General features: G+C 41.5%; 115 protein-coding genes, 4 tRNA genes, 3 rRNA genes, 3 pseudogenes and 1 riboswitch (1 of these 126 cut by a window edge). Of the genes and pseudogenes, 47 read left to right on the top strand and 78 right to left on the bottom strand.

Features of this window, described 5'->3' with window-relative positions:
- The 7 genes from NSU05_RS03345 to gutB form a co-directional block, all read right to left on the bottom strand.
- On the bottom strand, window positions 1-335 hold the 5' portion of the coding sequence (locus NSU05_RS03345) for an SPFH domain-containing protein (protein ID WP_038428509.1). The gene continues 637 nt to the left of window position 1, outside the view; 335 of the gene's 972 nt are visible here — the first part of the coding sequence; its start codon is at window positions 333-335; its stop codon lies off the left edge, out of view.
- A 30-nt stretch (window positions 336-365) separates the two neighbouring features.
- Complete coding sequence (locus tag NSU05_RS03340; RefSeq protein ID WP_038428508.1) at window positions 366-1,130, bottom strand: YgcG family protein; 765 nt, start codon at window positions 1,128-1,130, stop codon at window positions 366-368.
- Window positions 1,130-2,155, bottom strand: coding sequence for a TFIIB-type zinc ribbon-containing protein (locus NSU05_RS03335; protein ID WP_038428507.1), 1,026 nt, complete (start codon window positions 2,153-2,155; stop codon window positions 1,130-1,132). Before NSU05_RS03335 ends, NSU05_RS03340 begins: the two co-directional genes overlap by 1 nt.
- Window positions 2,156-2,220: 65 nt before the next feature.
- Entirely contained in the window at window positions 2,221-2,904 is a 684-nt protein-coding gene (locus NSU05_RS03330; protein ID WP_038428505.1) for a PspA/IM30 family protein, read from the bottom strand.
- A 195-nt stretch (window positions 2,905-3,099) separates the two neighbouring features.
- Complete coding sequence (locus tag NSU05_RS03325; RefSeq protein WP_038428504.1) at window positions 3,100-4,062, bottom strand: carbohydrate kinase; 963 nt, start codon at window positions 4,060-4,062, stop codon at window positions 3,100-3,102.
- A 94-nt stretch (window positions 4,063-4,156) separates the two neighbouring features.
- Window positions 4,157-5,548 carry an MFS transporter gene (locus tag NSU05_RS03320; protein ID WP_038428502.1) on the bottom strand — a complete coding sequence of 464 codons (1,392 nt, stop codon included), beginning with the start codon at window positions 5,546-5,548 and terminating at the stop codon, window positions 4,157-4,159.
- 73 nt (window positions 5,549-5,621) lie between these two features.
- Complete coding sequence (gutB, locus tag NSU05_RS03315; protein WP_038430000.1) at window positions 5,622-6,683, bottom strand: sorbitol dehydrogenase; 1,062 nt, start codon at window positions 6,681-6,683, stop codon at window positions 5,622-5,624.
- A 201-nt stretch (window positions 6,684-6,884) separates the two neighbouring features.
- Between gutB and gutR the strand changes: the two genes are divergently transcribed.
- Complete coding sequence (gene gutR, locus NSU05_RS03310) at window positions 6,885-9,374, top strand: glucitol operon transcriptional regulator GutR (protein WP_038428501.1); 2,490 nt, start codon at window positions 6,885-6,887, stop codon at window positions 9,372-9,374.
- Window positions 9,375-9,473: 99 nt separating this feature from the next.
- Here the strand turns inward: gutR and NSU05_RS03305 are convergent, their stop codons facing one another.
- The 3 genes from NSU05_RS03305 to groES all read right to left on the bottom strand — a co-directional run bounded on the left by NSU05_RS03305 (window position 9,474) and on the right by groES (window position 13,122).
- Complete coding sequence (locus NSU05_RS03305; protein ID WP_038428500.1) at window positions 9,474-10,469, bottom strand: YqiA/YcfP family alpha/beta fold hydrolase; 996 nt, start codon at window positions 10,467-10,469, stop codon at window positions 9,474-9,476.
- A gap of 690 nt (window positions 10,470-11,159) precedes the next feature.
- On the bottom strand, window positions 11,160-12,791 hold the full coding sequence (groL, locus tag NSU05_RS03300; protein WP_021481338.1) for a chaperonin GroEL: 1,632 nt from the start codon (window positions 12,789-12,791) through the stop codon (window positions 11,160-11,162).
- A 46-nt stretch (window positions 12,792-12,837) separates the two neighbouring features.
- Complete coding sequence (groES, locus tag NSU05_RS03295; protein WP_003155970.1) at window positions 12,838-13,122, bottom strand: co-chaperone GroES; 285 nt, start codon at window positions 13,120-13,122, stop codon at window positions 12,838-12,840.
- Window positions 13,123-13,360: 238 nt separating this feature from the next.
- Between groES and NSU05_RS03290 the strand changes: the two genes are divergently transcribed.
- Together NSU05_RS03290 and NSU05_RS03285 are read left to right on the top strand one after the other, a co-directional pair.
- The gene (locus NSU05_RS03290) at window positions 13,361-14,095 is read left to right on the top strand and encodes a type II CAAX endopeptidase family protein (RefSeq protein ID WP_003234069.1); all 735 of its coding nucleotides are present in this window, start codon (window positions 13,361-13,363) and stop codon (window positions 14,093-14,095) included.
- The gene (locus NSU05_RS03285; RefSeq protein ID WP_003225680.1) at window positions 14,092-14,283 is read left to right on the top strand and encodes a YdiK family protein; all 192 of its coding nucleotides are present in this window, start codon (window positions 14,092-14,094) and stop codon (window positions 14,281-14,283) included. Before NSU05_RS03290 ends, NSU05_RS03285 begins: the two co-directional genes overlap by 4 nt.
- 231 nt (window positions 14,284-14,514) lie before the next feature.
- Here the strand turns inward: NSU05_RS03285 and tatC are convergent, their stop codons facing one another.
- The 4 genes from tatC to moaC are packed head-to-tail and all read right to left on the bottom strand — an operon-like array spanning window position 14,515 to window position 16,637.
- Window positions 14,515-15,279 (bottom strand): twin-arginine translocase subunit TatC, encoded by a 765-nt coding sequence (tatC, locus tag NSU05_RS03280; RefSeq protein WP_072174264.1) that lies wholly within the window; start codon window positions 15,277-15,279, stop codon window positions 14,515-14,517.
- A gap of 6 nt (window positions 15,280-15,285) precedes the next feature.
- A complete protein-coding gene (tatAY, locus tag NSU05_RS03275; protein ID WP_003234072.1) occupies window positions 15,286-15,459 on the bottom strand; it encodes a sec-independent protein translocase protein TatAY in 174 nt (57 codons plus the stop codon).
- 21 nt (window positions 15,460-15,480) lie between these two features.
- Complete coding sequence (locus NSU05_RS03270) at window positions 15,481-16,128, bottom strand: redox-sensing transcriptional repressor Rex (RefSeq protein WP_003234073.1); 648 nt, start codon at window positions 16,126-16,128, stop codon at window positions 15,481-15,483.
- A complete protein-coding gene (moaC, locus tag NSU05_RS03265; protein ID WP_003243499.1) occupies window positions 16,125-16,637 on the bottom strand; it encodes a cyclic pyranopterin monophosphate synthase MoaC in 513 nt (170 codons plus the stop codon). Before moaC ends, NSU05_RS03270 begins: the two co-directional genes overlap by 4 nt.
- 125 nt (window positions 16,638-16,762) lie before the next feature.
- Here moaC and abc-f point away from each other — a divergent pair, with 125 nt between their 5' ends.
- Window positions 16,763-18,691: an ABC-F type ribosomal protection protein gene (gene abc-f, locus NSU05_RS03260; RefSeq protein ID WP_015482882.1), complete on the top strand. Its 1,929-nt coding sequence runs from the start codon at window positions 16,763-16,765 to the stop codon at window positions 18,689-18,691.
- 230 nt (window positions 18,692-18,921) lie between these two features.
- Here the strand turns inward: abc-f and tsaD are convergent, their stop codons facing one another.
- The 12 genes from tsaD to NSU05_RS03200 all read right to left on the bottom strand — a co-directional run bounded on the left by tsaD (window position 18,922) and on the right by NSU05_RS03200 (window position 28,109).
- Window positions 18,922-19,962, bottom strand: coding sequence for a tRNA (adenosine(37)-N6)-threonylcarbamoyltransferase complex transferase subunit TsaD (tsaD, locus tag NSU05_RS03255; protein ID WP_038428442.1), 1,041 nt, complete (start codon window positions 19,960-19,962; stop codon window positions 18,922-18,924).
- Window positions 19,955-20,410 (bottom strand): ribosomal protein S18-alanine N-acetyltransferase, encoded by a 456-nt coding sequence (rimI, locus tag NSU05_RS03250; RefSeq protein WP_003243019.1) that lies wholly within the window; start codon window positions 20,408-20,410, stop codon window positions 19,955-19,957. Before rimI ends, tsaD begins: the two co-directional genes overlap by 8 nt.
- A gap of 9 nt (window positions 20,411-20,419) precedes the next feature.
- Entirely contained in the window at window positions 20,420-21,109 is a 690-nt protein-coding gene (gene tsaB / locus NSU05_RS03245) for a tRNA (adenosine(37)-N6)-threonylcarbamoyltransferase complex dimerization subunit type 1 TsaB (protein WP_003234078.1), read from the bottom strand.
- Entirely contained in the window at window positions 21,090-21,566 is a 477-nt protein-coding gene (gene tsaE, locus NSU05_RS03240; protein WP_015382920.1) for a tRNA (adenosine(37)-N6)-threonylcarbamoyltransferase complex ATPase subunit type 1 TsaE, read from the bottom strand. The genes tsaB and tsaE overlap by 20 nt, the downstream gene beginning before the upstream one ends.
- Before the next feature lie 14 nt (window positions 21,567-21,580).
- On the bottom strand, window positions 21,581-22,558 hold the full coding sequence (thiL, locus tag NSU05_RS03235) for a thiamine-phosphate kinase (protein ID WP_038428441.1): 978 nt from the start codon (window positions 22,556-22,558) through the stop codon (window positions 21,581-21,583).
- Window positions 22,559-22,738: 180 nt separating this feature from the next.
- Window positions 22,739-22,815 (bottom strand) — tRNA-Asp (locus NSU05_RS03230).
- Between the two features lie 60 nt (window positions 22,816-22,875).
- A tRNA-Met gene (locus NSU05_RS03225) sits at window positions 22,876-22,952 on the bottom strand.
- Window positions 22,953-22,966: 14 nt separating this feature from the next.
- Window positions 22,967-23,082, bottom strand: a 5S ribosomal RNA gene (rrf, locus tag NSU05_RS03220).
- A 55-nt stretch (window positions 23,083-23,137) separates the two neighbouring features.
- Window positions 23,138-26,065 (bottom strand): 23S ribosomal RNA (locus NSU05_RS03215).
- Between the two features lie 170 nt (window positions 26,066-26,235).
- Window positions 26,236-27,785: ribosomal RNA gene (locus NSU05_RS03210) — 16S ribosomal RNA — on the bottom strand.
- The 16S, 23S and 5S rRNA genes sit together here with 4 tRNA genes alongside, the layout of an rRNA operon.
- 160 nt (window positions 27,786-27,945) lie before the next feature.
- A tRNA-Gly gene (locus tag NSU05_RS03205) sits at window positions 27,946-28,019 on the bottom strand.
- 13 nt (window positions 28,020-28,032) lie between these two features.
- Window positions 28,033-28,109 (bottom strand) — tRNA-Arg (locus NSU05_RS03200).
- A 326-nt stretch (window positions 28,110-28,435) separates the two neighbouring features.
- Here NSU05_RS03200 and NSU05_RS03195 point away from each other — a divergent pair.
- Window positions 28,436-29,290 (top strand): manganese catalase family protein, encoded by an 855-nt coding sequence (locus NSU05_RS03195; protein WP_038428440.1) that lies wholly within the window; start codon window positions 28,436-28,438, stop codon window positions 29,288-29,290.
- Between the two features lie 58 nt (window positions 29,291-29,348).
- Here NSU05_RS03195 and gmuG read toward each other — a convergent pair whose 3' ends face one another.
- The 8 genes from gmuG to NSU05_RS03155 form a co-directional block, all read right to left on the bottom strand.
- Window positions 29,349-30,437, bottom strand: coding sequence for a mannan endo-1,4-beta-mannosidase (gene gmuG, locus NSU05_RS03190; RefSeq protein ID WP_038428439.1), 1,089 nt, complete (start codon window positions 30,435-30,437; stop codon window positions 29,349-29,351).
- An 18-nt stretch (window positions 30,438-30,455) separates the two neighbouring features.
- Window positions 30,456-31,403: a mannose-6-phosphate isomerase, class I gene (gene manA, locus NSU05_RS03185; RefSeq protein ID WP_038428438.1), complete on the bottom strand. Its 948-nt coding sequence runs from the start codon at window positions 31,401-31,403 to the stop codon at window positions 30,456-30,458.
- Complete coding sequence (gene gmuE, locus NSU05_RS03180; RefSeq protein WP_029317333.1) at window positions 31,400-32,299, bottom strand: fructokinase GmuE; 900 nt, start codon at window positions 32,297-32,299, stop codon at window positions 31,400-31,402. Before gmuE ends, manA begins: the two co-directional genes overlap by 4 nt.
- A gap of 28 nt (window positions 32,300-32,327) precedes the next feature.
- Window positions 32,328-33,041: a transcriptional regulator GmuR gene (gene gmuR, locus NSU05_RS03175; protein WP_015715336.1), complete on the bottom strand. Its 714-nt coding sequence runs from the start codon at window positions 33,039-33,041 to the stop codon at window positions 32,328-32,330.
- Between the two features lie 148 nt (window positions 33,042-33,189).
- Window positions 33,190-34,587, bottom strand: coding sequence for a 6-phospho-beta-glucosidase GmuD (gene gmuD / locus NSU05_RS03170; RefSeq protein WP_038428436.1), 1,398 nt, complete (start codon window positions 34,585-34,587; stop codon window positions 33,190-33,192).
- A 17-nt stretch (window positions 34,588-34,604) separates the two neighbouring features.
- The gene (gene celB / locus NSU05_RS03165) at window positions 34,605-35,933 is read right to left on the bottom strand and encodes a PTS cellobiose transporter subunit IIC (protein WP_038428435.1); all 1,329 of its coding nucleotides are present in this window, start codon (window positions 35,931-35,933) and stop codon (window positions 34,605-34,607) included.
- Between the two features lie 18 nt (window positions 35,934-35,951).
- On the bottom strand, window positions 35,952-36,284 hold the full coding sequence (locus tag NSU05_RS03160) for a PTS lactose/cellobiose transporter subunit IIA (protein WP_003234101.1): 333 nt from the start codon (window positions 36,282-36,284) through the stop codon (window positions 35,952-35,954).
- On the bottom strand, window positions 36,284-36,595 hold the full coding sequence (locus NSU05_RS03155) for a PTS sugar transporter subunit IIB (protein WP_014475989.1): 312 nt from the start codon (window positions 36,593-36,595) through the stop codon (window positions 36,284-36,286). Before NSU05_RS03155 ends, NSU05_RS03160 begins: the two co-directional genes overlap by 1 nt.
- Before the next feature lie 176 nt (window positions 36,596-36,771).
- A riboswitch (purine riboswitch) is annotated at window positions 36,772-36,871 on the top strand.
- 55 nt (window positions 36,872-36,926) lie between these two features.
- Between NSU05_RS03155 and pbuE the strand changes: the two genes are divergently transcribed.
- Window positions 36,927-38,093 (top strand): purine transporter PbuE, encoded by a 1,167-nt coding sequence (pbuE, locus tag NSU05_RS03150; protein ID WP_038428434.1) that lies wholly within the window; start codon window positions 36,927-36,929, stop codon window positions 38,091-38,093.
- Between the two features lie 15 nt (window positions 38,094-38,108).
- Here the strand turns inward: pbuE and NSU05_RS03145 are convergent, their stop codons facing one another.
- Together NSU05_RS03145 and NSU05_RS03140 are read right to left on the bottom strand one after the other, a co-directional pair.
- Window positions 38,109-38,726: a YdhK family protein gene (locus NSU05_RS03145; RefSeq protein ID WP_082200996.1), complete on the bottom strand. Its 618-nt coding sequence runs from the start codon at window positions 38,724-38,726 to the stop codon at window positions 38,109-38,111.
- 141 nt (window positions 38,727-38,867) lie between these two features.
- On the bottom strand, window positions 38,868-39,845 hold the full coding sequence (locus tag NSU05_RS03140) for an HD domain-containing protein (protein ID WP_038428432.1): 978 nt from the start codon (window positions 39,843-39,845) through the stop codon (window positions 38,868-38,870).
- An 82-nt stretch (window positions 39,846-39,927) separates the two neighbouring features.
- On the opposite strand from NSU05_RS03140, the gene NSU05_RS03135 reads away from it, so the two are divergent.
- Both NSU05_RS03135 and NSU05_RS03130 read left to right on the top strand, forming a co-directional pair.
- Window positions 39,928-40,410: a GNAT family N-acetyltransferase gene (locus tag NSU05_RS03135; protein ID WP_082200922.1), complete on the top strand. Its 483-nt coding sequence runs from the start codon at window positions 39,928-39,930 to the stop codon at window positions 40,408-40,410.
- A gap of 17 nt (window positions 40,411-40,427) precedes the next feature.
- Entirely contained in the window at window positions 40,428-40,925 is a 498-nt protein-coding gene (locus NSU05_RS03130) for a YdhH/YoaO family protein (RefSeq protein ID WP_038428430.1), read from the top strand.
- A gap of 75 nt (window positions 40,926-41,000) precedes the next feature.
- Here NSU05_RS03130 and fra read toward each other — a convergent pair whose 3' ends face one another.
- Window positions 41,001-41,372, bottom strand: coding sequence for an iron chaperone frataxin (gene fra / locus NSU05_RS03125; protein WP_038427459.1), 372 nt, complete (start codon window positions 41,370-41,372; stop codon window positions 41,001-41,003).
- Between the two features lie 361 nt (window positions 41,373-41,733).
- Here fra and phoB point away from each other — a divergent pair, with 361 nt between their 5' ends.
- Together phoB and NSU05_RS03115 are read left to right on the top strand one after the other, a co-directional pair.
- A complete protein-coding gene (gene phoB / locus NSU05_RS03120) occupies window positions 41,734-43,122 on the top strand; it encodes an alkaline phosphatase PhoB (RefSeq protein WP_082200921.1) in 1,389 nt (462 codons plus the stop codon).
- Between the two features lie 65 nt (window positions 43,123-43,187).
- Window positions 43,188-43,898 carry a membrane lipoprotein lipid attachment site-containing protein gene (locus tag NSU05_RS03115; protein WP_021481631.1) on the top strand — a complete coding sequence of 237 codons (711 nt, stop codon included), beginning with the start codon at window positions 43,188-43,190 and terminating at the stop codon, window positions 43,896-43,898.
- Between the two features lie 38 nt (window positions 43,899-43,936).
- On the opposite strand, the gene NSU05_RS03110 is transcribed toward NSU05_RS03115, so the two are convergent.
- From NSU05_RS03110 to NSU05_RS03100, 3 genes are all read right to left on the bottom strand, one after another.
- Window positions 43,937-45,124, bottom strand: coding sequence for a glycosyltransferase (locus NSU05_RS03110; RefSeq protein ID WP_015715326.1), 1,188 nt, complete (start codon window positions 45,122-45,124; stop codon window positions 43,937-43,939).
- A gap of 160 nt (window positions 45,125-45,284) precedes the next feature.
- A complete protein-coding gene (locus tag NSU05_RS03105; RefSeq protein WP_038428428.1) occupies window positions 45,285-46,547 on the bottom strand; it encodes a glycoside hydrolase family 18 protein in 1,263 nt (420 codons plus the stop codon).
- 126 nt (window positions 46,548-46,673) lie between these two features.
- Window positions 46,674-47,348 carry a GntR family transcriptional regulator gene (locus tag NSU05_RS03100; RefSeq protein WP_003234129.1) on the bottom strand — a complete coding sequence of 225 codons (675 nt, stop codon included), beginning with the start codon at window positions 47,346-47,348 and terminating at the stop codon, window positions 46,674-46,676.
- 248 nt (window positions 47,349-47,596) lie between these two features.
- Here NSU05_RS03100 and NSU05_RS03095 point away from each other — a divergent pair, with 248 nt between their 5' ends.
- Window positions 47,597-48,334: a sulfite exporter TauE/SafE family protein gene (locus NSU05_RS03095; protein ID WP_003234130.1), complete on the top strand. Its 738-nt coding sequence runs from the start codon at window positions 47,597-47,599 to the stop codon at window positions 48,332-48,334.
- A 35-nt stretch (window positions 48,335-48,369) separates the two neighbouring features.
- Here the strand turns inward: NSU05_RS03095 and NSU05_RS03090 are convergent, their stop codons facing one another.
- Window positions 48,370-49,578 (bottom strand): Bcr/CflA family efflux MFS transporter, encoded by a 1,209-nt coding sequence (locus NSU05_RS03090; RefSeq protein ID WP_003234132.1) that lies wholly within the window; start codon window positions 49,576-49,578, stop codon window positions 48,370-48,372.
- Between the two features lie 311 nt (window positions 49,579-49,889).
- Here NSU05_RS03090 and NSU05_RS03085 point away from each other — a divergent pair, with 311 nt between their 5' ends.
- On the top strand, window positions 49,890-50,384 hold the full coding sequence (locus NSU05_RS03085; protein WP_082200920.1) for a MarR family transcriptional regulator: 495 nt from the start codon (window positions 49,890-49,892) through the stop codon (window positions 50,382-50,384).
- A gap of 15 nt (window positions 50,385-50,399) precedes the next feature.
- Complete coding sequence (locus NSU05_RS03080; protein ID WP_015252704.1) at window positions 50,400-51,029, top strand: nitroreductase family protein; 630 nt, start codon at window positions 50,400-50,402, stop codon at window positions 51,027-51,029.
- 145 nt (window positions 51,030-51,174) lie between these two features.
- Here NSU05_RS03080 and NSU05_RS03075 read toward each other — a convergent pair whose 3' ends face one another.
- Together NSU05_RS03075 and NSU05_RS03070 are read right to left on the bottom strand one after the other, a co-directional pair.
- Window positions 51,175-53,832 (bottom strand): MMPL family transporter, encoded by a 2,658-nt coding sequence (locus NSU05_RS03075; protein WP_038428424.1) that lies wholly within the window; start codon window positions 53,830-53,832, stop codon window positions 51,175-51,177.
- Window positions 53,829-54,287 (bottom strand): MarR family transcriptional regulator, encoded by a 459-nt coding sequence (locus tag NSU05_RS03070; RefSeq protein WP_038428423.1) that lies wholly within the window; start codon window positions 54,285-54,287, stop codon window positions 53,829-53,831. The genes NSU05_RS03075 and NSU05_RS03070 overlap by 4 nt, the downstream gene beginning before the upstream one ends.
- Window positions 54,288-54,455: 168 nt before the next feature.
- Here NSU05_RS03070 and dinB point away from each other — a divergent pair, with 168 nt between their 5' ends.
- The 3 genes from dinB to vmlR all read left to right on the top strand — a co-directional run bounded on the left by dinB (window position 54,456) and on the right by vmlR (window position 58,488).
- Window positions 54,456-54,974: a damage-inducible protein DinB gene (gene dinB, locus NSU05_RS03065; protein ID WP_038428421.1), complete on the top strand. Its 519-nt coding sequence runs from the start codon at window positions 54,456-54,458 to the stop codon at window positions 54,972-54,974.
- A gap of 171 nt (window positions 54,975-55,145) precedes the next feature.
- A complete protein-coding gene (locus NSU05_RS03060; RefSeq protein WP_014475969.1) occupies window positions 55,146-56,522 on the top strand; it encodes an amino acid permease in 1,377 nt (458 codons plus the stop codon).
- Between the two features lie 319 nt (window positions 56,523-56,841).
- Window positions 56,842-58,488 carry an ABC-F type ribosomal protection protein VmlR gene (gene vmlR, locus NSU05_RS03055; RefSeq protein WP_038428420.1) on the top strand — a complete coding sequence of 549 codons (1,647 nt, stop codon included), beginning with the start codon at window positions 56,842-56,844 and terminating at the stop codon, window positions 58,486-58,488.
- Between the two features lie 161 nt (window positions 58,489-58,649).
- On the opposite strand, the gene NSU05_RS03050 is transcribed toward vmlR, so the two are convergent.
- The 3 genes from NSU05_RS03050 to NSU05_RS03040 form a co-directional block, all read right to left on the bottom strand.
- Window positions 58,650-59,123 (bottom strand): GNAT family N-acetyltransferase, encoded by a 474-nt coding sequence (locus NSU05_RS03050; RefSeq protein ID WP_014478995.1) that lies wholly within the window; start codon window positions 59,121-59,123, stop codon window positions 58,650-58,652.
- Between the two features lie 162 nt (window positions 59,124-59,285).
- Window positions 59,286-59,630: a DoxX family protein gene (locus NSU05_RS03045; protein ID WP_046380799.1), complete on the bottom strand. Its 345-nt coding sequence runs from the start codon at window positions 59,628-59,630 to the stop codon at window positions 59,286-59,288.
- Entirely contained in the window at window positions 59,627-60,226 is a 600-nt protein-coding gene (locus NSU05_RS03040) for a TetR/AcrR family transcriptional regulator (protein ID WP_046380798.1), read from the bottom strand. Before NSU05_RS03040 ends, NSU05_RS03045 begins: the two co-directional genes overlap by 4 nt.
- Before the next feature lie 354 nt (window positions 60,227-60,580).
- Here NSU05_RS03040 and NSU05_RS03035 point away from each other — a divergent pair, with 354 nt between their 5' ends.
- From NSU05_RS03035 to cotP, 3 genes are read left to right on the top strand one after another with little or no spacing between them, the layout of a single operon-like run.
- Window positions 60,581-60,853 (top strand): spore germination protein, encoded by a 273-nt coding sequence (locus tag NSU05_RS03035; RefSeq protein WP_003243854.1) that lies wholly within the window; start codon window positions 60,581-60,583, stop codon window positions 60,851-60,853.
- 13 nt (window positions 60,854-60,866) lie between these two features.
- Window positions 60,867-61,109 (top strand): spore germination protein, encoded by a 243-nt coding sequence (locus NSU05_RS03030; protein ID WP_003234151.1) that lies wholly within the window; start codon window positions 60,867-60,869, stop codon window positions 61,107-61,109.
- 12 nt (window positions 61,110-61,121) lie between these two features.
- Window positions 61,122-61,553: a spore coat protein CotP gene (gene cotP, locus NSU05_RS03025; RefSeq protein WP_015715315.1), complete on the top strand. Its 432-nt coding sequence runs from the start codon at window positions 61,122-61,124 to the stop codon at window positions 61,551-61,553.
- A 14-nt stretch (window positions 61,554-61,567) separates the two neighbouring features.
- Here cotP and NSU05_RS03020 read toward each other — a convergent pair whose 3' ends face one another.
- Window positions 61,568-62,275, bottom strand: coding sequence for a DUF421 domain-containing protein (locus NSU05_RS03020; RefSeq protein ID WP_003234156.1), 708 nt, complete (start codon window positions 62,273-62,275; stop codon window positions 61,568-61,570).
- 208 nt (window positions 62,276-62,483) lie between these two features.
- On the opposite strand from NSU05_RS03020, the gene NSU05_RS03015 reads away from it, so the two are divergent.
- The 4 genes from NSU05_RS03015 to NSU05_RS03000 all read left to right on the top strand — a co-directional run bounded on the left by NSU05_RS03015 (window position 62,484) and on the right by NSU05_RS03000 (window position 64,187).
- Window positions 62,484-63,065, top strand: coding sequence for a DUF421 domain-containing protein (locus tag NSU05_RS03015; RefSeq protein ID WP_003234158.1), 582 nt, complete (start codon window positions 62,484-62,486; stop codon window positions 63,063-63,065).
- 123 nt (window positions 63,066-63,188) lie between these two features.
- A complete protein-coding gene (locus NSU05_RS03010; protein ID WP_003244212.1) occupies window positions 63,189-63,419 on the top strand; it encodes a spore germination protein in 231 nt (76 codons plus the stop codon).
- Between the two features lie 33 nt (window positions 63,420-63,452).
- A complete protein-coding gene (locus NSU05_RS03005) occupies window positions 63,453-63,746 on the top strand; it encodes a hypothetical protein (RefSeq protein WP_009969672.1) in 294 nt (97 codons plus the stop codon).
- Window positions 63,747-63,950: 204 nt separating this feature from the next.
- Window positions 63,951-64,187 (top strand): spore germination protein, encoded by a 237-nt coding sequence (locus tag NSU05_RS03000; RefSeq protein ID WP_339204439.1) that lies wholly within the window; start codon window positions 63,951-63,953, stop codon window positions 64,185-64,187.
- Window positions 64,188-64,226: 39 nt separating this feature from the next.
- Here NSU05_RS03000 and NSU05_RS02995 read toward each other — a convergent pair whose 3' ends face one another.
- From NSU05_RS02995 to NSU05_RS02980, 4 genes are all read right to left on the bottom strand, one after another.
- Window positions 64,227-64,565: a thioredoxin family protein gene (locus tag NSU05_RS02995; RefSeq protein ID WP_038428419.1), complete on the bottom strand. Its 339-nt coding sequence runs from the start codon at window positions 64,563-64,565 to the stop codon at window positions 64,227-64,229.
- 184 nt (window positions 64,566-64,749) lie between these two features.
- Window positions 64,750-65,139, bottom strand: coding sequence for a DoxX family protein (locus NSU05_RS02990; protein ID WP_003234169.1), 390 nt, complete (start codon window positions 65,137-65,139; stop codon window positions 64,750-64,752).
- Between the two features lie 101 nt (window positions 65,140-65,240).
- On the bottom strand, window positions 65,241-66,179 hold the full coding sequence (locus tag NSU05_RS02985; protein WP_038428418.1) for a ring-cleaving dioxygenase: 939 nt from the start codon (window positions 66,177-66,179) through the stop codon (window positions 65,241-65,243).
- A gap of 15 nt (window positions 66,180-66,194) precedes the next feature.
- A complete protein-coding gene (locus NSU05_RS02980) occupies window positions 66,195-66,815 on the bottom strand; it encodes a nitroreductase family protein (RefSeq protein WP_003244392.1) in 621 nt (206 codons plus the stop codon).
- A 474-nt stretch (window positions 66,816-67,289) separates the two neighbouring features.
- Between NSU05_RS02980 and mneP the strand changes: the two genes are divergently transcribed.
- The 4 genes from mneP to NSU05_RS02960 all read left to right on the top strand — a co-directional run bounded on the left by mneP (window position 67,290) and on the right by NSU05_RS02960 (window position 70,993).
- A complete protein-coding gene (gene mneP, locus NSU05_RS02975; RefSeq protein WP_038428417.1) occupies window positions 67,290-68,183 on the top strand; it encodes a manganese transporter MneP in 894 nt (297 codons plus the stop codon).
- Between the two features lie 113 nt (window positions 68,184-68,296).
- Window positions 68,297-69,109, top strand: coding sequence for a MerR family transcriptional regulator (locus tag NSU05_RS02970; RefSeq protein WP_038428416.1), 813 nt, complete (start codon window positions 68,297-68,299; stop codon window positions 69,107-69,109).
- A gap of 89 nt (window positions 69,110-69,198) precedes the next feature.
- On the top strand, window positions 69,199-69,888 hold the full coding sequence (locus tag NSU05_RS02965; RefSeq protein WP_019712443.1) for a DUF554 domain-containing protein: 690 nt from the start codon (window positions 69,199-69,201) through the stop codon (window positions 69,886-69,888).
- A gap of 202 nt (window positions 69,889-70,090) precedes the next feature.
- Entirely contained in the window at window positions 70,091-70,993 is a 903-nt protein-coding gene (locus NSU05_RS02960; RefSeq protein WP_038428415.1) for a carboxylesterase, read from the top strand.
- A 413-nt stretch (window positions 70,994-71,406) separates the two neighbouring features.
- Here NSU05_RS02960 and NSU05_RS02955 read toward each other — a convergent pair whose 3' ends face one another.
- From NSU05_RS02955 to ydfH, 3 genes are all read right to left on the bottom strand, one after another.
- Complete coding sequence (locus NSU05_RS02955) at window positions 71,407-73,581, bottom strand: MMPL family transporter (RefSeq protein ID WP_038428414.1); 2,175 nt, start codon at window positions 73,579-73,581, stop codon at window positions 71,407-71,409.
- Window positions 73,582-73,696: 115 nt separating this feature from the next.
- The gene (gene ydfI, locus NSU05_RS02950) at window positions 73,697-74,338 is read right to left on the bottom strand and encodes a two-component system response regulator YdfI (protein WP_038428413.1); all 642 of its coding nucleotides are present in this window, start codon (window positions 74,336-74,338) and stop codon (window positions 73,697-73,699) included.
- Window positions 74,331-75,554, bottom strand: coding sequence for a two-component system sensor histidine kinase YdfH (gene ydfH / locus NSU05_RS02945; RefSeq protein ID WP_038428412.1), 1,224 nt, complete (start codon window positions 75,552-75,554; stop codon window positions 74,331-74,333). The genes ydfI and ydfH overlap by 8 nt, the downstream gene beginning before the upstream one ends.
- A gap of 267 nt (window positions 75,555-75,821) precedes the next feature.
- On the opposite strand from ydfH, the gene NSU05_RS02940 reads away from it, so the two are divergent.
- From NSU05_RS02940 to NSU05_RS02930, 3 genes are all read left to right on the top strand, one after another.
- Complete coding sequence (locus NSU05_RS02940; RefSeq protein WP_003243880.1) at window positions 75,822-75,965, top strand: hypothetical protein; 144 nt, start codon at window positions 75,822-75,824, stop codon at window positions 75,963-75,965.
- The gene (locus NSU05_RS02935; protein ID WP_010886421.1) at window positions 75,962-76,141 is read left to right on the top strand and encodes a hypothetical protein; all 180 of its coding nucleotides are present in this window, start codon (window positions 75,962-75,964) and stop codon (window positions 76,139-76,141) included. Before NSU05_RS02940 ends, NSU05_RS02935 begins: the two co-directional genes overlap by 4 nt.
- A gap of 85 nt (window positions 76,142-76,226) precedes the next feature.
- Window positions 76,227-76,670, top strand: coding sequence for a carboxymuconolactone decarboxylase family protein (locus NSU05_RS02930; RefSeq protein ID WP_038428410.1), 444 nt, complete (start codon window positions 76,227-76,229; stop codon window positions 76,668-76,670).
- A 79-nt stretch (window positions 76,671-76,749) separates the two neighbouring features.
- Here the strand turns inward: NSU05_RS02930 and NSU05_RS02925 are convergent, their stop codons facing one another.
- Window positions 76,750-77,430, bottom strand: a complete 681-nt coding sequence (locus NSU05_RS02925) for a winged helix-turn-helix domain-containing protein (protein WP_038428409.1) — start codon at window positions 77,428-77,430, stop codon at window positions 76,750-76,752.
- Between the two features lie 89 nt (window positions 77,431-77,519).
- Here NSU05_RS02925 and NSU05_RS02920 point away from each other — a divergent pair, with 89 nt between their 5' ends.
- Window positions 77,520-78,143, top strand: a complete 624-nt coding sequence (locus tag NSU05_RS02920; protein WP_003243530.1) for a flavin reductase family protein — start codon at window positions 77,520-77,522, stop codon at window positions 78,141-78,143.
- A gap of 117 nt (window positions 78,144-78,260) precedes the next feature.
- Here the strand turns inward: NSU05_RS02920 and NSU05_RS02915 are convergent, their stop codons facing one another.
- Window positions 78,261-79,709, bottom strand: a complete 1,449-nt coding sequence (locus NSU05_RS02915; protein ID WP_038428408.1) for a PLP-dependent aminotransferase family protein — start codon at window positions 79,707-79,709, stop codon at window positions 78,261-78,263.
- Between the two features lie 132 nt (window positions 79,710-79,841).
- Here NSU05_RS02915 and NSU05_RS02910 point away from each other — a divergent pair, with 132 nt between their 5' ends.
- Window positions 79,842-80,762 carry an EamA family transporter gene (locus tag NSU05_RS02910; RefSeq protein ID WP_038428407.1) on the top strand — a complete coding sequence of 307 codons (921 nt, stop codon included), beginning with the start codon at window positions 79,842-79,844 and terminating at the stop codon, window positions 80,760-80,762.
- A 56-nt stretch (window positions 80,763-80,818) separates the two neighbouring features.
- Here the strand turns inward: NSU05_RS02910 and NSU05_RS02905 are convergent, their stop codons facing one another.
- From NSU05_RS02905 to NSU05_RS02885, 5 genes and pseudogenes are all read right to left on the bottom strand, one after another.
- Window positions 80,819-81,604 (bottom strand): GNAT family N-acetyltransferase, encoded by a 786-nt coding sequence (locus NSU05_RS02905; RefSeq protein WP_082098090.1) that lies wholly within the window; start codon window positions 81,602-81,604, stop codon window positions 80,819-80,821.
- Between the two features lie 188 nt (window positions 81,605-81,792).
- Window positions 81,793-82,038: pseudogene (locus NSU05_RS02900) on the bottom strand (hypothetical protein).
- Between the two features lie 58 nt (window positions 82,039-82,096).
- Window positions 82,097-83,404 (bottom strand): arsenical efflux pump membrane protein ArsB, encoded by a 1,308-nt coding sequence (locus NSU05_RS02895; RefSeq protein WP_015252728.1) that lies wholly within the window; start codon window positions 83,402-83,404, stop codon window positions 82,097-82,099.
- Between the two features lie 12 nt (window positions 83,405-83,416).
- Window positions 83,417-83,752, bottom strand: coding sequence for a metal-responsive transcriptional regulator AseR (aseR, locus tag NSU05_RS02890; protein WP_015252729.1), 336 nt, complete (start codon window positions 83,750-83,752; stop codon window positions 83,417-83,419).
- A gap of 630 nt (window positions 83,753-84,382) precedes the next feature.
- Entirely contained in the window at window positions 84,383-84,979 is a 597-nt protein-coding gene (locus NSU05_RS02885) for a TetR/AcrR family transcriptional regulator (protein WP_339204433.1), read from the bottom strand.
- A 205-nt stretch (window positions 84,980-85,184) separates the two neighbouring features.
- Between NSU05_RS02885 and NSU05_RS02880 the strand changes: the two genes are divergently transcribed.
- Window positions 85,185-86,372 carry an MFS transporter gene (locus NSU05_RS02880; RefSeq protein ID WP_038428403.1) on the top strand — a complete coding sequence of 396 codons (1,188 nt, stop codon included), beginning with the start codon at window positions 85,185-85,187 and terminating at the stop codon, window positions 86,370-86,372.
- A gap of 143 nt (window positions 86,373-86,515) precedes the next feature.
- On the opposite strand, the pseudogene NSU05_RS02875 reads toward NSU05_RS02880, so the two are convergent.
- Window positions 86,516-87,108, bottom strand: a pseudogene (locus NSU05_RS02875) (NAD(P)H-dependent oxidoreductase).
- Window positions 87,109-87,218: 110 nt separating this feature from the next.
- On the opposite strand from NSU05_RS02875, the gene NSU05_RS02870 reads away from it, so the two are divergent.
- Window positions 87,219-87,605: a winged helix-turn-helix transcriptional regulator gene (locus NSU05_RS02870; protein WP_003242640.1), complete on the top strand. Its 387-nt coding sequence runs from the start codon at window positions 87,219-87,221 to the stop codon at window positions 87,603-87,605.
- A 149-nt stretch (window positions 87,606-87,754) separates the two neighbouring features.
- Here the strand turns inward: NSU05_RS02870 and NSU05_RS02865 are convergent, their stop codons facing one another.
- A complete protein-coding gene (locus tag NSU05_RS02865) occupies window positions 87,755-88,627 on the bottom strand; it encodes a YitT family protein (RefSeq protein ID WP_029725818.1) in 873 nt (290 codons plus the stop codon).
- A 254-nt stretch (window positions 88,628-88,881) separates the two neighbouring features.
- Between NSU05_RS02865 and NSU05_RS02860 the strand changes: the two genes are divergently transcribed.
- Window positions 88,882-89,211, top strand: coding sequence for a winged helix-turn-helix transcriptional regulator (locus NSU05_RS02860; protein ID WP_038428402.1), 330 nt, complete (start codon window positions 88,882-88,884; stop codon window positions 89,209-89,211).
- An 81-nt stretch (window positions 89,212-89,292) separates the two neighbouring features.
- Complete coding sequence (locus NSU05_RS02855) at window positions 89,293-89,865, top strand: alpha/beta hydrolase (protein ID WP_038428401.1); 573 nt, start codon at window positions 89,293-89,295, stop codon at window positions 89,863-89,865.
- Between the two features lie 52 nt (window positions 89,866-89,917).
- Here the strand turns inward: NSU05_RS02855 and NSU05_RS02850 are convergent, their stop codons facing one another.
- The gene (locus tag NSU05_RS02850; RefSeq protein ID WP_003234221.1) at window positions 89,918-90,343 is read right to left on the bottom strand and encodes a MaoC family dehydratase; all 426 of its coding nucleotides are present in this window, start codon (window positions 90,341-90,343) and stop codon (window positions 89,918-89,920) included.
- 193 nt (window positions 90,344-90,536) lie between these two features.
- Window positions 90,537-91,928, bottom strand: coding sequence for a PLP-dependent aminotransferase family protein (locus tag NSU05_RS02845; RefSeq protein ID WP_038428400.1), 1,392 nt, complete (start codon window positions 91,926-91,928; stop codon window positions 90,537-90,539).
- A 154-nt stretch (window positions 91,929-92,082) separates the two neighbouring features.
- Here NSU05_RS02845 and NSU05_RS02840 point away from each other — a divergent pair, with 154 nt between their 5' ends.
- A complete protein-coding gene (locus NSU05_RS02840) occupies window positions 92,083-92,946 on the top strand; it encodes a DMT family transporter (RefSeq protein ID WP_038428399.1) in 864 nt (287 codons plus the stop codon).
- A 143-nt stretch (window positions 92,947-93,089) separates the two neighbouring features.
- On the opposite strand, the gene NSU05_RS02835 is transcribed toward NSU05_RS02840, so the two are convergent.
- Window positions 93,090-93,635 (bottom strand): TetR/AcrR family transcriptional regulator, encoded by a 546-nt coding sequence (locus NSU05_RS02835; protein ID WP_015252737.1) that lies wholly within the window; start codon window positions 93,633-93,635, stop codon window positions 93,090-93,092.
- Between the two features lie 316 nt (window positions 93,636-93,951).
- Between NSU05_RS02835 and NSU05_RS02830 the strand changes: the two genes are divergently transcribed.
- Complete coding sequence (locus tag NSU05_RS02830) at window positions 93,952-94,227, top strand: HPr family phosphocarrier protein (protein WP_014478952.1); 276 nt, start codon at window positions 93,952-93,954, stop codon at window positions 94,225-94,227.
- A gap of 277 nt (window positions 94,228-94,504) precedes the next feature.
- Here the strand turns inward: NSU05_RS02830 and NSU05_RS02825 are convergent, their stop codons facing one another.
- The 4 genes from NSU05_RS02825 to NSU05_RS02810 form a co-directional block, all read right to left on the bottom strand.
- Complete coding sequence (locus tag NSU05_RS02825) at window positions 94,505-95,137, bottom strand: VTT domain-containing protein (protein WP_250540524.1); 633 nt, start codon at window positions 95,135-95,137, stop codon at window positions 94,505-94,507.
- A 133-nt stretch (window positions 95,138-95,270) separates the two neighbouring features.
- A complete protein-coding gene (locus tag NSU05_RS02820) occupies window positions 95,271-96,347 on the bottom strand; it encodes a HAMP domain-containing sensor histidine kinase (RefSeq protein ID WP_038428398.1) in 1,077 nt (358 codons plus the stop codon).
- A complete protein-coding gene (locus NSU05_RS02815; RefSeq protein WP_038428397.1) occupies window positions 96,344-97,030 on the bottom strand; it encodes a response regulator transcription factor in 687 nt (228 codons plus the stop codon). The genes NSU05_RS02820 and NSU05_RS02815 overlap by 4 nt, the downstream gene beginning before the upstream one ends.
- On the bottom strand, window positions 97,005-97,610 hold the full coding sequence (locus tag NSU05_RS02810) for an rRNA adenine N-6-methyltransferase family protein (protein ID WP_038428396.1): 606 nt from the start codon (window positions 97,608-97,610) through the stop codon (window positions 97,005-97,007). The genes NSU05_RS02815 and NSU05_RS02810 overlap by 26 nt, the downstream gene beginning before the upstream one ends.
- A 224-nt stretch (window positions 97,611-97,834) precedes the next feature.
- Here NSU05_RS02810 and NSU05_RS02805 point away from each other — a divergent pair, with 224 nt between their 5' ends.
- The gene (locus NSU05_RS02805) at window positions 97,835-98,494 is read left to right on the top strand and encodes a hypothetical protein (RefSeq protein ID WP_038428395.1); all 660 of its coding nucleotides are present in this window, start codon (window positions 97,835-97,837) and stop codon (window positions 98,492-98,494) included.
- Between the two features lie 339 nt (window positions 98,495-98,833).
- Here NSU05_RS02805 and NSU05_RS02800 read toward each other — a convergent pair whose 3' ends face one another.
- The 4 genes from NSU05_RS02800 to NSU05_RS02785 form a co-directional block, all read right to left on the bottom strand.
- On the bottom strand, window positions 98,834-99,427 hold the full coding sequence (locus NSU05_RS02800) for a YdeI family protein (protein WP_019712427.1): 594 nt from the start codon (window positions 99,425-99,427) through the stop codon (window positions 98,834-98,836).
- A gap of 236 nt (window positions 99,428-99,663) precedes the next feature.
- The gene (locus NSU05_RS02795; protein WP_032722936.1) at window positions 99,664-100,038 is read right to left on the bottom strand and encodes a hypothetical protein; all 375 of its coding nucleotides are present in this window, start codon (window positions 100,036-100,038) and stop codon (window positions 99,664-99,666) included.
- Window positions 100,039-100,268: 230 nt separating this feature from the next.
- On the bottom strand, window positions 100,269-101,561 hold the full coding sequence (locus tag NSU05_RS02790) for an MFS transporter (protein WP_026009831.1): 1,293 nt from the start codon (window positions 101,559-101,561) through the stop codon (window positions 100,269-100,271).
- A 110-nt stretch (window positions 101,562-101,671) separates the two neighbouring features.
- On the bottom strand, window positions 101,672-103,060 hold the full coding sequence (locus NSU05_RS02785) for a PLP-dependent aminotransferase family protein (RefSeq protein WP_019712425.1): 1,389 nt from the start codon (window positions 103,058-103,060) through the stop codon (window positions 101,672-101,674).
- A 225-nt stretch (window positions 103,061-103,285) separates the two neighbouring features.
- On the opposite strand from NSU05_RS02785, the pseudogene NSU05_RS02780 reads away from it, so the two are divergent.
- A pseudogene (locus NSU05_RS02780) lies at window positions 103,286-104,160 on the top strand (AraC family transcriptional regulator).
- Window positions 104,161-104,312: 152 nt separating this feature from the next.
- Here the strand turns inward: NSU05_RS02780 and NSU05_RS02775 are convergent.
- Complete coding sequence (locus NSU05_RS02775) at window positions 104,313-105,272, bottom strand: DMT family transporter (protein ID WP_038428394.1); 960 nt, start codon at window positions 105,270-105,272, stop codon at window positions 104,313-104,315.
- A 112-nt stretch (window positions 105,273-105,384) separates the two neighbouring features.
- On the opposite strand from NSU05_RS02775, the gene NSU05_RS02770 reads away from it, so the two are divergent.
- The 3 genes from NSU05_RS02770 (at window position 105,385) to NSU05_RS02760 (ending at window position 108,481) form a co-directional block, all read left to right on the top strand.
- The gene (locus tag NSU05_RS02770; protein WP_038428393.1) at window positions 105,385-106,260 is read left to right on the top strand and encodes an AraC family transcriptional regulator; all 876 of its coding nucleotides are present in this window, start codon (window positions 105,385-105,387) and stop codon (window positions 106,258-106,260) included.
- Between the two features lie 230 nt (window positions 106,261-106,490).
- The gene (locus tag NSU05_RS02765) at window positions 106,491-107,375 is read left to right on the top strand and encodes a DMT family transporter (protein ID WP_038428392.1); all 885 of its coding nucleotides are present in this window, start codon (window positions 106,491-106,493) and stop codon (window positions 107,373-107,375) included.
- Window positions 107,376-108,019: 644 nt separating this feature from the next.
- Window positions 108,020-108,481 (top strand): CarD family transcriptional regulator, encoded by a 462-nt coding sequence (locus tag NSU05_RS02760; protein WP_024572643.1) that lies wholly within the window; start codon window positions 108,020-108,022, stop codon window positions 108,479-108,481.
- A 681-nt stretch (window positions 108,482-109,162) separates the two neighbouring features.
- Here the strand turns inward: NSU05_RS02760 and cspC are convergent.
- Window positions 109,163-109,363, bottom strand: a complete 201-nt coding sequence (cspC, locus tag NSU05_RS02755; RefSeq protein ID WP_003234247.1) for a cold shock protein CspC — start codon at window positions 109,361-109,363, stop codon at window positions 109,163-109,165.
- A 707-nt stretch (window positions 109,364-110,070) separates the two neighbouring features.
- Between cspC and NSU05_RS02750 the strand changes: the two genes are divergently transcribed.
- Window positions 110,071-111,099 carry a fatty acid desaturase gene (locus NSU05_RS02750; RefSeq protein ID WP_038428390.1) on the top strand — a complete coding sequence of 343 codons (1,029 nt, stop codon included), beginning with the start codon at window positions 110,071-110,073 and terminating at the stop codon, window positions 111,097-111,099.
- A gap of 431 nt (window positions 111,100-111,530) precedes the next feature.
- On the opposite strand, the gene NSU05_RS02745 is transcribed toward NSU05_RS02750, so the two are convergent.
- Together NSU05_RS02745 and NSU05_RS02740 are read right to left on the bottom strand one after the other, a co-directional pair.
- Window positions 111,531-111,884, bottom strand: a complete 354-nt coding sequence (locus NSU05_RS02745) for a hypothetical protein (protein WP_033883540.1) — start codon at window positions 111,882-111,884, stop codon at window positions 111,531-111,533.
- Window positions 111,881-112,114 (bottom strand): helix-turn-helix transcriptional regulator, encoded by a 234-nt coding sequence (locus NSU05_RS02740; protein WP_003240464.1) that lies wholly within the window; start codon window positions 112,112-112,114, stop codon window positions 111,881-111,883. Before NSU05_RS02740 ends, NSU05_RS02745 begins: the two co-directional genes overlap by 4 nt.
- Window positions 112,115-112,594: 480 nt before the next feature.
- Between NSU05_RS02740 and NSU05_RS02735 the strand changes: the two genes are divergently transcribed.
- From NSU05_RS02735 to NSU05_RS02725, 3 genes are read left to right on the top strand one after another with little or no spacing between them, the layout of a single operon-like run.
- A complete protein-coding gene (locus tag NSU05_RS02735; RefSeq protein ID WP_038428389.1) occupies window positions 112,595-114,316 on the top strand; it encodes a T7SS effector LXG polymorphic toxin in 1,722 nt (573 codons plus the stop codon).
- Between the two features lie 10 nt (window positions 114,317-114,326).
- Window positions 114,327-114,845: a hypothetical protein gene (locus NSU05_RS02730; protein WP_014478933.1), complete on the top strand. Its 519-nt coding sequence runs from the start codon at window positions 114,327-114,329 to the stop codon at window positions 114,843-114,845.
- 8 nt (window positions 114,846-114,853) lie between these two features.
- Window positions 114,854-115,141: an SMI1/KNR4 family protein gene (locus tag NSU05_RS02725; protein ID WP_082200919.1), complete on the top strand. Its 288-nt coding sequence runs from the start codon at window positions 114,854-114,856 to the stop codon at window positions 115,139-115,141.
- Window positions 115,142-115,343 lie beyond the last annotated feature (202 nt).

The raw sequence follows: 115,343 nt of genomic DNA, 5'->3' as shown, positions 1-115,343 counted from the left end.
GGAATATTTATCGCCTGTTTTGTTCCCCATCTTACGGTAAATTCCTTCGTATTGACAAACAGTACCTCAGCTCGCATGCCGCTGTTAAAGCCAAACTTAAAGCCCTTTAACGTTGAAAGGAATGGAATAATTTCTGATTCAATATCATAATCGCCATCATCTTGAAAGACTCCTTCAACCCGCCCATTGTTCAAAAAGACAGCATCCTGTCCGGGACGAATGATTAAACGGCTCCCTTTTTTGATTTCACGATTGTTCCATTTATAAAAAATCATATCATCTCTAAATTCTTCCCACTCTACTACATTCGCTAATTGATTTCTGAAAAACGACATTACGCCTCTCCCTTTCTCTATTTCTTACATTTAAAAACTGCCCCGGCTCCCACTGTATAACGTGCCGCCTTTCGTAACACCGCCATCGCTGCCGCTGTCTTTATCTGATGGTTTTCTTTCTCTTGTTACAGTCGTTCTAATATAAGTGTCGTATTGATCAATCACATCAGACGTACGCTGATCCATATATGTATTTCCATTAACCGTTACTTTGCCGCCTGCATGATAAAGCATGATTGAAACCGCAATTCCCCCGACTGCGATGGCAGCAATCAGCTGAAACCACCATGTAAAGAATATGTTGTCGGGGTTTACTCCCGGTTTTATGCCCATATCTTTATAGGAAAGCTGAATATATGTCTCAAAAGCTTCAAAATAATTTTCATTGGATAAATCAGATGAAATCGTATTTCTGATGCTATTGAGCCTGCTGTTGTCCAAATACTGTTCGGCTTTTTTGAAGCCTGCGATAAACACTTCTCTGTTTGTCATATCAATGGTCAGAATGGCTGTACTGCCTTTTCCGTAACGATCATAAAAATCGCCGGTATAGTCTGCAATATCTTCACCGTTTGTGCTTTTGGTCGTAATAATGATGAAATCAGTGTCCCTCTTTGCACCCAGCTCTGCCGAGAGAGATTCAAGTTTTCCGATCTCCGCTTTTGACAATAGATGAGCGCGATCGTACACATGCTGCTGTGATTCAGAAGCTCTTGCCGCTTCGATCCCCAGTAAAGGCATCATGATGAAAACAGCCAGCACAACAAAGATCGCTTTTCCAAAAAATCCACGCATCAAAATCCGCCTCCCATCATCAATGAGACGAGCTTCAACGCAAGAAATGTCCCGCCTGCTATTCCGCTAAACCATGCCGCCACTTTTCCTCGACTGATCGGCGGCTTTCCAACAACCTTTCCTGTTTGCCCGTTCATCGCAAAGATATGCTCCGCTCTTTCATAATCGTAACTGACCATCCAAACGGGAAGCAAAACGTAAAAGCTGTTCACGTTTTTCGTGTGAATATGTTTGTCCCTCACATTGACTGATGTATATCCGGAAAAAGTAGAATGGATGTATGAATCTATATAACTGCTGATTTTCTCTTTTGCCCTCGGAAAAAGCTCCTCATCGGTATAATTGTACTTTTCCGCAATATAACCGGCCAAATATGCCGTTTGAAAGTCCTTCAGCTCTTCGTATGAATAAGGCTCCAATTTGTCCATTAATTCGTCTTTCATTTTTTCAGAGGCATCGACAGGGATTTTCAAATAATCGAGATTGATATCACGAAACGCTTCAAAGTGCTCTGTTTCCGTGCAAATATAATCCCCTTCTTCATATTGATGGACTCTGGTACAGTTTGCTCTCACCTGTACTTCACTATTTAAATCAAACATCCAAAACGGAATATACATGCCGGTGATGCTTTTAATGCGATCGGCAGACATGAAACCTCTTGGTGTCAGAAGGCCTTTTTTGCACCACTTTCGAAATGCCTGCTCCGCTTCTTGCTTGCTGATTGTAAATGGAATGACCTTCGCCGGCGCCAAATGTCCTGATAAACGATCGGCAAGTATTGCAGCACCTCCGCAGAAGCTGCACGTCGTTGCTGTCGTTTCAGCTTCCGTGATCAAAACGGCACCGCAGTTTTCACATTGATATTCTTTTGCTTCATCATCAGAAAACCGTGCCGCAATGTTTTCTTTCGGAAGGCTTTCAATATTGTCCTGTCTTCCGCAGCTGCTGCAGGATAACGAGCCGGTTTCACTGTCAAATGCCATATCACTGCCGCAGTTCGGACACTTATAAGATATTATCATTACCGTTCCCTCTCACATCTTATGATAAAATGACGCCGCAGCCGAAAGCTGCGGCCTCCTATGTATTACTTATCGAGCATCATTTTCGCTTTTAACGCCGCAAGTTCATCATCAACCTGGCTTGAACCGCCAGTGTCATACTTTGCAGTCAGATCAGCCATATCATCCTGCGGAGCGCTGTTCAGTTCAGCCATTGCATTGGCCTGATCAAGTGCCTTATTTACTTTGTCCTCCATTCGGCCGAATGCAGACATTGATTGGCTTGTACTTGAAACAGAAGCGCCCAGTTTGTTCATTCTTTCTTGCGTTTTCGCTACTGCCCACTTCGCCTTGATCATATTTTTACGTGCTTCCAGCTCTCCAATGTCAGATACCAATTTGTCATGCATCTTTCTCATCTGTGCGGCATTGGTTGCAGCAATTTGATTCGCCGCCTGCAGCTCAGAAAGCTTTGACTCCAAAGATGTTTTTCTTTCAAGGAACTTTCTCGCATCGCCCTCATTCCCGGCTTGCAGCGCCTTCATTGCATAGCTTTCCATCTTTTCCATATCCGCCTGGCATTCGTGATATTCTCTTTTTGCTCTCTGCTCCTCGGCCATAACAGCTGCTGTTTCTGCCTTAACCTTAGCCAAATCGCTATTCATATTTCTTAAATATTGATCTACCATTTTCTCCGGATTTTCAGCCTTGTCCAATAAAGCATTGATATTCGCAGACATAATATCTTTAAATCTTCCAATTATACTCATTATATCGATCCTCCTAAAGCTAATTCGGTAACCCTTGTTACATATACTATCTATTATCGTTAAAAGTTTCACTTTTTTAATAAAAAATGACATTTCAAACAGAAAATATACAACTTTTTACCTGAACAAAAATGTAAGCAATAAAAAAAGATGCCCCCAAAAGTCCAAAGACTTTCAAGAAACATCTTCAATGATTTACAAAGAAACTTCGATCTCATCCAAGCTCGGCAGTGCATCAATCGCTCCAATTTTAGTGCACACAAGAGCTCCGACCTTATTGGCAAACGCCACAATCTCACGCAGTTTCACAAAATCAGCATCTACAGATTGAATCTGATCCGTATTTGCCAATTGATATAAAGCCGCACCGGCAAAAGCATCTCCCGCCCCTGTTGAGTCAATTGATGTCACCGGAATGCTTGGAATGATTTCATGGTCTTTTCCATTGGAAAGAAGCGTTCCGCTTTTCCCAAGTGTCACAGCGACAATGTTGGCTCCGATCTCATGAAGGATCGCAACACCCTTTTCATGATCCTTCACACCGCTTATAATCTCAAGCTCCTCGTCACTGACTTTCACAAAATCACTTACAGCGATCGCTTTTTTCGCAACACTTACAAACTCTGAGACTCTTCCCCTCCATAAATCTTCACGGTAGTTAGGGTCAAACGAAATAAACTGTCCATTGTCTTTCGCACTCGACATCAGCCGTAAATAGGCTGAGCAAAACGGATCTGATAGCAGTGCCGTTGCAGAGCCGAAATGAAGGATTTTCGCTTCGTTTAGTTTTTCATGGTCAATATCCTCCAGCGTAAACAAAGCGTCCGCGCCTCTATTAAAAACAAAGTCACGCTCTCCATTTTGTTTTAATGAAACAAAAGCAAGCGTTGTAGGCGCTTTCTCATCCATCACCAGCATAGAGGTATCGACGTGTACAGCGTCCAATGTTTGCTTCAGAAAATACCCAAACGGATCCTTTCCTACTTTTCCGCTGAAAGCGGCGTCTCCTCCCAGCTTGGCAATTGCTGCCGACACATTCGCCGGTGCCCCGCCGGCACTTTTCAGGAATTGGCGCCCTTCCATTAAATCAACGTCAACATCGGTACAAAAGAAATCGATCAACAATTCCCCAATACAAACTACAGAATGACTACGCATATTATCACACTCATTTATAAAGTCTAGATTACAGTCTCAGTATATTACTTTCTGCCATAAATACAACATTGAATATTAAAAATTTTACATATATTTATCTCGCAGACCTTTGCTCCAGCTCAGAGATGATGTGTTTATATCTTTTTTCCGTTAAAGGATAGAAGGAGATAAGAATAATAGAAAGCAAAATGAAAAATCCCGGAATCAAAGCATTCATATTTTTAATCGCATTCAACGACGCAACTGTCTGGTCTGTATTCGCCACATACCCGGCGATTCCTAAGTAAATGGCCGAAAATGACCCGGCTAACGCAACACCCAGCTTATTAATAAAGCTCATGCTCGAAATCACAACACCATCCGCGCGAACTCCGGTTTTCCATTCCGCATAATCGACGCAATCCGCAACCATTCCCCAAGCAAGCGTATTTAAAGGCGTTGTGAAAAATCCCGAAACGAAAAGCCAAATGAAAATGAGTGTAATGGAAGAATACGGCGTAAAATGCAGGCCGGCATAAGAAATAAGCGATAGAGCTGCCGTGATGATCATGACTTGTTTTCTGCCCCACTTCTCAGAAAAGAAAGGAATAAACAAATTGCTGATCAGCGCTGCTCCGAAAAATAAAACGGTCCCCATAAATACGAACTCTTTATGGTTGACGTTATACGTAAAATAATACACCATCGTGCTGAGTTTAATATTAAACCCGATCGCAAAAGCCAAAAAGGATGAAATTAACATAAGCAAGGGTTTGTTTCGGAATAAAACTGATAATGTCTTTTTGATCCCTTGTTTTTTTCTCTTTTTAGGCTGAATTCGCTCCCGTACAGTAAAGAAACTAAATAGATTCAAAACGATGCTGACCGCCGCGTAGATGAGCGCCGTCATCTGAAATCCAAACGCCTGATCCTCTCCTCCGATAGCAGTTGCAAGCGGTGTCGCACAGGAAATGGATAAAAGAATGCCGATATACACCAAAATCATCCGGGTTGTGGTCAGAACCGTTCGCTCCTCCACAGAATTCGTCATCCGCCCCGTTAAGCTGTTCACCGGGATCGTTTGCATACTAAAGGACATCCCAAGCAGAATATAGGTGACGTACGCATATACCATATTTCCGGTCTCACCGAAATGAGGCGTCGTGAAACATAAGAATGTGAATAGCGCAAAAGGAAATGCCACCCACAGCAAATATGGCCTTGCTTTTCCCCACCTTGTATTCGTTTTATCTAAAATCAATCCCATGATCGGGTCAAAAATAGCATCCAGCACACGCACAACAAGAAACAAAGTTGCGATCACCGCAGGCTGAATGCCGCCGACGTCTGTATAATAAAATAATAAGTATGCGTTTACAAACTGAAAGATAATATTATACGACATATCACCGAATCCATAACCGATTCGTTCAAACCAGGACAGTCCGGTACTGGATTTTGACTGATGCTTCACTTTCATTGCCGTTACTTTTTCTGTTTCAATCATCATTTCCCACCCCAAGAATCCGTTTTCATTTCCAGTAAACAAGAGGGAGAATACGAAGATCCTCCCTGTTCACTCAGCGATTTGGATACACCATCACTTTTAAACATTCATTCTTAAATTGAAGCGCCCGCTCCATCGCATCTTGCGTCTGCTCCAGCGAATATTGGTCCGTTACTAGATGCTTCGTGTCCACAATGCCTGAAGCAAGAAATTCGATTCCCTTTGGATACGTATTGGCATAACGGAAGATCCCGTAAATATCAATCTCATTATCCGCAATAAACGGCACGTTGAGCGGAATCTCGTTCTGTGAAGGCAAACCGACAATCGCCAATTTTCCGCCCCGGCGCACAGAAGCCAGTGCGGATTGCAATGCCGCTGGATTCCCTGCTGTTTCCCAAGCAACATCAACGCCTCTATCATTCGTGATCGTTTTAATCTCTTCAAGTGCATCCTGTTCACGTATATTAATAATATGAGTCGCTCCCATTTTTCTCGCAGCTTCTAACCGCAGCGGCTCTAAGTCGGTGACAATGATTGTACCTGCCCCAAATGCTTTAGCTGCGGCAACAGCCATTAACCCAACAGGGCCCATCCCCATAATCGCAATCGTTGATCCGGGCTGAAGCTTCGTTCTGGCCGCCGCATGGATGCCGACAGAAAACGGCTCGATCAAAGCAGCATCTTCATAAGAAAGTGAGTCTGGGATTAAAAAAACAAAGTCCTGACGCATTTTAATATATTGGACAAACGCACCGTCTACCGGCGGTGTAGCCAAAAACTGTACATCCGGGCAAAGATTATAGCGCCCTTCTTTGCACGCTTCACAGCGTCCGCACGTAACACCCGGCTCTACAGCGACGCGGTCTCCCACCTTGAATTGATCGACAGATGATCCGACAGCGGCAATTTCACCCGCACATTCATGCCCAAGGATAAATGGTTTTTCCACAACATAGTTACCTATTCGGCCATTTGTATAGTAATGCAGATCAGATCCGCAAATTCCGACAGCCATCACCTTAATCAACACTTCATCATGATTGATGTCAGGCACAGGCAATGTTTCAATTTTGATCTCTCTTGTGTTGTGCATAACAGCCGCTTTCATGTTTTGAGGTACTGTGTGAGTCATTTGGCAAATTCCTTTCTTCAGAAAATAAAATGTAAGTGCATACATTTTTGTTTTCTCTGTTACTGCCCCCATTTTATCTGCTTTTCAAGACGTTCAACAGCCTTTTCTGCTGTATAAAAGGACAGCGGCACTGTACTTTTATTTTTTCATATACAAAAAACGCTGGATTGATAAAATAGTACTAATAGGAGGTGCAGGCTTATGGCTGAACTTGAAAACCGAAAACAATTTGCACAACTGCTGGCACCTGGCGTCAAAACGCTAAAACTTCATCCTGATTATAAAGTCAGAAGGAAAAAGAATGAAAAAACAGGACAGTCTTACATAGATAAAATCGCACTCCAGCTGGGAGTCTCCCCAAACACGATCAAAAGCTGGATCGGACAGATGGGGGCAAACTACATTCCCGGAAGAATCGACGACGGAAAACTGTTCGGAATGATCTGGATCATTCTCGAAAAGACCGACGTCGATATCGAGTGGTTGACCAACCTGCTGGAAACCACCACCATCCCAGTCATCAAACCCGCATTGCCTGTATGGGCAGCGTCTTGTTTGAAAAAGGCAAAAACACTGCGAAAAGACGGGTCATTCGGGGCTCCGAGTGAAGATGAAATTGAAAATGTAGTAAAACGGCTGTTTCATGACAGACCCGGCCATGAAACGAATGCGCTTACAGAACAGCCTATCACGCATAATTTACCCTCACGCTGGTCCGGACGCTTTATCGGACGCAGCTTTGATATGGAAGCGATACGGCAATGGATGCTTTCTCCTTCACCAGTCTGTTTAATCACCGGCTGGGCTGGTATGGGTAAAACCACAGTCGCTCTTGAAGCCGCCTATTCCTGTGTCGGCGATACTTCAGATTGGCCCGCATTCAACAGCATCATCTGGGTCAGCGCTGATTGGAAAGGAATGAGCTTTAGCGATTTTTTAAATACGATCGCCTATCAGCTCGGACGCACAGAACAAATCGATAAATCAATCAATGAAAAACGGTTTGTCGTCCGCAATGCGTTAGCCAATTACACTAGAGAAAAACCGATCCTGCTGATCGTTGACAGCATTGATACTGCAGAACGTGACATTCACGAATTTATCACAAGCCTTCCGCAAGGTGTGAAAGTCCTCCTCACAGCGCGGGAAAACGTAAAGCAAACCTATCGGGAAAGCTTCGGAGAAATGACAGCTATTCAGCTAAGCGGCCTTGACCAAACAGATGCCTTGGATTTTTTTCAGCAAGAAGTGCACCGATGCTTACAAACATGCAACATTCAAAATAAACGGGAAAAGCTGGAGCAGCTGTTACATCTATCATCTGACCTGAAAAACGAATTCATTTCAGCGACTGCCGGAAACCCGAAAGCCATGGCACTCAGCATTGCCTATATGTCAGACGATGACATCCCCGCGCAGCAGTTGATTCATGAGCTTGGAAAAGCAGGCTACTCACTGCTGGAATTGTTTGAATTCCTCTTTGGCCGCACCTGGGACAGATGCAATGAAGATACACGAAAGCTCTGGCAGACGCTTTGCTTTTTCAGCAAGCCGCCTGATGAAAAAAGCCTGGCGGCAGCAGCCGGATTAGACGCCCGCCGTTTTCATTACGCTATGGAACAAATGCGGTCATATGCGCTGATTCAGCCGGAACGAAGCGAAGGAAGGACACAATACTTAGCGCACCAAACCGTTGTCGCTTACGGAGAACAGCACTTGTCCGAACAGCACGAATATGAAAAAGAAGCCCGCAATCGCTGGGCGCACTATTATGTTGATTATGCCGAAACCCAATTAAAGCGGGAACAGCCCAACTCTATCTATTGGAGCTACCTGCTGGGACGGAACTTAGATCAAATGAAAAAAGAATGGCCAAACATCTTAAAGGTCATCCAATGGGCAAGTGAAACTGAACAAAAAGAAATCCTAATCGAACTCATCACCCGCATTAGCCATTTTCTAAGCAGAATCAACCTGCCCCTGCGAATCGAATACGGACGCAAAGCGGCCGACGCCGCCCATCACTTAGGCCAACACACACGAGAAGCGTACTTCCGAATCGACACAGCAGGCTGGGCTCTGATGGAAGTCAATGATTTAGACAGGGCCTTACAGCAAATAGAAGCCGGGCTGAGGATTCTGGAACAATCAGACGCTCACGATGCCTATGATCTAAAGGTTTGGGGACATGCACTCAAAGCAAGGCTGTTTTTAAAAGCCGGGCAACAGGAAAAAGCAGAGACCATTTTAAGCGAAATTGAAGATCAACCGATTTCCCCTACCATTCAACACAGAGTTCTATTGGTTCGCGGTGACTTAAGCTTTGCGAGAGGTCATCATGAAGAAGCAATTCAATTATACGAAGCGGCAAATGAAATCAGCTCCACGTACGGCGGCGAAAAAACGATAGAAGCCTATTTCAATCTGGGTGTCGCTTACGTGAAATGTGGTCAATTTGAGAAAGCGGAAGAAGCCTTTGAGCAAATGCTCTATGACAAACATAACGCCAATCAAGTTGAACTGATCTACTATCACTTCGGAATGGCGCAGCTGTTGTACCGTAAAGGAGAGAAAACGAAAGCGATGGAATCTAATCAGAAGGCGATTCGTTTGATTGATTCGTGGGAGCCTGCGATTGGGATTCGGGGTGAGGTGGAAGAACTGGCAATGGTGATTAAAGAAAACGACTAGTACGCATAGTAGTTCTGACAGCAATCTCACCCAGTTTCTTTATTATAAATAGAAAAGGCCAACTGAAGTTGCAGTTGGCCTTTTGTTTCTTATTAAGGTCTACAAATGTACTGAACCAGGTTTTCCCGTATTTATCCTTTCTCTTATAAAGGAAATCGTATCATTTGCCAGCTTTTTGCGACAAAGAACAATGCCGGAATGACCGCAATTATAGACATATCTTTTCGGTTTCTCCCAACTTTCCCATAAATAATCTGCATCTTTTAAGTCAATATACTGATCATGTTTAGCAGAAATCAGCAGAATGTTATCTTTATTAACTTTCGGCAAGGCTTGACTAGGATCTGTGATATTCCAATATTTTGTTAAATCTTCATAGGTCACACCATTTTGTTCTAATTCTTCTCTTATGAATTTACCTGGGATCGTGTTCCATATTGAATAAGAAAGGCGATTGGCATAAAAGATTGATACCACTACATCAATTTGAGATTCTAGGGTAGCAATTAGATTAGTGATCCATCCCCCTAAACTTACCCCCACTATGATAACAGGGCCTTTTTTATTTGCTTTTATCCAGTGAATTAATGCCCGTAAATCTACAATGGCCTGTCTTGTCGACTCAATTGTACGATCAATATTCGCACTAATCATCAACTCGCCACTATACAGTGAATTTTCCGGTTCTCTTTCAAAATGGTATGGAAGAGAATAATAATACATGTTCCAGCCTAAATCGTTCATTATACGCTTATGAAATATTCTTTTGATCCTATTGTACGATTCCATGCGCCAGCCGTGTACAAAGATAACATTGGGTTGATCTATATCATTTTTATGTAAAAAAACCTCCCCTTTTAAAGTATCATTAACAGGATTCCCAGTTTGAATTAAGGATTCATAACGAAATGTTCCAACCCTATACTTTTTTTTAGATTCATTCAAATCAATTGAAACATCAGCTATATTCGCACTGTAAAATTCCTCTCTATCATCGATATCGGCTGCAATAGCAGCAGAAAAATGTTTATCTTTGCTTCTTTTTCTGTGTAAATCATATAAAGCCAAGCGATCTATCATTTCTGAAAAATGCACTATTAAGTCCTCCTTGGTAATCATAAAAAACTAATATTAGATTTAATAATTGGAATGTCGGTCTCCATAGAGTCGGGATGAATATTATCAAGATGTTGGTGGAAGAACCTAACTACACCGACAGTGAATTTTTGAGAATCAGATTATTCTGCCGTTCTATATCTTTAACATACATCGTCTTAGTAGCTAAAAAGCAGCACAAATAGACATTTTAATAGGATTTCTCTTTGGCAATGTACTCCTTAGGGAAACTTCTAAGAGTGTTGGTGACACTATTTATTTAGAAAACTGGGGCTTTTTTGTCTGTATGAGAGGATACCATCTCCTGTCTGCAATAGGGAGAGAAGTAACAGAGGTTTGGACGAAAAATTTTTAAACCCTTTTTATAATCATAACAGAAATGCAGTTTACTGAAGTTACAGTAAGCCGTTTATCAAAGAAGACGTAAACAGGAATCTGAGCCGGTAGAATTTTGTATTTTGGTCAATTGAATAGTTCATATCGGGATTATCAAAACTATTGAAAATCGATATAGAACAGTGCTGAAAAAATCAAACTACGAAAGACAGAAAAAAAGAAGCTTCTCACAAGTTCAGTGAACTCATGAGAAGCCTCGAAAAGTTATAAAGGGCATCAAAAATGACGTCCGTTGCCGACAACCCCTTGTAAATCAAGGGTTTTTTGTCGGTATTACATCATACCACCCATACCGCCCATGCCGCCCATATCAGGCATTCCGCCGCCAGCGTTTTCTTCTGGCTTGTCAGCGACAACGGCTTCAGTTGTTAAGAACATTGCAGCTACAGACGCAGCGTTTTGAAGAGCTGAGCGTGTAACTTTCGTTGGGTCAACGATACCTTTTTCGATCATGTTTACCCATTCGCCAGTTGCAGCGTTGAAGCCTACGCCGATTTCTTCGTTTTTGAGGCGTTCAACGATGACAGATCCTTCAAGACCAGCATTGTGTGCGATTTGACGGATTGGCTCTTCAAGCGCGCGAAGCACGATGTTGATACCTGTTTGAGCATCGCCTTCAGCTTCAACTGCAGCGACTTTATTATATACGTTTACAAGCGCTGTACCACCACCGGATACGATGCCTTCTTCAACAGCTGCGCGAGTTGAGTTCAGGGCGTCTTCGATGCGAAGTTTACGCTCTTTCAGCTCAGTTTCAGTCGCAGCGCCGACTTTGATGACAGCTACGCCGCCAGCAAGTTTAGCAAGACGCTCTTGTAATTTTTCTCTGTCGAATTCAGAAGTTGTTTCTTCCACTTGAGCGCGGATTTGAGTCACGCGGGCAGAAATTTTGTCTGTTTCGCCAGCGCCTTCAACGATTGTTGTGTTTTCTTTAGTAACGACAACTTTAGAAGCGCGTCCCAATTGAGCGATTTGAGTAGATTTCAGGTCAAGGCCAAGATCTTCTGTGATGACTTCTCCGCCAGTAAGGACAGCGATGTCTTCAAGCATTGCTTTACGGCGGTCACCGAAGCCAGGAGCTTTAACAGCCACTGCGTTGAATGTGCCGCGAAGTTTGTTCACAACAAGTGTTGCAAGTGCTTCGCCTTCAACATCCTCAGCGATCAGAAGCAATGGTTTGCCTTGCTGAACAACCTGCTCAAGCACAGGAAGGATTTCTTGAATGTTTGTGATTTTTTTATCTGTGATTAAGATGTAAGGATTGTCAAGAACCGCTTCCATCTTATCAGAGTCAGTTACCATGTAAGGAGACGCATATCCGCGGTCGAATTGCATACCTTCAACAACTTCAAGCTCAGTTGTGAAGCCTTTAGACTCTTCGATTGTGATAACGCCGTCGTTTCCTACTCGCTCCATTGCTTCAGCGATAAGGCTTCCGACTTCCTCATCAGCAGCAGAGATCGCAGCAACCTGAGCGATAGACTCTTTGCCTTCGATTGGCTTAGAAATTTCTTTTAAGTTTTCGATCGCAACCGATACAGCTTGTTCCATCCCTTTACGCACGCCTACAGGGTTAGCGCCTGCTGTTACGTTTTTAAGGCCTTCACGGATCATTGCTTGCGCAAGAACTGTTGCAGTTGTTGTACCGTCACCGGCAACGTCGTTTGTTTTGCTGGCTACTTCAGCAACAAGCTTAGCACCCATGTTTTCAAACGCGTCTTCTAGCTCGATTTCTTTAGCGATTGTTACACCGTCATTTGTGATTAACGGAGAACCGAATTTTTTCTCTAGAACCACGTTGCGTCCTTTTGGTCCTAAAGTTACTTTAACAGCATCAGCAAGTGCATCGACACCGCGAAGCATTGCGCGGCGAGCTTCTTCACTAAACTTAATTTCTTTTGCCATGTTTACAAGACCTCCTCAAATGTTTTAAGTATTGTTTATTTAAGAATTAGCCAATAACAGCTAAAATGTCGCTTTCACGTAAGATTAAGTATTCAGTACCTTCGTATTTCACTTCAGTACCTGCGTATTTTGAGAAGATAATGCGGTCGCCCTCTTTTACTTCTAAAGCAACGCGCTCTCCGCTTTCTAACACGCGACCTGAACCAGCTGCCACGATTTTGCCTTCTTGCGGTTTTTCTTTTGCAGAATCCGGCAACACAATTCCGCTGGCAGTTTTTTCTTCAGATTCTACGAGTTCAATGACAACGCGATCACCTAATGGCTTTAACAATGTAATAACCTCCTCAATAGTATGAATATGTAATTTTAGCACTCAGCACTAAAGAGTGCTAACACAATTCTTATAATAAAGAATCTCCCTTCCAATTTCAAGTGATAAGATAAAAAATTTTTCACGCTTACATGATTCTTTTCAGCTCCCGTATCCGTTAGCTTTTTCACCCCAGTTCCGATTATGTTACAATAGCTGTAGATGAACGAAACCCACTTAACAAAGGAGTACATACCATTTGAGAAAACAGTATTGGTTTATTATTTTGACATATATCATCATGCAGTTTTCCGCATTAATCGCGATTCCCTTGTTATTTAAATTCGGTTATGCCGGAGGACAGCCTACAGATGAAAATATGCTGCATGCACAAGGATTATGGTCCGTTATCAGCTTTATCGCCTGTCTCGTTGTTGTTCTGCTCATTCTGAGAACCGTTCCGAAAGAAACGCTGCGAAACGGACAGAAGGACTCAATCGGACTTTCTATCCTTTGGGCGATAGCCGGTTTTTTCATTGCCCTTTTCTCTCAAGGAATAGCAGGCTCTATTGAATATTATGTTTTTGGCATCGGAAGAGAATCAGAAAATACACAAGCGATTCTGGATGTCATTCAGGCAGTCCCGCTCATGATTATCGTTTCTTCCATCGTCGGGCCTATATTAGAAGAAATCATCTTCAGAAAAATCATTTTCGGCGCACTGTACGAAAAAACGAATTTCTTTTTCGCAGGACTGATCAGCTCGGTTATTTTCGGTATTGTTCACGCTGATTTGAAGCATCTTCTTTTATATACAGCAATGGGCTTCACCTTTGCCTTTTTATATGCGAGAACAAAACGGATATGGGTGCCGATTTTCGCCCATTTAATGATGAATACATTCGTCGTCATCATGCAGCTTGAGCCTGTTCGGAATTACCTTGAACAGCAGAGCACACAAATGCAATTGATTATTGGAGGATTATTTTTATGAGAAACCCGGTAGTTTGGGGAATGATCTACTTTGCCGTAGGGTGCATCTTTACTTATCTTGCCGCAAGCTCGCCAGGCAGCATGTGGTCATTTTACTCCATCCTGCTGATGGTGTTCGCCGCTTACAACATCAGCATTTCCTTTAAGATGTTCGCCTTTTCATTTAAAATCAAAAAGAACCAGAAATAAAGAAAATCCATTTCTGAATGAGAAATGGATTTAAATTAAATCCTAAAACGGCTTTCGTTTTAGGATTTTGTCATTTTCAGCGTGATTGAAAACCCTTGAAGTCTAGGAAAGGCGAGCATTGGAGCGGAGCGAATGTTTTCATTCGTGAGCACCAACGCACAGGCTTGACAACGAATGCGGGGGTTTGTCAACACGCTGAATCCATTTCTCGCATGAGAAATGGATTTTTTATTATTGCCCAGAAGACACGTCCCGATCGGCTGCACTGCTTTTCTGTGCTTTCCGATAAGCGGCCTTCGATATAAGGATACTGATTTCATATAAAATCAAAAGCGGGACTGTGACCATCATATGGGACAGAAGCTCAGGCGGTGTAATCAGGGCTGCGATCACCAGCAGCGTAAAATACGCATACTTTCTGATTTTCGCCAAGAACATCGGTGTCACAATTCCGAGCCTGGTCAAAAACATGAGGATGACCGGCATTTGGAACAGCAGTCCAAACGGAATCGTCAGCTGCAGAAGAAAATGAAAATATTCATTAATTCCGATCACCTGATTGACATTCAAGTCCTGAGAAATTCGCTTCATAAAATCAACAACAAAAGGAAATAAAATATAATATGAAAAAGATAAGCCCGCTAAAAACAGCAAAATAGAGATCGGAATGTAGCTGAGCGTTACTTTGCGCTCTTTCTCATAGAGGCCCGGGCTCACAAAAGCCCAAAGCTGATAAAGAATAACCGGCGAGGTCAAGACTATGCCGATGATAAATGCAAATTGCATAAACACATAAAGCGGGTCTGTCAGGTTAAACGCGTTAAGCGTAAGCTGCTTCGCTTCATCTGTTTCTTGCAGGTACACAATAATCGGCTTTGCTAAAAAAAATCCAGCAATAAAGAAAACGACAAACGCCAGCGCTACAATCAGCAACCGTTTTCGAAGCTCAGCAATATGCTCCAGCAGCGACATTTGATTCACTTTCATTCGTGTCATCCTAACTTACTGATCTTCTTTCTTTTTTTCCTCTTCATCACTCGTTAATCCTTTAGTAGCGTTTTTGAATTCACGAAGTGTGTCTCCCGCTGCTTTCCCCAATTCAGGCAGCTTTTTGGGACCGAAGATAATCAGAGCAACGATTGCGATAACAGCAAGGCTTCCAGGACCGATCGGCATATTTGGGCTCCTCCTTTCCCTCTATTCGATTTCCTCTAAAACTGAATAATGCTTCAAAAAATAAACCAGTGACTGAAGCTCAACTGCTAAATCTATATGATGAATTCGAATGTGTTCCGGCACATTCAAACGGGCCGGCGTAAAATTAAGGATTCCCTTGATTCCTAATGCGACCAATCTGTCTGTAATGGATTGAGCGGCAACTGCTGGCACTGTAAGAATGGCAACTGATTCATCTTTTACGTGTTGTTCAAGGTCATCAAGGTTATAGACGGGCACGCCGCCTACCTCAGTTCCTATTTTACTCTCATTTATATCAAAAGCCATAGAAATTTTTGTGTTATTATTTTTTGTGAAATTATAGTGAAGAAATGCCGTTCCCAAGTTCCCGACACCAATCAAGATGACGTCTGTCATCTCATCCTGATCAAGCGTTTTTCGGAAAAAAGACAGCAAATAATCCACATTATATCCGTATCCTTTTTTGCCAAGAGCTCCAAAATAGGAAAAATCCCTCCGAATCGTGGCAGAATCAACCTTTACGGCATCACTGAGTTCAGCGGATGATACACGCTGTTTTCCTGACGCATGCAGATTCTTTAAAAAGCGATAGTAAAGCGGCAGCCGTTTCGCCGTCGCCTGCGGAATTTTTGATTGATCCTTATTCATTTTTGGTCCTCCAAATTATACTCGGATAGTTCTCTTTTAAAGTCACCGTTTTTCCCGCCTGTCTTCTCCAGCAAGAAAGTAGGGCCGATGACCATCCCCTTATCAAGGGCCTTGCACATATCGTAAACGGTAAGAGCGCACACCGATGCAGAAGTGAGCGCTTCCATTTCCACACCTGTACTCCCTTTCGTTTTGACCTGTGCTTTTATATGAAGTATAACTTCTGCTTCTTTTATTTTCCAGTCAAACGATATATCTACCCCGCTCAGTGAAAGCGGGTGGCACATCGGAATGATATTCGACGTTTGCTTTGCGGCCATAATGCCTGCCACCTGCGCGACAGCCAGTACATCTCCTTTGCCGATATCGTGACTTTGTATTTTCTCGTACACCTCATTCTTCATGTGTACGCTTGAAACAGCCGCCGCAGTACGGACAGTCGAAGATTTTTCGCTGATATCCACCATCTGGGCTCTGCCCTGTTCATTAAAATGAGAAAATCCATTCATATTAAAACGCTCCTTAAACAGATCATACACTATTTTCTTCTCTATGTCTTATATGGCCAATGTATTGTTTGCTGACTTCTGGTTCATAAGCTACACTTAACTTATTATAGCAGAGGTGAAATAATATGATGATCTTACAAATTAATCAGCTGTCCAAATCGTTTGGTGCTGATACTATTTTAAACAATATAAAGCTGGAAGTCAGAAATCGTGATCGCATCGCCATTGTAGGAAGAAATGGCGCCGGAAAATCCACGCTCCTTAAAATTATCGCAGGCCAGCTTTCGTATGAAAAGGGCGAAATTATTAAACCGAAAGATATTACAATGGGATATCTCGCCCAGCATACTGGCTTGGATTCTAAGCTTACCATAAAAGAAGAGCTGCTGACTGTTTTTGACCACTTAAAAGCAATGGAAAAGGAAATGCGGGCTATGGAAGAAAAAATGGCGGCAGCTGACCCGGGTGAATTAGAAAGCATCATGAAAACCTACGACCGCCTTCAGCAGGAATTCAAAGATAAAGGCGGCTATCAATATGAAGCGGATGTAAGATCTGTGCTGCATGGTCTCGGCTTCAGCCATTTTGACGATTCTACACAGGTTCAAAGCCTCAGCGGAGGCCAGAAAACAAGACTGGCTTTAGGTAAGCTTCTGTTAACACAGCCTGATTTGCTCATTCTCGATGAGCCGACAAACCATCTGGATATTGATACGCTTACCTGGCTTGAGCATTATTTGCAAGGCTATTCAGGCGCCATTCTCATCGTTTCGCATGACCGCTACTTTTTGGACAAAGTAGTAAACCAGGTATACGAGGTATCAAGAGCAGAAAGCAAAAAGTATCACGGCAACTACAGCGCTTATCTCGACCAAAAAGCCGCGCAGTATGAAAAAGATCTGAAAATGTATGAAAAGCAGCAGGACGAAATTGCAAAGCTGCAGGACTTCGTAGACCGAAATCTGGCGAGAGCCTCTACCACCAAAAGGGCGCAAAGCCGCAGAAAGCAACTGGAGCGAATGGAAGTCATGTCAAAACCGCTTGGCGATGAAAAATCCGCAAACTTTCATTTTGATATTACAAAACAGAGCGGAAATGAAGTCCTCCGTGTTCAGGATCTCACAATCAGCTATGAAAACCAGCCGCCGCTTTTAACAGAAGTGTCATTCATGCTGACAAGAGGAGAAAGCGCCGCGCTTGTCGGCCCTAACGGAATTGGTAAATCAACATTGCTGAAAACATTGATAGACACCCTAAAACCAGATCAAGGAACGATCTCATACGGCTCAAATGTCAGTGTCGGCTATTATGATCAGGAACAGGCTGAGCTGACTTCCTCTAAACGTGTCCTTGATGAGCTGTGGGACGAGTACCCCGGGCTCCCAGAAAAAGAAATCAGAACGTGTCTCGGAAATTTCTTATTCTCCGGAGATGATGTGCTGAAACCAGTTCATTCACTGAGCGGAGGCGAAAAAGCAAGATTGGCTCTAGCTAAGCTGATGCTTCAAAAAGCCAACTTTCTCATCCTTGATGAACCGACTAACCATCTGGATTTAGACAGCAAAGAAGTTCTCGAAAACGCGCTGATTGATTATCCAGGCACACTGTTATTTGTCTCACATGACAGATATTTTATTAACAGAATCGCCACAAGAGTATTGGAGCTTTCTTCAAGCCATATAGAGGAGTATCTGGGAGATTACGATTATTATACAGAGAAAAAAACAGAGCAGCTTGAATTGGAGAAAATAAATCAACAAGAGGAAACTGAAAAAACGCCAGCTACAGTGAAGTCTGACTCCAAACGTTCCTACGAGGAAGAAAAAGAATGGAAAAAGAAAGAGCGCCAACGACTCCGTCGGATTGAAGAAATTGAAACCACTGTTCAAACCATTGAAGAAAACATCAGCCGCAATGATGAATTGCTATGTGACCCTGAAGTCTATCAGGATCATGAAAAAGTACAAGCTATCCATGCAGACAATGAGAAGCTCAATCAGGAGCTGGAATCTCTTTTGTCCGAATGGGAAGAACTATCCACAGAAGAAGATTAAAAAAGTCAAGCACCTCTTTTTAGAGGTGCTTTTTATCCACAGAACATACCCTAATAAGCAAAACAAAGTAAGCGCTTTATACACAATATCCACAAAATATTCTGAATTTATCCACTTTATTAACAGCGACTTCAGCCCTTTATCCATCTATATCTCTATAATTACTCACAGACATGTGGATAAATTGTGAATTATCTGTTAATAACAAACATATAAAAAGTCTCACGCTATTATCTCGTGAGACTTTTATAAGAAGTCAATTCAAGGCCGGGCTGGCCATTCATATCATATGCACCGCGAATTCCTTTTTCAAAAGCAATTGTACCAGCAGCAGCAATCATCGCAGCATTATCCGTGCATAAAGCTAATGGAGGAATGACAAGCGTAATCCCTTCATGCTGGGCAAATTCCTTTTCTAATGCAGCTCTGAGGCCTCTGTTTGCAGCTACTCCTCCGGCTAAAAGGACCTGTTTGACATCATATTCCTTTGCCGCGCGCGCCGTTTTGGTTACCAAGACATCGATCACACTATTTTGGAAGCTGGCAGACAAATCTTCCGGAGCAATCTCTTGCCCTTTTTGGGATGCATTATGAAGCGTATTGATCACTGCAGACTTCAACCCGCTAAAGCTGAAGTTGTAAGAGCCTTCTTCAAGCCATGCGCGAGGAAGCGGAATATTGTCTTTCCCTTTTTCAGCTAGCTTGTCAATTTGCGGTCCACCCGGATATGGCAATCCCATCGTCCGCGCCACTTTGTCGTAAGCTTCTCCTGCCGCATCATCAAGGGTTTCCCCAATGACTTCAAATGATCCATGTTCCTTCATATAAACCAGTTCTGTATGGCCTCCTGAAACGACCAATGCCAGTGCCGGGAACACGATGTCTTCTACAAGACGGTTCGCGTATATATGACCGGCTATATGATGAACGCCTACTAACGGAATGTTATGTGCAAAGCTCAATGCTTTAGCGGCATTCACTCCAATAAGAAGCGCCCCCACCAGTCCCGGACCTTCTGTTACTGCAATCGCATCAATATCACTATACGTCATGCCAGCTTTGCGAAACGCCTCTTCTATAACCAAAGTGATTTGTTCAACATGATGTCTTGAAGCAATTTCCGGAACAACGCCTCCGAAGCGCTTATGGCTTTCAATTTGAGAGGCTACTACGTTTGAAATGATCTCTTTCCCGTTTTTCACAATAGCTGCAGCAGTCTCATCACAGCTTGTTTCAATTCCTAATACGTACATGTCTTTTTGCTCACTCATTTATCGTCACCCACATAATTAACGCATCTTCCCCGTTATCAGTATAATAGTTCTTTCTTATTCCGCCGGGCTGCATCCCGAATTTCTTATATAAGCCTTGAGCAGGATGATTCGAAACCCTCACTTCAAGCGAAAGCCGCCTTGCGTCTTTTTCTTTGCACAGTTCAACAGCTGAGCGAAAAAGCGTTTCTCCTAAAGACTGGCCGCGATACTCTGGTTTTATCGCTATATTTGTAATTTGGGCATCGTCCATCACAATCCAAATCCCGCAATACCCAGCAAGATGGCCGTCCTTTTCAATCACGAGATAATGAGCATACGGATTTTCCAGCAGCTCATGATAAAACGAATCCTTCGTCCAAGGAGACGTAAAGGAGGATGCTTCGATTTCGTATACGTGATCTATATCTTCAAGCCGCATATTTCTGACCGCTGCTTTTGTTTTCATCCTATCACCCTACTTTTGACTTTCAATCCATTTCGCTTCAGCTTCTGCCAGCCGCAAGTAATCCGGGACAAGCCCATGAACATCAGCTGCTTCCTTTTCCTTCCCGAGAAAAGCCAATTCTGAAGGACGCGGGTTATGCTGGGCGGCAGTTCCAATGAACCCTTTTGTTCCAAGCACATCCTCGATCATCTGCTTGTGAAGAGAAGTATCATGGCCTAAAAACAAAACAGGGCGGTCCTTTTCTTTTAGCATCTCCAGCCAATCTGCCAGCATCACATTTTGATCTGGAACAACTTGCTCTAAAAGCCCATTTTTATATTGATACAGACCTGTGTACACCTGTCCCCGTCTAGCATCAAAGATTGGGCTGATCAGACCGTCAAAATGCCGGCCATTTGCCGCAAGCGTCTCAAGACTTGATACAGCACTTATTGGAATGTCTAAAGACCAGGCAAGTGTTTTGGCCAACGTCACACCTATTCTTACTCCTGTGTATGAACCAGGGCCTTTTGCAACGACAATTTTAGAAAGGTCCTGCGGTGCCATATCACAATCATTCAGCAATGAATGAACAGCAGGCATCGCTCTTACAGAGTGGTTCTTTTTCAAATATGTAATGTACTCTGCTATAACAGTGTCTTCTCGAAGCAGCGCAATGCCCAATGTATAATTTGATGTATCAATTGCTAATATTGTCATGTCTACTTAACTCCTCACAAAGCATTTCATACCGATTCCCGACAGCAGTAAAGGTAATTTCCCGCTCATCATCACCAGCTCTTTTGATGACAATTTGCAGTCGCTCCTGCGGCAGCTGTTCTTCAATTAAATGAGCCCATTCAACGAGACAGACACCTTGTCCGTGAAAATATTCATCAAGTCCCAAATCTTCACTTTCATCTTCCATTCTATACACATCCATGTGATAAAGAGGAAGTACGCCATCGTTATATTCTTTTATAATTGTAAAAGTCGGACTGTTTACAACACGTGTAATTCCCAGCCCTTCTGCAAAACCTTTCGTAAAAGTCGTTTTTCCTGCACCTAAATCGCCCTCTAATGTCAGGACGTCTCCCGGTTTAGCAAACGCTGCCGCAAGCTTGGCAATTGCTTTTGTTTCTTCTGGATTTACAGTTCTCCATTTTAATTGCTTCACACGAGTCACCCGTCTTATTTAAAATGATTATATCCCTTTTTCTCTAAGATCATTGATGTTTGATCTGTTTTTAGGATCACTTTAGATTTTGTTTTTTCCCTGACATGGCCAATCTTTGTAATGGGAAGTTGACGTGCTGCGCACTGCTGCTTCAACACTTCCCACTCCTCTTTTGAAACCGTCCCTGTCAGCTCAAAATCCTCACCGCCAAACAAAGCCCATTCTTTCCAGTTAGGATGAAGCTTAGGTAAATCAGAATGAATTGGAAGCATGCTTTCATCAATTTCAATTGAAACACAGCTGGCTTCTGCAATCTCGTTCAGTTCACTAGCCAATCCGTCACTAACATCATTTAAAGCTGCCCGTTTAAAACACGAGCATAATCTGCCGACGCTTACTCTTGGCTCAGGCCGTTTATGCCTATGGATAAAGTAATCCGTTTCCACAGATGAGTTTTGAGGATTAGTCTCTTCCAGCAATAAAGAAAGCCCTGCTGCAGAAGAACCGATTTCACCGGTTACAAACACAATATCATCCGGTTTTGCCAAGCTGCGCAAACAGGCCTGTCCCTTTTCAATTTCACCGATCACAGTGACTGTAACGACTAATTTGTCAGCGGTAGAAACTGTATCGCCGCCAATCAGATCCATCTGATATAGTTTCGCCAGTTCATTCATTCCTTCATACATCGCCTTGATTTCGGATGCCGTCCATTTTGAAGGTACCGCAAGTGATACCAAATAAAATTTCGGAATGCCTCCCATCGCGGCAATATCACTTATATTAACGGCTAACGCCTTATACCCGATATCTTCAGGTGAGGAATAGTGTAATTTGAAGTGCACGTCTTCTACCATAGTATCAACACAAACAATTTCCTGAACGCCGTGTTTCGCAGTGTAGAGCGCTGCATCATCACCTATTCCTACATCAACGGAAGAATGGTGAATGGTCCGCGGAGTAATGCTATGTATCAAATCAAATTCATCCATGAACCAAAATCTCCTTTCAACCCTGCTTATGCCTATATGTGCTCTTCCTAGTTTATCGAATTTTGCTGGAATATCCAAGATGTTCCCGATATAAAGAAAGCTTGGCTATGACACCAAGCAGAAGATACAGTAAAAGAAAACACAAAAAAAACGAAAACATGATCGTTTCGTTTACATTAATGGCGGTCCGGACGGGACTCGAACCCGCGACCTCCTGCGTGACAGGCAGGCATTCTAACCAACTGAACTACCGGACCATATTTGTATAAGATTATTTTAGTTGTACCCTTAGGGCACTCCTTATTTAATCATATATTTGGTTGCGGGGGCAGGATTTGAACCTGCGACCTTCGGGTTATGAGCCCGACGAGCTACCGAACTGCTCCACCCCGCGATGATAAAAGTAATGCTTGGCGGCGTCCTACTCTCACAGGGGGAAACCCCCGACTACCATCGGCGCTGAAGAGCTTAACTTCCGTGTTCGGTATGGGAACGGGTGTGACCTCTTCGCTATCGCCACCAAACAAATTGAGAGTGTTCTCTCAAAACTAGATAACAGGTGCGACATCATTCAAAAATATGGTTAAGTCCTCGATCGATTAGTATCTGTCAGCTCCATGTGTCGCCACACTTCCACCTCAGACCTATCAACCTGATCATCTTTCAGGGATCTTACTTCCTTGCGGAATGGGAAATCTCATCTTGAGGGGGGCTTCATGCTTAGATGCTTTCAGCACTTATCCCGTCCGCACATAGCTACCCAGCGATGCCCTTGGCAGAACAACTGGTACACCAGCGGTGCGTCCATCCCGGTCCTCTCGTACTAAGGACAGCTCCTCTCAAATTTCCTGCGCCCGCGACGGATAGGGACCGAACTGTCTCACGACGTTCTGAACCCAGCTCGCGTACCGCTTTAATGGGCGAACAGCCCAACCCTTGGGACCGACTACAGCCCCAGGATGCGATGAGCCGACATCGAGGTGCCAAACCTCCCCGTCGATGTGGACTCTTGGGGGAGATAAGCCTGTTATCCCCGGGGTAGCTTTTATCCGTTGAGCGATGGCCCTTCCATGCGGAACCACCGGATCACTAAGCCCGACTTTCGTCCCTGCTCGACTTGTAGGTCTCGCAGTCAAGCTCCCTTGTGCCTTTACACTCTGCGAATGATTTCCAACCATTCTGAGGGAACCTTTGGGCGCCTCCGTTACCTTTTAGGAGGCGACCGCCCCAGTCAAACTGCCCACCTGACACTGTCTCCCCGCCCGATAAGGGCGGCGGGTTAGAAGGTCAATACAGCCAGGGTAGTATCCCACCGATGCCTCCACCGAAGCTGGCGCTCCGGTTTCCAAGGCTCCTACCTATCCTGTACAAGCTGTACCAACATTCAATATCAGGCTGCAGTAAAGCTCCACGGGGTCTTTCCGTCCTGTCGCGGGTAACCTGCATCTTCACAGGTACTATAATTTCACCGAGTCTCTCGTTGAGACAGTGCCCAGATCGTTGCGCCTTTCGTGCGGGTCGGAACTTACCCGACAAGGAATTTCGCTACCTTAGGACCGTTATAGTTACGGCCGCCGTTTACTGGGGCTTCAATTCGCACCTTCGCTTACGCTAAGCGCTCCTCTTAACCTTCCAGCACCGGGCAGGCGTCAGCCCCTATACTTCGCCTTACGGCTTCGCAGAGACCTGTGTTTTTGCTAAACAGTCGCCTGGGCCTATTCACTGCGGCTCTCTCGGGCTTGCACCCTAACAGAGCACCCCTTCTCCCGAAGTTACGGGGTCATTTTGCCGAGTTCCTTAACGAGAGTTCTCTCGATCACCTTAGGATTCTCTCCTCGCCTACCTGTGTCGGTTTGCGGTACGGGCACCTCTCACCTCGCTAGAGGCTTTTCTTGGCAGTGTGGAATCAGGAACTTCGCTACTATATTTCGCTCGCCATCACAGCTCAGCCTTATGGGAAACGGATTTGCCTATTTCCCAGCCTAACTGCTTGGACGCGGATATCCAATACCGCGCTTACCCTATCCTCCTGCGTCCCCCCATTGCTCAAATGGTGAGGAGGTGGTACAGGAATATCAACCTGTTGTCCATCGCCTACGCCTTTCGGCCTCGGCTTAGGTCCCGACTAACCCTGAGCGGACGAGCCTTCCTCAGGAAACCTTAGGCATTCGGTGGAGGGGATTCTCACCCCTCTTTCGCTACTCATACCGGCATTCTCACTTCTAAGCGCTCCACCAGTCCTTCCGGTCTGGCTTCACAGCCCTTAGAACGCTCTCCTACCACTGTTCGAAGAACAGTCCGCAGCTTCGGTGATACGTTTAGCCCCGGTACATTTTCGGCGCAGAGTCACTCGACCAGTGAGCTATTACGCACTCTTTAAATGGTGGCTGCTTCTAAGCCAACATCCTGGTTGTCTAAGCAACTCCACATCCTTTTCCACTTAACGTATACTTTGGGACCTTAGCTGGCGGTCTGGGCTGTTTCCCTTTCGACTACGGATCTTATCACTCGCAGTCTGACTCCCAAGGATAAGTCATTGGCATTCGGAGTTTGACTGAATTCGGTAACCCGGTAGGGGCCCCTAGTCCAATCAGTGCTCTACCTCCAAGACTCTTACCTTGAGGCTAGCCCTAAAGCTATTTCGGAGAGAACCAGCTATCTCCAGGTTCGATTGGCATTTCACCCCTACCCACACCTCATCCCCGCACTTTTCAACGTGCGTGGGTTCGGGCCTCCATTCAGTGTTACCTGAACTTCACCCTGGACATGGGTAGATCACCTGGTTTCGGGTCTACGACCACGTACTCATGCGCCCTATTCAGACTCGCTTTCGCTGCGGCTCCGCATCTTCTGCTTAACCTTGCACGGGATCGTAACTCGCCGGTTCATTCTACAAAAGGCACGCCATCACCCGTTAACGGGCTCTGACTACTTGTAGGCACACGGTTTCAGGATCTCTTTCACTCCCCTTCCGGGGTGCTTTTCACCTTTCCCTCACGGTACTGGTTCACTATCGGTCACTAGGGAGTATTTAGCCTTGGGAGATGGTCCTCCCGGATTCCGACGGAATTTCACGTGTTCCGCCGTACTCAGGATCCACTCAGGAGAGAACGAAGTTTTGACTACAGGGCTGTTACCTCCTATGGCGGGCCTTTCCAGACCTCTTCATCTACCTCGTTCTTTTGTAACTCCGTACAGAGTGTCCTACAACCCCAAGAGGCAAGCCTCTTGGTTTGGGCTAATCCCGTTTCGCTCGCCGCTACTCAGGGAATCGCATTTGCTTTCTCTTCCTCCGGGTACTTAGATGTTTCAGTTCCCCGGGTCTGCCTTCTCATATCCTATGAATTCAGATATGGATACCACTCCATTACGAGTGGTGGGTTTCCCCATTCGGAAATCTCCGGATCAAAGCTTGCTTACAGCTCCCCGAAGCATATCGGTGTTCGTCCCGTCCTTCATCGGCTCCTAGTGCCAAGGCATCCACCGTGCGCCCTTTCTAACTTAACCGTTAAAAAGAATCACTATGTGATATCTTGTGTTACTAATTGAATGTGATGTCTACTGTTATCTAGTTTTCAAAGAACACGTTTCGAAGGAATGATCCTTCAAAACTAAACAAGACAGGGAACGTTCTGTTTATAAGACCCAAGGTCTTATATTCCGTATAATATCCTTAGAAAGGAGGTGATCCAGCCGCACCTTCCGATACGGCTACCTTGTTACGACTTCACCCCAATCATCTGTCCCACCTTCGGCGGCTGGCTCCTAAAAGGTTACCTCACCGACTTCGGGTGTTACAAACTCTCGTGGTGTGACGGGCGGTGTGTACAAGGCCCGGGAACGTATTCACCGCGGCATGCTGATCCGCGATTACTAGCGATTCCAGCTTCACGCAGTCGAGTTGCAGACTGCGATCCGAACTGAGAACAGATTTGTGGGATTGGCTTAACCTCGCGGTTTCGCTGCCCTTTGTTCTGTCCATTGTAGCACGTGTGTAGCCCAGGTCATAAGGGGCATGATGATTTGACGTCATCCCCACCTTCCTCCGGTTTGTCACCGGCAGTCACCTTAGAGTGCCCAACTGAATGCTGGCAACTAAGATCAAGGGTTGCGCTCGTTGCGGGACTTAACCCAACATCTCACGACACGAGCTGACGACAACCATGCACCACCTGTCACTCTGCCCCCGAAGGGGACGTCCTATCTCTAGGATTGTCAGAGGATGTCAAGACCTGGTAAGGTTCTTCGCGTTGCTTCGAATTAAACCACATGCTCCACCGCTTGTGCGGGCCCCCGTCAATTCCTTTGAGTTTCAGTCTTGCGACCGTACTCCCCAGGCGGAGTGCTTAATGCGTTAGCTGCAGCACTAAGGGGCGGAAACCCCCTAACACTTAGCACTCATCGTTTACGGCGTGGACTACCAGGGTATCTAATCCTGTTCGCTCCCCACGCTTTCGCTCCTCAGCGTCAGTTACAGACCAGAGAGTCGCCTTCGCCACTGGTGTTCCTCCACATCTCTACGCATTTCACCGCTACACGTGGAATTCCACTCTCCTCTTCTGCACTCAAGTTCCCCAGTTTCCAATGACCCTCCCCGGTTGAGCCGGGGGCTTTCACATCAGACTTAAGAAACCGCCTGCGAGCCCTTTACGCCCAATAATTCCGGACAACGCTTGCCACCTACGTATTACCGCGGCTGCTGGCACGTAGTTAGCCGTGGCTTTCTGGTTAGGTACCGTCAAGGTACCGCCCTATTCGAACGGTACTTGTTCTTCCCTAACAACAGAGCTTTACGATCCGAAAACCTTCATCACTCACGCGGCGTTGCTCCGTCAGACTTTCGTCCATTGCGGAAGATTCCCTACTGCTGCCTCCCGTAGGAGTCTGGGCCGTGTCTCAGTCCCAGTGTGGCCGATCACCCTCTCAGGTCGGCTACGCATCGTTGCCTTGGTGAGCCGTTACCTCACCAACTAGCTAATGCGCCGCGGGTCCATCTGTAAGTGGTAGCCGAAGCCACCTTTTATGTTTGAACCATGCGGTTCAAACAACCATCCGGTATTAGCCCCGGTTTCCCGGAGTTATCCCAGTCTTACAGGCAGGTTACCCACGTGTTACTCACCCGTCCGCCGCTAACATCAGGGAGCAAGCTCCCATCTGTCCGCTCGACTTGCATGTATTAGGCACGCCGCCAGCGTTCGTCCTGAGCCAGGATCAAACTCTCCGATAAATGGATCACAGGTTAAGTTCACCGCATCCTGCGGCGACACCTGTGTGACCTGCGTCGTGCAGGCCCTAGTTTGACTGACTACGCACATCGCTGTGCGATTTATAAAAATGAATTAACAGGTACGTTTTGTCTTGTTTAGTTTTCAAAGATCATTCAATAATGGAGCGGGTGATGAGAATCGAACTCACGACATCAGCTTGGAAGGCTGAGGTTTTACCACTAAACTACACCCGCGTGGTATCTTAAATGGCGCGCCCGAGAGGAGTCGAACCCCTAACCTTTTGATCCGTAGTCAAACGCTCTATCCAATTGAGCTACGGGCGCTTATCAAGCGACTTAACTATCATACTATCATTTGATGGTGAAGTCAAGAAGTTTTTTAAAATGTTTTTTCGAATCTTTTTCAATTCGACTTTTCTTATTATACACATTTTTAAAATCTTGTAAACACCTTAGAAAAACTTTTTTTGTTTTTCGTTTTGTTTCACGCTGTTCATCAGCGACGTTTAATAATATACCATGCCTGTTTTATTTGGTCAACACTTTTTCTGTATTTTTTTATTCTCTTCTTTCACCCCTTCTCATGTATATATTTTATCTCATCTTACAAATAATATAAGAAAATCTCTTAAGAAGAAATGAGGCGTGTTATGTATTACTACAAAGAGGAACTGATTAATATCATTAAACCGGACAAACCAGACCCGGCAGCTGCTAAGGTCCTGCAGGAGATATTAGGCGGTCATTACGGAGAAATGCGTACAATGATGCAGTTTTTTTTCCAAAGCTCTAATTTCAGAGGAAAGCAGAAACAGTACCGCGATCTGCTTCGCGGCATTTTTTTAGAGGAGATTGCCCACGTTGAACTGGTTCAAAACACAATCAATGCTTTATTAGATGAATCAGGTGGTGAAGGTGTCGGCAGTCAAGGTGCAGATCAAGCACCACTTAATGAAGCCGTTAAACATGCTAATCCTCATCATTATATTATTGGTGCGCAAAGTTCCCTTCCCGTTGATGCAGGGGGCAATCCGTGGAACGGGTCGTGGGTGTATAACCACGGAAACTTAATTACTGACCTGCTGGATAACCTGCTTCTTGAGTCGACAGGTGTGCTGCAAAAAACAAGAATTTATGAAATGAGCTCTAATCAGACGTTCCGCGAAACACTTGCTTTTCTGATTGTACGCGACAATGCTCACCAGAATGCATTCGCGAAAGCGCTCGAGACATTGGGCGTTGAATGGGCGAAGCTGCTCCCTGTGCCGAATTATGACATTAATAAATATCCTGAGTGCAGAAAGTATGTCGAATTAGGCTACCATAATGCACAGTTTAACTTTAGGTTGGATGAAACGAGAATCAGTGAAATCTATCAAGGGAAATCTCCAAGCCGAAATGGCGGAGAGTTACAAGTAATAAATCCTCCGGCAGGCTTTCCCGTACCAGTGCTTCCTGAAATACCAAATGAACACAGTCCTGGGTTAGGCGATATGAATGCTTAATCCAGTGGGAAGGTGCTCAAGAAACTTCTTGAGCACCTTCTTATTGTACATTACTGATTCATTCAACGATTGGCGTTAAAGAATCACCATTCCATATTTCTCCCTTGTTGAGTGTCCAGCTGTCATGATATAAAGCTGAAGCACCCTTGTTTACTGCTGGGCTCCATTCATCATTCCATGCCAGAAAGTAAATGGTTTTAGGATATTTTTGTTTTATAGCATTGATAAATAGGCTGTAATCAAAGCTGCCGTTTGCTGGTTGCGGGCCGACTTCTGTAAAAGCAAATGGTTTATTAAGCGCTGTTAGCTGATCGTATCCATTGATCGAGTAGGCATCTTGAAAATACGCATCTAATCCGACAATATCCACGTAAGACGCTCCCGGGTAAAAATCAGTTTTAAAATCTCGGTTGGCGTCGGGTGAGTAAACCCAAATCAAATGATCAAGTCCTCTTGTGTCGGTCATATAATGATAGATTTTCTTGTAGAGCTGTTTATATAGAGAGATTCTTTCATTATCCTTTTGGTTATATGATGTAAGTCCCCACCAAAACCATTCGCCGTTCATTTCATGCAGTGGCCTGAACAGAACAGGCACACCTTGGTTCTCCAGCTCTTGAAGTCCGTCAGCAATTTTGCTGAGCATGGCATTTAGCCGCTTTCCTTCTGCTGTTGAAGAATCTAGTATTTTTTTATACTGATCGTTTGTAATCGGTGTTTTAAAATGCCCTGACTGAAAAGCAGGGTTCGCCAGGTGCAAACTGATTTGCGGAATTCCGCCATTTTTCCAATACGAAATTAAATCACCGTTGCAGCTTACATCTATTGAATCTTCAATTTTAGCTGTTTCAAGCCACCCTCTGGCATAATCGCAGCCGTAAATAGCAGGCGATTGCCCGGTGGCGCTTCGGATTCTATCAGCCTCAGCCATAGAAAATGTGTCATGACTGTAACCTCCGAACGCTCCGGAAAGGACTCTGTTTTCCGTTCGGTTCGGCAGGTGTGCAAGCCAGTTCATCACTGCTTTTGTTGTCTGCTGGGCATTAGGATTCACAGGCGCCACAGTATGCGCTTCAATTGGTTTTGCTAAAACAGCAGACGCAAGTAAAAATATAATGAGCAAAGAGATCGTATGTTTCTTAAACAAATGCAACTCCCCCATTCATTAAGGATGAGATATCATGAATTCACATGTTCCTTCTATTGAAAACTCGCCAAAATGCGCAGGCAAGACAAAGTGTGAGCCTGCATTGCATTCATACTGAATACCATTATTTATGATTCGTCCTGATCCGCTCAGAACACTCCCCAGCAAATAGGTTTGATATGAAGGCAAAGCAGCTCGGCCGCTAATCTTCCATTTGTACACTGAGAAATAATCTGATTGCACATAAACAATGATCTCAGCGTTACCAACTTCTTTTACTTCCGGTGTATGCACTTTATCGATATGCGGTATCGTTATGACTTCCATGGCTTTTTCTATATGAAGAGTTCTTTTTTGGCCCTGGTCATTACAGCGGTCATAATCGTATACGCGATACGTTGTATCAGAATTTTGCTGGATTTCAAGGACAAGGGTTCCCTCACATAAAGCATGGAGTGTACCGCTTGGCACATAAAAGAAATCTCCGGGCTTGATTTTGATTCGCCTCAGCAGCCCGTTCCAATCACCGCTTTCTATTCGTTGTTTGAACTCTTCCTTTGTGCTTGCATGATGTCCCAAAATCAGTTCGGCGTCATCTTTGCAATCAATGATATACCAACACTCCGTTTTACCAAGGTCGCCATTTTCGTGCAGTTTTGCATAATCATCATCAGGATGGACTTGCACGGAGAGATCCATATTGGCGTCCAGCAGCTTTACCAGCAGCGGAAACACCTTACCATCCGGAAACCCGAATATCTCTGGATGATCTTGCCATACTTGATCTAGTGTTTTTCCTGCCAGCGGGCCATTTTTTACAGCCGACGGGCCATGGGCATGTGCAGAAACGGCCCAGCACTCACCTGTTTTTTGTGAGGGTATTGCGTAGCCAAAAGCGTCACGAAGCTTCGTCCCTCCCCATAGTCTTTCTTTAAAGACAGGCTCTAAAAATAAAGGATGCGTCATGATCGCACCTCCCCGGATGCTGCCTCTGCTTGTAAGGCCTGATGCGCTAAAACTAGCGTGCCGATGATTCCGGCATTACTGCCTAAACGTGGAGGTACAATATAATCACTTATATCATCTGATAATTCAGAAAAATCTAAGTAGCTGTTCATGATTTTTGGTACATATTGATAGATATAAGAAAACACTTGTTTCTGTTGCATGACGCCGCCGCCAAGAATGATTTTTTTAGGTGCAAGGATCAAAATATACTGAGCCAGTGCTTGGGCAATATAGTACCCTTCCAGTTCCCAGACTTGTGCTATATCTGATAAATCCGCGGCTTTTTTTCCCCAGCGGGCTTCGATAGCGGGGCCTGAAGCTAAGCCTTCAAAGCAATCTCCATGATAAGGGCACTTCCCTTGGTATACGTCATCCGGGTGCCTCCGGATATAAATATGGCCCATCTCTGGGTGTGACAGCCCCTGAAGGAGCCTCCCCTCTACAATAGCCCCCGCTCCGATGCCAGTGCCAATCGTTATATACAGGCAGCTGTCAAGACCCTTCGCTTCACCGAAAAGGAATTCACCCAGCGCCGCAGCGTTGACATCTGTACTAAAACCGACTGGGATCTTCATTTCGTTCTTAACGGTTTGCAAAAAGGGATAGTGTCTCCAGCCCGCTTTCGGCGTGGCCGTAATGGTACCGTATGTTTGACTGGTTTTATCGTTATCAACGGGACCAAAGGAGCCGATGCCGATTGCCTGTAATGAAAATTGGCGAAAATATTGAATCACTTTCTCTATCGTTTCATCCGGCATCTTTGTGGAGAATTCTATCCTGTCAATGATCGTTCCATCTTCTCTACCGACAGCACAAACAAACTTTGTGCCGCCTGCTTCAATACCGCCAAGCATGCAGATGGCCTCCTTGTTGTCTCCGCAATCAGCGCCGTATGTTTACAGAAGTCACAACAAACTTGTCATGCCGATGACGTGAAAAGGAATATTCAAATGGAATCCCGGTATCTAAGAAGCCCACATGTTCTACTTCCAGAATTGGATCATCCTGTTTACAGCCCAGATGCTGCTGGTCAATATGATCAGATTTGCAGGCTCTGATTTTCCGATGCGTTCCGGCGATTTTGAGCTGCAGCACATTTGTAATATGATTGTAGATCGAATCATGAAGGACATCGTCATTAATGCCCGGTATTAAATGAGTCGGCATATATGTTTTTTCTAATACATAGGGTTCACCTTCTACAATTCGCAGCCGAACGACATAATAAACCGGTGTTTTCTGATCAATAGACAAATGGGCGGCCACTTCCTCAGTGGGAAATTGCACTTCAAACTGAATGACCTTGCTTTGGATTTTTTTATCTTTCAGCAAGTTGGTCAATCCGAGAATCTCATTGCTGACTACATGTACATGGTCATCCTGTATTGCAGATTGAATAATAAACGTGCCATGGCCTCGTTTTCTGAACAGCAGACCCTCAGCAACTAAATTATCCAAGGCTCTCTTCATCGTCATGCGGCTTGAGTTAAATTCTTTTGCAAGAGATACTTCATCAGGAATGGGCTGATCGATCGGATATACGTTATTTTTAATTCTATTTCTCATTTCATTTGCAATGATTTCGTATTTATTCATTGGTATCCTCCGGCAGCTGTTAGAGTCTGATATCACATAAGCTTTTACGGATATCATAAGTTCTTTTCCCTATTTCATCAATGTTGCGGATTTTCGTCATCTCTATTCGTTATGATGATTGCCGGAAGATCTTGACCTTTAGGAAAATCTAGAAACCGTGTTGCTCAGCAACCTTTTTGAACCAATTTCCGCTCTTTTTGACGGTTCTTTCTCCGTCTTTCTCAAGATTGACTGATACAAATCCGTATCGGTTTTTATAGGCATTTGTCCAAGACCAGTTGTCCATGAACGTCCATAAGTGATAGCCTTTTACGTTCGAGCCTTCCTGTATGGCGCGGTGAATCCATTTGAGGTGCTCTTTTATAAATTCAATCCGGTAATCATCATGAATGATGCCTTGTTCATCTCTGAAGCGCTCTTCACCTTCAACCCCCATGCCGTTTTCAGAGATAAAACACTCGATGTTTCCGTAGTTTTCTTTTAAATTGATCAAAATATCATAAACGCCTTTTTCATAGATCTCCCAGCCGCGATGCGGATTCATTTTGCGGCCCGGCATGACGTAGGGATCAAAATACCTGTCAGGCAAAAAAGGAGCGTCGGGATTCGGAAGATGTTCTTTCGCTTTCACACGTCTCGGCTGGTAATAATTCACTCCCAACAGGTCAACCGTGTTCTTTTTGATGATGTCAAGATCTTCAGGAATGTAATCAGGCATAAAGCCTTCATGCTTCAAAATGTCAACCAGCTCTTTGGGAAATTCGCCTTTGACAGATGGATCTAAAAAAGATCTGTTAAAAAACGCGTCTGCGATTTCCCCGGCTTTCACATCCGCCGGATGGCTGCTTCTCGGGTATGAAGGGGTCAAATTTAAGATGATACCGATTTTTCCGTCCTGCTTCATCTCCCTGTAAGCCTGAATGGCACGGGCACTTGACAGCATCGTATGAAATCCAACCTGGACGGCCTCTTTAAAATCGACCTTGTTTGGATAATGAAAATCATATAGGTATCCGCCTTCTACAGGAACGATTGGTTCATTATGCGTGAACCATTTTTTCACTCTGCCGCCAAACAAACGGAAGCAAGTTCTTGCATAGTTTTCATACGCGTCAACCGTCTCTCTGTTGACCCAGCCGCCGATTTTTTGAAGCGCCATCGGCATATCGAAATGAAACAAATTGACAAAAGGTTCAATTCCGTTAGCGATCAACTCATCAATGACATTGTTATAGAAATTTGCGGCTTTATCGTTGATCTCGCCCGTTCCGTTTGGTATTAAACGCGACCAGGAAATCGACATCCGGAACGAGTTGTGGCCAAGTTCCTTCATCAGCCTGATATCTTCTTTATAGTTGTCGTAAAATTGGGATGTGTCTGCGGGTCCGACATGATCAAAAAAACGATGCGGTTCTTTTTCAAACCAATAATCCCATATATTCTGGCCTTTTCCGTCTCTGTCGGCGGCACCCTCCGTTTGTGTTGCTGAAGCCGATGATCCCCACCAAAAATCCTTTGGAAAACGATATTGTTCTGTTTGTGCCAAGTCTCTCTCCCCTTATGTCACATTTTTATGCTGTTATCATTTTGCTGAGCAGCTGTTTCCTGCACAGCCTGTTCTTTTTCTTTTGCCAGACTTAATTTATCCATTGCTTTTAGGAATGGAAACCAGATCACGAAGACAATCAGCAGATTGATAAGTTGCATCACGCCCCCCATGATTGAGTTCGTCGCCATGATGCCATTAATGAATAATGGAACCGTCCACGGCACCGTCACACCAGTCGGAGGCGGAACGAGCCCGGCTGACATAGCCAGATAGGTGACGAGCGTAACAACCATCGGTGCCAGCACCCAAGGCACAATAATGATCGGATTCATGACAATCGGAAGCCCGAAGATAATCGGTTCGTTTACGTTAAAAATACCGGGAGCGAGGCCAAGTTTTGATACTTGCTTCATCTGCCTGCTTTTCATGAATATGAGAATGGTAAACACAATCGCAAGCGTCATCCCGGTTCCGCCCATCCCTACTGTATAAATCTCCATAAACGGTTTTGAAATAATATGAGGGATTTCTTTTCCCGCCGTGTAAGCAGAAAGGTTTTCTACCTGCAGTGTATTCCAAATCGGGTCCATCACGGAGTTGATAATGATCTGTCCATGCAGTCCGAAAAACCAAAGAATTTGAATGAAAAACACGGCAATCAGCGTTGGGATGATACCGCTTCCAAGTCCGACAAGCGGAGCCTGAATCGCGTGATAAATGACGTCGTGCATATTTGTTTTAAAAAACAGAGTCACCATTACGTTAATCAGCAAAAATACGGTCAATGTGATAAAAGCCGGAATAAGTGCGGCAAATGATTTTGCTACAGCAGGCGGAACGCCGGCTGGCATTTTGATTGTCAGGTTTTTTTGAACGATTCTTCTGTAAATTTCGCCAGAAAGAAATGCCGTAATCATCCCAAGAAACATCCCTTTTGCACCGAGACGATCGACCGGGATAACCCCTGTAATGGCATCACCTGTTTCCGGCTGAACGATAAATGGCGTTAAGAGCAAAAAGGAAACCAAAGCGATCGCTCCGCCAAATACAGCTTCGACCTGATAGCTTTTCGACAGGTAATAGCCTATCCCGAACACAACAAAGACAGACATAATGCCCATTGTCGCCGTGGAGGCAATGCCGAAATGAGACTGAAACGACGTAAGCATTGAGGCGTTCATGATTTTGTTTAGAAACGGCAAATTCGTTAACACGACAAAAATGGACCCGAATATCGTCAGCGGGAAAGCCAGCATAAATGCATCACGCAGCACTTGCAAATAGCGGTTATTGTTTAACCTCCCTGCAATTGGAACAAGGAATTGGCTGATTTTCTCGAACACCCTATCCACCCCGATTATTTATAGATTCTTGGTTTTAAAGAGATCAAGCATCTCTTTCACTAATTCTTTCATGGATAATGTTGACATCAGATGATCCTCTGCATGCATAAGCAGCAATGAAAAAGCTGTTGCTTCTCCGCCGGATTCCTTCTGTATCATTTGAAAGTGAATGTCATGGGCCGCGGATAAATCATGCTCAGCCTTGGCAATGAGGGCATCAGCCTCGTCCTTGTTCCCTTCTTTGTAGGCGCGCAGTGATTGTATGATGCAGCTTCGGGCATTTCCGCTGTGCAGGATTAGCTGAAAACTGATTTGCTCGTCTGTTAAATTCGTGATTTTCATCTGTTCCATTATTGATTCACCATTAAGGACAATGCCTGCTCATACGCTTTTTTCCCATCTGCCATTCCGTAGGCCATCATGTCAATGACTTCAACCCGAATGTTGTATTGATCCGCTTCTTTTTGGAGTTCGCTTTTCAGAAAGCTCATTTGCGGACCAATCAAAACGGCATCCGCTTTTCTCATGTCTTCTTTTGCTTTATCCTGGCCAACAGCCCAAATCTCTGCTTCCTCACCAATAGACTGTGCGTATTCCTTCATTTTTGTCACCAATAAACTGGTAGACATTCCTGAACTGCACGCGAGTAATATTTTTTTCAACTGCTATCCCCCCTTGTGATTAAAACGCTTACACCGATTATTATAGTCATTTATTTTTAAATGTCTATACTTTTATAAAATAAATATAATCATATACTTGTCCGGTTCATCATTTTGTAAATTTTTCTATGGAAGATTCATTCATAATGTGGTACACTCATCAACGGAAACGAATCAATTAAATAGCTATTATCACTTGTATAACCTCAATAATATGGTTTGAGGGTGTCTACCAGGAACCGTAAAATCCTGATTACAAAATTTGTTTATGACATTTTTTGTAATCAGGATTTTTTTTATTTATCAAAACATTTAAGTAAAGGAGTTTGTTATGAATTTCAAAGTTTTCCTGCTTGCAGCTTCTACGATTGCAGTCGGATTGGTTGAGTTAATTGTGGGGGGAATTCTTCCTCAGATCGCAAATGATTTAGACATTTCCATTGTTTCAGCCGGACAGCTGATCAGTGTGTTTGCGCTGGGATATGCAGTATCTGGGCCGCTGCTTTTGGCATTGACTGCGAGGATTGAGCGGAAGCGCTTATATCTAATTGCTTTATTTGTTTTCTTCCTTAGCAATCTTGTCGCCTATTTCAGCCCTAATTTCGCAACACTGATGGTATCTAGGGTATTGGCAGCAATGAGTACAGGGCTGATTGTTGTGCTTTCTTTAACAATTGCCCCGAAAATTGTAGCGCCTGAATACAGAGCCCGCGCAATCGGAATTATTTTTATGGGATTCAGCTCTGCTATCGCATTAGGCGTGCCGCTCGGAATCTTAATCAGCGATTCCTTCGGGTGGCGGATTTTGTTCCTTGGCATCGGCCTGTTGGCACTGATCTCCATGCTGATTATTTCAATCTTCTTTGAAAGAATACCGGCGGAGAAAATGATTCCTTTCCGGGAACAACTCAAGACGATCGGTAATCTGAAAATCGCGAGTTCACACCTCGTCACGATGTTTACATTAGCTGGCCACTACACGCTTTACGCTTACTTTGCGCCGTTTTTAGAAGAGACTCTTCACCTGAGCTCTTTCTGGGTCAGCATTTGTTATTTCCTTTTTGGGATATCTGCTGTATGCGGAGGCCCTTTCGGAGGAGCGCTATCTGACCGGCTTGGTTCCTTTAAGAGCATTTTGCTGGTGACCGGTTCCTTTGCCATCATTATGTTCTTACTGCCGCTGTCTACATCGTCTATGATTTTCTTTTTGCCTGTCATGGTGATTTGGGGTCTTCTGAGCTGGAGCCTCGCCCCGGCTCAGCAAAGCTATTTAATTGAAATTGCACCTGATTCGTCTGACATTCAGCAAAGCTTTAACACATCGGCCCTCCAAGTCGGAATTGCCCTTGGCTCAGCCATTGGCGGTGTTGTTTTGGATCAGACGGGTACTGTAGTGTCAACAGCATGGTGCGGCGGATCGATTGTGATCATCGCTGTCCTGTTTGCTTTCATTTCTTTAACAAGACCTGTTCAAACAGCAAAAAAATCCTCCTTGTAAAAGGAGGATTTTTTATTATTTAGCTGAAAGCTCATCTTCGGTGACCCATTTGTGGTTTTTCACTTTTTCGCCGCTTGTTGTCGATGTATAGTCAACCATGTATACAGTTGTTTTTTCCGCGGAATCGATCTCGGCTGTTGCTCCTTTCATGCCTTTCATATGAGAAGCCTCTAAAATCACCTGATCTCCGGGTTGTAACGTTTTATCTCCGGCATCTTTGATTTCTTCTTGGATCACCCATTTGTGATGATCCACACGCTGTCCCCCATTAGTCGGAGTATAAGAAACAACATACGCAGTTGTATCATAGGCACCTGTTACCGTAGCTTCAGCACCTTTCATGCCTTTCATATGGGAAGTATTGATGATTACCTGGCTGCCTACTTTGTATTTCGGATTTTTAGATTCCTGTAATCCCTCTGGAACGTCAGCTGATCCGGAATGGTCCATCTCTTCATGTGTTGAGGAGTCTGAATGATTGTCATGTGTGCTTTCTTTCGTACTGTTGTTATTGCCGCATGCTGATAAAACAAAAACAAGAGATAACATCAGAATTCCCAGTGCATTTTTAGAGATTTTCATGTTCATTCTCCTTTGCTTCATTTTTTTCCTGTAACTTTTGCCCGCAGACAATGAAAACATGCCCTCTCGATAATACTATACCCCCGAACGGTATGTAAATACGCTGATATTCTCATAATGCGTTCCCGCAGTTTGTCCTATTCCCCTTTGTTTGCAAAGCCAAACATAAAAAAAGCCGCTGTCAGGCGGCAATTACTGATTTAAGATTTTTATATACACACCTTTTTTTGCTTTTTGATAAGCGGCCTCACCCATTTTCCTCACCTTTTCAGAAACATCTGAGGATTTGATCCATTTGTCATCAAAAAAAATGGATGGATCGATTAGGCGCATTTTCTTCTTTTGATGGAAATCGTACTGGATGTCATCCTCTATTACTTGTATGCCGGGATGAATGGATGTAAGCAAGCTCAGGACTTCTTCATTTTTTGATGCACGCAGGATGTTCAGTACCTCTTGGTCCGTTTTCAGCAGATCCTCTGCAGATATGACATCATGCCGCAGCGCTGCCTTCAATGCTCGCGCTAAATATTCATATCCATATACATTCACAGGATTCAAAAAGAAATCAATTACTTCCTTGTAGTACACACTGACAAACCATTCGGCGGCTTCAATACTATCAGGAAACATCCTTCCGTTCCTCACAATAAGATGATCCAAAAAGGTTTGCGCTTCGTGCAGGTTAATGTGTCCATATCGGTACATATCACGCAGCGTATAGTCTGTCCGATCAGCACACAGCTCCGGTGCGGGCTGTTCGAGCAATGTCCACCTTGAATCGTCAGATAAAAGTTCTTCAGTATGATAGCCGTGTTTTTGTAAAATGTCCGGGATTTCAGAGTGAACAATGACTTGTTGAAAGATGTTTTCATGATAGTCTTCTGCTTGATTTTCAAAGACAACGTCGACCACATGAGAAAAAGCTGTGTGTGATACGTCGTGGAGCAGACCTGCAATCTGTTCTTCTATCGTTCCTCCGAGCTTTTTGATGAGGAGCATTACGCCGATGGAGTGCTCATACCTGGTCACATTCCATCTTCGATTGACTAAAAAGCTTGCTCCGCCTTGATAGATCCCTTTTAATCTTTGCACAGGAGCGCTTTTGATAAGCTCTTCCAGCACTCCGTCTATATGGTGGTGCCCGTAAATGACATCGCTGATTTCCATGCCGTCACCTCAACATCTATTTTTTTTGTTATATATTGTTTATATTGATAGTACATATGCAATCTTTCAATAGAGGAGTGTTATGATGATGATCATCCCAAACAATGAGATAGCGAAACAGATGTTGACCGATTTTTTTGCCAAGCATTGGGGTACACCCGAGATGGCGATTTCCAGCGGCATTTTTCGGTGTGATGAATTAGATGGATTTGCCGCAGTAAATGAAAGCGGCGAAATCATTGGCTGTATTACATACTTGATAGATGGGAAAGATTGTGAAATTATTTCATTAGATAGTATGATTGAAAATAAAGGAATCGGCACAGCTTTACTCCAGCAGGTTGAAGAGACGGCTAAATATGCACATTGTCAACGAATAAAGCTTATTACAACGAATGATAATGTACATGCGATGGCGTTTTATCAAAAGAGAGGCTATCAATTCGCCGAAGTGTTTCCGAACGCAGTTGAAAAAGCGCGCCGACTCAAGCCGGAGATTCCCGAGGTGGCTGAAAACGGCATTTTGATTCGGGATGAAATTCTATTTTCGAAGGTAATTGATTAAACGAATAGGAGTCTTTTATGTCCAGTCATTATAAATACCCTCTCATTTTCACGGCATTCCTATTAATCGCTCTCTGCTTGATCTTTTTTTCCTATCACCTGATTCATCATGTTCGTTTGGAGTATCCGAATTGGCAGGGAGAAAGCAAAGACCAGAATTGGGAAGCTGTTTTCAAAAAAAATGAAGATGCACCGAATGAATACAGCGGCGAACTTTATTGGATCGGTGAACCACATGAAACAGACAACACTTATTTGGAATCACTGATTGTAAAAAAGGATGATGAAATTCTGCTGAGTTCTGACACGGAAATCCCGATGCATGATTATGCTGGAGGCACTTATCGTGATGGAAGCGCAAAGGAAAAGTCCGTTTCTTTTTTAGAGCGGTTAGATGAACATGAGCTTGAAGGCCATGATATTACGATTGAAGTGAAATGGAAACAAGGTAATCATTATTCTGCGAGCCAGCTTACGCTCAATGAAATGACCTTGTTTGAAGAAAAGCAGCAATAGATGATCAAAACGAAAAATAGACAAATGAAAAGGCGTAACATATTTTATACAGCTCATATGTTATGCCTTTTTCCTTCATTTTCGCCAAAAAGTGGAGCATTCCGCCTTGTCCAGAATATTAAACTCAATCATTTTCTCAAGTAGCGTGTAATCAACTGGACCATTCCAAGGGATACGTATCAGCTGCTCGGTGTAATCATATCCAGCCTTCACAATATCATCCTCTACGTGCGCTATCGTTACTTTTTCAGGAGCGACAGCTAAATGCTTTTTAGAAACACTAAAGCCAATAATAAATGTACCGTGATCCGTAAACATCGGTTGGTTCCATTTTATTTCTGTATGTAAATTTGGATATTTATTTTTTATCCAAGTTAACACCTCTTCCGTTCTTTCTCGGTGGAACGGGTCATCAATTCCCGCTAAATACTCAGAAAAAACGTCCATGTTGTTCCCTCCTAAAATAAAATGATGCCACTCCATATGAACTGCTCAGACATGTACTTACACAATACCTCTTTCCAACGTAATACTTTAAATTGTTCAAGATGTAAGCGGGTTGCTTCTATGCGACTATAGCAGATTTCAGTCCGCCTATCCACGGCCAGTATCTATTCCTCCAATTTATTTCTTTAGTACTATCGCTCTTTCCTTCTAAAACTTCTCATAAAAGAATAACCATTATTTAAGGGTGCCAGTTCATTATTCTTGTAAATCCAATCTTTAAAATCGATTAATACTAGCTTAACAGTTTAAAAATATAATTGGGTTGTCATTGAGATTTATCTATTTTTAGGAGGTTATCCAGTTGAAAAAATTCCCGAAGAAATTACTGCCTATCGCGGTTTTATCATCAATTGCGTTCAGCAGCTTAGCCAGCGGCAGTGTGCCTGAAGCCAGCGCCCAGGAAAAGAAAAAGGGAAACCAAGACGAAATTAAGAATGTTATTGTTCTGATTGGTGATGGTATGGGTGTGTCTTATACGTCTGCTTATCGATACTTAAAGGATAATAAAAAGACAAAAGTTGTGGAGCCTACGGCTTTTGATCAGTATCTTGTCGGCCAGCAAACAACTTACCCCGATGATCCTGAACAAAATGTAACGGATTCTGCAGCGGCGGCAACGGCTATGTCTGCGGGAATTAAAACATACAATAATGCCATAGCGGTGGATAACGACGGATCAGAAGCCAAAACGGTGCTTGAAGCTGCGAAAGAAAAAGGAAAAGCAACAGGACTTGTGGCCACTTCAGAAATTACACACGCCACTCCGGCCTCTTTCGGTTCACACGACCACAGCCGAAAAAATATGAACTCAATTGCGGATGATTATTTTGATGAGATGGTCAACGGCAAGCACAAAATTGATGTCCTTTTAGGCGGAGGAAAGAGCAATTTTGACCGTAAGGACCGTAATTTGATCAAGGAATTCAAAAAAGCGGGATACAGCTATGTGGATAACCGCAAGGACATGCTGAAAAACAAAGACAGCCAAGTTCTCGGCCTATTCGCTGACGGCGGCCTGCCTAAAAAGATTGACCGGACGAAGGATATTCCATCACTTAAAGATATGACAAACACAGCCATTAAAAAATTAAACAAGAATAAAGACGGCTTCTTCCTCATGGTGGAAGGCAGCCAGATTGACTGGGCGGGCCATGACAATGATATCGTCGGCGCCATGAGCGAGATGGAAGACTTCGAACAAGCTTATAAGGCGGCTATTGATTTCGCTAAAAAAGACAAGCACACATTGGTTGTCGCAACGGCTGACCACTCAACCGGCGGATATTCCATCGGTGCGGACGGCATCTACAATTGGTTCAGTGAACCCATTAAAGCCGCAAAGCGCACACCTGACTTTATGGCAGAAAAGATCGCTGACGGCGCGGATGTTGAAAAAACGTTGAAAACATATATCGATCAAAAAAAATTGGCTTTAACAAAATCCGAAATTCAATCTGTTGAAGAAGCGGCAAAATCGAAGGAAGTACTGGATATCGATAACGCAATCGAGAACATCTTTAACAAACGCTCTCACACTGGATGGACCACAGGCGGACATACCGGTGAAGATGTGCCCGTCTATGCATACGGTCCGTCTAGTGAGACATTTGCCGGCCAAATCGACAATACAGAAATCGCCAAAAATGTCTTCAAGGCTTTACAATACAACATTAAGATTAACGATAAGTAAAAGAATACAAGGTGTCCCGTTGCTTGTATGAAGTAACGGGATCTCTTTTTAATGGAGGAATCATCATGAGAAGAATTCTTTCAATTTTCGTTTTTGCTATCATGCTTGCGGGCTGCTCATCAAACGCCAGTACTGAAAAACAGCATGCAGGCGGGGAGAAAACAGTAAAAGCTGAGCCGCAAAGCACTTCATCCCAGAAGGACAGCACAGATGATTATCAGCCTAATTCCCAGGTAACTGATGACCGGTCATTGCTTAAGGTCGGCCAAACGTTTTCAGATGATAAGGGAAAAGCTGTCTTAAAAGATATCAAACAAGTGAACAAAACCTATAAGATTGGCGACGTGGAGTTAACAGTAAAAGAAATGAAGCTGATCCACTTGCGCCCGGACTACAGCATGATTGATTACTTTCATGAGTTAACACACGATGAAGAGTTTGATTTCGTTAAGGTTTTCGTTGATATCAAGAACACCTCTTCAAAAAAAGTAAATGTTGCGCCGATTGCATTGATGAAAACAAATACGGGCGAAACCTTTGATTGGAACAAAGATATTTATCTTGAAGAGTTAAACGGTGAATTGGAAGGCGGGGCCGAAAAGTCTGGAAATCTCGGCTTTATTGTGAACGCATCAAGCGGCCATGCTCATGATAAGGCCGCGGATGCGGAGAAGAAAACAAAAGAGATTAAGTGGATCGAAATCACGACAAGTGACGTCTTTGACCATAACCATAAGAAAATCAGTGATGCTCAAAAAATCAAAATCAAGTTTTAAATGAAGAACTCCCGTACAAGGTACGGGAGTTCTTTTTCTTATTTGTTTTTTTGGCGAATCAACTCATCAATCCGCTCCATCACTTCTTCCATGTCCATACATTCTTTGAAGCTTTGATTGATTTTTTTAATGCCTGCCGTATACTGATCGTTGCGCAAAACCTCATCTACGGCCTGTTTTAATATTTGGGCATTGACTTCATCTTTAGAGATGACATAGCCTGCATGGAGTTCAGAGAGACGCTGCGCCACCATCGGCTGATCCTTGTCATGAGGCATGACAACCAGTGGCACGCTGAAATGAATGCCTTCGTTTACGCTGTTCATTCCGCCGTGTGTAATGAAAACATCCGATTGCTCCAGCACTTCCAGCTGAGGGACATACGGAGCAATGATAAAGTTTTCCGGCGCCTGCTTTAATTTGGTCAGGTCCGCTTTTTCTCCGGCAGCGATGACGACTTTTCCGTTAAAGCCTGAAAATGCATCAATACAAAGGTTGAAGAAATCCTCTGTATGATCCAGTACAGTCCCCATTGAAATATAAATGACACTCTCATCTTTTAGCTGTTCAATCGGGAAATCTGTTTTTTCCGCTCTCTTTGGAAAGCTTGGCCCGATAAACAGACATTCATCCCCGAAACGATCACTTTCTGGCTGAAAATAACGGCTTGTATACACTACGTTCAATTCCCCTTTATTGTTCATGAATTGAACCAGGTTTTTCGGGGCAACACCGTACGTTTCTTTCATTTTTGCCAAAAGATCTTCACACTCTTGATCCAATTCAAGCGGCGCTCCAGACTCCGGATGCAGCGGCAGGATTTTCAGGTGCTCCTCGCCAAACAAGAAAGACGCCGATGAAGAGACTCCTGGAATATCTAAGTAATCCCTTACCAATTCCCCCGCGCCGAATTTATCATAATAAACAAAATCAAATTGAATGCTCTTAGATAAGTCTTTGACAATCTGTAAAATGTCCAATGACGTTTTGATATGGATTTTCACGAAATCAAGAATGCCATTGGGCGAACCGACATGAATAGGTGTTGTTCGCAGCAGATCCCGGTGAAGATGGACCGTTGCTCCCGCTGCTTCTAATCGTTTTTTATATTTTTCAGTGGATATATAATGGACATCATATCCCTTATCGGAAAACGCTTTTGTAATGCCTAAGGTAGGATTCACATGGCCTTCCGCAGGAAAATTCAAAATCAATACTGTCTTCATGTAGACAACTCCCTCTCAAATCGTATTCTGACTCTTTGTTTGATCAGACTACTACTAATCGTAAAATGGGAACACAACCTATGCAAGGTACAAATGAATGAACTATTCTGCTGCTCTGGACTTAATCAAAAAAAAGACACCCCAGTTGTGGTGTTTTTTTTTACACTTTTCTGATCGTAAAAAATTTCCGCAGAAGCCATGGGCCCGGTGTAAAGCCCAGCGTTAACTGCCAAGCGCCAATAGCCTGCAATCTGTATTCGCGGACGATCTGCATCTTCCGGCTCATGCTTCTGACATCCTCAAACCATACCTCATGCGTCCGCCCCTGCTGATCACTGTACCGGAAAAACGGTGATTGATATTCGGCTGAATATTGTATCGGAGCTTGGTACCTCATCGCTCTTTCGATTGCGTTTTGATTTGAAATCGCTGAAGCAACTGTGCCCGGCTGGTACGGGATGATCCAGTCGTACCCGTAGAGCGGGACTCCGATAATGATTTTTCTGCTCGGCACCTGCGCAATCGTAAACTCAATGGTTCTCCTTATTTCAGTAATCGGCGCTACTGGACCCGGCTCACTTCCGGCATGATGCCAATCATAAGCCATGATAAACATATAATTGACAACCGCTCCTATCCCCCCGTAATCGTAGCCTCTCAGCCAGGGAATATTATCGCTTGTTTTTGCCGGAACAGCTATCGTCAGCACATACCCTCCCGCCTGAAGGCGATCTCTCAGCTGGCGTAAAAACCCAGTGAAAAGATCGCGATCCGCGGCGCTCACCTGCTCAAAATCGATTGTGACACCGCCATATCCCCTTGTGGAAACTAAGTCATAAATGTTGTTGACCAGATTGGTTCTCGCTGTCGGATTGTTTAGCACTTGGTGAACAATCTCCGTACTGAAGCCTCCTGATGTAAGGTTCGTTATTGTTGCCAGCGGCGTGACCCGTCTTTGCCAAGTTGTCTCAATAGCAGCCGCATCATTCAATTGGTTTGCAATGTCGCCGTTCGATGCAATATGGTATTCGAAAATCGAAATCGAAGACGAGTATGGCGCATAATCATTGATTAATTCCCGATCGAGGTCTGGGTTACGAAGCACATAAAAACTTAACGTTCCCGCAATGTAATTTGAGATCGAAGGAATCGTTATTTTTGCTCCCGCTTGTAAAGCATTTGGGCTGATGCCCGGGTTTGCGGCCCGCAGCCGCTCTAAGGGAACAAATGCTTTTGCCGCAATGGCGGTCAGCGTGTCTCCCGGCTGAACCGTATATACATAAAGAGGGATAAGCAGAGCCTGCCCCGGCACGATATTCGTTTCATCTAAACCATTCACACCCCGTATTTGATCAACAGAAGCACCGTATCTTCTGCCTATCGAAAACAAAGAATCACCAGGCCCGACGATATGGATAAACATGTTTAACCCCCATTATTCGTTAGTCAAACCATCATAAAATCTTATTAACGGGGCCTCTTAGATATGTGGTGAATACATAAAAAAATACCAAGGGTTCTGCTCCCCCTTGGTACCGGATCATAGAAATCAATTCTCTTTACCTTCTTCAAGCACATGCTTCAAATGCTCACAGTCATGATTGAAATGAGCCAGCACATGCTGTTTGGCTGCTTCTTTGTTTTTCTTTTTCACTTCTTCAAATATCCTGCGGTGCTCACGCAGTATCGTTTCTGCGCGGTGGTCGCCGGTATAATTAAGGATTCTGCAAAAATGAATCAGGTCATTTACATGCTCAAGCAAATTTTTCAAATGTCTGTTATGGCTGAAATCAACCAGCAGCTCATGAAATTTTTGGTTTAAACGAATGATTTCTGTATCTTCCGTGCCGTTGTGAATCGCTTTCTCTGTTTCTTCAAGCTGTTTTTCGAGTATGGTCAGCTCTTCTTCGTCCGCTTCGTCTATGACTAATTCGACTGCCAGCTGCTCCAGAGGAATTCTGATTTTATAAATCTCATCTACATCTTTTGCCGTTAACGACGTGATCGAAAATCCATTTCGGTCATCCGCTTTTAACAAACCATCTTTCTCAAGCAATCGCATGGCTTCCCTTATCGGAGAGCGGCTGACGCCAAAGCTTTTCGCCAGCTGTGTTTCGTTTATCCGTTCCCCAGGCTTAAAAGTCCCGTTGAAGATCATTTTTTTTAGCTGGTTATAAAATTGCAGGTAGTAGGGAGTCGGCTTATCTAATTTAAAATCGTCCATATATAATACCTCTTTTGAATATATTCAAGGGCTTTTCTTCATCAAAATCATATAACAGATGGTAATGGGAAGCAACAAACTGCCTTGTCAGATCCCTGAATTTGAGGTACGATATGTTTGCTGAACGACGGTCGACGGACTACTGGCAACTGAAAAAACGGCGTGTTTTTCTTCGTCAATAGGACACCATACCTCCGCCAGAATAGCGCACGATTACATTTTTACATCTTTTCAATGGAGGAAAAAATATGCTCATTATTCTTGTTATGTTTCTTCTAGGAATTATTTTAGGCTTTATTGGCGCCGGTGGAGCCGGCTTTGTCATTGCCCTTTTAACGCTTCTTTTCCATATCCCGATTCATACGGCTTTAGGCACTTCGCTTGCCGGCATGGCTTTTACAAGCTTATCAGGGGCATACAGCCACTATCGCGAGGGCAACATTCAAATGAAAATCGGCTTAATAGTCGGAGGCTTTGCTGCGGTTGGCTCATTTTTCGGCGCCAAGCTGACTTCTTTTATTCCGGCTGATTTGCTTCATTATTTGACGGCTGGAATGTTATTTTTATCAGCAATTCTCATTTTAATCAGATTATTTATTTTAAAAGAGAAGGCTCAAGTGAATCAAAGCACTCTTTCAACGTATACGAGAGCGGTCATCTTAGGAATTGCAGCCGGCGTTCTTTCCGGCACATTCGGCATCGGGTCGGCACCTTTTATTCAAATCGGTTTAATGATTATGCTGAATCTGTCCATTCGCCATTCTGTCGGAACGACGATGCTTGTGATCATCCCTCTGGCTGTAGGTGGAGGCATCGGATATATTACAGAAGGTTTTGTTGATTACGTTTTACTTGTCAAAGTTCTGGTCGGGACAATGTGCGGGGCCTATGTAGGCGCGAAATTCACCAACCTCATGCCAAAGGTGGTTTTGAAATCAGCCATCTTTTTGACTCCGGCGATTGCAGGCCTGCTGTTGTTATTCTAAATAAAACAAAAAACCTGACGTCATGTCAGGTTTTTTTATGAATTCTGCCCTACTCGTTCTTTCGTTAATCCAAAAAACGCCAGTGAGCCGATGACAGCTGTCACAAACATGATGGCTCCCATCGGAACGGCTGTTGTCTCATTAATGCCTACAAGCGGTGACACGATTGAACCGAGGAGCAGCGGAAGCATTCCAAGCAGCGCACTTGCACTTCCGGCGCGGTGCCCCTGCTTTTCCATGGCCAGGGTAAACGTGCTGGTCAGAACCATGCCGATCGTAATCATGTAAATGAAAATGGATATGACTAATGTAGCAAGAGGACCGTGAATCATGGTCATGGTTAATAGCACAGCCGTCGCAATCATAGCCGTAATGACCGCTATACGAAGCAGGCTTTTTTCATGAATGATTCCGCCAAAGCGTCCGATGATAAAGCTGCCCGATATAATCGCCAGCCCGTTAATGCCAAAAAGAATACTAAATACCTGCGGAGACACCCCGTAGATATCCTGGTATACAAAAGGCGTACCAGACACATATGCAAAGCTTCCCCCGTGAATAAATCCGACAGTTAACGCGTACCCCATAAAGGATCGATCCTTCAGCAGGCTGCCCATCGTTTTGACGGATGTTCCGATTGAGCTTGGAATCCGTTTTTCCAGCGGAAGCGTTTCTTTTAACCTCAATGCAATCAGAAGAACTAGTAAAAATCCGATGATCATTAAGACGTGAAAAATTGTATGCCACGTTGCGAACGGCAAAAGCAAAATGGCACCGCCTGTCATAGGCGCAACCATTGGCGCCACCGCGGTAATGACCATTAACAGCGAGAAAAATTTAGAAAGCTCTCTTCCGGTAAACACATCGCGGACGATTGCGCGAGACAGCACAAGCCCTGCAGAAGCAGTGAAGCCTTGTAAAAAACGCGCAGCCACTAAAGTTGTTATATTGGGCGACAGTGCACAAAACAGAGAAGATAACGCAAATAAAAAAATACAGATTAATAGCGGTTTTCGTCTTCCCTGCGCATCGCTGACCGGCCCGACAATCAGCTGGCCGATCGTAAGCCCGACCAGACAGGCTGTTAAACTTAACTGAACAAGTGAAGCACTTGCTGATAAATCTTTCGCGATTTCAGGAAAACTTGGCAAATACATATCTATATTAAGCGGGCCCAATATAGCAAGCATGCCGAGCAGAAACGCTAGTGCCAAGCGTTCTTTTCCAGTTGGATTGTGCAGCATGTTATCAAACCTTCCCTTCAACCTAGTCCCTTATATAATGGATGTCAGCTCCAACTATGGATTGAAGCTGTGAAACATTTGTATATTGTATCATAACTTTCAGCCTGTGAAAGCCGCTTGAGCACGGGCTCGGCAAAGTGATATTCCGAACACCTATAAATGGGAATGATGCAGGGAATCATCGTGACCAGCATCATCTGAAGAAGCGGCCAGCTTTTTTTGCTAAGTTCTAGCCTAGCGAATTTTATGCGCTGGGAGGTTGTTCAAAAGTGCAAATGGCTTGTAAGATGAAATCAATCGTTGTATATTAATTGACGTGTCAATCATTGATATATCAATTAATAGTTTTGACAGGAAAGAAGGGATGGGTTTTGGCGTCATTTTGTTCAGAGGAAGCCGAGATTTTATATCAGCTGCAAGGCGTGAACAAGGTGATTGGCTTGAAGTTCGAGGCATGCACGGGCATCAGCCAATCTCGTTTGGAATTGCTGACATTGCTTTATCATGCAGATGAGATCAGTCAAAGCGACCTTCAAAAGAAAGTAAATATCGATAGCGCAGCCGTTACCAGACACCTGAAACAGCTGGAAGCCAAAGGCATGGTATCAAGGCGGCGCAAGCCTGAGGACAACCGCATCACCCTTGTTCGGTTAACAGACCAAGGAAGAGAGCGAATTGAGTCTTCTAAGAAGGAAAAGGAGCGTTTCATGAAGGAAATGCTCGCAAATGTAAGCGCAGAAGAACGCCGCCTGCTCATTGATGTGCTGGCGCGCATGCGAAACAATATAAATAATATCGAAGCTTAAGAGGAGTGTATCAACATGATCAAAACAAACGATTTTATGGAAATTATGAAAGGCCGCCGTTCTATCCGCAACTATGATCCGGCAGTAAAAATCAGCAAAGAAGAAATGACAGAGATCTTAGAGGAAGCAACAACTGCGCCATCTTCTGTTAACGCGCAGCCATGGCGTTTTCTTGTCATTGACAGCCCGGAAGGAAAAGAAAAGCTCGCACCGCTTGCAAGCTTTAACCAAACACAGGTCACAACATCATCTGCTGTCATCGCTGTATTTGCAGACATGAACAATGCAGACTACTTAGAAGAAATCTATTCAAAAGCTGTGGAACTTGGTTACATGCCGCAGGAGGTCAAAGACAGACAAATCACCGCGCTGACCGCACATTTTGAAAAGCTTCCGGCACAGGTCAACCGTGAAACGATCCTGATTGACGGAGGTCTCGTTTCCATGCAGCTGATGCTGACTGCACGCGCGCATGGCTATGATACAAACCCGATCGGCGGATACGATAAAGAAAACATCGCGGAAACCTTCGGATTAGATAAAGAACGTTATGTACCGGTTATGCTACTTTCTATCGGAAAAGCAGCAGACGAAGGCTATGCTTCCTACCGTCTGCCGATTGATACAATTGCAGAATGGAAATAAAACAAAGAGCCCGGGAATGTTTTCCGGGCTCTTTGTTTTTAAGTACAGCCGCCGTTTGATCGTCTGATCTTTTTTGGTAACACGTCTGAAGTTAGTCGTTTAGTCATGAAAAAAGAGTGATGACCATTCATCACTCTTCTCTCGATTACTCTTTTCCTTTCTTCCTGCCGAACGGCCACCAGTTTCCTTCTCCAAAGGTCGCAATGATTGCCGGGATGAAAAGCGGAAGAATGACAAGGCCGTAAAGCAAGAGCCCGATGATGATAACACTTGCCACCTGCATCAGTGTATTGACACCTGAAGGCATCATCGCCGCGAACGTACCGGCCAATATAATGGCAGCTGTAATAATGACAGATCCCATTTTGCTCATTGACCTGACGACACCTTGCTCAATGCCAAGGTGCACCTCTTCCTTAAATCGATCCAGCAAGAAGATCGAATAATCTACCCCTAACGCGATCAAGATGACAAAGCTGAAGAATGGCACTGCCCAGCTGACACCCGCGTTTCCTAAGCCGTTTACAAAAATTAATTCTGTTATGGATATCGACGTATAGTACGTCAGCAGCAATGACGCGATCATATAAATCGGCATGATCATTGAGCGGAACAAAATGGTTAACACGATAAACAGGCCTATAATCATAATCACCATTGTTCTGGAGAAGTCCGTTGTGGACAGCTCCTTTAAGTCCGCATTCATACTCGTTACCCCGCCGTATACGATCTGTGCATCCTCCAAAGGAGTGCCGTCAACTTCGTTTGCGACAGCTTTTTTGATTTGGTTTATTGTCGTAATAGCTTGTTCTGAGTACGGATTTGAATCCAGAACGACACTTAATTGAACACCTTTTCCGTCTGCAAAGGAATACTGGTCAATTGACTTCTTAAAGTCTTTGTCCTTCATTACTTGATCAGGAATGAATATGCCTGTATCTCTTACAGTTGGACTTTTGCTCATGTCCTCTAACATATCACTGGAAGCTGTAATACCGTCAGAGACTTTCGTCAGGCCCTCATTTGCGCTTTTCACGCCTTCGGACAGCTTCTTCAGGCTTTCTGTCAGGGTTCCAGCTTGTGCCTGCTGGCCTGAGAGCTGTTGGTTCGCTTGTTCAAGGCCGGTTTGAATCTGGCCAAGCTGTCCGCGTATTGCCGTAAGCTGCTGCACGGTCTGTGCGGTATTGCCGGTTTGGGAAATCTGTTTGCTCACGAGCTGCAGCTGCTGATTGATTTTGCCCAAGCCATCTGCCGCATCGCCCAGTGAACCGCCAGACCCTCCATTTGAGGTCGAGCCGGTTTGCCCTGCCATTTGATTCAGTCCGTTTTCTATATCCGTTAATCCGCTTTGGACATCGGCCATCCCTTTCACCGTCTTATCCAGCCCGTCTGAAACCGATCCTAGCTGGTTATCAATATATAAATCTTTGATTTTTTTACCAGTCGGCTGCGTAATGGTCATAACAGAGTCAACATGATCAACTTTCTCGATCGCTTTGCTGATATTTCCTAGATAAGGGATTGTATCAGCTGTTGTAAGATCTTTGTCTCCTTTTACGACAACATTGATCGGGAACGCTTTTCCTTCCCCGAATCCATCCTTAATGGCCTCGAGAGCTTTTATAGATTTATAATCGCTGCTGATTTCCGCAGTTGAGTCGAATGAAATCTGGTCATCATAGGTCAAGATGAACGGAAGCGTAATCACCACCGTGATGACAATGAACAGAAACGGACGCGCAACGGAGTGTCTGCCGAGAAACGCCCATAGTTTGTTATCACTGTGTGACAGCACTTTCTTAGAAGGCCAGAATAATTTTTCACCCAGCGTCACCATAAATAATGGCAGCAGTGTGTAGAGGATGATCATTAAAATTCCCACACCGACTGCTACCCCTACTGCGGATTGGAAAATCGCAAACTTCGCAAATCCTAAGGCGGAAAATCCGATCAATACCGCAAAACCGCTGATAAATAAGGTTTTTCCCCCTGTACGGTAAGCGATAAGCGCCGCTTCTTTTTTATCATGCCCGTTTGCCAATTCTTCACGGAACCGTGTAAGAAGCAGTATGCAGTAATCTGTTCCAATGCCGAACAGGATCGCAACTAAGAAGGTTTGCGTAAACGTCGAGATAGGAAAATCAACATTGTATACAAGGATGCCCAGTATAGATTGACTGATCAGATAAGAAAAACCGACAACCACAATCGGGATAAAAGGCGTCACAACAGATCGGAACACGATCAACAGTAAACCGATGATCAGGCAGACTGTTATCACTTCCGTTTTCTTAAGCCCTTCCTCTGAGCTGTGAGCGAAATCCTGGTTGATAAGGGAAGCTCCCGTAATATAAGCCGTCAAATCATCAGGAACGATTTGATAAATCTCGTCCGCAATTTTTTCCGCCTTTTTATCAGAACCTGTAATCGTGACAGGCATGAGAACGGTTTTCTTGTCTTTCGACATCAACTGGTCTTTGACTTCTTTTTCCGCTGACAGAGGAGATGTTACCTCTTCTACACCGTCGATCTTTTTGATTTTATCAATCATTATCCGGAGCTGATTCTCTGTTTCTTTCTTTAGAGCATGGTCTAATGTAAAGACGACACTGATCGAATTATTGTCTTCTCCCGCTTGTTTTAAAATGGCGTTTGCCCTTTCTGAAACAGCATCAGCGGGAAGCTGGGCCTGCCCCTTTTGATTGGCCAGCTCCGTTAAGTTCGGAGAAAACAAACTCAAAACGACGGTAAGTGCTAATACTATGGCTGCAATTGCCCACTTGAATTTGATGATTGCTCTCATTCGGCAGAATCTCCTCCTTTAAATTTGCTTTTTAAAATGGTGAATATCTCGATGATGGAATGTAAGTGTTCCTCATCTATATCATCGATCAGCGGTTTGAGCGCGTTAAAGATGGCAGAATCTAATTCTTCTAGTATGTGTTCACCACTGAGTGTAATGTTAATAAGCTTAGAGCGCCTATCACTTTTTTCCGGACAGTCGTCCCATTGAACCAATCCCTTTTCGAGCAGCTTTTTCAGTCTGTTAGAGATCGCGCTCTTATGTACATTTTGGTACATGGCCAGGCTGCCGGGAGAGGTTGGGCCCTTGACTTTTAAAATTTTCAACAGGTCTGCCTGTTCCCTTGAGATATGCTTGAAGACATCCTGATTGATTTCACGATGCACAAATTCTGTCCCTTCAAGCAGGACTTCCACAAACAGGTTTATCGCCTGACATAGCTTTTGTTCATTCAATATCTTCCCCTCCTCATTATAGTTTACCCCACTAAACTTTATGTTCAATGTCAATTAGTTTATTCCTCTAAACTATATATGTCAACAAATTTTATTCACGGGCACTCTACACAGGAACGCACGTTCGTGTATAATAGAAGCTATATACATGAAAGGGGGAATTTTAACATGTCAGATTTGGCGTTCAAATTGTATGAATATAACGTCTGGGCCAATCAACAAATATTCAACCGATTAAAAGAGCTTCCAAAAGAGGTATACCATCAGGAAATTCAAAGCGTGTTTCCGTCAATATCCCATGTATTGTCTCATGTTTATCTTTCTGATCTCGGCTGGATTGAAGTGTTTTCCGGCAAAACCTTGAGCGATGCGTTGGCTTTAGCTGAACAGCTTAAAGAACAGACAGAGGCAAAAGAAATAGAGGAAATGGAAGACCTTTTTCTGAGGTTATCCGAGCGCTTTACACTATTTTTACAGCAAAAAGAACAGCTCAATAAGCCACTCCAGATTCAAAATCCCTCAAGCGGAATCATGAAAACAACTGTTTCCGAACTGCTTCCCCACGTTGTCAATCACGGGACATACCACCGCGGCAATATCACAGCAATGCTGCGGCAGGCAGGCTACGCATCCGCACCGACAGATTATGGGCTCTACCTGTTTATGAAAAAAACTGAAAAAGCATAAGAAAGCGGCTCCCTAAATGGAGCCGCTTTTTTCGGGAAATAGTCCAAATCACATTAAAATTCTTTTCATCAATCCTTTTTTAGTAAAAAAGATAGAAATTTTAGTGTTATAATAATCATTAAAAATAGATTGCTGACTCAATAAACAATTTTCAATGGAGGAACACATAAAGTGACAGACGACATGACGAAAGACAATATAAATCAGCAAACGTTGCAGAGAGGCTTGAAAAACAGGCATATCCAGCTCATCGCCATCGGCGGAGCCATTGGGACAGGCTTATTTCTCGGCTCGGGCAAATCGATTCATTTTGCCGGACCTTCGATTTTATTTGCTTATATGATCACAGGGATCATTTGCTTTTTAATTATGAGATCGCTGGGTGAACTGCTGTTATCAAACTTGAACTATCACTCTTTTGTGGATTTTGTACAAGACTACCTAGGCGATATGGCAGCATTTATCACCGGCTGGACATATTGGTTCTGCTGGATTTCCATTGCGATGGCTGATCTGACAGCAGTCGGGCTCTACACTCAATATTGGCTCCCGGGTGTGCCGCAATGGGTGCCTGGCTTAATCGCTCTAATTATTTTACTGATTATGAACCTGGCGACAGTCAAACTTTTTGGAGAATTAGAATTTTGGTTCGCTTTGATTAAAGTCATTGCCATTTTGGCGTTAATCGTCATTGGCCTTGTGATGATTTTCAAAGGCTTTTCCACAAGCTCAGGAGTGTCCAGCTTCACAAACCTCTGGAGCCACGGAGGCCTGTTCCCGAATGGCATGCACGGGTTTATCCTCTCGTTCCAGATGGTTGTGTTTGCTTTTGTCGGCATTGAGCTTGTCGGGCTTACGGCCGGTGAAACAGAAAATCCTGAAAAAGTAATCCCTAAGGCGATCAACAATATTCCTGTCCGTGTGCTGCTTTTTTATATCGGGGCTCTTCTCGTGATTATGAGCATCTATCCTTGGGATGTCATCAATCCCAGCGAAAGCCCATTCGTACAAGTATTTGTCGCGGTTGGCATCGTCGGGGCTGCAAGTATTATCAACTTTGTTGTATTGACATCCGCTGCTTCAGCATGCAACAGCGCTGTATTCAGTACAAGCCGTATGGTCTATTCTCTGGCGAAAGATCACAATGCGCCTGAGTCAATGGCGAAACTGACTCAGCGTAAAGTGCCTAGAAATGCTTTATTCTTTTCAGCTATCGTGATTTTAATCGGTGTTACGTTAAACTACATCATGCCAGAAGGCGTATTCACCCTGATCACAAGTATTTCAACCGTATGCTTTATCTACATTTGGGGAATTACGGTCATCTGCCATATGAAATACCGCAAAACAAGACCTGAATTAGCGAAAACAAACAAGTTTAAGCTTCCGCTTTATCCGTTTACAAATTACCTGATTCTTGCGTTCCTGGCGTTTGTTCTGGTTGTGCTGGCACTGGCACAGGATACTCGTGTTTCCTTATTTGTCACACCGGTTTGGTTTATTTTGCTGATTGTGATTTATAAAGTGAGAAAAGCGAAGCATCAATAACACTCGAAACTCCTGCCTCAAAAATGAGAGCAGGAGTTTTTTTGATGAAAATGACCTTTGCTTTTGAATTTGAAGGTATGCTATAGTGTTTGTAATCAAAACAAGAAGGGATGATGGGTGGACAATGATTAACTAATCTTATTTTTACCGTTTGAAATCAATATTTCAAATCAAAAAATAGGATTAGTCTGCCCATTTTCTATATATACGACACTGCTATTTATAAAAAATAGCTTATTTGATCATGCACAGGCACGGCTAATCCTTCCAACACATTTGGGAGGATTTTTTTATTCTCCCTTTAAAGCGAGGGATATGGATGAAAGAGATCGTAACATTAACAAACGTTAGCTATGAAGTAAAGGATCTGACTGTTTTTAAACATGTAAACGCCAGTGTTCAGCAAGGAGATATCATTGGGATTATCGGAAAAAACGGCGCTGGGAAATCTACGCTGCTGCACCTCATTCACAATGACTTAGCCCCTGCACAGGGACAAATCCTTCGGAAGGATATAAAACTGGCTTTGGTTGAACAGGAAACCGCGGCGTATTCCTTTGCGGATCAGACACCTGCCGAAAAGAAGTTACTAGAGAAATGGCATGTGCCTCTTCGTGATTTTCATCAGTTAAGCGGCGGTGAAAAGTTGAAAGCGCGGCTGGCGAAAGGACTGTCGGAGGATGCAGATCTGCTGCTGTTAGATGAACCGACAAACCACCTTGATGAAAAAAGCCTGCAATTTCTCATCCAACAGCTGAAACATTATAGCGGCACGGTGATTCTCGTTTCTCACGATCGATATTTTTTAGACGAAGCCGCAACAAAAATATGGTCGCTTGAGGATCAGACGCTGATTGAATTCAAAGGGAATTACTCCGGGTATATGAAGTTCCGGGAGAAGAAAAGACTCACCCAGCAGCGTGAATATGAAAAGCAGCAAAAAATGGTTGAACGGATTGAAGCACAAATGAATGAGCTCGCTTCTTGGTCGGAAAAAGCCCATGCTCAATCGACGAAAAAGGAAGGGTTTAAAGAATATCACCGGGTAAAAGCGAAGCGTACGGATGCCCAGATAAAATCCAAGCAGAAGCGGCTTGAAAAAGAGCTGGACAAAGCAAAGGCGGAACCCGTTACCCCAGAATATACAGTCCGCTTTTCAATCGATACAACCCACAAAACAGGGAAACGTTTTTTAGAAGTTCAGAATGTAACAAAAGCGTTTGAAGAAAGGACACTCTTTGAAAACGCAAACTTTACGATTCAGCACGGCGAAAAGGTTGCGATCATAGGCCCCAATGGCAGCGGAAAAACGACATTACTGAACATCATTCTTGGACAGGAAACAGCAGAAGGAAGCGTATGGGTGTCGCCGTCCGCAAACATCGGCTATTTAACGCAGGAGGTGTTTGATTTGCCTTTAGAACAAACACCGGAAGAGTTATTTAAGAATGAAACATTCAAAGCAAGGGGGCACGTTCAAAATCTGATGAGGCACTTAGGTTTTACAGCCGCCCAATGGACTGAACCGATCAAGCATATGAGTATGGGTGAGCGTGTAAAGATCAAGCTGATGGCCTATATTCTGGAGGAAAAAGACGTGCTGATTTTAGATGAGCCGACAAACCATCTCGACCTGCCGTCACGCGAACAGCTGGAAGAAACACTATCACAATACAGCGGCACATTGCTGGCGGTTTCACATGACCGATACTTTCTTGAAAAAATAACAAACAGTAAACTCGTCATCTCAAACAACGGCATCGAAAAGCAGTTAAATGACGCCGCTCCTTCAGAAAGAAATGAGCGGGAGGAGCTTCGCTTAAAGCTTGAGACAGAAAGACAAGAAGTGCTGGGAAAGCTCAGTTTTATGACGCCAAATGATAAAGGGTATAAGGAGCTTGATCAGGCTTTCAATGAGCTTACGAAACGAATAAAAGAGCTGGATCATCAAGACAAAAAAGACTGAGGGAGAAAGTTCAAGCGGCATTGAAAAGGACAACAGCTGTTGTCCTTTTTTCTTTATATGTTCAAGCCTTCCCATGACCTTAATGTTTCTAATGATGACTTATAGTACCCTGCCACTGCTTCCAGATAGGCATCTTGTGTTTGGGTAACGTAAGCGACTTTTCAGCATAGCTGTTTCCGCATACGTATATTGGTCAAGGCATAGCCCATCTTCTGATAAAGATAGACGGCTGTCTCGTTGTGTGCAAATACATGTAGAGCCAGCCTTTCCGCACCAAGCTCTCTTGCTCTTTCATCAAGCGTTTGAAGCGCCAATTGAGCAAGTCCTTTTCCGCGAAAGGCTTCATACAATCCAAAGGAATAGATAAACGCTTCCTTTTGCGGATGAAACGGATCAGCATACAGCCAGAGCCAGCCCATTCTTTCCCCTTGGTCATTTGTGATGTTCCAAAAATAATGATTGCTGCTGTCTCGCCCATTCGGAACCATGTTCTCATATGCCTGCTCCGATTTCTCAAGCGCCTCTTTTTCCGTCCAAGTTCCTGACGTTATGTTTTGTTTCGCATAATTTTGCACGGACATCCCGCGAAAGGCTTCGAACTCTTCCTCAGTCATGTCTTCCAAAGTGAATGCCATCCTGTATTCCTCCTTTATAAAAAAAGCCCAGCTGATGCCAGACGAATAACACAGAAATGGAGCTCTATTTTACTGATTCAGTTAATTCCTGGACTTTCTATTATTCGATAAGAAAAGGAGATTTCCTGCAAATGGGCTTGTTCTTAAACATTAGTGAAAAGCTTACGTGTAACTCCCCATGATGATCATGATAGAAACAATCAAACAAATCATCGCTGGTATCGCCATGATGACCGATTGTCTTGCTCGAAACATATGCGCATGAGTTGCTCCCGCCATGAGAACGACAAACAGAACACCTGCTCCAATCGCTGCATACCGATTCCAAATTCCCGCTGTCATAGCAAGTGCCCCGGCTATTTCGAGAATGCCGGTAACAGTCAGAAACCATAATGGATATTGATAATGCCGCCAATGCTCAACTTGAAAGGGAACACGGCTTACCTTTATGATGCCTCCCGCAAGCATAAAAACTGCCAAACTGACTTTCATCATAATAGATATCATCTTACGTCATTCCCTTTCGGAAGCATCCCGTATATTAAAAGATTCACAACCTCTGCTGCGAGGCTTGCCGGATCTTTGATTCCGGTTAACAAAAATGAATCGGTTAAATGTTCAATCATGCCGATCAAACACTCAGCGACAGTTTCCATATCCAGCTCAGAGTGAAAATAGCCAAGCCGCTGTTCTGCTTCTAAGTTCTCTTTCAAAACCATCGCCAAGTCTTTTTTCATTTGTTTTGCTTCCGGGTTGAGAAAAAAGCCGATCTTGGTTAAATCCTTGTCCTCAGCCAGACATTGAAAAACAGATTCCACAGCAGACAGCACCCGTTTTGTCACATCCTCCGTGTTTAATCCGTTTTCCAGAAGAAGTGACTCTGTCAGCTTTCTTACTCGGAAGTGAAAATCGGTGATTAACTCCTCAAAGATGGCTTCTTTGCTTTGAAAGTACAGGTAAAATGAAGGCTGCGTGAACCCAGCTTTTTTTACAATTTCACTTACCTTCGCGTCATGGAATCCCCGAATCGAAAATTCATTAGCGGCAGCTTTGAGTAACCGTTTCCGGCTTTCTTCCCCTTTACGTCCTTTTTTACTTTTCAACGAGGACCACCCCCAAAAATAATACTCGCAAGTAATGTTACTAACGAGTATTATTTCATGACATTAGCTTCATTGTCAATGATTTCAAACTGATCCTGTTTGCCAGCTTCCTTTATTAAAAGGTCTCATGCATTTCGAATAACTGAATCAATTCATTGCTTCCTATATCAATGGCTTTTCATTCACTGATAAGTATTTGCTGAATAGATTGACATTCAGGCTGTGACAAACTTTATTCTTTTTTCTAACGAGCATCACTCCAGGGCCAGATAGAGTTTTGCCCGCAAATGCTAGGAACAATTGGGTGCAGCGGCGCATAATGTACTGTACAGAAAGATGGAAGGGTGTGATGGGATGCCGTCTACAGTAATCAACCTATATTATTTGAAGATCAACAGTATTTCGGGCAATGGTTCAATTACAATAGGCGAAGCTGCTTATAACAGCCCTACCAACAATCAAAAATCTCAAGGGACCAACTCTTCTTTCGGTGATACATCACCTACAGAATCCGTAATGGAAAACTTCTTAAACGATCCTGATGTAAATGACCAGACATCTATCGGCAACTCTGATACATCCAACGTTAATGCTCCTCCGATTGCACCACCGCCAATTTTAGATTAAAGGGGTTTCGTCTATGCCATATCAAATTAATATCGCAAATATTAAGATCAACGGCGTCACGCAAAACGGAAATATAGATGTCGGTCCGACTGTGCACAACAGCCATACTGCGAACAGCAAATATTTTGGAGCAAACTTTTCCTTAGGGGATCTTTCGCCTACGTCTTCACTTTTGAACACTGGAAATATTGATTCAGACGTTAGTGACCAAGACCAAATCGGAAACCCTTCTGCGCCGATTTCAAATCAAATTTAAGGAGAATCTCATATGGATTTCGAAAAAATTCGAAAGTGGCTTGAGATTACGAATGAATATAAACAAAGTGACTTTTGGACAAATGTGCTCAAATATAAAGCCCCGGAACATTTTTTTGATTCCGAAGCTTCTACGTTTGTTTATGACTTTTATCAAGATGAGGAATATAATTTTATCATTGTGGAAATGCCCGGTGTGTATGAGGAAGAATTAACGATCCGTTTACTGTCTAAAACCCAGCTGCTGATCAAAGGAACGATCACGCCTGTTTTTCCAGCCGAAATGGAAGTGCTGCGTGAACGGTATTACGGAGAAATTGAGCGAATCATTCAGCTTCCCGAAGCCGCTGAAACTCATTTGTTACAGATTCAGCTGTTAAACGGGCTTCTGCATATTTCGTACCCAAGACAAGTTGAAACCATTGCGTTCAATAAGGGGCTTTAAGATTGATTGTTCCTTCATTCCTTATCCATAGGGACTGATATATGGTCTTTATATTGATCCACATAAATATCCCCATTACCCAGCAGCACTGCGTACACGGTCTCTTTCACCTTTATGTCTCTTTTTCGCAATTCTTCCAAAAGCCAGGATTCCGTCAAACGATTCTGCTTTAAATTATTCTCAATGATTTCTCCGTCCATAATAAGTTCTATCGGAAGCCTTTGTTCTTGGTTTACCGCAATCATTAAATCCTGTTTGGTCACATGCCGGAATTGCGGTTTTCTTAACACAGTCAGCTGACCATTCGTTTCAAGAATGGCAAAAAGAACTTCTTCGATATTAAATATTTCTTTTTCCCGTAATTGCTGATTTAAATAATCAAGTGTGTAACGCATTTTCCTCATATTTGATTCAAGTATCTTCCCGTTTTGAATCAGCACTGTTGGATCTCCGGCAAAAAATTTCCTCAGCTTCCTGTTCTTTATCGACAGAAACGAAATTAGAAAAATGGTTAGCACAAAAATACTAAACGAAATGGCCATATTGTGCGGTTTTATTGAAGTATTGTAAGCTAATCCGGCAGCAATCGCCCCTAGTGTGATCGCCGCAATAAAATCAAAAATCGTCATTTGAGAGATTGTCTGTTTGCCTAAAATTCGTTCTGCGATTAACAGCAAGCCAAAGCTGGCAACCGTTCTAATGACAACTTCAAGTTCAATCATGTTATGGCGCTCCCCGCTTCCCAGATTGTTTCGGCCAAAAAACTCCTGTTGCTATCATTGTTTGGCTTAATATATCCATCTATACCAAAAATATTGTTCGGTTCAGGACAGAATGAACCGACTGCCTTTCGGATATATTAAATTGCGATTGGCCGGAAGAAAAGCCAATCCCATGACAAATCTAATTCATCATTGGTCAGGTGGTAGCATGAATTTCACTTGGGAATCTCTTGTTCTCATTGTAGCCGGGGTCATTTTGCTGAGAATTTCAGGAAGGAAATCAATCGCACAAATGACGTCGACTCAAACGGTTGTCATGATTTCGATCGGAACTATTATCGTTCAGCCAATCATCGAGTACAGCCTCTTCAAAACATTAATTGCAGCGGCAATTTTCACAAGCACACTCATCGTTATGGAATGGATCCAAATGAAATCGAACACCATTGAAAAGATGTTAACCGGAAAAGCAAAAATCGTCATTGAAAACGGACAGCTTCATATCGAAAACTTAAAGAAGATGAGACTTACAGCTGACCAGCTTGAAATGCAGCTAAGGCTTCACGGCGTTACGGCTATACAAGATGTCAAAATTGCGACATTAGAGGCAAACGGGCAATTAGGAATAGAATTAACTGATGACGCCAAGCCTTTAACAGTCAGGGATCTGAAAAAACTCATTCACCCCGATTTCATAAATAAGGACGGACAAGCCCAGTCTGGCAATCAGAATATTTTTGATGAAGTTGGCAAAAAAAATAAAAAAAACGTCCCTAAAAAGCTGCATTAACAAAAGGCGCTTGTGGCATTTTGCAGGTTTTTGTCTCTTACTGAAAGTTTTTGCCGTTTTGTTTAAGCAACTGCTGCTCACACACCATATTGTATAAACAGTCATAACAGAGAGGAGAGATGAATGATGAAATTCCCAGTTTATATTCATTCGATATCCGGGAACAGCGTTTTTAATAACGGATTTGCAGTTTCCATCAGCCCGTTCTCTGTGTCTAAAACAACAGAGGGTTCCGGTGGGAGTAATACAGGTTTGGTTTTTGAATCCAATGCTTTAAGCCAAACAAGCTCCGCCAATCAAGCCCAAAATGTAACATATGCGATCCAAGAGCTGCTTTCCAAGCTTTTAGCGTAAAAATTAAGAAATAAACACTTCATGAGGTGCCGTATGGCTTTTCCAATTATTCACACGAACTTTTGGGATGCTGTGATAGCTGTTCCAATCATCATATTGATAACCCAAATCCTCAAAATATTATTGAAAATCCCCAAAACTTTTGTACCGTCAGTTGCCTTAATAACAGGCCTTGTCATTTCTGTTTTCATAAGCCATCGACACAGCCTCTTTTCTGGCGTATTTATGGGCTGGTTTTATGGCTACGCTGCTATAGGCTCCTACTCATCATTAAAAACGACTATCTTATCCTTCAGGCAAACGAAAAACGATACATCAAATTCATAGATGACATATAACGATCTGCCGCCTCTTTATCAGGCGGCTTTATTTCTGCTGATAGGTTGATCATCTTCAAAAGATGATCATTCACTCGCTATTATTTTTACCATTATGTTGATGCAATGATATAAAAACGCAATATCATAGAAGTAAATAGACTGCCAGCGTCCTTTATGACAGCTACTTCTGAGTGAAAGGAGTTTTTGAAGCATGCGATCTCAAATCAACATCTCAAATCTCACGATAAATGGAATGATACAAAACGCCAATACAGATATCGGACAAAACTTGCAAAACAGCCATACTGCGAACAGCAAAAATTACGGAGTGAATTTCACATTAGGAGATTACTCTCCTTCTCATTCAATTATTATTTCAGCAAGTTGTGATAATGATACAAGTGATCAAGGGCAGGTTGATAACCCTTCTTCGCCTAGTGAAGAATAAAAAAAGAACTCATTTGAGTTCTTTTTTTGCCTTATTCCTTTATTCGCCTTCATATAATCGATAAACCCTTTTCAGCTTTTGTTCAAGCTGTTCAAAATGAACAAAACGGGCTTCTCTTAGAAACTCAGTCCCATCAATGAACAAAAGAAGCACAGGAACGGTGAAAACTGAAAATCTGCCGGCGACCTCTGCTACATCGTCAGCATTGATATGCCCCAATTTGATGTTTGGAAACTGATCCAATACTATTCTGAGCTGGGGCAGAACTGCGTGACATACTGAACAGCCAGGCCTTGATATATAAATAAAACTGAATTTGTGCTGTTTGATAAAGTTTTCTATAAAAACTAATGAATGTAATTCTGTCATCTCTTTCATCCATTTACTCCTTCAAATAGGTCTGTTTTTCATGACCAAGCTCATCAATACGTATCATTCACTATACAGATTTATATTTATTATATCCGCTTTTTTGCTTTGCAGAGTACCTGCAAGCTTGCCGAAATGCCAAAATAAAAGAACAGTTACTGACAAGCAGCAACTGTTCTTACATACTTTCGTATTAAAAATGCAAAGCGTAAGCTCCTGAACCGATGAGTGCAACCCCTATGGAAACTGCAATGAGCACCAGGTTATATTCAAAACCTCCCGCGCCATTCGCAAAACCTTTCGCTCCATGGACTTTTACGATGGCACCTAACATGATGATCGTTATGATAGCAGCTCCAAGCGGGAGGAATACGCCTAAAATAAATAGAATTCCGCTTACTAACTCCCCAAGACCTGATAGAGCGGCCGCAACGTTTCCTGGTTTCACCCCAATTGATTCGAACCATTGTCCGGTTCCTTTAATCCCGTATCCGCCAAACCAGCCGAATAATTTTTGTGTGCCATAAAACAAAAACACCACACCAATCATTATACGAATAAGCAACAGTCCTGCATCTTCCATTTGTATCTCTCCTCATCTTTGATTTCATCTGATTCTGTGCTGACAGTACCATCCAGCAATCATCAATTGAATATATGTTTCTTTATTTTTTATGTGTCAAATCAATCTAACTCTCTTACTTCAAACGGCAGCAGCCCTTGTTCAATTTGTGTGCGATGCGGTTCATATTGCACAGGCAGCATCAGTTTTTCGCCCATTGTTTCCTGTGTTTCATCATGTGCAAAGCCTGGGGGATCAGTTGCGATTTCAAACAGGATTTCCCCGTGTTCCCTGAAGTAAATGGCATTAAAGTAGTTTCTATCCCGAACAGGAGTTACACCATATCCGTGGGAAGCAATATATCTTTGCCAATCTAACTGATCTTCATCATCGTTAGCCCGCCAAGCGATGTGATGCACCGTTCCGGCCCCCATTTGCCCGCGGCCAATAGGCGTTAACTTAAGGTCAATCACATTTCCGATATCACCGGCGGAACGATAACGAACGAAGTCTCCTTCTTTGCCGACTCGCTCCAGCCCCATGATGTTTTCTAAAAGGTCAGCGGTTTTGTCAGGCTGCGCTGATAATAGGGTTGCACCCCCAAAACCTTTAATGGCAACATCGGGCGTTACTTCTCCGAAAGTCCACGTATTAGCCTCTCCTTCTTCTCTTTCCACGATTTCTAAGTGCAGTCCATGAGGATCATCAAATTCTACATATTGTTCCCCAAAGCGCTCGATTTTGGTGTAGGGAACGTTGAACTTTTCTAGTCTCTTTTCCCAAAATGCCATAGCCCCTTTCGGCACGACATACGAAGTCACGCCAACTTGACCGTCTCCAATGACGCCTTGGCGGGCTCCGGCCCACGGAAAGAAGGTAATGATTGTTCCCGGCTTCCCGCCTTCATTCCCAAAATAAAGATGATACGTACCTGGGTCATCAAAATTGACAGTTTGCTTGACCAAACGAAGCCCAAGCACTCCTGCGTAGAAATCTGTGTTCTCTTGAGGGTGACCGACAATCGCTGTAATATGATGAATTCCCATCGTTTTTTTCGCCATTTTTATCCGCTCCTTTTACATATACTCAACAAACTCATTCACAGGCTTCCGGTAGCCGCGCGGTCTTCTGCTCTCTGTTTTTTCTTTTCCAATCGTAATCATCATGACAACCTCAAATTGGTCGTCTATGTTCAAAATCCGTTTTACGGCTTCCGCATCAAAGCCGATCATCGGGCAGGTATCCCAGCCTTTTTCCTTAGCACTCAGCATAAACATCATCGCAGAAAGTGAAGCATTCCTTATCGCCTCATCTCTCTTAAATTGTTCTCCCCTGTTTTCATAAAACGAAACGGTGTCTTGCACCATGTGGTCATACTCTTGCTTATTTAATATCCCCAATACCTTTAAACCTTCATAGATATCGGCCGCTTGTTGATATGCCTGCTTATCCCCTAATACCAAGAGAACCGCAGAAGAGCTAACCACTTTATATTGTCCGTTTGCGGCCTGCTTCAGCTTTTCCTTTACGTCCTGGTCAAGAACCGTCACATATTTTGTATGCTGCAAATTAAAAGCCGATGGTGCCAATGCAACCAATTCAAACATCTCATTGAGATCTTCTTTTGTGATTGGATGACCTGAAAGAAAATTGCTTGCAGATCGTCTTTCATTGACTAAATGAGTAAATTCAGCCATTACGCTACACTCCCTTTTATCTCGAATTCGAGATATTATGTTATAAAAAATCATATTGAATATTGTGTAAAAGAACTGACAACGATTGAACACTTAGAGTTGCGCTTGATCGTTGATCTTTTCAATCAAATGTCTCGAATTAAAATATCTTGAATATGAGATAATAGTGAAATACAGATCTTCTCATGTCAATAGGTTTTTGAAAATTAGGTGGAAATTTTTCACTGACGGCAGCATTTTAATGGCGAATCATCACTGTTGTTACATAAGAACTCATTTGTTTGCTGTATGACCTTTTAGCATAGCTCCAACTTTTTTTCTGTCACCTTATTTATTAGTAAACAGGAAACAACGTTGCTATAGACCCACTCGAAATTGAATTGGTATGATAAGCAAAGTGATTACACAGGAAAGGATACGGAGAGCGTATATAGAGCACTCCTATTTTTTTGTGCAGTTTTATAGGAGGAAAAAATGGCAAGTGAAAGAGAACAAATAAGCAGAAAAGTTGCTTTGATTGCATTGATCGCCAATCTGATCTTAATGGCAGGAAAGGTCTTTTTTGGGCTGGCAGGCGATAGTGAAGCCGTGTTTGCAGACGGAATACATTCCGCGGCAGATGTCGTTGCTTCGATTGCAGTCTTGGCAGTGATCGGCATTTCCAATAAACCGCCCGATCAAGACCATCCTTTTGGTCACGGAAAAGCTGAAGTCATTAGTGAGGCGATTGTAGGAATTATCTTAGTGATCGTATCCGTTTATATCCTCATAGAAGCGATTCTGTCCTTTGTTAAAGGGCCAAGCGTTCCCCAATACAGCGCATTGTTTGCGGCTCTGATTTCATACGTGGCTAAGGAAATCTTATATCGTTATTCTATAAAGCAAGGGGAAAAATGGAACAGCAAAGCGATTATAGCGATTGCGTACGATCATAAAGGCGATATCGTTGCCTCTCTTGCCGCTTTTATCGGCGTCCTGTTGGCTATCATCGGAAACACCCGCGGCTGGCCCTATCTGTTGTACGCAGATGCCATTGCCAGTGCAATCGTTGCTTACCTCATTTTTAAGATTTCAATGGAATTAATCAGGCCGTCTGTTGATGTGCTCATGGAAAAGAGTGTTGATCCCGAGCTGATAGAGGAATATAAAGCTGTTATTTTTCAATGTGATCAAGTAAAACGAATTGATAGAATCCGCGCGCGAGAACATGGCCACTATAAATTGCTTGATGTCCGTTTATCTTTGGATCATGATTTGACAATTAAGCAGGGACACGACATTGCCCGCGAAATTCGGAATGAAATCAAAAGACAGTTTTCAGATGTAGAAGAAGTGCTCATCCATGTAAATCCTTATTTCGAAGAATGAAAAGCTCCTTTTTAGAAGGAGTTTTTTCTTTTTGCTGCAAACTTTACCTTTAGAACTCGCCCGTACTATATAATGTGGATGTATATAATCATAGGGACAGAAAGGTTGTTAGAATGAAGGAATTTTTTTCGATTGGAGAAGTGTCAAGGTTATTCAATGTGAACATCTCTGCTCTTCGGTATTATGATGAAATCGGCCTTTTGAAACCGGAATATAAAGATGGGCAAACGAACTATAGATATTATTCTACCCAACAGTTTGAGCGGCTGGATACCATCAAGTATTTGAGGGCCCTAGGCCTGCCAATCAATAAGCTTCTTGATTTTTATAACTCTCAAAATACAAACACTCTTCTTCATTTACTAAAAAGCCAGCAGGCTGAAATTGATCGCAAAAAGAAAGAATTGGAACGCATTGAACGAAAGATCTCCCGACGCATCACACATATAGAAGATGCCGTTAACATGCCGTTATATCAAATTACAAAAATCAAACTTCCCGCAATGCGTGTGGCTTACTTGCAGCATGAATATGTTCTCGGCCATGATATCGAACATTCGTTAGCTGAATTGAGAACCCACCTGAATGTGAACGAAGATATATTCATAGGCAAGATCGGTTTATCCATATCAGCAGCAAATGTGAAAGCAAAACAGTTTGACAAATATTCCAGTATATTTATGATTCTTGAAGATGAAAATGAAAAAACTTCTTCAGAAATCATCTTTCCTTCAAGAGAATATCTGCAAATTCGGTTTAAAGGGTCACATCCAGAAGCCGAACCATACTACAAAAAATTACTGGCATATATGAAAGAACATCATTATGAGGTAGCAGGGGACTCAATCGAAATCACACTCATTGATTATGGCATTACGAATAACCTAGATAATTACGTGACTGAAATCCTGCTGCCCATCAAATAATCTCATGAATATGTTTTGATTTCCCTTGACTCTCTACTAACTAGAGGGTTTATTTTTTATGCAGGAATGATTTTTGGAGGAGAAAGCTTATGTTTGGAACGATTTTTAACACAGTGATGATCATTGCAGGAAGCATAATCGGGGGGATATTCAAAAAAGGCATTAAAGATGAATACCAGGATATTTTGATGCAGGCAATGGGATTCGCTGCGGTCGCACTGGGGATCAACGCCATTACACAGCATTTGCCTGATAGTAAATACCCCATTCTATTCATCGTGAGTTTAGCCATTGGAGGTTTGCTAGGCCAGATCATCAATTTAGAATTACGATTCAACAAGCTGGTGAACAAATTTTCTAAAAGCAATTTAGCAGAGGGCTTATCAACTGCGGTCTTATTATTTTGTATAGGCTCGCTGTCAATATTAGGCCCTGTTGAAGCCGCTTTGCATGGAGATTATACATACCTCCTGACAAACGGGATGTTAGATGGGATCACCTCCATTGTGCTCGCTTCAACTTTTGGTTTTGGAATAGCGGCTGCCGCCATTGTATTATTTGTCTGGCAGGGCTCCATCTATTTATTTGCTAAAGTAATGGAGAGCGCAATCAATACAGACCTTATTAATGAAATCACAATTGTGGGAGGCATACTCATCCTCAGTTCAGGTCTAAGCATTCTTGGAATCAAGAAGTTCAAAACATTGAATTTGCTGCCTTCCCTCTTGATCCCTCCTGTTGTGATTTTTGTGATTCATGCATTTGGATTGCGGCTTTAATGAAGCGGCTCCACAAAGGAGGTTAATATTCTGTTATATTGATTTTCAATAATCTGTTCCAATCGTTTTATTTCCTTTTCATCTTAGATTTGACGTCTAATAACAACTGTATTATATTGTAAATAAAGTCTGTTATATCAAAATCAAATTCCCCATCACGAAACGGCACATTCATTTAAATAAAATTGGGAGGGGCATTTGTATGTCAAACCATTCATCTAGTATTCCCGAATTAAGTGACAACGGTATCCGCTATTATCAAACTTATAATGAAAGCCTTAGTCTTTGGCCGGTCCGTTGGGAATCATTCTATATATCTACTCGTTTTGGTCAAACACATGTGATTGCAAGCGGCCCAGAGGATGCCCCGCCGCTTATATTACTCCACGGAGCATTATTCAGCTCGACGATGTGGTATCCCAACATCGCCGATTGGAGCAGCAAATACAGAACTTATGCAGTTGATATCATAGGTGATAAAAACAAGAGTATTCCTGAGAATGTAAGCGGTACAAGAACGGATTACGCCAATTGGCTTCTTGATGTGTTTGACAATCTGGGGATCGAAAAGTCCCACATGATCGGACTTTCGCTTGGCGGTCTCCATACGATGAATTTCCTTTTACGTATGCCTGAGAGAGTAAAAAGCGCAGCTATACTGAGTCCGGCAGAAACGTTTTTGCCATTTCATCACGATTTCTACAAATACGCTCTTGGCCTTACAGCGTCAAATGGAGTTGAAACATTCTTAAATTGGATGATGAATGATCAGAATGTGCTGCACCCGATTTTTGTGAAGCAGTTTCAAGCAGGGGTAATATGGCAGGATGGAGCAAGAAATCCAAATCCTAAAGCCGACGGATTTCCGTATGTTTTTACCGATGAGGAATTACGTTCAGCAAGAGTTCCTATCCTATTATTACTTGGTGAACATGAAGTCATCTATGATCCCCACTCAGCCCTGCACCGAGCCTCTTCATTCGTTCCAGATATTGAGGCGGAAGTCATTAAAAATGCCGGACATGTTTTATCGATGGAACAACCCGCTTACGTAAATGAACGTGTAATGCGTTTTTTCAATGCAGAAACAGGCATTTCACGGTAAGGGCTTATAAGATAGTGATTTGCATTCATAAAGTCCTGCAATATGCTTCTAGCCGGGCATTTCAAAAAATAGAGTCCCTCTTATGGACTCTATTTTTCTTGGACAAAACCCGCAGCTGGTTTTGTGTGCTTGTTTCTTTAGGTTTCTTATATGATCAGTTGGTTTATTCTTAGAATTATCAAGAACCTAGGCATCACGGAGAGAAGGCAGCGTCAAAAAAATCATTTGATGTGCTTTATCACTTCTCCTGGAATGCCTGCTAGTATGACGCAGCTTCTGCCAATATGAAACAAAGTTCCATCCATATCGAAAATGAGTGATTGTGCCATAAGTGTCTCCTTTTAACTGCCGACTTCATCTTCTAAATACTATCATATGCAAAAAAGCAGATCATTAAAGATCTGCTTTTTCTATTACACACTGATTTGTTTCTTTTGTTCATGATCTATTTCCGGCTGTATTTCCTTTGTCAGTTGATGCCCTTCTATATCCACATTCGGAATAATCTTGTCTAACCATTTCGGCAAATACCAAGCTGCATTCCCCATCAGCTTCATGACACTTGGAATCAGTGTCATTCTTACAATAAAGGCATCAAAGAGTACACCAAAGGAAAGAGCCAGCCCATTGGCTTTAATAGAAGCTTCGCCTGCAAAGATAAATCCTGCAAAAACGAAGATCATGATCAAGCCGGCTGCTGTAACAACAGGACCACTGTGTTTTAATCCAGCCTGAATGGCTTGTACTGGATTGTTTGTTTTTACATATTCTTCACGCATTCTGCTGACAAGGAATACTTGATAATCCATGGCTAACCCGAACAGAATCCCAATAGATAAAATCGGCAGGAACGCGAGTATCGGCCCTCTTTCAGGTATTTTGAAAAAGTCGATGAGATTCCCGTCTTGCAAGACAAATACACAGATTCCAAGAGTGGCTGTCATCGTCAACATGAAACCTGCAACAGCAACAAGCGGCACAAGCAGCGAACGGAAAACGATGGTCAGCAATACAAACGCAAAGCCAACAATAAGTACAGCAAACACCGGTATCGTATCATTGAGGCGATCTGAAATGTCAATATTCACTGCAGTCGATCCAGTAACAAGCAAATCTACTCCGTTTTTATCTGATAAACTGCGTACATCGTGTACCAAATCTTTCGTTGTGACATCATTTGGACCTGTTTCCGGAACGACCGTAATGATGGCAAAGTTCCCTTCTTTATTAGGCATTGCAGGGGTGACACTTGCTACATGGTCTAAGCCCTTTATTTCTTTCACTGCATCTGCGAAAGCCTCCGCCTTATTTTCTGTAGCATTTGTGGCATCCGCTACGATTGTTAATTGGCCATTAAATCCTTCTCCAAAGCCTTCGGCAAGCAAGTCATATGCCCGGCGATCCGGATTATCCTTAGCTTTCATCCCAGCATCAGGCAAGCCCAGTTCCAAATGCATAGATGGGATACTAATGACGATCAAAATCAGAATGCTGCATACACTTAGCATGATAGGATTTTTGGTGACAAAGCGTCCCCAGACATTTGTTTCAGTGCTTTGTTTTTCTATTTTCTTGTTTGATTTCGGAATCATCCGCTTCCCTGCAATCGATAAGACCGCAGGCACAAGTGTGATGGAAGCCAAAACAGCCATCAGTACACTAAGCCCTGCTGTCAGCCCCATCGCAGACATAAAAGGAATGTTAACGACAGTTAATCCGCAAAGTGCAACGATAACAGTAAGTCCGGCAAAAACGACTGCGCTTCCCGCTGTTCCCACGGCTCTCGCAATTGATTCATTCTTTTGTATGCCTTCGCCTAAAAACTGGCGGTGTTTCGTAAAAATAAATAAAGCATAATCAATACCAACAGCAAGGCCAATCATTCCGGCTAATGAAAGACTGACGGAAGCAATATCAAATACTTGTGTCCCAATCAAAACCAGTCCAATACTTACACCTAAACCAATCAGTGCAGTTAAAATCGGCAAACCTGCTATTAATAAAGAACCGAATGTAATGGCTAAAACGACAAAAGCCAAGATAATGCCGACAATTTCAGAGACACCGCCTATCTCCATCTCGGCTCCCGGTACATCTCCGCTTAGCTCAGTTTGCAATCCTTCATCATCAACCAGTTTCAAACTGTCTTTTAAGTGTTTGATAGAGTAATCCTTTATATCATCTGCTGATGATTTATACTTGATATCAGCATAGGCAACTGTGCCATCTTTCGCGATTGTCCCTGTCACAAAAGGACTTGCAATCGAGTCAACAGAATCATCTTTACTGATTTCTTTGAACGTATCTTCTATTGCTTTTTTTGCTGGCTTCCCAGTAAGTTTCTCCCCATCACCAGCACCGAAAATAACCCGTATGCTCCCTTTATCAGGACCATGAGGAAATTCTTTTTGAATCACATCCATCGCTTTTTCCGAAGGTGTGTCAGGTATGGACATATCCTCAGAAAAACTTGGTTTCAAGGTCACTGCAAGGCCTATCACAGCAACTAACACAACGATCCACACACATATTGCTTTTATGCGATTGCGAGCAACCCATCCTCCTAATGTATATAACATTTTTGACATGATAATCTCCTTTCAACACATTGCTTGATCACATTCTTTCTCATTGTAGTTGACAATGAAATGAAAAAAACGTACATTCGGGCATGTACGTTTGGGCAATTTTCAAATATGCAGTTTAGTTGTCTATTGTCAGAATACCTTTTTGCATGGCAATCGTTACTGCCTCAGTTCTTGAATTCGCGCCTAATTTATTGTAAATGGACGTTAATCTGGACTTTACTGTTCGCTCAGAGACGCCCAAATCAAAGGCAATCGCTTTGCTTTTAAGACCTTTAGCAATTGCTTTTAGAACTATGACTTCCTTTTCTGTCAGCTGCGTCTCACTGCGCTGCTTTTTCATCCGCTCAAATTGGATTTCATGCAGACGTTTAAGGATATCAGGCTGCAATAGCACATTTCCTCTGATCGCTGCATCCATTGTGTGAAAAAGGGTTTCTGAACTCGTATCCTTTAACAGATATCCTTTCGCTCCTAATTCAATCCCTTCGATCATTAAGTGATCTTCATTATATGTAGTCAAAATAATGATGGGGGTATCGTGTTGTTCTTTTATTTGTTTAATGGCCTCTAACCCGCTCATCTCCGGCATATACAAATCCATCAGAATGATATCCGGTTCTAATTCATCTGCAAGACGGACTGCGACTTTTCCATTTTCCGCCTCTCCTATAATGGTGTATTGATCATTCGTTTCAATTAAAAGCTTCAGACCTTCCCTCACGACAAGATGGTCATCAACGATTAAAACCTTATTCATCTTGCATCTCTCCCTGAATTGGTACAGTGATCTCAATTTGTGTTCCTTTCAATTTTGTACTCTTGATATTGAATTGGCCATTTATTGCCCTGACGCGTTCTTGTATGCCAAGAAGCCCATAATGTCCTCTCTTTTTCTTTCCTTTTTCAACATCAAATCCCTTGCCGTTATCCTTAACTGTTAAATGGAGCCTTCCCTTTTCATCATCCCAAATGGATATCCAGATTGTTTTCGCCTCAGCATGCTTTGCCGCATTCGTCATGCATTCTCCAATGATGTAATAACAGTTTTCAGCTGAACGCACATCCAGCACCTGATGCAATCTGTAATCTAATAAACAAGCCATGCCTGTCGACTCTATAAAATGATCCATTAGCGAGGTAATTCTTTCTTTTAAAACACCGATTTCTTCTGATTTTCTGCGGAGATCGTCAATAGCTGAACGTGCATCAGCTAATGTGCTTTTCACTCTTTTCATCGATTGTTGTATGATTTCCTTCGCTCTCTCTGTGTTGCCTTTGGCGAGATGAACATGAATCGCATCCAGCTGCATATTTAAACTGACAAGACCTTGAGCAAGCGTATCGTGTAAGTCTCGAGCCATCCGCTGTCTTTCGTTCTGCAGCGTCAGCTGTTCTACCTGCTGATGAGCCAGCTCCAGCCTTTCAAGAGTCAATTGAGCTTTTATTTTTTCATCGACTTGGGCAAAAAATGTTGCAGCATAAGTGATGATGACAATCATGATTGGCCCAGCAATAACAATAAAATGCAAAACTTCACCTTTATGAAGGTGAAACGCCGAATTTATGACCAGCAGCAGCAATAGATAAAGAATGAGAAAAGTCCTTCTTCTGTCTGCCATTCCTATGATTTGTCCAATTAAAAATGCATAAAGGCCGATAATGACAAGTATAAAGAAGCCAGTCATGAGATTAGCAAGTGCAAAGGTGATCAAACCTTGTACCGCGAAATACAGAATCACTCTTTTCTTAACCCAGCGATATGAGTGCCAATGAAGCAAAGCAAAAATGGCGATTAATATGGTAAACGCATAAAGCAATAAAATGGACCAGCCCCCAGAAACAAATTGCAGCACGATAGAGGCTATATAGATCATGAGAATAAAAGCCAGGCCCGGCACTCTGAGTGCAAGCATGTTTAATGCCCGCCTATCATGTGAGTAATATTTATCTTTAAAAGGATTCCTTATAAGCAAACCTTATCCACTTCCTTTACCTGTTTCACCGAATAGAGATTCATGAAAATCGAACCCATATTTCAACGTGCAAACATACATGTATCCAATCATTTTATAGGAAGAGAAGGAACACAACAATATCAGGTGCAGGGAAACATTAGAGTTTCCAACAAGTGATCATTGCCCAAACGTACATGAACGTTCTGCCTCTATGTACGTTTTATCTTTTCAAATTTACCTTTAAAATCATAAGGAACTTACTATTCATTGAAGGAATGATCATCATTGAAATCGATTGATCTCACAATTTTATCATTAAAGAGAAAAGGAATCCGGACCGAAAAGGTATTAAAAAATCAGAACCCTGATCGATTAAGCCATATGACAGACAAAAATGCGCAACCAAAAAGCAAGGAAAAAGAGGAATGAACATGTATTGGTTTCTAGGTGCTTTATTATATTTTCTGATCGGTACTTATATATTCATTAGAGTCACTAGAGACAGCCAATCAGGCTCATGGATACTGCTTGCATTAGCAGCTCCACTCATCATTGCTGGCTACCCTTATTTTTATTCAAAGAAGCTTCTTTCCAAAAGACGCTGAAACAGCTGTCATTCAAACCGCACATTGGTAAAATGATCAATACCGGGATACAATCTAGGTATTCTATGGAAAGGAGTCTTGCTTTATGAGTCAAAGAGTGTCCTACTATGAGATTGCACCTGAAGGTATGAAAATCATGATGGATATGGAGAAATACACGAAACAATCCTCAATTAACCGAACGACGAGAGAACTAATCAAAATCAGAGTCTCTCAAATGAACGGCTGTACCTTCTGCATAGATATGCATACGTCCGATGCCCGCAAAATGGGAGAAACTGAACAGCGAATTTACTGTTTACATGCTTGGAATGAATGTGATTTTTACTCACCTGAAGAGAAAGCGGCTCTCGAACTATCTGAACACATCACGCTCATTCCATCTAAAAGGGTTCCTGATGAGCTATATCATCGGGTGCGGGAACATTATGATGAGGAACAATATGTTGACCTTGTTCTGATCATTAATCAAATAAACAGTTGGAACCGCATCTCTATTGCAATGGGGAATCGAGCTGCTTCAAAATAAGAAGAAGGAGTAAGATTAGAACAAATCTTACTCCTCCTAGATATCGTGCCTCATCATCTGATGTTTCCGCTTCAAAATCCTAAATCTTCACGTTTAGGTGCTTTTCAAACGCGATTTTCCCGCTTTGTGTAATCCTAATCGCTCTCGTTTTAGGCATACGAACGATCCATTCTTCTTCTAACATGCGCACCAATAGGGCGTTTCCTAATGCTCCTGCAATATGATGCTGCCGTTCACTCCAATCCAAACAGCAGCGGGCAAAGGCTCTCCTCTTATTCCGTTGTTGCTCTTCATTGATGCCTAACTTCGAAAAGAATAAAGCACCCTCTGAAGTCACCTCAAAGTTTAAATCAACTTTTTTTAACATCCCCTGCTCAACTAGTGAATGTGCCATTTGCACGCCCACATAACCTGCCAAATGATCATAACAGGTCCGGGCGAAATGCAAGTCCTTTTTCTCTTTTGACTCTTTTAAAGATTTGACTTTTGCTTTAGGCGCAATATGAAGCAATTGTTCGATCACATTTGCAACATCTGAGTCAGCCAATCTGTAATACCGATGTCTCCCATGCTTCTCTACGCTAATCAGCTTTGCTTCAAGCAATTTATTCAGGTGAAAACTTGCAGTTTGAGGTTTAATGTTAGCGAGATATGCAAGCTCTCCCGCAGGGTGTATCCTTCCATCCATCAGACTGAGAAGAATGGAAGAACGCGAGGGATCTGATAGCAACGAAGAGATTTTTGCAATATTAGGATTCATGATTTTCCTCCTTACATTCATATTTCGATGATAGTTGAAATGTTAATCCTTTACAATATAAATGTAAGCGTGACAAGGAGGAAAAAACGTTGGACATCAAAAAACAAGACACTCGTCGATTTAAGGAAATCAAACCCAAGATCATGTATTATGGTACCTCGACATTTCTTCTAACCACATTGAATGAGGATGGAACCACTAATATTAGTCCTATGTCTTCTTCTTGGGCTCTTGGACATTATATAATCCTTGGAGTAGGACTGGGAGGAAAAGCCATCGACAATTTGGAAAGACACAAAGAGTGTGTCATAAACTTGCCTGGCCCGGATTTATGGGAAAACGTTGAAAGAATTTCATCTTATAGCGGAAAAAAGAGTATACCGCCTTTAAAGAAGCAGATCGGATTTACATATAAAAAAGAAAAATACGAGGCAGCAGGGTTAACGCCTTTACAATCAAAAACAGTATCACCAACACGAATTAAAGAATGCCCTATCCAAATCGAAGCCGAAGTGAAACACATTCGGCTTCCAGAATATGAATCGTCATTCGCAATTGTAGAGACGCAGGCACTACATTTTCATGCCGAGGAAAGTATCATTCTGGACGAAAACCATATCAACCCTTCCAAATGGAGCCCGCTTATCTATAATTTCAGACACTACTTTGGTTTAGGAAGAGAAGTCGGAAAGACTTTTCGTTCAGAGACATGATTATTTTAAGACCGAACCATGATTTGGTCTATTCTAGTAACCCTTGTTATTATCAGATCAAGCGATCATTAGGCTTGATCTCTTTTTTAGTGAAACATCCATTTAAGGATATAAAAGTTACCTGCTTGCCAATTCTTTAATCATTAAACCCAACTCATAAATCCCCTTTTGAAGGTCTTCAAGAGATGCATAAGCATATGATAAGCGAATATAATTCCCTTTTTCCTGAGCATAGATACTGCCGAGATTGATCAGAATCCCTTTTGATAAGGCTTTAGTATAAAGTAATTTCATTGATATGGAAGGCAATATTTTTATCCAGACAAAAAACCCTCCTTTTGGGATATTCCATGTCGCCACTTCTTTCAAATGAGTTTCTAAAGCACTCAAGGCCAATTCTCTTCTCACCTTTAATTGCTGCCTAACCTTTTCTACATGCTGCTGGTAGTGGCCGGAAGTAAACCACTCTGCCGCTACTCTCTGGGATAGCGAACTGGATCCGTAATCTGTTTGCATTTTAATGTCAGATAAACGTTCAATCACCGGTTCCGGTCCGACGATCCATCCAATCCTCAAACCTGGGCTTAATGTTTTCGATAAACTTCCTATGTACAGTACGTGTCCATTTTTATCAATTGTTTTAATAGGATATGGCGGAATTTCATCGATCCATAACTCACGATAAATGTCATCTTCAATAATAGGAAGCTGTGTATTCTCACTTACTGCTAGGATTTCTTCCCGTCGCTTTTTAGACATAAGAATACCAGTCGGATTGTGAAAACATGGATTTGTATATAAGATAGCCCTTCCCCGCTCTCCTCTTGTTAAATGAACATTTTCAGGCAAAAGTCCTTCATTATCCATAGGAAGTCCAGTCAGCTTCATACCAGCTGATTGAAATACGTGTAATGAATAAAGGTAGGAGGGCTGATCAAGATAAACGGTTGATCCTCTTTGTAACAGCCCCATTGATATCAGCTGCAAGGCTTGCAACGCTCCTGAGACAATCAGAATGGAAGAAGATGAGACGTTGATTCCAATGGTTTTTAAATAGTTGCTTAATGCCTCCCTCAAAGGTAAGTAACCTTTTGGTTCTTCATATCCGAATGCCTCCATGTGTTGAGATACCTTCCCCATTATTTCTTTCATAACAGCCAAAGGAAAAATCTCAGCTGAAAGTTCACCTTTACTGAGCTGTATAAGGTCTGTATTTGATTCTGATTGATTTATCTCTTGAACGATTTTTCGGCTTGGCATCTGAATGCCAGAGGTGACATATTGATCCCAATCGGGAGCAGAATTCTTAGCCATCAGTGTCCATGTGTTGTTGATAACAACTGTGCCTTTCCCCATTGTGCCTTCTATTAGCCCATCGGCCATCAATTCCTCTAACGCTGTAATCACTGTGCTCCGATTTACCTGAAAATCTTTTGCAAGCGTGCGCTGGCTTGGAATCTTGCTTCCAATCGGCCACTCTCCATTTCCTATTTTCTCTTTAATAAAATGAACGATTTGTCTGTACTTAGGGAGCTTTTTCATCTTTTTTTCTTCTGGAAAGCTCATAGAATCGGTCTCCTTAAAATAAATTGGTTGGGTCAAAATCCGTTTAACTGGTTGAAGCCATATCACCAAATCTTTATTAATATAAAAACACATTAAATAACTGGTTGGTTTTTGTAAAGAGGAGTGGGAAATATGCAAAAGAAAACAGTTCAATTGATAACCTCAAACAGTCTGATGATCTGTTTATGGGCATCTGCTTTTCCGGGAATTCGCGCAGGACTAGAAGGGTACACACCAGAACACCTTGCTTTATTTCGTTTGTTAATCGGCTCTATGGCATTATTGCTTTTTGCTGTTTTGACTCAGATGCGCCTACCCGACTTGAAAGACATTCCTGCCATTTTTCTTTTAGGGTTTTTAGGATTTGCACTCTATCACATTTTGCTGAACATCGGTGAAAAAACAGTTAGTGCCGGAGTTGCAAGCTTACTCGTTACTACGGCACCGATCTTCTCAGCCATGCTATCCCGCCTGTTTTATAAAGAGCATTTTGGATTTACGAAATGGCTTGGCTCTATGATCAGTTTATTGGGTGTATTATTGATTGCATTTGGGGCGGGAGACTTTACATATTCAATGAGCGGTATCTTGGTCATCCTGCTGGCAGCATTTTCGGAGAGTATTTATTTCGTTTTTCAAGCCCGCTATATAAAAAAATATGGTTTTATTCCATTCGTTACATTTACCATTTGGGGCGGAACAATACCTATGCTTGTGTTTCTGCCAGGCTTAGGCGAAGAGATGATGAACGCTTCAATAAGCGCAACTTTGTCTATCGTTTACTTAGGATTATTGCCGACGGTTATTCCTTACTTCGCACTAGCATATGTCACTTCACTCGTCGGTGCTTCAGAAGCAACCCTTTCACTTTATGTTACACCGGCTTTAGCCTTGATCATATCTTGGATCTGGATCGGCGAAATACCCACACTGCTCTCTCTGCTAGGCGGAGTGGTTACAGTTGGCGGGGTATGTTTTACCTACCTAAAAGTAAATAAAATGAATAAGATTTTCATCACCCATTTTTCTGCTAAAAGGGTAAAAAAACTCTAAAACAAAAAAGATACCAACATCGGTTGGTATCTCCTTTTAAGGTTCTTTCATTAAGATTAGCCAGAGTAGTAAATAGTGTATTCCGTTACCGGCTTAAACCCTAGTTTAGCTGCTAATGCAATGGACGAATTGTTGCAGATATCACAATCCCAGCTAGGAACAATCCCATTTTCCATACAAAACGCTATAAACCTATTTGCTACGCAATAAGCTAACCCCAGTCCTCTATATTCCTCAAGTGTATAGATATCCATTTCCGCTCGATTATGCCCTAAAAATATAGAAGTACACTCACTTACTACATGATTGCCATGTAATACGGCAAATCCAAAACCTTTTGAAGCAAACTTTGAGACAGAATTCCAATACTCCTCATAATAAGCGCTGTTAAACGCTGTGCTGTGTGAAATGATGTCTTCGTCAATTCTTTTCAATACAAGCCCCTTTGGCAGTTGCAAAGTCTTTTTGAAAGATTTTGGTTGATAAGAAAATGCAGCTCTTCTCATTTGGTTCAAGTCATCTTTCAGTATGGGTTTCAGTACACTATCCCATGTATCACTGGAAGAAAACAAGGTAAATCGTTTTGATGATTTCACTTGTTCTTCATAATATCCTGCAATGAAATCATGAAAATCCCGATTCCCTTGGTCTCCCGCAATAAAATAAATGCCTGATTCAGTTCCTATAAAAAACGATTTAGGAAAGGTTTGATCATCTGCATAAACAGCTCCCGGAATGGTTTGGTCTAATATTGAATAGACAAATGTGGGACAATATTTGTCATCAAACATTGTTTTTAAGCTACTGTATTTTTCTTTTGTTAATTCCTGCAAAACAGACAACTCCTTTAAAACACCGTCTCCTTCATGATTCTGTTCACAAATCAATTTTCCTCTGTCACCAGCTAAATAACTTCCCTGTTACGAATCTCAGACAAATAAAAACAGGTGTCTGCACTCAGCTCGCAGACACCTGTTGAACAACACATTGCATTATATAAACCCAAGGAAACGCTGAGTATATCGATTTCTTATTCCCCAGTTACAGCAAACTGTTTTAAACAGTCACCAATTTCATCACATACCCTTTGGAAACACTTCTTCTGTTCCGTGTGCTTTTGCCGGATCATCAAATTTATCCGATGTTTGATTTGAAATATCAATCCCTGCTTCTTTCATTGCTTTGACAGCACTCGATGTCATCCATGAGCTTCGATTCCTGCGCTGTACACATTCCACTTAGCCCCAAGGTATTTTCTCCCCCACCCTTCAGCCATTTGGCTGCGGCAAGAGTTACCAGTGCATTGTTTTCCTTGATATAGTGACCTTGTCCTTTTAGAAACAAGAATGGATTATCAGCAGCCAAATATACAGGCCGACAAGTGTGATCAATAAAGTGGGTATCGTGAGGATAATTCCTGTTTTAAAATACGTGCCCCAGGAAATCTTCATACCTTTGTGCGAAAGAACATGAAGCCATAATAATGTCGCTAAGGAACCAATCGGTGTTATTTTAGGCCCTAAATCTGAACCGATCACATTTGCATAAATAAGCGCTTCTCTCATCATCCCATGTGTATCTGTACCGGCAATGGCCAATGCGTCAATCATAACAGTCGGCAAGTTATTCATAATGGAAGAAAGAATCGCCGCAATAAAGCCCATTCCAATTGTCCCAGCAAACAATCCTTGATCAGCTGCGGCTTGAATCACATCTGAAAGGACATCCGTTAATCCGGCATTTCGGACACCATACACAACAACGTACATGCCAATTGAAAAGAATACGATAGCCCATGGCGCCTCTTTCACCACTTTCTTTGTATGGACGGCCGGACTCTTTTGCGCAGCGATTAAGAAAATGATTGCAATGCTGCCCGCTACCACTGATACAGGGATAGAAAAAAATTCACTTGCAAAATATCCAATTAACAGCAGCCCTAAGATATACCATGACAGTCTGAACATGTTTTGATCTTTAATTGCTTCAACAGGTTTTTTAACCTCAGTCAGATCATAGCGTTTTGGTATGCTTTTTCTAAAGAAAAGGTAAAGTACAATGATGCTCGCCAGCAGCGAAAACAGGTACGGGACAACCATTCTGGATGCATAATCAATAAACGTAATATGAAAATAGTCCGCTGAAACAATGTTGACCAAATTGCTCACTACTAAAGGAAGCGAAGTGGTATCCGCAATAAATCCGCTGGCAATGATAAAAGGAAAAACTAATTTTTCATTAAAATGTAATGCTCTGACCATCGCTAATACGATTGGTGTCAATATAAGAGCTGCACCGTCATTTGCAAATAACGCGGCGACAATAGCTCCTAATAGAGATACATAAACGAACATCCGCACACCGTATCCTTTTGCAGCCTTAGCCATATGAAGCGCTGCCCATTCAAAGAAACCGATATTATCAAGAATTAACGATATCAGTATGATGGCCACAAAAGCCAATGTCGCATTCCAAACAATCCCTGTCACAGTTAACACATCATGAAAATTGACAACACCTGCTATTAGAGCTAAAACTGCGCCTCCACAGGCTGACCACCCTATAGATAAATTTTTCGGCTGCCATATGACCAATACTAGAGTTAATAAAAAGATGAATACTGCCAAAATCATTGATGTCAATCTAATGCCTCCTTACTGGCAACACGCTTGAGTTTTCTTTTGTTTGATATGGTTTAACAATTCATCCTCCTGATCAATTTGATGTAAGATCAATTGCAATGTATCAAACTCAGGACAGGAACCATTTATTGAATAATAACGCCATTGGCCTCTTCTGTCCTCATTCACAAAACCTGCGTTTTTTAATTTCCGCAAATGCTGGCTTATGGCGGGCTGGCTCATTTCGAACATATCAACCAATTGACAGACACAATATTCTTTTTCAAGAAATAATCTCATCATTATAAGCCTAGTTTGATCACTAAGTGTTTTCAAACAACGACTCATCGCCGCAACATCAATCGTCATATGAGCTCCTCCTTCCCAAATCAATATATAAGCAAATCGTTATATACACGCCAAATGATTATACATTCCCCTTTACGTTTCCATATGTAGCGCTCCGTATATCTTAAGGATCAAAACTTTGAAACGAAAACCTGAGTCGCTCCCCGCGTTTCCTTAGCGCCCCCGTCATTATATAAACTTTTATTTATATAAACAATCCCTTATATTCGGAACATCAGATATTCCGGTATAAATATTAGACTATTTCAGTTATGGGAGTAGTCATAGAACCCAAGATGAAAATAGACAGATCCTCTGGATATTAAAAAACAGGTCTCTTTAGAGGCCTGTTTACATTGCAAGTATTTTTTCGATTGCCATGACATCTACATAATGGCCATCGATTTTCCCCTGTTCTTTAAATACTCCAACTTTGCGATATTCCATTGAAGTATAGAACCCTTGTTCCAATCGATGAAAAGGAAATGTAATAATATAATGTATTCACGATTGAATGACTTCTTTTTCGACATCCGATAAGAGAACTTTTCCCTCGATGATTCCGCTCAGCAACAAAAATCTTATCTTTCACTGTGCGATTAGAGAGAACCAATTTGTCATATAAACCGTAGCTTTTGCAGTTCTTATCAGCTACATACTCTCTGTAGCAGAGGTAGCTTGAACTCCCTTAAACGCGTTCATCACCAAATCATGCACATAGGAATCATTCACCTCATCCCCTGTTATAAGCAGACGATAGAAAATTGGTCCGTAAATGAGATCTATGCTTACTTCAATATCAAGATTCTCTCTCAATTCACCTTTCTGAATTCCCTTTTCTAGAAGGCCTTTCGCTTGGAGGCGGCGAGGCTGGAAAAATCGCATGCGATATTCTTCTGCCAATTTTTCATCCAACTGCCCTGCACCTATTAATTCCTTAATAACGGTTCCTTCCCGGCTTGTCAAAAACCTAGCTAAATTCGTGGCGTGGGTTACTATATCTTGTACTGACGACCCTGTATCAGGCACAGGCAGCCTGTCCGTCGCTGTCGAAAGAAAGCTGTCCATGATAACGGCAGCTTTGTTAGACCACCATTTATAAATCGTTGCTTTACTCACTTTCGCACGCTCGGCAATTTTATCGACTGTCACCGCATCTAAGCCTTTTTCCAGCAATAGGCCATAGGCTGCAGAGAGAATCGCCTTATGAGTTCCTTCATCACGCGGCCGCCCTCGTTTACTCTGCACATGAATCATTCCTTCCCTAAATATAAACTATACGTTCAGTATACTTAACCTGAATAAAAAAGAAAACAGAAACCTATTTACAAAACTGAACGTTCAGTATATTATTTTCATTAATCAACAAAACTGAACGTTCAGTTTATAAAATCACTTGTGTTGAGAAGTCATGATTACACTCAAAAAACCACTTAAAAAGGAGTTCATTCTTATGGCTAATGGAAACAAACAAGCAGGTCAGAGGATTTCACCCAGTTTAACCCTTCTTCTCGCAACTGCATGCGGTATCATTGTTGCTAATCTTTACTATGCACAACCCTTGGTCGGATTAATTAGTAAGGCAATTGGACTTTCTCCAAGCAGTGCTGGATTAATTGTCACACTCACTCAAATCGGATACGTTGCCGGCTTATTATTTCTTGTCCCTTTGGGAGATATTATCGAAAACAAAAAACTTATTGTTGTATCGCTCCTTCTAAGCGCAGCGGCTTTGACACTAACAGCATTTGTGAAGCATGGAACACTGTTTTTAGCAGCTGCGTTTTTCGTCGGATTGGGATCAATCGCAGCCCAAGTGCTTGTTCCATTTGCATCATACCTTGCATCAGACGCTGCACGCGGCCGGGTTGTTGGCAATGTCATGAGCGGCTTATTACTCGGTATTATGCTTTCCCGTCCGATATCTAGTCTAGTCGCTGATATCTGGGGTTGGAATGCAATATTCGCTTTGTCCGCCGTGGTAAGTGTTATCCTGGCCATCGTATTATCAAAAGTGCTTCCTGCCAGAAAACCAACAGTAAATACAAACTATACTGCCTTACTCGGTTCAATGTGGAAGCTGCTGCGCACGACTCCAGTCTTACGCCGCCGTGCCATCTATCATGCGTTTGTATTTGGAGCTTTCAGCTTGTTCTGGACAACTGTTCCTTTATTATTGTCCGGTCCTGATTTTCATTTTTCTCAGAAGGCAATAGCACTCTACGCATTGGTGGGCATTGCGGGTGCAGTCGCTGCACCAATAGGCGGCCGCCTGGCTGATCGAGGCTTAACCAGGCTTGCCACTGGAATCGCTCTCGTTGTTGTCATTGTCTCTTTATTACTGCCCCTCATGATTCAGAGCAGCTCCCCCGTCGGTATAACAGTTCTAGTGGCCGCAGCTATTCTGTTAGATATGGGTGTATCTGCAAACCTTGTGCTCAGTCAACGTGCTATTTTTTCGTTGGCGCCTGAAATTCGCAGTCGATTAAACGGATTATTCATGGCGATCTTCTTTCTAGGCGGTGCGATAGGGTCATCAATTGGAGGATGGGCATATGCCTCAGGCGGATGGGATACAGCATTATGGATTGGCATCGCTTTTCCGGTCATCGCTTTGCTTTATTTCATCACAGAGAAATAAGTCTTTCACCAAAAATAAGCAGTCAGGACCAAGCGAATAGCTTATTTTTGGTGGCTTCTTCTTTTTTCGCTATATGTTAAAATCCCTCTGCTGAACAAGAAAAAATCCCGCTTGGTTAATACAGAATTTTCCAAAATCAATCTTTATGTTAAATCGACACCCTCCAGCTGTTTCAAATATCTTTGCAGGCGAACCTTCGGGTTTAATTCTATATTTGTAATATGCTTTACATACCGATTCGCACTTTCGGCAATTTCTTGGTCACTAATTGTATTGGCGCGATATTCGGCAAAGGAAGGCAGATAGGTCATGCCTACTAAATGGGCAGATGCTTGGAACGGTTTTGTCAGCTCGCTTATCGAAAACAAGTTATATCCGCCGGCTTGATAAGAGTGTTCAGGTGAACCGATGGACATGGCAGTTACCCACTCTTTCCCCTTCAATTTATTTCCGCCGGGACCATGAGCCCAGCCAAACGTAAACACTTCATCAAACCACTGTTTTAAAAGCGGGGGGCTGCTGTACCAGTAAATGGAAACTGAAAAACGATACGGTCATGGGCCAGGAGCTGCTGTTGTTCAAATTCCACATCAATTGGTTGATCACGATATTTTTCATAAAGATCATGGACAGTTACATCCGGTTCACTTAAAACGGCTTCTTTCCACTTTTTATTGATACGAGAGGATTCTATATTCGGATGTACAACGAGTACGAGTGTTTTCATATGATCCATTCCTTTCATTCCTTTGATGTGACATCATTATATGATGTATATTAAAATATAAAAAGTACGCACATTGAATGTATATAGTATCAAAAAGTATACTATTAGGAGTGAACAGCTTGAGAAATCGTAAACTCGGCATTGATTATTCTTCTGATGACTTTGAAGGATGTCCGGTGGAGACAACATTAGATATCATCGGAGGTAAGTGGAAAGGCATTCTTCTTTATCATCTCATTGACGGTAAAAAGAGGTTTAATGAGTTTCGAAAACTATACCCAAAAATTACCCAGCGTATGCTCACGCTGCAATTAAGAGAATTGGAACGGGATGGCGTGATTCACCGCGAGGTTTATAAACAGGTCCCTCCAAAAGTCGAATACTCTTTAACTGAGTTTGGAAGAACATTAGAACCTGTTATCCTGCACATGAAGGACTGGGGAGAAAAATATAAAGACAGGATTGATAAGCTCGAAGCAGCACGTAAAGCTGAAGATAAAATCTAATAACCAGAAAAAATACCAAGGGTTTTGACGCCCTTGGTATTTCTGTGATTCAGACCTTCACCGGTTATTCACCCACAAGCCTCAAAAAGTGTTTTTGATTACATTTACCGTCGGCATGTCAGTTACGGTTAAAAAGGTCATTCTATTTTTTAGTGATGATTAAGATTTCTAAAATTGCTGCCCTTCACTTCAGCTACGTCATATACGGTGACAAAGGCGGATTTATCAATATCATTAATAATTTCCTTTAGTTTGGTTTCTTCTAAACGGTTGATGACACATGTGATTTCTTTAAATTTCTCGTGGGAAAAACCCCCGTAAGCTTCTTTATATGTGGCGCTTCGGCCTAATTGATCACGTATTGTCTCTACCATTAATTCAGGTTGGGTTGTAATAATTTGAAAGGTTTTAGAGCCGCTTAAGCCTTCCTCCACAACATGAATCACTTTGGATGCAATGTAGTAAGCAATGACTGAAAGCAATGCCCCTTGTAAGCCAAATACTGTGGAAACAAAAATAAACACAAATAGGTTTAAGAATAGAATGAGATCGCTCGTTCCGAATGGCAGTTTTCGGGATAGCAGCACAGCAAGCATGTCAATTCCATCTAATGCGCCGCCATTACGCAGCGCCAGCCCCATTCCGAATCCAAGGATAATCCCGCCGACAACGGTAATTAACAGGGTATCTCCTTCTATGATGGCGGGTGTGTGGTGGAAAAAGCTTGTCCCCGCGGCAAGCGATACGATTCCGATAATTGATAATAATGCAAAGCTTTTCCCAATTTGCTTATATCCTAACCAGACAAATGGAATGTTGATCACAGCAATCAAAATCCCCAGCGGCAAGTTGAATAGCTGTGAACCAACGATGCTAAGACCCGTCACCCCTCCATCAGATACACTGTTTGGAATGAGCACTGTTTCTAGTCCATATGCCGCTATGATTCCTCCAATGATAACCATGATGATTTGGAGAATCATTTTCGCTTTAAATTTCTTATGTTTTTTGGGTGTATTCATACCATTCCTCATTTCTCAAATATTTCGTTATATTTAAATATACCATAATAGATATTTTCAGCTAAAAACATGCGTTTTTTTAAATAAAGTAACTAACAGTAAGGTAACCCTCTTTGACTTAGAACATTCATGTACCGTGCCGCCTGTTGAGCAAGCGGCCCCTTTCACTTCAGATCGTGAATCGCCCTCAAACTTCAACACCGAAAACCCTGAATTATTCTGTTATGATACTAAAAAAAGGAGGTTTGATTACAGTGAATAGCTTGTGCCGCAGTAAACAAGCCCCATTTGAATACACCTTATCTCTTATAGGGGGCAAATGGAAAATGAGAATTCTCTATGAGTTAGGGTGTGAAAAAACGATGAGATACGGCGAGCTGAAAAGGGCTATGCCCTTCATCACCCATAAAATGTTAAGCGCACAGCTTAAGGAATTGCAAACTGACGGCCTTATTCATCGGTCTGAGGTTTCTCAAACCCCACTGAAAGTAGAGTATTCGTTATCTGACAGAGGGCGATCTTTGTATCCCCTCATAGATGAAATGTGTAAGTGGGGAATGGTACAAGGAATGCCTCATATGTAAAACTACTTACAAAAAAGTGCGTACTTGTTTCCCAATGAGAGGAATTTTATACTGAATGAAAATATTTCTTAGGAGGAAAACATGACAAAACAAGTCTATATCATTCATGGCTACAGAGCCTCCTCAACAAATCATTGGTTCCCTTGGCTGAAAAAACGTCTGCTCGCAGATGGGGTCCAAGCAGACATTTTAAACATGCCCAATCCGCTCCAGCCAAGACTTGAGGATTGGCTGGATACACTCTCTTTATATCAGCACACTTTACATGAAAATACGTATTTGGTTGCGCACAGCTTAGGTTGCCCCACCATTTTGAGATTTTTGGAACATCTTCAATTACGAAAACAGCTTGGCGGAATCATACTTGTTTCCGGCTTTGCCAAATCATTGCCCACTTTAAAGATGTTAGATGAATTTACACAGGGATCGTTTGATCATCAAACAATCATTGAGTCCGCGAAGCACCGTGCTGTCATTGCTTCTAAGGACGACCAAATTGTGCCTTTTTCATTCAGCAAGGATCTGGCACAACAAATTGATGCTGCGTTATATGAAGTTCAGCACGGAGGTCATTTTCTAGAAGATGAGGGATTTACTTCTTTGCCTATTGTTTATGATGTTTTAACCTCTTATTTTTCAAAGGAAACTCGCTAACATCTTTCCCCCATCTGCTTCAATCGAGCCCGCGAAAAGCGGGCTTTCTGAGTTATCGTTTGATCAATACAGATAACTCACCTTCAAACACTTTTACTTCTTTTTGATTATAAGTAGATAGCAATACTGTGAGTATTCCCAATTCATTTCTCTTTGGCTGCTTATCAAGAACCTCAACAATTGTAAACAATTCATCATCCGGATATACAGGTTTTATGAATGTCATATGATTCATCTCTGTTCCGGCTATAATATCGTCTCCATAGAAACCTTCTTCAATCCAAAGTTTAAAAGATATGGCCAGTGTTTGTATGCCGGAAGCGATAATTCCATTAAATCTGCCTTTACTCGCTTTTTCTTCATCTACATGCATATACTGAGGGTCAAATTCACCCGCAAACCGCATAATATCATCTTTTGATACTTTTAATGATTTCGTTTTGAAGACCTGGCCAATTGTAAACTCATCTAACTTCATTCTTACACCTCTATTTTTTCAATTGTCTATTTTGTTTATTTTAGCACTGTGAGGAGCAAATAAAAAATTCTGTTTTTCGCTAAACAGACATATCGTGGACTGGACTGCTGGCACTCATCATATACTTAAAAAATATTGAACAGCTCTCAACACTTAGTCGTCACTTGGCCGTTTTGCTAAACTGAAAGCTCCCTCATATCTTCCAGGCAGCCTTCAGTTTTTTTATACCTTCTCTTATGTCGGATTCAGAAACCCCTGCAAACCCGAGCGAGACCGTTTTTGCAGGAGGATGATTTTGATAAGAAAGAGAAACAGGATAAATTTTTACTCCATGTTTTTTCGCCTTCTCAATTAACTCTTTTTCACCAAATGGCAAATAAACGTCAAGTAAGATACGAAGCCCAGAGTTTTCTCCGCGGATTCTGACATGCTCTCCTAATTCCCTTTGCACTGCCTCTAATACAATGGCTCTTTTTTTGCGGTAAAGTTTTCTCATTCTGTTGATGTGTTTTTGCCACTCTCCATTTTTTATAAATTCAGCTAGGGTTAGCTGACTGTGGCAGGACACTGTTTGCTTATATAAGGACGTGATTTCATGCCCCTTTTTTAAAAGAGGTGAAGGAAGAATCATATAGCTGATACGCAGCGAGGGCAAAAGAGACTTAGAAAAAGTGCCCATATAAATGACACGGTTATGCTGATCAAGCCCTTGAAGAGAAGGAACCGGCTGTCCTGTGTACCTAAATTCCCCGTCATAATCATCCTCTATGATAAAGGATTGATTTTCGGCCGCCCATTTGAGCAGCTGAATTCTTCTGTTTATTGTCATTATGGTTCCCAGCGTAAATTGATGGGAAGGTGTGACATATACAAGGTTTGGCTGCTGTTCTTTGATCTTCTGTATACAGATTCCTTCCTCATCGACTGGTATCGGAACAATATTCATGCGGTTGGCTTCAAAAATTTTGCGTGCTCTTGGATAACCAGGATCCTCATACCCTATAGAAATATTCGGCTCAAAAACTTGGCACAAGATTTGCAGCAGAATAGGGTTCCCGGCACCTATAATCACTTGTTCAGGGCCGCAATGAACACCCCGAGATTGATACAGGTACTCTGCAATGAGTGTTCTCAGCTCAAACTCTCCTAAAACATGTCCCGGCCGATAAAGCTCGTGTCCATATTGGTCTAAGCTATTGACCATGCTTTTTCGCCATGCGGAAAAAGGGAAGTAAGAAGAATCTACATTCCCATAATGAAAATCAATCCATTGTTTATTTTCTTCTGCTTCTTGTTGAATGGGTGTTGTGCTTGGCATTCTATCATAAGCAAAATCAGAATCATGATAATCAGCAAACCACCCGCTTCTTGGCTTGCTCACAATATAGCCCTCAGCAGCGAGCTGTTCATAGGCACGTTCTACAGTCGTTTGGCTGATGGAAAGCTGATTCGCCAAGAGTCTTTTTGAAGGAAGCTTCATTCCTTTTTGAATACGGCCCCGATGCATATTTTCTTTAAAATACCGATAAAGCTGCTGATAAAGCGGAATATCCAGAGTTCTATTCAAAAAAGGCGTGATATCCATTTGCACGTTGTTCTCCTAACTGGTATGCATTTTTTTATGAAAACTGGCCGTTTAAAAAAGGCCAATTCCAGTTTATAGTCATTGTAATCCTTAGCTGCTGGTTTTGTTAAGAAAATACAGACAATGAACAAGAAAGATATGTGGAGTGATTATAATGAACAAAACAACAAATGGCTGGATAAATGGTTTTATAGGCGTACTCATTTTCAGCGGCTCGCTGCCTGCGACCCGTTTGGCTGTGTCAGACTTCGATCCGTTATTTCTCACCGTTTGCCGTGCTGCGATAGCTGGTGTACTGGCGGGAGGTCTCCTTCTCATCTTCCGGCAGCAGCATCCTGCCAAAAGAGATCTCATTTCATTATTAGTGGTAGCGTTTGGCGTAGTGATTGGTTTCCCGTTGCTGACAGCTTTAGCGCTTCAGCATGTCACATCCGCACACGCCATTGTCTTCATTGGACTTCTTCCACTCGCAACGGCGGTCTTCGGCGTACTGCGCGGGGGTGAACGCCCTCGGCCCGTCTTCTGGATTTTCTCAACCGTTGGCAGCTTGTTAGTAGCAGGTTTCGCCCTCATTCAGGGGGGAGGTTCATCCCCGCTTGGCGACGCGTACATGCTGGCTTCTATTGTCGTATGCGGTCTTGGTTATGCAGAAGGGGCAAGGCTTTCACGTCGTCTGGGGAATTGGCAGGTGATCTCATGGGCACTCGTTCTGTCGCTTCCTCTTATGTTGCCATTGTCGTTCTTTTTTACGCCGGACTCATGGTCGGACATCGGCGTTCCCGCACTGCTCAGTCTTGCATATGTATCCTTATTCAGCATGCTGATCGGCTTTGTGTTCTGGTATCGAGGTCTTGCCCAAGGAGGAATTGCGGCGGTTGGGCAGCTCCAGCTTCTCCAGCCTTTTTTTGGGCTGCTGCTTGCCTCAGTGATTCTGCACGAGAAAGTGGGCTGGGCACTCGTAGCAGTGAATATCGCCGTTATCATGTGCGTTGCAGCAGCTCGGCGATTTGCAAAGTAAGGCAGACCTTTAAGCATAAACTTCAAAAATGCATGAAGGTATAAAAATACCAAGGGCCAGCAACCCTTGGTATTTTGTATGCGATCGAGGAGACTTGAATCTCCCGCCTAGACAAATAAGTCAACACCCATTTCCTGCCTCCATTATAAAATCCGCTCTAGTAAATCCCCCACTTTTTCTGCCATGACACGAGGCGGATAAGGCATTTCGTTTTTTAACCACCACTCCACTACCCCTACGTAAGCATTTGCTATAAATTCAACAATGACATCTTCACTTTGGCCGTAATTCTTGCCTTTCGTTACATCTACATCTTTCCTGAACTCTTCGATATTAAACTTAAGGAACTGACTGCGAAAATATCGAGCGCCTTCACTGGCTAACATCGTCGAAAAGAATAAATAATTACTCTCAAGGTATTCCATGCAGTGTACAGTCGATTCAATCCAGTCCATTTCAGCTGCCGACTCACAAAAATCCCCCATATTATTTATATGCTCTTCCATAATTTTTTCTAATAGATCAAATTTATCTAAGTAATGAAGATAGATTGTTCCCCGGTTTACATTTGCCCTTTCAGAAATTTCCTTAATCGTAATATGATCAAAACTTTTTTCAGTCATCAGCTCAATCAGAGCTATTTTAATAGCCTCTTGGCTTTTGGTTATTCTTCTATCCACTTTGGACATAGCTTTTCACCAAACTTTCTTAAGATAATCAACAATTTAGAGTGGAATGTTGAATAATCAACAAATAGCCTGAATGTAACCATTGTACACACCATGTTTGTATTTACAATAATAAATAAAAGCTGATAGTGAATCATGCTTTTTCCCGAATGAAGTCATTGTCCATTTTAGTTAGTTGAGAATTATTTTGTAAACACAAAGAAAGGGTGTTATTTCGATGAAATTAGACCGCTTATCCTAAAGGTACTCTAAATTCGAATTTGATCTGCAGCCCAACTATAAATCCGTCAAGAGGCAGAATGTAATGAGGTGAAGAATGATTAAAAGACAATTTACGATCATTAAGGAAACAGGGTTTGCGCGACCAGCTACCCTGTTAGTCAGTATAGCTCATCGGTTTACATCAGATATTTTTCTTGAATACCAAGGGAAAACTGTTAACCTCAAACAAGCGCCAAAAGCCATCATGGACATTATGGATTTAGGAATTAAACCAGGAACCGAAATACATATATACGCTCATGGAGCCGACGAAGCGAAGGCAATTCAAAAAATGAAAGAGCATTTACTAAAAAACGATTATATACAGTAATCAAAATCTATCGTAGTAGCGAGATTGTTATCGTTGGTTGATTTATTTATTTTGCGACAAAACAGCTTTTCAGATCATGCGTTCATTTTTCTTCTGGTGATCATTCAACCTAAAATACAAAAATTAAAAAGGATCTACAAACGAAAATGGAGGGTTTATATATGTGCAGCAGAACATAATACCAAGGGCAGTTATACCCTTGGTATTATTGGATAACGAAAGAACTTAAATCTCTACAGGTGCTTATAAGCTATAAATGGTTAGTCTCGTGGCATTTCTATGTGCTCCGTTTATGCTTAAGGGTGTTCCACATTTTAATGGATACAATAGAAACCAAAACAAATGATGCGACAACCAATACAGTTCCCATTAATGACTCACTAAAATTGATCACAATGAAATTCGAAAATATCAATAAAGGGATATTCGTAACGATAACCGTTAAAATGTAAGTGGTATACTTGATTCCTACAGCTGCCGATAAAAAACAAACGACATCTGTTGGAGCTATTGGACAAATCATCCCCAGCGCCAAAAACTTATAATTGTAAGTCTCCAATAATTTTTTCAACTCTGGATATTTACGTTCTAAATCCTTCATCATGTTCCCGCTTGAAAACATTCTTGAAAAAACGTAAACCAAGGTTTCGCTCAAAAAAATGCCAGCCATCGACAATATAAAGCTCACAACCGGATCAAAGCATACTCCCCCCAAAAACATGAGAGTCACACCTGGAATAAAAAAGAGAAGTCTAATGATCCAGAGCGCAATAAACAGCAGCATTGCGTATTTTGTGTTCAACGATATAAATTCCTGTAAATCATCCATATCGAGTGACAGTAAATGATATTCCTTTGCTATATAAATGGCTAAAAACCACAAAGCTATAATAAGAAATTTACTTTTCAATTTCTACACTCTCCTCACTTTCCATACCTACATGATAAGCAATAAGAATGAAGAAACTCTCCGTAAAATTCTTAAGGTTTCTTAAGTTTTATTCTAAAGAAAAAAGCTTATGGAAACTTTCCTCCATAAGCTTTTATATACACAATGGGTGTTCGACAATAAAGCTCATCCAGCCCTCTCTATAATCCGCATGGATATTACCATTATGAAGCTCAACAATTCTTTTTGAAATGGCTAGCCCAAGGCCGCTTCCTTGTTGATCTGTTCTTGCCTTATCACCCCTGAAAAACCGTTCAAACAATTTGTCTATATTGTCAGCCGGAAAACCCTCAACTTGATTAGAAATTTTCAAAAGTGCTTTGTCACCAATGATCTCAAGGCTTATGAATAATTCAGATGGTTTCCTGCTGTATTTTATCGCATTCATAAAGAGATTATCATAAACGCGAACCATCTTTTCTATATCCATTACAACAGGTACATTGTCTTCTGCAATTGATTTTTGAACACTTAGTCGTTCCTTTTCAAAAATAGGAATGTATTCTCCTATTATTTGTTCCAATAAACCTGACAAATCAGCTTTTTTACAGGTTAACTTAACGTCCGGGCTCGATAAATGCGTATACTCAAACAGCTCATCAATCAGGTATTTCAGTCTTTGCGATTTCGAATCAATCGTTTGAAGATATTCCTGAAATTGCGCTTTACTGTCGTATTGCCCTTTTTTTAATAAATCCAAATATCCGATAATTGATGTTAATGGTGTTCTTAAATCATGGGATACATTTGAAATCAGTTCACTTTTCGACCTTTCTAACTGTCTTTCGTGTTCAAACTTTTTTTCTAACTCTTTGGACATATCATTAATGTTTTGGGCAAGCTGGGTCAATTCATCCCTACTTTCAATCCTAATGGTCAAGCCTAATTTCCCATTAGCAATATGATGAACACTCTCAGTAATAAGCTTCAAATATAATATTTTTTTCCGTGCCATGATAAAAAAAACTGCAATAAAAGTAAGAATAGCTGCCGAAAACTGAAGCAGTATCATAAAATAGCTGCTCCGGATGCTAAACTCTTTGAGATAATTCATCTTTTGTAGATAGACGTTCGATAATATAATGAGTGCCATCATACCCAATGAAACAAGAAAACTAATTGCAATCGCGCCAAGAAGCTTTGCAACCAGCTTATTTCCAAACTTTCTCATATTTTATATCCCGTTCCCCAAACAGTTTTGATGTAAATAGGATGTTTGGAATCCTCTTCTATTTTATCTCTGATTTTTGTAATGTGGACCATGACAGTGTTGTCCGACTTAAAAAAGTCTTCCTTCCATACTGCTTCATATATCTTCTCCACACTCAGAACCATTCCTTTGTTCATGCAAAGAAGTTCGAGTATATCAAATTCTTTTGGGGTCAGCCTGACTTCCCGGCCCCGCACCCATACTTGCCGTGTATCTGTATTTACGGTCAAGTCACCAATTTCAATGATGTTCTTCGTGCTGCTTGTATCAGTATTGTATTTTTTATATCTTCTTAACTGAGATTTAACCCTGGCGATTAATTCTAATGGGTTAAACGGTTTTGATAAATAATCATCGGCACCAGCGGCAAGTCCCTGAATTTTATCCATATCCTCAGATTTTGCAGAAAGCATGATAATAGGCAGATTTCGTTCTTGCCTAATCTTCATACATGCTTCAATACCATCCATGTTGGGCATCATAATATCCAAAATCATCAGGTCAAATTCTTTTTGTTCCAGCAGGTTTAAAGCTTCGATTGCGTCTTTAGCCTTTTGAGTGTACAGGCCTTCATTTTCTAAATAAACAGAGATGAGATTTCTAATGTCTTTGTCATCATCAACAATAAGAACGTTCGACTCCATATAATTCCTCCAAATCATTTTGCGGCATCGAGCAGCTAAAGACATAAGCCGGCGGTACATTTCTAAGCTCTCTTTTTACATCTATTTTGGTAAAAAACTGTTCAAAAAACGGTTTTTTCAACATAGTGTATTGAAAAGTAATGAATTCACCATCTCTTTTTAAAATCTTTGCAGTATCTAATAAAATGTTGGCTGAAACAGTTTTTGGCAAGCTTGCAAAGGGAAGGCCAGAAATCACATAGTCTATATAAGGCATACCATAATCCTTTGCATACTGGCTGCTATTTTCAGCAGATCCATTTACAATAAATACATTCTTTTCGTCTTTAAATGTCTCTTTCAATAGTAAATAAAATTCTTCATTTTGCTCCACTAATAAAATAGTCGTCTCAGGTCTTCTTTTTTCAAGCAGTTTTTTTGTGAATACACCCGTACCCGGCCCGTATTCGACAATGTATGCAGCCTTCTTGAAATCAATTCCATCCACCATTTTATCTCCAAGATATCTTGAACTAGGAAGGATCGCACCAACAGTTCTCGGATTCACTATATACTGAAATAAGAATAACAGGCGTTTCATATCTAATCTCTCCATTTGTTTTGCATTTATATCCCACTTTACATTCAAAACCTGAAGAAAAAGGGGCAAAACTTCTTAAGAATTCTTAAGTTTTCGCGATGTTATTCAAGATCGTTTCCTCTTCTTAAACAGTTTTCAATATCATCCTATCTATTCCATGGTAATATTTAGATACATAAACTTATATATGAAGCTGACCTGAGTTAATGGAGAGGAATGAAAAAATGAAGAAACGCAGAAAGATATGTTATTGCAAAACTGCCCTGCTGCTCATGATTTTGCTTGCTGGATGTACGGGCAGTAAGGATGAAGAAGCACTTCAACCTTCAAATCAAGCTTCTGCTGTACAATCTGACGAAAAACACACTGAGCCTGAAGAGAGCACCAAAATACGCAAGGATGAAGCGGAGCAAATAACAGAATCAGAAGAATCCGCAACAAAAGCTGCAAATGATACCTCTTCAGCAGAAGAGAAAAGCAAAGAAGACAATGTATTGGCAGCATACTCTTCGGAAAAAATCGAATATGCCAGAGTTTGGCTTCAACTCGGACCTAATCAAGAGATAGATGAATTAAATGTTCGACATATTTCGGCTGGCGAGCCAATTAATCCTAATGATGATACAAGTGCCAGCTATCCAGAAGATGTAACCCAGTTAGCAGGTTCTCGTTTAGTGGATGGATCAGTCACTTATCATGGCAATGGGGATGGCACGATTCATGTATATAATGTGCCTTTACGCTGGGATTCCGCTGATGATATAGAAAAAGGCGTCATGCGGGAAGTGACTGAGAGTATCATAAAAAACAGAAAAACAGTGTACCTTGATACAGGCGACGATGAAAAAATCAAGCGGCTCATTGATATTATGATGATTCATTAATCAGTATTCGTTTGTCTGCACCTGACTAGTAAACAATGGCTAATAAGGTATATTAATACAAAAACAAAGTTTAGAGTGTAGTAACTTGCTAAAAATCTTCCGGTTCTATTAGTTCTCCTAGGCATTCTAAATGTGATGAGCCGTACCATTGAGCTATTTCTAGGTGTTGCATTAATATTTTATAACGCTGTCTAGTGGCATACAATGTTAGAAGCATTTCAGCAGTAAGTGAATGTTGTCCTAAGAAAAAAACAAGCATCTTACTATGCTTGTTTTTCTTCTATAGAAAGTATCTTATTACGCTATGATGCTATTCCTTTAGCCTGAACCTTGGCGTGCCTAATCCTTTAATCCCTTTCCATCGAGAATTTTTTGCACATATTTTTCGACTCTCGATTCTCGGGTTTTGGATTGTTTGGCTTGAGAAAAATAAAGAGTGTATGCTCTTTGCCGTCCCGGGGTCAATGCTTCAAAAGCAGTTTTCAAGGCAGGGATTTCATCGAATTTATTTTGAAGTTCTTCAGGGATGTTCAATTCAATATTTTTGTTAACATCCACTTTCAAACCGGCTTTTTCAACTTCAATGGCTTCGTGAATATAGGCTTTCAAAATGTTTTCTAGCTCATTTATTTCCTGAACATTTGTAAACCGAATCTGGCGCGCCGCCTGTACATTCTCCGTTTGTTGAATGAGAATTCCATCGGTATCCTGTAATAAGGCGCCTTTGTGGAACAGAAGCGCGCAATATTCTTTAAACCCATGTATTAAAACGACATTTTTATTATTGTATGTGTAACAAGGATGCATCCACTTAAAATCTTCAGTCAGCTCACAGTCAAGAATGATGGTTCTCAACTTCTCAAATTCTTCCTTCCACTTTTTCGCTTTACTTAAAAATTCATCAACCTTCGGATTCGTTCTGCTATTTGTCATGAAGGAATTCCCCTCTTTCCAAGCTTTTTACATTTATGTGAATTGACAATAATGAAGTCCAGTTTTATTTTTGACATCTCGGTATTTATTTTATTCTTCTATAGGTTCCTTCTCTTATTATTCAATAGATTAAGCTTAAAGTGGGGATGATGCAACAACAAAAAAAGAAGGCCCACAAGCCTTCTCTTCTTGTATAATTATTTCACTGACAATCTGGAAAAATAACAATTCGATTATTATATATCTTTTTTATTCTTGCCAATGCATAAGGTTACGGCAACACTAGCTATACTGACTAAAGTTCCTGCAATAGAAACTAGAATTGTCAAAAAGCCATTGGGAATAAGAAATCCAATTGGAATGAGCCCCAGAAATGTGAAAACGATAAAACATTGGTATACACCAGATATTATTCTTACAACCAAATTGCCAAAAAAGGACATGACTAATGGAGGGATAAATAAAAATACAACGATCCCAATTGAGATCATCAAGATAAGAGGTTCATCAAATGAGATGACATAATCTCCAGGCGACTCTTTAGCTGCCGCTAAAACAACAACAATAGACATCATTAGTGTAACAAAAACAAGAGAAAACCTTTTTAACAACGTGATGACTCCTTTACCTAAAGCGAGTAATCCTGCCTTTTTCAAATCCGATAACCATTTTATGTGATTCAATTAAAGAATATGCAGTGAGTGACACAGCTATAAGGAATCCTAGTCAAATCTTTATAATAGATTTAATGGAGCAACTATAGTTAGTTAGATTATTAGACGACGCAATAGACTTTATCTAACAATATAACAAATTAATGTAAATTAAACAATCCTATCCTTTATCGTCCCCTAAACCATACCACCACTGGAATGAGTAATAAGGACAACATCCCTCCAGCAAATGATAATGCTAGGTAACTTGAACCTGCCACAATCATTCCAGATAATGCTCCGCCAGCAGCCCCTGACAACGCAATCAGAACATCCACTGTCCCCTGCGTTTTAGCTCGTGTGGCAGTATCAGTTGAATCTACAATAAGGGCAGTCCCGCTTATCAAACCAAAATTCCACCCTAATCCCAGTAAAGAAAGAGCAATGACGAGAAGAACCATAGAATCTCCCGGAGCAAATGCTGCTATTACACCTGCCAAAAGCAACGTTGTTCCAGAGGAAATAGCCATTGCGGTACGTCCCAACCTATCTACAAGAACACCTGTAACCAGTGAAGGGAGATACATAGCACCTATATGAAAACCAATAACAAGCCCTACTGCCCCCAAGTCATGCCCATGATGTCTCATATGAACCGGTGTCATTGTCATAATAGCTACCATTACTATTTGGGTAAGAACCATAACCGTTGCCCCAACGATTATCCCTTTTTTGTTTTCTGTATGCTCAGTTGCCGCCAAATGTCCTTTATCACCAGGCTCTTCATTTGCCGCTTCTATTGTTCTTGCTATAACTAATGGATCTGGACGAAGCATAATGAAAAGGACCACACCTGCTAACATATATGCTGCTGCGGCTAAAATGAAAGGGCCAGCAAGTGATGGAACACCAATAGAAAGAGCGAAATCCCCCATCACATTCACTAAGCTTGGACCTGCCACTGCGCCAAATGTAGTAAAAACCATCGTAATACTAACAGCAGTCGCTCGCTGCTTATGATTTGCTAAGTCTGTACCAGCATAACGCGCCTGTAAATTAGTGGCTGTACCTGCACCGTAAATAAGCAACGAAATAAATAACAAGAAAATACTATTTATGATTGCTGCCATAATAACGCCTATTGCTCCAAGTCCGCCAATCATAAAGCCAGCCGAAAGACCTGTTCGACGGCCATAACGTTGAGAAAGTCTTCCAACAATTAATGCAGATCCTGCTGACCCTAAAGTAAATAACGCAGAAGGCAGACCAGCAAACGCATCAGTGCCAAGCATTTGCTGTGCAATAAGCGCACCGACAGTCACTCCTGCCGCCAGCCCCGCACCGCCAAAAATTTGTGAGATACTCACAACGAATAGTGTACGCTTGTATAACGATTTTTGTTTTTCTGGTGAACCGATGTAGCTTTGTAATGAAGCAGTTTGAACATCTATTGCTTTTACGCTGTCCTTGTCTAACATCATCTGACCTTCCTTTCTAAAAGCCTATTTTTTTATAAACCTCCCTCTAGATGTGGATCATCATAACACGCACAAAAAAGCCATACAATGTCATAATTGTATGGCAAACAATATTAGGTAAGATCATCTAGCAAACGTCTCAGGATCATTAATCCTTGTTCAAGCTCTTCAAGTGTTTTTGGTGCACAGACAGAAACCCTTACAGCCCTTTCAGGACAACTATTTCCCACTACAAAGCGTTCAGCCGCATACACTTGCACTCCATGTCGAGCAGCCAATTCTTCAAATTCGGCACCAGACATTTTACCCGGTAACAACAACCAACGAAAAATGCCTGTTTCAACACCTAAACATGTATATCCCGCAACATATCGGTTTACGAGTTGATTTCTGCGAATGGTTTGTTCACGATGACTCTCAATTAAGACTTCAAATTGATTTGATACAATCGTGCGAGCAGTAAGTTCAGCTAATAGCGGGGAAACGGTTATATTTAAATTATAAAGCGCCTTCGATATTGGCTCCTTATATTGTCTCGGCACTGCTACATAAGCCAAACGCAGGCCTGGCGCTAACGATTTTGATAAACTTGCAATATGAATAACCTGTTGCGGTGCGAATGAGGCGAGTGCCGGAAGCGGATTTTTGTTGAGAAGATGGTACGATGCATCCTCAATAACAAATAGATTATATTTCTTTGCAATGTCTGCAACCATTCTTCGATTCTCAACAGACATAAAGGAAGTCGTCGGATTATGATAATCGGGGATTAAATACAAACCTTTAATATTTTCGTTTTTACACGCATATTCAAGTGACTCCGGACTCATTTCATCGTTTTCTGATTTTATCGGTACGATTTGCACACTAAGCAATGATGCAACAGTTTTTAATCCAGGGTACGTATGATGGTCAACACCGATGCGATCTCCAGGCTTACAAAGACTCGCCAATGTCGCAGCAATCGCATTTTGCCCTCCATTTGCAAATAAAATGTGATCAACGGATGTTTCAAATCCGCCTCTTTGGATGAGCTTTACAGCTGCATCTTTTTGCCAAAGGCTTTCGCCTGCCCGGCCGTAGCTAAACCATTTTTCATAATCCTCCTCCTGAATCATGTTTTTCAGTTGGTGTAACAAGGGCTCATATGAAGCGTGATCTGGAAGTATTGCTCCCATTTCAATTAAATGTGTCGGCTTTGTATCCTCAAGTAAATACGCATTCGACAACGCATCATACGATACAAATGTGCCGCTCCCTACAGTCGCACTTAACAACCCCTTTAACTCACACACTTTAAATGCTTTTGAAATCGTACTCACATTTAAATCTAAATAATCGGCCAATTCTCGCTGTGGAGGAAGTTTTGTTCCAGGTAATAAAACTCCGTTTAAAATATCCTGTTCCAATTGCCCTGCAAGTGCTTTATAAATAGGCTTTTCAGCTTTATCAATCGATGGCTTCCAGCTCATCGGATAATTTTCAAAAGAATTGATAGGCATGATACGCATCCTTTTTCACTCAATTATATGAATGTGCTGCTTATAAGACAATTATAATTTTCTTTATTGATGCCTTTTTATGAACAGCATGCTTCAATAAAACCTGTACAAATACAAGTGAATCACTTACTTTATTTCATATAAGTCATCTTGCAAAACTGTGCACAAAATGTCGGATAAATACATTTCACTCCTGTTATTCTTTGGTTAAAGGAGGCCAAATAAATGGATTTGCTTAAAAGTATGAATAGGGCGTTAAAGTATATTGAAGAAAACCTCACTAACGATATTGATTTTCAAGAGGGCAGCAAAGCTTGCTTTCTGCTCTGAATATCATTTTAAAAGGATGTTTTCCTTCCTTGCAGGTATTTCATTATCGGAATATATTCGTCGCAGACGTCTTACTCTTGCAGCTTTTGAACTGAAAGACAGCAAAGTAAAAGTGATTGATATTGCAATAAAGTACGGTTATAACTCACCAGATTCTTTTGCACGGGCATTCCAAAATTTACATGGCATAAACCCATCAAAAGCCAGACTTAATGGCCATTCCCTTAAAGCTTATCCACGAATGACCTTCCAGCTAACAATTAAAGGAGGAAATGAAATGAACTACCGTATTGAAGAAAAAGAGGCATTTCGCATCGTTGGCATTAAAAAAAGAGTTCATATTATTTTCAAAGGAATTAATCCGGAAATTGCATCTATGTGGGAAAGTTTAGATGAAAAAGCAATAAATAAACTAAAAGAGCTTTCTAATGTAGCACCATCAGGACTCATTAGTGCATCCACGAATTTTTCTGAAGGTCGGACAGAGGAAAACGGAGAGCTCGATCACTATATTGGCGCAGCCACAACGAAACAGTGTCCAGATAATTTCTCACGGCTTGAAGTTCCTGCCTCAACGTGGGCTGTATTCGAATCAATCGGACCATTTCCGGATACACTGCAAGAAGTAATGGGGACGTATTTATTCCGAATGGTTTCCATCGTCAAATTACGAACAAATAGAAGGTCCAGAAATATTGTGGAATGAGCATAAGGATGTAACATCACCATCTTTTAAAAGTGAAATTTGGATACCAATTACAAAAAAGTAATACGTTTTTTGATCAGAGAAGAAAAATTGAAGGTTCTTGAAGAAAAAATACCAAGGGCGTCAAAACCCTTGGTATTTTTGATATTGCCGAGAGGGCTCAAACTCCACCAGTGTTTTTCATTGCCGGACCGGTCATATAAGCAAAAAAAGCCCCTATATATCCCGATTTGCATGATTCCTAATCTTTAATATCGACTTTTCACTCTGTACAGAAGGCTCTTTATTTAAAGCCAATATTAAAGTTATTCCTATAATACAAATAGCACCAATCCATTGAAAAGAACCAAATGGCGCTTTTAACCAAACGACAGTTGTTACAACAGCGGATAGAGGTTCTAAACTGCCTAATAGGCTTGTTTCTTTGGGAGAAAGGCTTTCCAAGCTTTTTATGAAGAACCAGAACGCAATCATTGTTCCAAATAATATCACAAATAAAATATATGCATACGCCTCAGCAGTTAATCGTTGAAAATCCAGTTGCCATGGCGGATGGATAAAACCCAATGCAAAACCGCCAATAATCATAGCCCAACCTACAACGACAAGAGAATCAAATTTATTTAATAAACCAACGGCATATAAAGTATAAAAAGCTGCCGCGAATCCTGATAAAACTCCCCATACTACTGCAGCTGCCGGCACTGAAAGTTGAGATATTGAACCATTTGTTAACAAAAAAAAGCAACCCACTAAAGCAAGTACAACAGTAATGATATCTTGTTTGGTAAGAACCGTTTGTTTTCGCAAAAGCGTGTAGATAATGACGATTACTGGGGATAAATATTGCAATAATGTAGCAACGGCAGCATTCCCATGTTGAATGGATGCCATATATGTGTACTGCACAGCAAGCATTCCCAATAGGCCAAAAATTAGAAGCTGGCCAGCCGACGCTTTGTTTTTCCAAACCTCAATAACCTGAGACCGGTCCTTTCTGAACAGTTGCAGCATTAAAAGTAACATTCCAGCCGTAAGCAAGCGTGTCGTTACAAGCCAATTGACATCGATTTGATATTCTTGAAAAAGTTTTTTGGCTACTGTGCCTCCAATTCCCCAACATGTCGCCCCTGTTATAACATAGAACAATCCCATTCTTCTATTGGAAGTATTCATACATGACTCCTCACTAATAAATATAATAATAGTGTTATAATAAATGCAAAATAGGATAAAAAATACTCAAATCGAATGAAAAAATATAAATATATTGAGGTGAGAAGTCAGAATGAAGAATTTTGTGATCGATCAAAATTTAAAAGAATTAACAGAGCACCGAACGGTAGAATTACCAGTTGCCTGTTACAAGACAAGGATCAATCAAAATATAAATGGCTATATTCCGCTTCATTGGCATGATGAAATCCAATTTGTTTTGATACTAAAAGGAATAGCTCTCTTTCAAATAAATGAAGAAAAAATAGAGGTTCACGAAGGGGATGGATTATTTATCAATAGCGGCTGCCTGCACATGGCAGAAGAAAAGGAAGGCTCGGATTGTACGTATATTTGTTTAAATGTGTCACCCCATTTCGTTTTATCTCAGGAACTGTATTCAAGCTATGTTCAGCCCTATATGTTTTCAACCAATTTGCCCTATTTATTTTTGGATGGAAATCAACAGTGGGCAAAAAATATTCTAGATGCTGTTAAAAAAATAAATCAATTGATTCAACAAAAGACATCGCTCTATGAGATTGACATTACGATGCAATTAACGTTAATGTGGAAAAACATGGTCGTTAATGGTTTTCAATTAGAGTACGATCAATCTGAAATGATAAAAAGTCATCGAATGAAACAAATGTTAAACTGGATCCATCTCCATTATGCTGAAAAAATCACATTAGAGGACATTGCAAAAGCTGGCCAACTGAGCCGTTCTGAGTGCTGCCGTTATTTTAAACGAATGCTGAATAAGACGCCATTACGTTATGTAATGGATTATAGAATTCAAAAAAGCTTATTATTACTGCAACACCCTGAATCCAATGTGACAGAAGTGTCTTATCAAGTTGGATTTAACAGTACCAGTTATTTCATAAGTAAATTTCAACAAGCGATGAATATGACGCCATTATCATACAAAAAAATGAATTCATAAAGTTTATTCTATTAATAAATGGAGTCCCCTTAAGGTGTTTACGGCTTTATAACCAACATTGTATAATGATAGTCATTCTTAAAAATCGAGGTGATCATAACATGTTTTTAGCTCCACTATTTGAAAATGATGTTCCAGTAGCACTTCTCCGCCCTTAATGGAGTAAAGTGACTACTTCTCTCCGTTAGGGCATTTATTGACCTAATTTTAAATACGGAGGGAACAAAAAAATGAAAAATACCCTGTTAGGTTCTATATATTTAGCTTTAGCCGCTAGTATCTGGGGTGGCATGTATGTTGTGGTTAAGGTTGTTGTCGCAGTGATTCCGCCTTTTGAATTGGTTTGGACCAGGTATGTCATCGCCATCCTTGCGCTTCTTATTGTTGGTTTAATAAGGAAACAATCTTGGAAAATTCATAAGCGCGATCTTTTATTAATTGTGGCCATTGGAATTGTTGGCAACACCATTTCAATTGTTACACAAGAATATGGAACGATGTTGTCTTCAGCACAAATGGGAGCAATTATTACGTCCTCCACACCAGCGTTCATGGTTATTTTTGCTCGTCTATTACTTAAAGAACCATTGACTATCAAAAAAGGAACCTCAATTATTTTAGCGACCATAGGTGTATTCTTTATTGTGGGAAACGGACATATTGATACATCTCATCAGCTTGGCGGTATTTCTCTGCTTGTTGCAGCCCTTACATGGGCACTTATGTCAGTGCTGATCAAACGCGTTCCAAGCAGTTATTCACCAATACTTGTTACAACATATTCAACTTTTGTTGCCATTGTGGCGCTAACTCCTTTTGTAAAACCTAGCACCATTTTTACATCACAACTGCTTGACCCTAAAATTCTAGGTGGTCTTTTGTATTTGGGAATTGTTTCAACCGCTTGTGCTTTTTTATTGTGGAACCGAGGCTTACAATTATTAAATGCCTCAAGTGGAGGCCTCTTTTTCTTTTTTCAGCCTCTGGTTGGAACCTTACTCGGATGGATTCTGCTTGGAGAACAAATAGGCGGGACATTTTGGATAGGTTCGTTTTTAATTCTGAGCGGTGTTTTATTAGTCATTAAAGAGAAAGAAAAAGAAGTGAATTCATAACAAAAAGAAAAGCAAACTATTTTATATAGTTTGCTTTTCAATTAACCTTGTTCTTTCCCCTTCACTTCTTTATGTTCTGGTCTTCATTTATAATCTCTCCTTTCTTTATTTTTCTTTTCACCTCAATACCCATTTGAAGGTTGTCAATTTCCATGATAATAATGCCAATCTCGGTGGCAAAATGTTCAATATCCACAAACCTTTTTCTGTTCGCAAGATAAGTGAAAATGCATCATTAAGTAAGTGGGCCGTTATCCATATCAAATCGGTAAAGAAATTAGAACTTAATCATGTGCTTTAAATATTTTTAGCTGACATTTCACGAATATCGTTCTTTCTTATCTACTCAAATCATTTCTGTGATGTCATTGAGCCAAGTCATGAATTCCTAAAGGAAATGGAATAACCCATTTTCAATGAAAAAACTGATCTATGTTAATTAGTCGAAGTTTTAGGATATACACGGATCAATTGACCGTTTCCTTGATTGGAAATCCGACACGTTCCCTATTGTTTTTGCTTGATCTGTTTTTTAAAAAAAGTTATTGACATCAAAAATTCGATCATGTTATTATTAAAAGTTTGATATTCCACCTCCATATATGGTAATCTTAAGAAGGTTACCATATATGGAGGTGGATGATATGTTTCAAATTGGCGATAACATTGTTTATCCAATGCACGGAGCAGGTATAATTGAAGCCATAGAAGAAAAAGAATTCTTAGAGGAAAAACAACAGTATTATGTCATAAGAATGTCAATCAGTAATATGACCGTTATGATTCCAACGCGTAAAATATTGAGTTCGAATATACGACCAGTTACCGATATACTTGCATTAAAACACATTATGCACATTTTTCAGCATGGAGAATCAGATAGGTTACTGCCATGGAAGCAAAGGTATAAAATAAACACGGACAAAATAAAAACGGGTGAAATACAAGAAGGCGCTGAAGTTGTACGTGATTTAATGCGTATGAAGAAAGAAAAAGCACTTAATGCAAGCGAAAAAAAAATGCTGGATAATGCATATGAATTTTTGATTAGTGAACTGGAAGTAATTAAAGGAATCACTGAAAAACAAATAAAAAGTTTCGGTTAGATAGTGTATTGATCCCAAAAAATATTTCGGAATATTATGATGAAAAGCAAATCTTCTCCAACTTATGTTTAGAACATTAACGACCTCTTTTGTTATTCCTACATTCTAATCCATTTTTATTATTTACATTTCTTCTGCGAAGATTGAAGTTTTACCAAAAAACTCAATAAAATAGTCACTTTTTTTAGTATCCTGATTCACACTGGCACGGACAAGGAGCCGTAAGGATGGAAGAGAGGTAGGGCTTTCATTGTTTTAGGTATCTCTAAGTGATTATTTCCAGGAGAAAAAAACAATCGATCTCCTCATTATTTTTAAGAATTTCTTATATCCACTGCCACATTGAATAATAATTGTTTATCTTCTTCTCATAAAAGAGATATGCGAGTTGATAACATTTAGATGAAACCATTTTTATAATTCATCTAATCTTACTTAAAGTAACGAACGTGAAAAAAGAAAGAGTTATATTTGAACAAAACATTAAATAATTTATATACATTCCGCATATTGTCAATCCAGTATGTTATACTGTAAACAAACCTTTGAAGTTTTAAATCTTTTTCTATACCTTGTAGCATCTCCCTACTCGAACGTTGAGTAGGGTTTTTTATTGAGTATGATATAGACATAAAAAAACAGGCCCTATATAAAGAGCCTGTTTGTATAAACGATTGAAGATTAAGCTTTTTGAACGTTAGCAGCTTGAGCTCCACGAGCACCTTGCTCAACGTCGAACGATACTTTTTGACCTTCGTCTAAAGATTTGAATCCGTCACTTTGGATTGCAGAAAAGTGTACGAATACATCGTCTCCATTTTCGCGTTCGATAAAACCAAAACCTTTTTCTGCATTAAACCATTTAACTGTACCTTGTTCCATTTTTGTTGCCTCCTAGTGTGTAACCACACAGTATATACTATCCTTGCCCAAAGTATCATCAAGACGAAAAGTCAATCTTCATACTATCCTTTACACCGAACAAAAATAATTCTTCTTTATTATATCAGGAATCGGAAATAACTGCAAATTATATTTCCGATTTATTCATGGCATTATTTGTTAAACATGTGTATACCAGTGCAGAATAAGAGGCCTATTAAAAACTTTGGTTTGAAAACACCATGAAAAATGAATCACGAGTGTCTTCAAACCTTTTTCTTTGCTTAATAGTACTTAGCTCAGCTGTTTCTTGTTAAAGAGCAAGATAATCTTTTAAAAACAAGGCTGTTCACTTGTAAAACTTTGTTTCTGCAGATGTTTCCAAACAGTCACTCATGGATATACCCATTACTTCATTCCTTTTTTCCTCAAACAATCAATGTTCACGGTCAAATAAATCGATCCCCATGGGGGAGCATTGAGAGAGTTTGACCCAATAAAGTGCTGGGTATAATCTTCATACGCCTTTTGTATCCCGGCTGACTCTGCTAATAATAAACTGGAAATCAGTTTATCATTTCCAATAATTTCACAGATGAATCGGGAAGGATACTTATCATATATGGGGTGTATCACGTTGGGCCTTCTAAGGCTATAAAACGTTTTCTACACTTAGAAGATCACCAGGGAAGGGGAAACTTTTTAATATGAAAGAACAAAACCTAAGGACTTTGAGAAAACTGGTTACACCTTATGAAAAGTCCGATTTACACAAAAGCATTTGTCAAATCATTAACACATTGGTACCATTTTTCCTATTATGGTGTTTGGCATATAAGAGCTTGTCGATTTCTTATTTCCTTACATTAGCGATTTCTGTTGTTGCGGCAGGTTTTTTAGTGAGAACCTTCATCATCTTTCATGATTGCTGCCACTATTCCTTTTTTAAGAACAGAAAGGCGAATCGAATCCTTGGAACATTAACAGGAATTCTGACTCTGCATCCTTTTGATCATTGGGCACACGACCATTCTGTCCATCATGCGACAAGCAGCAATCTGGACAAACGCGGTACAGGCGATATTTGGGTACTGACGGTTGAGGAATATAAGAAAGCCTCAACTAAGACAAAAATAATGTACCGATTGTACAGAAATCCGTTTGTTATGTTTATTATTGGGCCGATTTACGTTTTCGGGATTGCCAATCGTTTTAATCGAAAAGGGGCAAAACGCAAAGAACGGATGAATACGTATGTAACGAACCTGGGGATCGTCGCTTTGGCAGCACTTTTATGTTGGGCTATTGGCTGGCAAAACTTCCTGCTGGTTCAGGTGCCGATTTTTATGATATCAGGCTCTCTCGGAATTTGGATGTTTTATATTCAGCATACGTTTGAGGATTCTTATTTTGAAGAAGATGAGCATTGGGAATATGTAAAAGCAGCAGTTGAAGGAAGCTCTTTTTATAAGCTTCCAAAAGTCATGCAGTGGCTAACAGGCAATATCGGTTTTCATCATGTTCATCATTTAAGCCCGAGAGTCCCAAACTATAAGCTTGAAAAAGTGCATAACAACACTAAACCATTGCAAAACGTTCCGACCATTACACTGGCAACAAGCCTTAAATCGTTAAAGTTCCGCCTATGGGATGAAGAAGGCAAAAAATTTGTTGGTTTTAGCCACTTAAAAAAAGCTTCTAAAAGCCAAGTATCGGCGCGGCTAACAACGGATTAAAATAAACTCCCCATAATCGCAGAATAAAAGTGCAGACTCGCGCAACGATGTTGTGCAGAGGTCAGCACTTTTTTAGTGGACTCCACAATGTGGTACAGCCGTATTTTCCGCAAAAAAATAACACCAAAGATGGTAAAACCCTTGGTATTATTGGGGTGCGGCCGAGCGAACTTGAACTTTACGGGTTATTCCCCCCACTGGGCCCTCAACATTGTAAATCCATATCATTGATTATGAAAGCTTGTTTTCATTACACTTTCTAACTCCACTTTACATCATTTCTATAAGGTTGTATGAATTATGGTTAATAATTGGTGAGCAAAAACCCACTTCCTCACTTCTCCAAATCTCATTATAAAATGATTTCATATTCGTTCCCTCTCCTAAAACAATTAAAACTTCAGAGACACTATCTTTCTCGGTTATTGAATTCACAAAAAATCTTTTTTATATCGAACGGCTAGATAGATTCCTGAAGCTAATAAGGCAAGAGAATATTTAAATAAGAAGAAAACTTGCCACATATATTCTTTCGGGAAAATCAAGTCGCACAAAATTACTCCATATAACATAAAGAGGGCACTTTTTAATGATATTTGATTTGTTCTTTCGTCAGCCTTACCCATTTTTTTAAGAAATACGAATGTCAGAATCAATCCGACTACAAGCAATACAAACCCACTGCCAATAAGAATATTCCAATTTCCCGGAGAATGTTCAGCCCAGGACTTTAAAGGAGAAAAAATTGCGTTAGTGATCGTATCTGTGATCGAATTCATTTTCATTTTTGATCATTTCCTTTCTCATAAGTAAAAATCTCGTTTACATCCACATTAAAAAATTCGGCAATTCGAAAAGCTAACAGCAGAGTCGGAACATAATTTCCTTTCTCCATTACAAAGATGGTTTGTTTGGAAACCCCGACTTTCTTTGCTAATTCTTGCTGAGACAATCTGGCAAGTACACGATATTCATAAACCTTATTTGAGATCGAATCACCAAAATCTTTCTTCATGACCATCACCTCTTGAACCAAATTATAAATCCACCTTATATAAAAGTAAAGTAAACTTATACAAAAATATAAAATACTTTTATGTTTACTTAGATTACTTTGATTTAATCATGAACCAGAATGCAGAAAGAACCTGACGAAATTCATGATTCCGTCAGGTTCGATCTAGTGTAATTTATATTTTTAAAAGAACACGGTTTTGATGGCGCATACAGAACAATGATTCTTGGTTATGACTCTGAGGCGCTGAAGTTGTAGAGCAAACAAAAGAATACAGAATCACTGATTATGTAAGAATATTTTCATTACACTTTCTAACTTCTCTTTACGTTAATAATTGGTGAGCAAAAAAACACCCTTACTTCATATTTCTCCAACTCTCATTATGTTTAAATGATCTAAGATTCGTTCCCTACCCCTTAAACTTCATATCTATTCCATGGTAATATTTAGATATAAACTTACTGAAAGGATTGGACAATGAAGGTATTTGAAGCTAAGTCTTTGTTATCTGAAGCTGAAAACCGAGCAAAAGATTATAAAGAATTGAAAAATCAAATGATTAAGCTAAGAAAAGCATTTAAGGATGTTGCCGATCTTGATGACAGTGAGTTCTCTGGCAAGGGAGCAAACAATATTAAAGCTTTTTATCACGATCATGTGGGTGTCACTGATCAATGGATTGATTTAATTGAAATGAAGATCGCTTTCCTTACTAGTATCTCCGGTGTTTTAGAAGATGCCAGCTTATCTGACGCATATATCGAGGAATCCTTCTTAGAACATGAACTAACAAACGCATATAAAAAATCAAAATCAATTATGTCTGAGCAGAAGAAAGCAATGAAAGATATTCTGAATGATATCGATGACATTCTTACACTTGATTTATTTTCAACAGAGACTTTTAAAGATGAACTCTCTTCTGCCGAAAACAAACGGAAAAAGACTGTTGATAAAATAGGCGATGTGGATGAAAACTTAAAAACTGAATATGCGATAACTGAACCTAACGAACAATTCATTAAAGCAGACTTTCAAAAGTTACAGGAATCAACAGGTAAGGGCAAGAATGCTACACCCCTTCACTATAATGCCAAGGCATATCGTGAGAGCGATATACATAAGAAAAAAGGCGATATCGAAAAGCAATCTGAAGCATATTTAAAGATCAAAAAAGAGGAAGCTAACAAACGTGAGATAAAAGATTTGAAAAAGCAGCTTGTAAAGGTAACAGATCCAGACGAGTATTTAAAAATTGCGAAGAAAATAGGATACGAGAATTTGGAACCTGAGCAGCAAGTTTATTTCCGCCAACTCGAAGAACTCCAACAAAAAGCTGAAATTGGAAAAGGTATTGCAGTGGGAATGTATGAAGCAGGTAAAGATACAGTGATGGGTCTCTATCAACTTGCAAGACACCCGATTGAATCGCTTTCTGGAACTGTGAACGCAGCCTTACATCCAATCGATACTTATAAGATCATAGCAAAAGACATAGAAGACACATTTCAACGTGAAATGATTAATGGAGATAGCCACAGCAGAGCAAAATGGGTTTCCTATGTCGGCAGTACTGTTGTTCTTGCAATAGTTGGTCCGAAAGGCATTGATAAAGTGTCTAAAGTTGCAAAAGCCGGTTCAAAAGTTGCTGCACTTAAGACACTTGAAGTTTCAAAAACAGGAATAAAAAAAGGTATAGAATACGTTAAAATACCAAGTGTTTTTGAACAACAGTACGCAATGGCTGGTGGTTCAGGGACTTTTCCTTTTAACGTGCTTGATGGAGAGAATTATAAAAACTCTGCACTTGAAATATTTAAGAACTCGTCTACTGTACAAGGATTAAAGAAAGCTAAACCGTATGAAGTTGTAAACGAATTAAAAACTTTTCAAAGCAGAAAATACATTTTCGGAGGACAATCATTCCTCATAGACAAACGAGGAATGAAGCATATTTTAGAGCGCCATCATCCTAATTTATGGGATGGTTCAATTAAGTCTCAACAATCTTTTCTTAATAAAGAGATGACTGTTAACGATGTTGCAGATGCGATAGAATCAATTATGAAACAAAACCGTGAAGAGTTAACAAAAAAAGGAACTAAATTTAGTTATCAAATTCGAGGAACATATGAGGGTCAAAAATATGTTGTTGGCTTTCAAAAAGGAAGAGTAGGACAATTCTATCCGGAAAAATAGGAGAGGTAAAATGTTTTATATTGAATCATTAATTCTTAGGCCAAATAAGAAGATAAACGATCTTTCAATCTTAAAAAATAATATTGACGATTACTTTGTTCCACTTAGCAATATAGAGGGACTAAAGAACATAAAACCACAGTTAGACTCTTACTATTTATCTGGGGCGATTATTTTAAAATATGGTGAACAAGATTTGCTTGATGTCACTATGTGGGACTTGGTTGACCAATTGTGGGCTTATTTTTTAAATCTAATTGAAGAAGCTATTGAAACAGGAAAAAGCGAAACTTATTTTCCAGATCAACCCCTTCTATTGAAAATGAAATCAATATCGAATGATATGTTGTTATTTGAAATTGACCAAAAACAAAAAGTATTACTACCGAAACTTGATTTTTTTGAATCACTCTTAAAGAATGCGAAAAGTTTCTTTGAAACTATGAATTTTGTTTTAGAAGGTAACTGTGATTATGAGTATGAACTTAATAAGATCGATGAATTGCAAACCAAAATTAAATGTATGTGAGGCTAAATGTGAATTACTCTAGAGTGAAAAAATTCTTTGATGAGAATAAAAAATATTCAATTCTTACTGGAGGCGTCACTGACAAACATATTAAAGAGATAGAAAAAGATCTCAAAGTAACCCTTCCAGACAGTTATAAGTGGTTTTTAACTGAGTATGGTTCAGGAGGCGCGTTCGGGACTATGATACTCGGTTATGACTCTCATGGAGCTGAAGTTGTTTTAAGCCTTGATACCAACAAAACAAATAATGGCGAATGCTGTTATTCTTTAAGATATCCAAGATGGCTAATGTAAACAGTAGGTAATAAATAAATTTCTTGGTTTTTATTAGAGGAACTTGAGATGTTTAAAGATGACTGGGTAAAAAAGAACTTCTAGAAGAATAACAAGAAAAAATTCTGAGTGCTTGTAGCCCTTATTCATGATTTAACAAGTTATTATTCCTTATGATTAATGAACAATTATCGTCATATGATTTTTTTCGATAAAAGCCATC

The sequence above is a fragment of the Bacillus sp. EU52 genome (assembly GCF_037964975.1).
GTDB classification, from domain to species: Bacteria; Bacillota; Bacilli; order Bacillales; family Bacillaceae; genus Bacillus; species Bacillus subtilis.
Note: the sequence above shows the minus strand (reverse complement) of the source record. Positions and strands in the feature narration are given on the sequence as shown.

Coding starts and splice junctions, on each gene's coding strand:
- cotP (WP_015715315.1), top strand. CDS start 61,122: ATGGATTTCGAAAAAATTCGAAAGTGGCTTGAGATTACGAATGAATAT.
- NSU05_RS02960 (WP_038428415.1), top strand. CDS start 70,091: ATGTCAAACCATTCATCTAGTATTCCCGAATTAAGTGACAACGGTATC.
- NSU05_RS02865 (WP_029725818.1), bottom strand. CDS start 88,627: ATGAATACACCCAAAAAACATAAGAAATTTAAAGCGAAAATGATTCTC.
- tatC (WP_072174264.1), bottom strand. CDS start 15,279: ATGACACGAATGAAAGTGAATCAAATGTCGCTGCTGGAGCATATTGCT.
- NSU05_RS03020 (WP_003234156.1), bottom strand. CDS start 62,275: ATGATTGAACTTGAAGTTGTCATTAGAACGGTTGCCAGCTTTGGCTTG.
- rimI (WP_003243019.1), bottom strand. CDS start 20,410: ATGAAAACAAAAGCAGCGGTCAGAAATATGCGGCTTGAAGATATAGAT.
- NSU05_RS03160 (WP_003234101.1), bottom strand. CDS start 36,284: ATGGAACAGATGAAAATCACGAATTTAACAGACGAGCAAATCAGTTTT.
- NSU05_RS02855 (WP_038428401.1), top strand. CDS start 89,293: ATGACAAAACAAGTCTATATCATTCATGGCTACAGAGCCTCCTCAACA.
- NSU05_RS03320 (WP_038428502.1), bottom strand. CDS start 5,548: ATGATTGAAACAGAAAAAGTAACGGCAATGAAAGTGAAGCATCAGTCA.
- NSU05_RS03335 (WP_038428507.1), bottom strand. CDS start 2,155: ATGATAATATCTTATAAGTGTCCGAACTGCGGCAGTGATATGGCATTT.
- manA (WP_038428438.1), bottom strand. CDS start 31,403: ATGACGCATCCTTTATTTTTAGAGCCTGTCTTTAAAGAAAGACTATGG.
- NSU05_RS03100 (WP_003234129.1), bottom strand. CDS start 47,348: ATGGACGATTTTAAATTAGATAAGCCGACTCCCTACTACCTGCAATTT.
- NSU05_RS02985 (WP_038428418.1), bottom strand. CDS start 66,179: ATGGCGAAAAAAACGATGGGAATTCATCATATTACAGCGATTGTCGGT.
- NSU05_RS03110 (WP_015715326.1), bottom strand. CDS start 45,124: ATGAAGACAGTATTGATTTTGAATTTTCCTGCGGAAGGCCATGTGAAT.
- NSU05_RS02880 (WP_038428403.1), top strand. CDS start 85,185: ATGGCTAATGGAAACAAACAAGCAGGTCAGAGGATTTCACCCAGTTTA.
- NSU05_RS03130 (WP_038428430.1), top strand. CDS start 40,428: ATGTCCAGTCATTATAAATACCCTCTCATTTTCACGGCATTCCTATTA.
- NSU05_RS02850 (WP_003234221.1), bottom strand. CDS start 90,343: ATGAAGTTAGATGAGTTTACAATTGGCCAGGTCTTCAAAACGAAATCA.
- NSU05_RS02775 (WP_038428394.1), bottom strand. CDS start 105,272: ATGAATACTTCCAATAGAAGAATGGGATTGTTCTATGTTATAACAGGG.
- NSU05_RS03000 (WP_339204439.1), top strand. CDS start 63,951: ATGCGATCTCAAATCAACATCTCAAATCTCACGATAAATGGAATGATA.
- NSU05_RS03095 (WP_003234130.1), top strand. CDS start 47,597: ATGCTCATTATTCTTGTTATGTTTCTTCTAGGAATTATTTTAGGCTTT.
- NSU05_RS03015 (WP_003234158.1), top strand. CDS start 62,484: ATGAATTTCACTTGGGAATCTCTTGTTCTCATTGTAGCCGGGGTCATT.
- NSU05_RS03285 (WP_003225680.1), top strand. CDS start 14,092: ATGAGAAACCCGGTAGTTTGGGGAATGATCTACTTTGCCGTAGGGTGC.
- NSU05_RS02990 (WP_003234169.1), bottom strand. CDS start 65,139: ATGGAAGATGCAGGACTGTTGCTTATTCGTATAATGATTGGTGTGGTG.
- NSU05_RS02735 (WP_038428389.1), top strand. CDS start 112,595: ATGAAGGTATTTGAAGCTAAGTCTTTGTTATCTGAAGCTGAAAACCGA.
- gutR (WP_038428501.1), top strand. CDS start 6,885: ATGGCTGAACTTGAAAACCGAAAACAATTTGCACAACTGCTGGCACCT.
- NSU05_RS02840 (WP_038428399.1), top strand. CDS start 92,083: ATGAACAAAACAACAAATGGCTGGATAAATGGTTTTATAGGCGTACTC.
- NSU05_RS02750 (WP_038428390.1), top strand. CDS start 110,071: ATGAAAGAACAAAACCTAAGGACTTTGAGAAAACTGGTTACACCTTAT.
- NSU05_RS02790 (WP_026009831.1), bottom strand. CDS start 101,561: ATGATGTTAGACAAGGACAGCGTAAAAGCAATAGATGTTCAAACTGCT.
- NSU05_RS03050 (WP_014478995.1), bottom strand. CDS start 59,123: ATGGCATTCACTTTGGAAGACATGACTGAGGAAGAGTTCGAAGCCTTT.
- NSU05_RS02925 (WP_038428409.1), bottom strand. CDS start 77,430: ATGAATCCTAATATTGCAAAAATCTCTTCGTTGCTATCAGATCCCTCG.
- gmuE (WP_029317333.1), bottom strand. CDS start 32,299: ATGCTTGGCGGTATTGAAGCAGGCGGCACAAAGTTTGTTTGTGCTGTC.
- ydfI (WP_038428413.1), bottom strand. CDS start 74,338: ATGAATAAGGTTTTAATCGTTGATGACCATCTTGTCGTGAGGGAAGGT.
- NSU05_RS02730 (WP_014478933.1), top strand. CDS start 114,327: ATGTTTTATATTGAATCATTAATTCTTAGGCCAAATAAGAAGATAAAC.
- NSU05_RS02970 (WP_038428416.1), top strand. CDS start 68,297: ATGAAGGAATTTTTTTCGATTGGAGAAGTGTCAAGGTTATTCAATGTG.
- tsaD (WP_038428442.1), bottom strand. CDS start 19,962: ATGAGTGAGCAAAAAGACATGTACGTATTAGGAATTGAAACAAGCTGT.
- NSU05_RS02785 (WP_019712425.1), bottom strand. CDS start 103,060: ATGCCTATCAATTCTTTTGAAAATTATCCGATGAGCTGGAAGCCATCG.
- NSU05_RS02820 (WP_038428398.1), bottom strand. CDS start 96,347: ATGAGAAAGTTTGGAAATAAGCTGGTTGCAAAGCTTCTTGGCGCGATT.
- NSU05_RS03075 (WP_038428424.1), bottom strand. CDS start 53,832: ATGAGAGCAATCATCAAATTCAAGTGGGCAATTGCAGCCATAGTATTA.
- NSU05_RS02770 (WP_038428393.1), top strand. CDS start 105,385: ATGAAGAATTTTGTGATCGATCAAAATTTAAAAGAATTAACAGAGCAC.
- groL (WP_021481338.1), bottom strand. CDS start 12,791: ATGGCAAAAGAAATTAAGTTTAGTGAAGAAGCTCGCCGCGCAATGCTT.
- dinB (WP_038428421.1), top strand. CDS start 54,456: ATGTCAGATTTGGCGTTCAAATTGTATGAATATAACGTCTGGGCCAAT.
- NSU05_RS02815 (WP_038428397.1), bottom strand. CDS start 97,030: ATGGAGTCGAACGTTCTTATTGTTGATGATGACAAAGACATTAGAAAT.
- mneP (WP_038428417.1), top strand. CDS start 67,290: ATGGCAAGTGAAAGAGAACAAATAAGCAGAAAAGTTGCTTTGATTGCA.
- NSU05_RS02930 (WP_038428410.1), top strand. CDS start 76,227: ATGAGTCAAAGAGTGTCCTACTATGAGATTGCACCTGAAGGTATGAAA.
- NSU05_RS02745 (WP_033883540.1), bottom strand. CDS start 111,884: ATGAAAATGAATTCGATCACAGATACGATCACTAACGCAATTTTTTCT.
- cspC (WP_003234247.1), bottom strand. CDS start 109,363: ATGGAACAAGGTACAGTTAAATGGTTTAATGCAGAAAAAGGTTTTGGT.
- NSU05_RS02965 (WP_019712443.1), top strand. CDS start 69,199: ATGTTTGGAACGATTTTTAACACAGTGATGATCATTGCAGGAAGCATA.
- NSU05_RS03035 (WP_003243854.1), top strand. CDS start 60,581: ATGCCGTCTACAGTAATCAACCTATATTATTTGAAGATCAACAGTATT.
- NSU05_RS03010 (WP_003244212.1), top strand. CDS start 63,189: ATGATGAAATTCCCAGTTTATATTCATTCGATATCCGGGAACAGCGTT.
- NSU05_RS03135 (WP_082200922.1), top strand. CDS start 39,928: ATGATGATGATCATCCCAAACAATGAGATAGCGAAACAGATGTTGACC.
- gutB (WP_038430000.1), bottom strand. CDS start 6,683: ATGACTCACACAGTACCTCAAAACATGAAAGCGGCTGTTATGCACAAC.
- NSU05_RS03325 (WP_038428504.1), bottom strand. CDS start 4,062: ATGCGTAGTCATTCTGTAGTTTGTATTGGGGAATTGTTGATCGATTTC.
- pbuE (WP_038428434.1), top strand. CDS start 36,927: ATGAATTTCAAAGTTTTCCTGCTTGCAGCTTCTACGATTGCAGTCGGA.
- NSU05_RS02935 (WP_010886421.1), top strand. CDS start 75,962: ATGAACATGTATTGGTTTCTAGGTGCTTTATTATATTTTCTGATCGGT.
- tsaB (WP_003234078.1), bottom strand. CDS start 21,109: ATGACAATATTAGCAATTGATACATCAAATTATACATTGGGCATTGCG.
- NSU05_RS03090 (WP_003234132.1), bottom strand. CDS start 49,578: ATGCTGCACAATCCAACTGGAAAAGAACGCTTGGCACTAGCGTTTCTG.
- NSU05_RS03080 (WP_015252704.1), top strand. CDS start 50,400: ATGATCAAAACAAACGATTTTATGGAAATTATGAAAGGCCGCCGTTCT.
- vmlR (WP_038428420.1), top strand. CDS start 56,842: ATGAAAGAGATCGTAACATTAACAAACGTTAGCTATGAAGTAAAGGAT.
- NSU05_RS02810 (WP_038428396.1), bottom strand. CDS start 97,610: ATGAAACGCCTGTTATTCTTATTTCAGTATATAGTGAATCCGAGAACT.
- NSU05_RS02760 (WP_024572643.1), top strand. CDS start 108,020: ATGTTTCAAATTGGCGATAACATTGTTTATCCAATGCACGGAGCAGGT.
- NSU05_RS02955 (WP_038428414.1), bottom strand. CDS start 73,581: ATGTCAAAAATGTTATATACATTAGGAGGATGGGTTGCTCGCAATCGC.
- NSU05_RS03195 (WP_038428440.1), top strand. CDS start 28,436: ATGTATTACTACAAAGAGGAACTGATTAATATCATTAAACCGGACAAA.
- NSU05_RS02740 (WP_003240464.1), bottom strand. CDS start 112,114: ATGAAGAAAGATTTTGGTGATTCGATCTCAAATAAGGTTTATGAATAT.
- thiL (WP_038428441.1), bottom strand. CDS start 22,558: ATGGATGAATTTGATTTGATACATAGCATTACTCCGCGGACCATTCAC.
- NSU05_RS02805 (WP_038428395.1), top strand. CDS start 97,835: ATGAAGAAACGCAGAAAGATATGTTATTGCAAAACTGCCCTGCTGCTC.
- NSU05_RS03005 (WP_009969672.1), top strand. CDS start 63,453: ATGGCTTTTCCAATTATTCACACGAACTTTTGGGATGCTGTGATAGCT.
- NSU05_RS02835 (WP_015252737.1), bottom strand. CDS start 93,635: ATGTCCAAAGTGGATAGAAGAATAACCAAAAGCCAAGAGGCTATTAAA.
- NSU05_RS02910 (WP_038428407.1), top strand. CDS start 79,842: ATGCAAAAGAAAACAGTTCAATTGATAACCTCAAACAGTCTGATGATC.
- NSU05_RS02995 (WP_038428419.1), bottom strand. CDS start 64,565: ATGAAAGAGATGACAGAATTACATTCATTAGTTTTTATAGAAAACTTT.
- NSU05_RS02830 (WP_014478952.1), top strand. CDS start 93,952: ATGATTAAAAGACAATTTACGATCATTAAGGAAACAGGGTTTGCGCGA.
- fra (WP_038427459.1), bottom strand. CDS start 41,372: ATGGACGTTTTTTCTGAGTATTTAGCGGGAATTGATGACCCGTTCCAC.
- NSU05_RS03115 (WP_021481631.1), top strand. CDS start 43,188: ATGAGAAGAATTCTTTCAATTTTCGTTTTTGCTATCATGCTTGCGGGC.
- NSU05_RS02980 (WP_003244392.1), bottom strand. CDS start 66,815: ATGGCTGAATTTACTCATTTAGTCAATGAAAGACGATCTGCAAGCAAT.
- tatAY (WP_003234072.1), bottom strand. CDS start 15,459: ATGCCGATCGGTCCTGGAAGCCTTGCTGTTATCGCAATCGTTGCTCTG.
- NSU05_RS03330 (WP_038428505.1), bottom strand. CDS start 2,904: ATGAGTATAATTGGAAGATTTAAAGATATTATGTCTGCGAATATCAAT.
- NSU05_RS03140 (WP_038428432.1), bottom strand. CDS start 39,845: ATGGAAATCAGCGATGTCATTTACGGGCACCACCATATAGACGGAGTG.
- abc-f (WP_015482882.1), top strand. CDS start 16,763: ATGATGATCTTACAAATTAATCAGCTGTCCAAATCGTTTGGTGCTGAT.
- NSU05_RS02765 (WP_038428392.1), top strand. CDS start 106,491: ATGAAAAATACCCTGTTAGGTTCTATATATTTAGCTTTAGCCGCTAGT.
- NSU05_RS02915 (WP_038428408.1), bottom strand. CDS start 79,709: ATGAGCTTTCCAGAAGAAAAAAAGATGAAAAAGCTCCCTAAGTACAGA.
- NSU05_RS02845 (WP_038428400.1), bottom strand. CDS start 91,928: ATGGATATCACGCCTTTTTTGAATAGAACTCTGGATATTCCGCTTTAT.
- moaC (WP_003243499.1), bottom strand. CDS start 16,637: ATGAATGGATTTTCTCATTTTAATGAACAGGGCAGAGCCCAGATGGTG.
- NSU05_RS03270 (WP_003234073.1), bottom strand. CDS start 16,128: ATGAATAAGGATCAATCAAAAATTCCGCAGGCGACGGCGAAACGGCTG.
- NSU05_RS02800 (WP_019712427.1), bottom strand. CDS start 99,427: ATGACAAATAGCAGAACGAATCCGAAGGTTGATGAATTTTTAAGTAAA.
- NSU05_RS03045 (WP_046380799.1), bottom strand. CDS start 59,630: ATGATATCTATTATGATGAAAGTCAGTTTGGCAGTTTTTATGCTTGCG.
- gmuR (WP_015715336.1), bottom strand. CDS start 33,041: ATGAATAAATACGAAATCATTGCAAATGAAATGAGAAATAGAATTAAA.
- NSU05_RS03105 (WP_038428428.1), bottom strand. CDS start 46,547: ATGTTTATCCATATCGTCGGGCCTGGTGATTCTTTGTTTTCGATAGGC.
- NSU05_RS03340 (WP_038428508.1), bottom strand. CDS start 1,130: ATGCGTGGATTTTTTGGAAAAGCGATCTTTGTTGTGCTGGCTGTTTTC.
- NSU05_RS03030 (WP_003234151.1), top strand. CDS start 60,867: ATGCCATATCAAATTAATATCGCAAATATTAAGATCAACGGCGTCACG.
- aseR (WP_015252729.1), bottom strand. CDS start 83,752: ATGACGATTGATGTTGCGGCGATGAGTCGTTGTTTGAAAACACTTAGT.